The sequence below is a fragment of the Dysgonomonas sp. UBA7710 genome (assembly GCF_002482385.1).
In the GTDB taxonomy this organism is placed as follows: Bacteria; Bacteroidota; Bacteroidia; order Bacteroidales; family Dysgonomonadaceae; genus Dysgonomonas.
In genome coordinates this window covers 425,238-540,580 of sequence record NZ_DLFW01000002.1, presented here as the reverse complement: position 1 = coordinate 540,580, position 115,343 = coordinate 425,238, and the positions used below count along the sequence as shown (strand labels likewise).

97 protein-coding genes (1 of these 97 only partly in view) are annotated in these 115,343 nt (G+C 40.8%); 44 read left to right on the top strand and 53 right to left on the bottom strand.

Annotated elements, in window-relative coordinates; all coding sequences use genetic code 11:
- Window positions 1–152: the 5' portion of an ATP-dependent Clp protease ATP-binding subunit gene (locus B3317_RS02500; RefSeq protein WP_291108295.1), read on the bottom strand. 2,377 nt of this gene lie to the left of the window's left edge; the window shows 152 of its 2,529 coding nt (coding positions 1–152); the start codon lies at window positions 150–152; the stop codon falls past the left edge of the window.
- A gap of 1,150 nt (window positions 153–1,302) precedes the next feature.
- On the opposite strand from B3317_RS02500, the gene B3317_RS02495 reads away from it, so the two are divergent.
- Window positions 1,303–1,899 carry an IMPACT family protein gene (locus tag B3317_RS02495; RefSeq protein ID WP_291108293.1) on the top strand — a complete coding sequence of 199 codons (597 nt, stop codon included), beginning with the start codon at window positions 1,303–1,305 and terminating at the stop codon, window positions 1,897–1,899.
- Between the two features lie 74 nt (window positions 1,900–1,973).
- Here B3317_RS02495 and B3317_RS02490 read toward each other — a convergent pair whose 3' ends face one another.
- On the bottom strand, window positions 1,974–3,308 hold the full coding sequence (locus B3317_RS02490) for an NADP-specific glutamate dehydrogenase (protein ID WP_291108291.1): 1,335 nt from the start codon (window positions 3,306–3,308) through the stop codon (window positions 1,974–1,976).
- A 199-nt stretch (window positions 3,309–3,507) separates the two neighbouring features.
- Here B3317_RS02490 and rfbB point away from each other — a divergent pair, with 199 nt between their 5' ends.
- From rfbB to B3317_RS02465, 5 genes are all read left to right on the top strand, one after another.
- Window positions 3,508–4,644: a dTDP-glucose 4,6-dehydratase gene (rfbB, locus tag B3317_RS02485; RefSeq protein ID WP_291108289.1), complete on the top strand. Its 1,137-nt coding sequence runs from the start codon at window positions 3,508–3,510 to the stop codon at window positions 4,642–4,644.
- A 15-nt stretch (window positions 4,645–4,659) separates the two neighbouring features.
- Window positions 4,660–5,553, top strand: coding sequence for a hypothetical protein (locus tag B3317_RS02480; RefSeq protein ID WP_291108288.1), 894 nt, complete (start codon window positions 4,660–4,662; stop codon window positions 5,551–5,553).
- A 30-nt stretch (window positions 5,554–5,583) separates the two neighbouring features.
- Window positions 5,584–6,591, top strand: coding sequence for a UDP-N-acetylmuramate dehydrogenase (gene murB / locus B3317_RS02475; protein ID WP_291108286.1), 1,008 nt, complete (start codon window positions 5,584–5,586; stop codon window positions 6,589–6,591).
- Window positions 6,592–6,685: 94 nt separating this feature from the next.
- Complete coding sequence (gene murA, locus B3317_RS02470) at window positions 6,686–7,990, top strand: UDP-N-acetylglucosamine 1-carboxyvinyltransferase (protein ID WP_291108284.1); 1,305 nt, start codon at window positions 6,686–6,688, stop codon at window positions 7,988–7,990.
- A 41-nt stretch (window positions 7,991–8,031) separates the two neighbouring features.
- Complete coding sequence (locus B3317_RS02465) at window positions 8,032–8,673, top strand: DUF6891 domain-containing protein (protein WP_291108282.1); 642 nt, start codon at window positions 8,032–8,034, stop codon at window positions 8,671–8,673.
- A gap of 488 nt (window positions 8,674–9,161) precedes the next feature.
- Here the strand turns inward: B3317_RS02465 and pncB are convergent, their stop codons facing one another.
- Together pncB and B3317_RS02455 are read right to left on the bottom strand one after the other, a co-directional pair.
- A complete protein-coding gene (gene pncB / locus B3317_RS02460) occupies window positions 9,162–10,325 on the bottom strand; it encodes a nicotinate phosphoribosyltransferase (protein WP_291108281.1) in 1,164 nt (387 codons plus the stop codon).
- 112 nt (window positions 10,326–10,437) lie between these two features.
- On the bottom strand, window positions 10,438–11,682 hold the full coding sequence (locus B3317_RS02455) for a DUF1015 domain-containing protein (RefSeq protein WP_291108279.1): 1,245 nt from the start codon (window positions 11,680–11,682) through the stop codon (window positions 10,438–10,440).
- 379 nt (window positions 11,683–12,061) lie between these two features.
- Between B3317_RS02455 and serC the strand changes: the two genes are divergently transcribed.
- A complete protein-coding gene (serC, locus tag B3317_RS02450; protein WP_291108277.1) occupies window positions 12,062–13,135 on the top strand; it encodes a 3-phosphoserine/phosphohydroxythreonine transaminase in 1,074 nt (357 codons plus the stop codon).
- An 81-nt stretch (window positions 13,136–13,216) separates the two neighbouring features.
- The gene (locus tag B3317_RS02445) at window positions 13,217–14,140 is read left to right on the top strand and encodes a 3-phosphoglycerate dehydrogenase (RefSeq protein WP_291108275.1); all 924 of its coding nucleotides are present in this window, start codon (window positions 13,217–13,219) and stop codon (window positions 14,138–14,140) included.
- A 98-nt stretch (window positions 14,141–14,238) separates the two neighbouring features.
- Here B3317_RS02445 and B3317_RS02440 read toward each other — a convergent pair whose 3' ends face one another.
- The 4 genes from B3317_RS02440 to B3317_RS02425 form a co-directional block, all read right to left on the bottom strand.
- Window positions 14,239–15,846: an MFS transporter gene (locus tag B3317_RS02440; protein ID WP_291108273.1), complete on the bottom strand. Its 1,608-nt coding sequence runs from the start codon at window positions 15,844–15,846 to the stop codon at window positions 14,239–14,241.
- Between the two features lie 42 nt (window positions 15,847–15,888).
- Window positions 15,889–16,986, bottom strand: a complete 1,098-nt coding sequence (locus B3317_RS02435) for an HlyD family secretion protein (RefSeq protein ID WP_291108271.1) — start codon at window positions 16,984–16,986, stop codon at window positions 15,889–15,891.
- Between the two features lie 93 nt (window positions 16,987–17,079).
- Window positions 17,080–18,387: a TolC family protein gene (locus B3317_RS02430; protein ID WP_291108269.1), complete on the bottom strand. Its 1,308-nt coding sequence runs from the start codon at window positions 18,385–18,387 to the stop codon at window positions 17,080–17,082.
- Window positions 18,388–18,816 carry a MarR family winged helix-turn-helix transcriptional regulator gene (locus B3317_RS02425; protein WP_291108267.1) on the bottom strand — a complete coding sequence of 143 codons (429 nt, stop codon included), beginning with the start codon at window positions 18,814–18,816 and terminating at the stop codon, window positions 18,388–18,390.
- 836 nt (window positions 18,817–19,652) lie between these two features.
- Here B3317_RS02425 and B3317_RS02420 point away from each other — a divergent pair.
- The 4 genes from B3317_RS02420 (at window position 19,653) to B3317_RS02405 (ending at window position 24,410) form a co-directional block, all read left to right on the top strand.
- Window positions 19,653–20,132 (top strand): methylglyoxal synthase, encoded by a 480-nt coding sequence (locus tag B3317_RS02420; protein ID WP_291108265.1) that lies wholly within the window; start codon window positions 19,653–19,655, stop codon window positions 20,130–20,132.
- An 88-nt stretch (window positions 20,133–20,220) separates the two neighbouring features.
- The gene (locus tag B3317_RS02415) at window positions 20,221–20,559 is read left to right on the top strand and encodes a translation initiation factor (RefSeq protein ID WP_291108263.1); all 339 of its coding nucleotides are present in this window, start codon (window positions 20,221–20,223) and stop codon (window positions 20,557–20,559) included.
- On the top strand, window positions 20,537–23,776 hold the full coding sequence (locus B3317_RS02410; protein ID WP_291108261.1) for a UvrD-helicase domain-containing protein: 3,240 nt from the start codon (window positions 20,537–20,539) through the stop codon (window positions 23,774–23,776). The genes B3317_RS02415 and B3317_RS02410 overlap by 23 nt, the downstream gene beginning before the upstream one ends.
- A gap of 25 nt (window positions 23,777–23,801) precedes the next feature.
- Window positions 23,802–24,410: a hypothetical protein gene (locus B3317_RS02405; protein WP_291108259.1), complete on the top strand. Its 609-nt coding sequence runs from the start codon at window positions 23,802–23,804 to the stop codon at window positions 24,408–24,410.
- Between the two features lie 8 nt (window positions 24,411–24,418).
- Here B3317_RS02405 and B3317_RS02400 read toward each other — a convergent pair whose 3' ends face one another.
- The 6 genes from B3317_RS02400 to gltB all read right to left on the bottom strand — a co-directional run bounded on the left by B3317_RS02400 (window position 24,419) and on the right by gltB (window position 33,753).
- Entirely contained in the window at window positions 24,419–25,174 is a 756-nt protein-coding gene (locus B3317_RS02400; RefSeq protein WP_291108257.1) for a creatininase family protein, read from the bottom strand.
- 164 nt (window positions 25,175–25,338) lie between these two features.
- Window positions 25,339–26,091, bottom strand: a complete 753-nt coding sequence (locus B3317_RS02395) for a C40 family peptidase (RefSeq protein ID WP_291108255.1) — start codon at window positions 26,089–26,091, stop codon at window positions 25,339–25,341.
- 95 nt (window positions 26,092–26,186) lie between these two features.
- Window positions 26,187–26,729: a C40 family peptidase gene (locus B3317_RS02390; RefSeq protein WP_291108253.1), complete on the bottom strand. Its 543-nt coding sequence runs from the start codon at window positions 26,727–26,729 to the stop codon at window positions 26,187–26,189.
- Window positions 26,730–26,824: 95 nt separating this feature from the next.
- Entirely contained in the window at window positions 26,825–27,553 is a 729-nt protein-coding gene (locus B3317_RS02385) for a calycin-like domain-containing protein (protein WP_291108251.1), read from the bottom strand.
- A 145-nt stretch (window positions 27,554–27,698) separates the two neighbouring features.
- Window positions 27,699–29,123, bottom strand: a complete 1,425-nt coding sequence (locus B3317_RS02380; RefSeq protein ID WP_291108249.1) for a glutamate synthase subunit beta — start codon at window positions 29,121–29,123, stop codon at window positions 27,699–27,701.
- Between the two features lie 112 nt (window positions 29,124–29,235).
- On the bottom strand, window positions 29,236–33,753 hold the full coding sequence (gene gltB / locus B3317_RS02375; RefSeq protein ID WP_291108247.1) for a glutamate synthase large subunit: 4,518 nt from the start codon (window positions 33,751–33,753) through the stop codon (window positions 29,236–29,238).
- Window positions 33,754–34,006: 253 nt separating this feature from the next.
- Here gltB and B3317_RS02370 point away from each other — a divergent pair, with 253 nt between their 5' ends.
- Complete coding sequence (locus B3317_RS02370) at window positions 34,007–34,681, top strand: flavin reductase (protein WP_291108245.1); 675 nt, start codon at window positions 34,007–34,009, stop codon at window positions 34,679–34,681.
- A gap of 68 nt (window positions 34,682–34,749) precedes the next feature.
- On the opposite strand, the gene B3317_RS02365 is transcribed toward B3317_RS02370, so the two are convergent.
- The 3 genes from B3317_RS02365 to dapF form a co-directional block, all read right to left on the bottom strand.
- The gene (locus B3317_RS02365) at window positions 34,750–36,927 is read right to left on the bottom strand and encodes a glutamine synthetase III (protein WP_291108243.1); all 2,178 of its coding nucleotides are present in this window, start codon (window positions 36,925–36,927) and stop codon (window positions 34,750–34,752) included.
- 34 nt (window positions 36,928–36,961) lie between these two features.
- Window positions 36,962–38,194, bottom strand: a complete 1,233-nt coding sequence (locus B3317_RS02360) for an LL-diaminopimelate aminotransferase (protein WP_291108241.1) — start codon at window positions 38,192–38,194, stop codon at window positions 36,962–36,964.
- A gap of 141 nt (window positions 38,195–38,335) precedes the next feature.
- Complete coding sequence (gene dapF, locus B3317_RS02355) at window positions 38,336–39,178, bottom strand: diaminopimelate epimerase (RefSeq protein ID WP_291108239.1); 843 nt, start codon at window positions 39,176–39,178, stop codon at window positions 38,336–38,338.
- A gap of 493 nt (window positions 39,179–39,671) precedes the next feature.
- Between dapF and B3317_RS02350 the strand changes: the two genes are divergently transcribed.
- On the top strand, window positions 39,672–40,880 hold the full coding sequence (locus tag B3317_RS02350) for a glycosyltransferase family 87 protein (protein WP_291108237.1): 1,209 nt from the start codon (window positions 39,672–39,674) through the stop codon (window positions 40,878–40,880).
- 57 nt (window positions 40,881–40,937) lie between these two features.
- Here B3317_RS02350 and asnB read toward each other — a convergent pair whose 3' ends face one another.
- Window positions 40,938–42,605: an asparagine synthase B gene (gene asnB / locus B3317_RS02345; protein WP_291108235.1), complete on the bottom strand. Its 1,668-nt coding sequence runs from the start codon at window positions 42,603–42,605 to the stop codon at window positions 40,938–40,940.
- A 260-nt stretch (window positions 42,606–42,865) separates the two neighbouring features.
- Here asnB and B3317_RS02340 point away from each other — a divergent pair, with 260 nt between their 5' ends.
- From B3317_RS02340 to B3317_RS02290, 11 genes are all read left to right on the top strand, one after another.
- Window positions 42,866–43,390 (top strand): hypothetical protein, encoded by a 525-nt coding sequence (locus tag B3317_RS02340; RefSeq protein WP_291108233.1) that lies wholly within the window; start codon window positions 42,866–42,868, stop codon window positions 43,388–43,390.
- A gap of 128 nt (window positions 43,391–43,518) precedes the next feature.
- Window positions 43,519–43,830, top strand: a complete 312-nt coding sequence (gene rplU, locus B3317_RS02335) for a 50S ribosomal protein L21 (protein WP_006798514.1) — start codon at window positions 43,519–43,521, stop codon at window positions 43,828–43,830.
- 19 nt (window positions 43,831–43,849) lie between these two features.
- A complete protein-coding gene (gene rpmA, locus B3317_RS02330) occupies window positions 43,850–44,113 on the top strand; it encodes a 50S ribosomal protein L27 (RefSeq protein WP_291108230.1) in 264 nt (87 codons plus the stop codon).
- A gap of 308 nt (window positions 44,114–44,421) precedes the next feature.
- Entirely contained in the window at window positions 44,422–44,922 is a 501-nt protein-coding gene (gene fldA / locus B3317_RS02325) for a flavodoxin FldA (protein WP_291108228.1), read from the top strand.
- Window positions 44,923–44,937: 15 nt separating this feature from the next.
- Window positions 44,938–45,285: a DUF2023 family protein gene (locus B3317_RS02320; RefSeq protein ID WP_291108227.1), complete on the top strand. Its 348-nt coding sequence runs from the start codon at window positions 44,938–44,940 to the stop codon at window positions 45,283–45,285.
- 783 nt (window positions 45,286–46,068) lie between these two features.
- On the top strand, window positions 46,069–46,707 hold the full coding sequence (gene pdxH, locus B3317_RS02315; protein ID WP_291108225.1) for a pyridoxamine 5'-phosphate oxidase: 639 nt from the start codon (window positions 46,069–46,071) through the stop codon (window positions 46,705–46,707).
- A gap of 207 nt (window positions 46,708–46,914) precedes the next feature.
- Window positions 46,915–47,403, top strand: a complete 489-nt coding sequence (gene ybaK / locus B3317_RS02310) for a Cys-tRNA(Pro) deacylase (protein WP_291108223.1) — start codon at window positions 46,915–46,917, stop codon at window positions 47,401–47,403.
- Between the two features lie 187 nt (window positions 47,404–47,590).
- A complete protein-coding gene (locus tag B3317_RS02305) occupies window positions 47,591–47,821 on the top strand; it encodes a 4Fe-4S binding protein (protein ID WP_006798521.1) in 231 nt (76 codons plus the stop codon).
- Between the two features lie 73 nt (window positions 47,822–47,894).
- Window positions 47,895–48,977 (top strand): 3-methyl-2-oxobutanoate dehydrogenase subunit VorB, encoded by a 1,083-nt coding sequence (locus tag B3317_RS02300; protein WP_006798522.1) that lies wholly within the window; start codon window positions 47,895–47,897, stop codon window positions 48,975–48,977.
- A 35-nt stretch (window positions 48,978–49,012) separates the two neighbouring features.
- On the top strand, window positions 49,013–49,771 hold the full coding sequence (locus B3317_RS02295) for a thiamine pyrophosphate-dependent enzyme (RefSeq protein ID WP_291108218.1): 759 nt from the start codon (window positions 49,013–49,015) through the stop codon (window positions 49,769–49,771).
- 10 nt (window positions 49,772–49,781) lie between these two features.
- A complete protein-coding gene (locus tag B3317_RS02290) occupies window positions 49,782–50,336 on the top strand; it encodes a 2-oxoacid:acceptor oxidoreductase family protein (RefSeq protein WP_291108216.1) in 555 nt (184 codons plus the stop codon).
- A 112-nt stretch (window positions 50,337–50,448) separates the two neighbouring features.
- Here the strand turns inward: B3317_RS02290 and B3317_RS02285 are convergent, their stop codons facing one another.
- The 19 genes from B3317_RS02285 to B3317_RS02195 form a co-directional block, all read right to left on the bottom strand.
- On the bottom strand, window positions 50,449–51,309 hold the full coding sequence (locus B3317_RS02285) for a gliding motility protein GldN (RefSeq protein ID WP_291108214.1): 861 nt from the start codon (window positions 51,307–51,309) through the stop codon (window positions 50,449–50,451).
- A 21-nt stretch (window positions 51,310–51,330) separates the two neighbouring features.
- A complete protein-coding gene (gldM, locus tag B3317_RS02280) occupies window positions 51,331–52,902 on the bottom strand; it encodes a gliding motility protein GldM (RefSeq protein ID WP_291108212.1) in 1,572 nt (523 codons plus the stop codon).
- Between the two features lie 46 nt (window positions 52,903–52,948).
- Complete coding sequence (gene gldL / locus B3317_RS02275) at window positions 52,949–53,887, bottom strand: gliding motility protein GldL (protein WP_291108210.1); 939 nt, start codon at window positions 53,885–53,887, stop codon at window positions 52,949–52,951.
- A gap of 55 nt (window positions 53,888–53,942) precedes the next feature.
- The gene (locus B3317_RS02270; protein WP_291108208.1) at window positions 53,943–56,120 is read right to left on the bottom strand and encodes an SUMF1/EgtB/PvdO family nonheme iron enzyme; all 2,178 of its coding nucleotides are present in this window, start codon (window positions 56,118–56,120) and stop codon (window positions 53,943–53,945) included.
- A gap of 201 nt (window positions 56,121–56,321) precedes the next feature.
- Window positions 56,322–59,891 carry a pyruvate:ferredoxin (flavodoxin) oxidoreductase gene (nifJ, locus tag B3317_RS02265; RefSeq protein ID WP_291108206.1) on the bottom strand — a complete coding sequence of 1,190 codons (3,570 nt, stop codon included), beginning with the start codon at window positions 59,889–59,891 and terminating at the stop codon, window positions 56,322–56,324.
- A 96-nt stretch (window positions 59,892–59,987) separates the two neighbouring features.
- A complete protein-coding gene (locus B3317_RS02260) occupies window positions 59,988–61,178 on the bottom strand; it encodes an AAA family ATPase (RefSeq protein WP_291108204.1) in 1,191 nt (396 codons plus the stop codon).
- A 218-nt stretch (window positions 61,179–61,396) separates the two neighbouring features.
- On the bottom strand, window positions 61,397–62,206 hold the full coding sequence (locus B3317_RS02255; protein ID WP_291108202.1) for a transporter substrate-binding domain-containing protein: 810 nt from the start codon (window positions 62,204–62,206) through the stop codon (window positions 61,397–61,399).
- Between the two features lie 7 nt (window positions 62,207–62,213).
- Entirely contained in the window at window positions 62,214–64,301 is a 2,088-nt protein-coding gene (locus B3317_RS02250; protein ID WP_291108200.1) for a putative porin, read from the bottom strand.
- Between the two features lie 96 nt (window positions 64,302–64,397).
- Window positions 64,398–65,513, bottom strand: coding sequence for a bifunctional histidinol-phosphatase/imidazoleglycerol-phosphate dehydratase HisB (hisB, locus tag B3317_RS02245; RefSeq protein ID WP_291108197.1), 1,116 nt, complete (start codon window positions 65,511–65,513; stop codon window positions 64,398–64,400).
- Window position 65,514: 1 nt separating this feature from the next.
- A complete protein-coding gene (gene hisC, locus B3317_RS02240; protein ID WP_291108195.1) occupies window positions 65,515–66,543 on the bottom strand; it encodes a histidinol-phosphate transaminase in 1,029 nt (342 codons plus the stop codon).
- Between the two features lie 106 nt (window positions 66,544–66,649).
- Window positions 66,650–67,228 carry a DJ-1/PfpI family protein gene (locus tag B3317_RS02235; RefSeq protein ID WP_291108194.1) on the bottom strand — a complete coding sequence of 193 codons (579 nt, stop codon included), beginning with the start codon at window positions 67,226–67,228 and terminating at the stop codon, window positions 66,650–66,652.
- 97 nt (window positions 67,229–67,325) lie between these two features.
- Window positions 67,326–68,213: a GNAT family N-acetyltransferase gene (locus B3317_RS02230; protein WP_291108193.1), complete on the bottom strand. Its 888-nt coding sequence runs from the start codon at window positions 68,211–68,213 to the stop codon at window positions 67,326–67,328.
- Window positions 68,210–69,487 (bottom strand): histidinol dehydrogenase, encoded by a 1,278-nt coding sequence (gene hisD / locus B3317_RS02225; protein ID WP_291108482.1) that lies wholly within the window; start codon window positions 69,485–69,487, stop codon window positions 68,210–68,212. Before hisD ends, B3317_RS02230 begins: the two co-directional genes overlap by 4 nt.
- 4 nt (window positions 69,488–69,491) lie before the next feature.
- Window positions 69,492–70,019 carry a GNAT family N-acetyltransferase gene (locus B3317_RS02220; protein WP_291108191.1) on the bottom strand — a complete coding sequence of 176 codons (528 nt, stop codon included), beginning with the start codon at window positions 70,017–70,019 and terminating at the stop codon, window positions 69,492–69,494.
- Window positions 70,016–70,870: an ATP phosphoribosyltransferase gene (hisG, locus tag B3317_RS02215; protein WP_291108189.1), complete on the bottom strand. Its 855-nt coding sequence runs from the start codon at window positions 70,868–70,870 to the stop codon at window positions 70,016–70,018. The genes B3317_RS02220 and hisG overlap by 4 nt, the downstream gene beginning before the upstream one ends.
- Before the next feature lie 260 nt (window positions 70,871–71,130).
- Window positions 71,131–71,613, bottom strand: a complete 483-nt coding sequence (locus B3317_RS02210) for a hypothetical protein (RefSeq protein WP_291108187.1) — start codon at window positions 71,611–71,613, stop codon at window positions 71,131–71,133.
- 19 nt (window positions 71,614–71,632) lie between these two features.
- On the bottom strand, window positions 71,633–71,971 hold the full coding sequence (locus tag B3317_RS02205) for a hypothetical protein (RefSeq protein ID WP_291108185.1): 339 nt from the start codon (window positions 71,969–71,971) through the stop codon (window positions 71,633–71,635).
- A gap of 57 nt (window positions 71,972–72,028) precedes the next feature.
- The gene (locus tag B3317_RS02200; protein ID WP_291108183.1) at window positions 72,029–72,580 is read right to left on the bottom strand and encodes an RNA polymerase sigma factor; all 552 of its coding nucleotides are present in this window, start codon (window positions 72,578–72,580) and stop codon (window positions 72,029–72,031) included.
- Window positions 72,581–72,598: 18 nt separating this feature from the next.
- A complete protein-coding gene (locus B3317_RS02195; RefSeq protein WP_291108181.1) occupies window positions 72,599–73,645 on the bottom strand; it encodes a tetratricopeptide repeat protein in 1,047 nt (348 codons plus the stop codon).
- Window positions 73,646–74,098: 453 nt separating this feature from the next.
- Between B3317_RS02195 and B3317_RS02190 the strand changes: the two genes are divergently transcribed.
- From B3317_RS02190 to B3317_RS02165, 6 genes are all read left to right on the top strand, one after another.
- Entirely contained in the window at window positions 74,099–76,363 is a 2,265-nt protein-coding gene (locus B3317_RS02190) for an aconitate hydratase (RefSeq protein WP_291108179.1), read from the top strand.
- 14 nt (window positions 76,364–76,377) lie between these two features.
- A complete protein-coding gene (locus B3317_RS02185) occupies window positions 76,378–76,971 on the top strand; it encodes a DJ-1/PfpI family protein (RefSeq protein ID WP_291108177.1) in 594 nt (197 codons plus the stop codon).
- Window positions 76,972–76,976: 5 nt separating this feature from the next.
- Window positions 76,977–77,417 carry a GNAT family N-acetyltransferase gene (locus B3317_RS02180; protein ID WP_291108175.1) on the top strand — a complete coding sequence of 147 codons (441 nt, stop codon included), beginning with the start codon at window positions 76,977–76,979 and terminating at the stop codon, window positions 77,415–77,417.
- Window positions 77,418–77,461: 44 nt separating this feature from the next.
- Window positions 77,462–78,823 (top strand): citrate synthase, encoded by a 1,362-nt coding sequence (locus B3317_RS02175; protein ID WP_291108173.1) that lies wholly within the window; start codon window positions 77,462–77,464, stop codon window positions 78,821–78,823.
- On the top strand, window positions 78,820–79,209 hold the full coding sequence (locus B3317_RS02170; protein ID WP_291108171.1) for a DUF423 domain-containing protein: 390 nt from the start codon (window positions 78,820–78,822) through the stop codon (window positions 79,207–79,209). Before B3317_RS02175 ends, B3317_RS02170 begins: the two co-directional genes overlap by 4 nt.
- Window positions 79,210–79,290: 81 nt before the next feature.
- Window positions 79,291–80,007 (top strand): head GIN domain-containing protein, encoded by a 717-nt coding sequence (locus B3317_RS02165; protein WP_291108169.1) that lies wholly within the window; start codon window positions 79,291–79,293, stop codon window positions 80,005–80,007.
- 71 nt (window positions 80,008–80,078) lie between these two features.
- On the opposite strand, the gene B3317_RS02160 is transcribed toward B3317_RS02165, so the two are convergent.
- On the bottom strand, window positions 80,079–80,342 hold the full coding sequence (locus B3317_RS02160; RefSeq protein ID WP_291108167.1) for a hypothetical protein: 264 nt from the start codon (window positions 80,340–80,342) through the stop codon (window positions 80,079–80,081).
- Window positions 80,343–81,273: 931 nt separating this feature from the next.
- On the opposite strand from B3317_RS02160, the gene mce reads away from it, so the two are divergent.
- The 4 genes from mce to B3317_RS02140 all read left to right on the top strand — a co-directional run bounded on the left by mce (window position 81,274) and on the right by B3317_RS02140 (window position 84,080).
- Window positions 81,274–81,687 (top strand): methylmalonyl-CoA epimerase, encoded by a 414-nt coding sequence (gene mce, locus B3317_RS02155; protein ID WP_291108165.1) that lies wholly within the window; start codon window positions 81,274–81,276, stop codon window positions 81,685–81,687.
- 88 nt (window positions 81,688–81,775) lie between these two features.
- The gene (locus tag B3317_RS02150) at window positions 81,776–83,326 is read left to right on the top strand and encodes an acyl-CoA carboxylase subunit beta (RefSeq protein ID WP_291108163.1); all 1,551 of its coding nucleotides are present in this window, start codon (window positions 81,776–81,778) and stop codon (window positions 83,324–83,326) included.
- Between the two features lie 108 nt (window positions 83,327–83,434).
- Window positions 83,435–83,611 carry a hypothetical protein gene (locus B3317_RS02145; RefSeq protein WP_291108161.1) on the top strand — a complete coding sequence of 59 codons (177 nt, stop codon included), beginning with the start codon at window positions 83,435–83,437 and terminating at the stop codon, window positions 83,609–83,611.
- Window positions 83,612–83,627: 16 nt separating this feature from the next.
- Complete coding sequence (locus B3317_RS02140) at window positions 83,628–84,080, top strand: biotin/lipoyl-containing protein (protein ID WP_291108159.1); 453 nt, start codon at window positions 83,628–83,630, stop codon at window positions 84,078–84,080.
- A 65-nt stretch (window positions 84,081–84,145) separates the two neighbouring features.
- Here the strand turns inward: B3317_RS02140 and B3317_RS02135 are convergent, their stop codons facing one another.
- Window positions 84,146–85,099, bottom strand: coding sequence for a LysR family transcriptional regulator (locus tag B3317_RS02135; protein WP_291108157.1), 954 nt, complete (start codon window positions 85,097–85,099; stop codon window positions 84,146–84,148).
- A 92-nt stretch (window positions 85,100–85,191) separates the two neighbouring features.
- Here B3317_RS02135 and B3317_RS02130 point away from each other — a divergent pair, with 92 nt between their 5' ends.
- Window positions 85,192–85,788: an NAD(P)H-dependent oxidoreductase gene (locus B3317_RS02130; protein WP_291108154.1), complete on the top strand. Its 597-nt coding sequence runs from the start codon at window positions 85,192–85,194 to the stop codon at window positions 85,786–85,788.
- 74 nt (window positions 85,789–85,862) lie between these two features.
- On the opposite strand, the gene B3317_RS02125 is transcribed toward B3317_RS02130, so the two are convergent.
- From B3317_RS02125 to B3317_RS02105, 5 genes are all read right to left on the bottom strand, one after another.
- Complete coding sequence (locus tag B3317_RS02125) at window positions 85,863–87,224, bottom strand: alpha-amylase family glycosyl hydrolase (RefSeq protein ID WP_291108151.1); 1,362 nt, start codon at window positions 87,222–87,224, stop codon at window positions 85,863–85,865.
- A gap of 21 nt (window positions 87,225–87,245) precedes the next feature.
- Window positions 87,246–88,583, bottom strand: a complete 1,338-nt coding sequence (locus B3317_RS02120; protein WP_291108148.1) for an SLC45 family MFS transporter — start codon at window positions 88,581–88,583, stop codon at window positions 87,246–87,248.
- Between the two features lie 22 nt (window positions 88,584–88,605).
- On the bottom strand, window positions 88,606–89,640 hold the full coding sequence (locus B3317_RS02115; RefSeq protein ID WP_291108146.1) for a LacI family DNA-binding transcriptional regulator: 1,035 nt from the start codon (window positions 89,638–89,640) through the stop codon (window positions 88,606–88,608).
- Between the two features lie 37 nt (window positions 89,641–89,677).
- Window positions 89,678–91,522 (bottom strand): glycoside hydrolase family 13 protein, encoded by a 1,845-nt coding sequence (locus B3317_RS02110; protein WP_291108143.1) that lies wholly within the window; start codon window positions 91,520–91,522, stop codon window positions 89,678–89,680.
- Window positions 91,523–92,225: 703 nt separating this feature from the next.
- Window positions 92,226–94,904: a 4-alpha-glucanotransferase gene (locus tag B3317_RS02105; protein WP_291108140.1), complete on the bottom strand. Its 2,679-nt coding sequence runs from the start codon at window positions 94,902–94,904 to the stop codon at window positions 92,226–92,228.
- Window positions 94,905–95,145: 241 nt separating this feature from the next.
- Between B3317_RS02105 and B3317_RS02100 the strand changes: the two genes are divergently transcribed.
- Complete coding sequence (locus tag B3317_RS02100; RefSeq protein ID WP_291108137.1) at window positions 95,146–95,946, top strand: threonine/serine ThrE exporter family protein; 801 nt, start codon at window positions 95,146–95,148, stop codon at window positions 95,944–95,946.
- 31 nt (window positions 95,947–95,977) lie between these two features.
- Entirely contained in the window at window positions 95,978–96,487 is a 510-nt protein-coding gene (locus tag B3317_RS02095; RefSeq protein ID WP_291108135.1) for a threonine/serine exporter family protein, read from the top strand.
- Here the strand turns inward: B3317_RS02095 and B3317_RS02090 are convergent.
- The 4 genes from B3317_RS02090 to smpB all read right to left on the bottom strand — a co-directional run bounded on the left by B3317_RS02090 (window position 96,484) and on the right by smpB (window position 102,997).
- Window positions 96,484–97,311 (bottom strand): metal ABC transporter permease, encoded by an 828-nt coding sequence (locus B3317_RS02090; RefSeq protein ID WP_291108480.1) that lies wholly within the window; start codon window positions 97,309–97,311, stop codon window positions 96,484–96,486. The genes B3317_RS02095 and B3317_RS02090 overlap by 4 nt on opposite strands.
- A gap of 31 nt (window positions 97,312–97,342) precedes the next feature.
- Complete coding sequence (gene metH, locus B3317_RS02085; protein ID WP_291108132.1) at window positions 97,343–101,035, bottom strand: methionine synthase; 3,693 nt, start codon at window positions 101,033–101,035, stop codon at window positions 97,343–97,345.
- Window positions 101,036–101,159: 124 nt separating this feature from the next.
- Complete coding sequence (locus tag B3317_RS02080; protein ID WP_291108130.1) at window positions 101,160–102,518, bottom strand: DUF3329 domain-containing protein; 1,359 nt, start codon at window positions 102,516–102,518, stop codon at window positions 101,160–101,162.
- A 26-nt stretch (window positions 102,519–102,544) separates the two neighbouring features.
- Window positions 102,545–102,997, bottom strand: a complete 453-nt coding sequence (smpB, locus tag B3317_RS02075; protein WP_044215471.1) for an SsrA-binding protein — start codon at window positions 102,995–102,997, stop codon at window positions 102,545–102,547.
- Window positions 102,998–103,256: 259 nt separating this feature from the next.
- Between smpB and B3317_RS02070 the strand changes: the two genes are divergently transcribed.
- The gene (locus B3317_RS02070) at window positions 103,257–103,850 is read left to right on the top strand and encodes a hypothetical protein (protein ID WP_291108125.1); all 594 of its coding nucleotides are present in this window, start codon (window positions 103,257–103,259) and stop codon (window positions 103,848–103,850) included.
- Between the two features lie 116 nt (window positions 103,851–103,966).
- Window positions 103,967–105,280: a ribosome biogenesis GTPase Der gene (der, locus tag B3317_RS02065; RefSeq protein WP_291108122.1), complete on the top strand. Its 1,314-nt coding sequence runs from the start codon at window positions 103,967–103,969 to the stop codon at window positions 105,278–105,280.
- A gap of 70 nt (window positions 105,281–105,350) precedes the next feature.
- Here the strand turns inward: der and B3317_RS02060 are convergent, their stop codons facing one another.
- The 4 genes from B3317_RS02060 to B3317_RS02045 form a co-directional block, all read right to left on the bottom strand.
- Window positions 105,351–106,331, bottom strand: a complete 981-nt coding sequence (locus B3317_RS02060; protein ID WP_291108119.1) for a beta-ketoacyl-ACP synthase III — start codon at window positions 106,329–106,331, stop codon at window positions 105,351–105,353.
- A 75-nt stretch (window positions 106,332–106,406) separates the two neighbouring features.
- On the bottom strand, window positions 106,407–106,592 hold the full coding sequence (gene rpmF / locus B3317_RS02055) for a 50S ribosomal protein L32 (protein WP_291108116.1): 186 nt from the start codon (window positions 106,590–106,592) through the stop codon (window positions 106,407–106,409).
- Between the two features lie 65 nt (window positions 106,593–106,657).
- Window positions 106,658–107,236, bottom strand: coding sequence for a YceD family protein (locus tag B3317_RS02050; protein ID WP_291108113.1), 579 nt, complete (start codon window positions 107,234–107,236; stop codon window positions 106,658–106,660).
- A gap of 386 nt (window positions 107,237–107,622) precedes the next feature.
- Window positions 107,623–108,645: a LacI family DNA-binding transcriptional regulator gene (locus B3317_RS02045; protein WP_291108111.1), complete on the bottom strand. Its 1,023-nt coding sequence runs from the start codon at window positions 108,643–108,645 to the stop codon at window positions 107,623–107,625.
- Between the two features lie 135 nt (window positions 108,646–108,780).
- Here B3317_RS02045 and B3317_RS02040 point away from each other — a divergent pair, with 135 nt between their 5' ends.
- Genes B3317_RS02040 through fucP form a run of 4 tightly spaced genes read left to right on the top strand, consistent with a single transcriptional unit; the run spans window position 108,781 to window position 112,992 of the window.
- The gene (locus B3317_RS02040; protein WP_291108108.1) at window positions 108,781–109,713 is read left to right on the top strand and encodes an aldo/keto reductase; all 933 of its coding nucleotides are present in this window, start codon (window positions 108,781–108,783) and stop codon (window positions 109,711–109,713) included.
- A 12-nt stretch (window positions 109,714–109,725) separates the two neighbouring features.
- Complete coding sequence (locus B3317_RS02035; protein WP_291108105.1) at window positions 109,726–110,745, top strand: zinc-binding alcohol dehydrogenase family protein; 1,020 nt, start codon at window positions 109,726–109,728, stop codon at window positions 110,743–110,745.
- A gap of 14 nt (window positions 110,746–110,759) precedes the next feature.
- Entirely contained in the window at window positions 110,760–111,683 is a 924-nt protein-coding gene (locus B3317_RS02030) for an amidohydrolase family protein (protein WP_291108101.1), read from the top strand.
- A 43-nt stretch (window positions 111,684–111,726) separates the two neighbouring features.
- Window positions 111,727–112,992 (top strand): L-fucose:H+ symporter permease, encoded by a 1,266-nt coding sequence (fucP, locus tag B3317_RS02025; protein ID WP_291108097.1) that lies wholly within the window; start codon window positions 111,727–111,729, stop codon window positions 112,990–112,992.
- 10 nt (window positions 112,993–113,002) lie between these two features.
- Here the strand turns inward: fucP and B3317_RS02020 are convergent, their stop codons facing one another.
- Window positions 113,003–115,030, bottom strand: a complete 2,028-nt coding sequence (locus B3317_RS02020; protein WP_291108094.1) for an aceric acid hydrolase — start codon at window positions 115,028–115,030, stop codon at window positions 113,003–113,005.
- Window positions 115,031–115,343 lie beyond the last annotated feature (313 nt).

The following is a 115,343-nucleotide window of genomic DNA, read 5'->3' as shown; positions in this document are numbered from 1 at the left end:
TCCTTCAATGCCTGTATGGCTAATCCTTCTCCGTTGCGGAGTATTCCAAGCATCAAATGTTCGGGCGCTAGATAATTCGTTTGCAGACGTCCGGCCTCCTCACGACTATAAGTCATGATTTTGCGAACTCTTGGTGAAAAATTATTTTCCATAACCGTCTTATTTGATGTTTTATGCAAATTATGCGTATGTTACAAATATAAGATTTATTTCTAAAATGTATTTCAGATAAAATCTTAATAATCTAATTTATTATATTCAAACAAAAATGATGCCATAATGTTTACACCTGTTATGCAAATCTAAATACAATATTTCAAATTGTAAAATTTTAGAATAAATATTTGACAATATGAATATTTAATCATCACAAAAATATTACAATAATGTTAAATAAATATTTTTAATTACTTTTTGTTTGATAATATAAAAATAGTTCTCTACTTTTGTAAAGTATTTTTCATGGTATTAGATTTATGGTTAGGAGTGAAGATTGGTTGTCGTGAGACAACCATTCCTATTTTATAGGGTTTCGTTCCGCTTACCCATCTGTCTTCCAAACCGTAAAACCTAAAACCAAACAACATCTCTCTATTCTACTTTTTTATTCCGCCATTTGCCACTATTCATTTTCAACCCTGGCTCCCCCTATTGATTCAAGTCATTTATTATCAATCATCCACTCAAAAAAAGTAACAAAGGTTGCAGATATAGCAGTCAGCAGTTATCAGTTAATAGTATTTCACGCAGAGACGCTAAAGCGCAAAAAGGTAACAAAAGTAACACATATATCAGTAAACAGTCAACAATTCCTACCTCGTACCTCTTTACTTATTACTTATAACTTACCACTTGTTAAAAGGTAACACCTTTTTCACTTTCTCACCTTTTTACATCTGTTGCACTTTATTCAAAGAGCTCCGTACTATTCTTTTTAGTCTTGTATTTAAGAATCTATAGCCAAAATAGATTAATTTTCAAAAAAAGGTAACAAAGGTTACATAAAGAACAATTAATAATGAAGAATTGATAAAAGCTAATAGTTATCTATCAATTAACAGAGGCCAATTACTCATTACTTACAACTCACTATTTCTTAAAAGGTAACAAAGGTAACAGTCTTTCCGGCTTTTTAATTTTTCAGTTTTCATCCTTTCCCCTTTCATTGTCCAGAGGGGGCATCCAATACTTCAAAGAACTAACGGCTAATAGCTCAGATATTATAGATAAAGTTTTCCATAATACATTTTACGATATTTACCATAAAGCCAATATTAAGAGAAAAGACTATCTTTGCTGATTATGGAAGATACTTTCAGAACAATCGCCAAAGCATCCAAAGCAATCTATACAGAGAAGCGAAGCAAATTTATAGCTTACGCTATCCCTGTATTGTCGGCCGACGAAGTTAAAACTGAAATAGAAAAATTACGCAAAGAATACTATGACGCCCGCCATGTATGCTGGGCATATATGCTGGGTGCCGACAGGAAAGACTTCAGGGCAAATGACGACGGGGAGCCTTCCGGCACAGCAGGAAAGCCGATACTCGGACAAATAAACTCCAACGAACTGACAGATATACTTATTGCCGTAGTACGCTATTTTGGCGGAATAAAGCTGGGCACAAGCGGACTTATCGTGGCATACAGAGAAGCTGCGGCCGAAGCAATCAGAGAAGCTGAAATAATAGAAAAAACCGTAGACTGCCGCATCTCATTTAGCTTCGAATACCCTTTCATGAACGATGTAATGAAAATTGTAAAAGATCTGGAGCCAAGCATTTTAAATCAAAGCTACGAGATGGATTGCCTGATGACCCTTGAAATACGTAAAGCTAAATTTGAAGAATTGGTAAACCGGCTTAAAAAAATAGAAAGTCTGAAATTCACCGAATAAAATAGCGGCTATCAAATACTTGACAGCCACTAAATTAATACAAGAAATAATTATGATAAAATTTACACCGGTTCTTAGATTATCCCTTGAGCCATTACAGCTTTTGCGACTTTCATAAATCCGGCTATATTCGCACCTTTCACGTAGTTTACATAACCATCCGGCTCTGTACCGTATTTTACACAGTTTTCGTGAATATTAGCCATAATCCATTTCAGCTTACCATCCACTTCTTCTTCCGACCAACTAAGACGCTCCGAGTTCTGAGTCATCTCAAGACCCGACACAGATACACCTCCGGCATTGGCTGCCTTACCCGGTGCATAAAGGATTTTTGCCTTCTGAAATACAGCAATGGCTTCTGGTGTAGAGGGCATATTTGCTCCTTCCGAAACAGCAATAACGCCATTTGCCACAAGCTTCTGCGCATCTTCACCGCTAATCTCGTTTTGTGTTGCCGAAGGAAGAGCGATATCACCCTCCTCGCCCCAAGGACGGGCACCTGCTACATATTTGCATCCGTAAGTCTCGGCATATTCACTGATACGTCCTCTGTAAAGTTCTTTCAACTCCTTCACATACTCCAGTTTTTCTGCCGTAATGCCATCCGGATCATAGATATAACCGCTCGAGTCTGACAATGTTACAGGTATTGCACCTAACTCGATAAGTTTTTCACAAGTATATTGCGCCACGTTACCCGAACCGGATACAAGGCATTTTTTGCCGCTTATATTTATATTTTTAGTTTTCAGCATCTCCAGAAGGAAATACACATTTCCATATCCTGTGGCTTCCGGACGAATCAAAGAACCTCCGAATGTAAGCCCTTTCCCCGTGAAAGTTCCTGTAAATTCACGGGCCAGCTTCTTATACATCCCGAACATATAACCTACTTCGCGGCCGCCCACACCTATATCTCCGGCAGGAACATCCGTATCAGGACCGATATGGCGCCATAACTCGGTTACAAAAGCCTGACAAAAACGCATAACTTCGGCGCTCGACTTACCTTTAGGATTAAAATCGGAACCTCCTTTACCTCCACCCATAGGCAGTGTAGTCAGAGAGTTTTTAAATGTTTGCTCAAATGCAAGGAATTTAAGTATCGAAGGATTTACTGATGCATGTAAACGGATACCTCCCTTATACGGGCCAATAGCATTACTATGCTGCACACGGTATCCCATATTGGTATGCGTATTTCCTTTATCATCGACCCATGTTACACGAAACGAAAAAATACGGTCCGGAATGCAGAGCCTTTCTATCAGGTTAGCTTTTTCAAATTCAGGGTGTTTGTTGTACTCTTCTTCAATGGATTCTAATACTTCATGTACTGCCTGATGGTACTCAGGCTCGTTTGGAAATCGACGTTTTAAGTCCTCTAGTACCTGTTCTACTTTCATTTTAATTTACGGATTTTGATTTATGGATGCTACAAATATAGCAAAAAAAACATCCATTTGTTAACTTATGTTTCGAAAAAGCGATAATTTATTTATTCCAATTTAAGGATCAGCATATATTTACCATATATATTGTGTCACAGATGCTTTTTAATATCGTTTTTTTCTTATTTTTGCGAATAATATAATTTAAAAAGAAATGATATATTTAATCACAGGCGGAGCCGGTTTTATCGGCTCGAATTTTGTGAAACACATGCTGACCGAATATCCCGATGCAAGACTTATCATATTTGACGCCCTCACATACGCAGGGAACCTCGGAACATTATCAGAAGAACTGGAAGACCCCAGAGTTACTTTTGTAAAAGGGGACATCTGTGACAGAAATGCAACCGAGAAAGTTTTCTCGGAACATAATATCGACTATGTCATTAATTTTGCAGCGGAAAGCCATGTCGACAGAAGCATCGAGAATCCGCAACTATTTTTACAGGTGAATATTCTGGGCACCCAGAATTTGCTGGATACTGCAAAAAAACATTGGACAACAGGCAAAGATGAGAATAACTATCCTATATGGCGCGAAGGCGTAAAATATCTGCAGGTATCTACTGACGAAGTATATGGGTCGTTAGGTGATGAGGGCTATTTTACTGAAACCACTCCCTTAGACCCGCGCTCACCATACAGTGCAGGCAAAGCCGGAGGCGACCTCATTGTGCGTGCATATGGTGAAACATATAAAATGCCTGTGAATATAACCCGTTGTTCGAACAATTACGGCCCTTACCATTTCCCCGAAAAACTGATTCCGCTTATTATACGCAACATCCTGTCAGGCAAGCAACTGCCTGTATATGGAGACGGCTGCAATGTTCGCGACTGGCTGTATGTGAAAGATCACTGCAAGGCTATAGACGCAGTTCTTCATAAAGGGCGCATTGACGAAGTTTACAATGTAGGCGGACACAATGAGAAAAAGAATATAGATATAGTAAAACTCGTTATCAGTACCATCCACGATATTATGGAAAAAGAACCCCGATACCGTGAAGTATTGAAGAAAAAGGATATAGCTGCTGACGGTAGTATAGATATAAACTGGATAAATGACAGCTTGATTTCATTCGTAAAAGACCGTCAGGGACATGACCACCGTTATGCGATAGACCCGACAAAAATATCTACAGAACTGGGCTGGTTGCCCGAGACAAGTTTCGAGACAGGCATTGTGAAAACAATATACTGGTACCTCGATAACCAGACTTGGGTAGAAGAGGTTACCTCGGGTGACTATATGAAATATTACGAACAAATGTACGGAAACCGATAATATGTGTAACAAAAGATGGAACGCTTAAAAGCAATTCTGGCCGACAAAATACTGGATATATCATCAGCAAGTGGTGATGAAGTAAAGGCGAAAATAGACAAAATGCAACGCTTCCGCGACTTTGCCTATGCCTGTCAGACCTTGATGAAAAAATATCCTGCAATAGAGGATGAGCTCATTAAGATGGTCGAAAACGGAGATTTTGACACTAAAGTTGCCTCATCACGTGTAGATACGGTTATTCGCCTGACAGACACCGAAGCGGCACAGGCGGGCAGGATTATTATACCTCAAATAACAGAACCTGCAACCGCAGAAGGCAGTTATACAGAAGCACCGATTGCCGGAGAGAATGAAGTGTCGGATTTACCGGAGAACAAAGAAGCTGAACCTCAATATACTTCTGTGGACGACATACCGATGGAAATCGTACTGCCGGAAGAAGAACAGGGACATCAACCAGAGGACATCGACTACGAAGAATTACAATCATCACCCGAAGAAGACGCAGAAAATTATGTACCTTTCGAGAATGTAAATCCCGGAGAGGAATCTGGAGAAGCAGGTATATCTTTAGAGGCAGAAGAAAATTATGAATCGGAATTATACCCTGACTCCGAAACGGAACCGGATACGATCACCGAAGCCATCATAAAATCAGAACAGAAAGAAGTCAAACCTGAAATATATGGAGAGGAAATCGAAGACGGGCCAAGTGAAGAAGAACGTGCTGCCAGACGTAAAGTCATTATCAAAAGAATTATTCAGGTGGCAGGGCTTGTGGCAATAGTGGTAGCTTTGATTTTTATTGTTAAATTTGTGATGCTGCATTGGCAAACCATACTGATTATTATCGGTGTACTGGCCGCTTTAGCCATATTATTCTTCTGGTTTAAGCGAAAGCGGTAACCGGATTATGTTGAACCAATTATTCCCGAAATGGACTATTATAGGCAATTCTCGTTAAAAAATTACAATTCATTTAAGACTGAAGCTTTGGCAAAGATATTTTGCCAGCCAAAAAATGTAGAAGAACTTCGAAGATGCCTGACAGAGCATCCATACGAACAAAAACTGATTATAGGAGGCGGTTGCAACCTCTTTTTCACAAAAGACTTTGACGGGCTTGTCATCCATCCCGAGTTAAAAGGCCTTCGCGAGATATCGGACGAAGAGGAAGAAGACGAAGACATATTCATTGAAGTAAATGCTTCTGAAGATTGGGACGAATTTGTTTCCTATTGTGTAGAACGCGGTTTTGCCGGACTCGAAAACCTTTCATTGATCCCGGGTACTGTCGGTGCCGCACCCATCCAGAATATAGGTGCATACGGAGCAGAAGTAAAGGACGTTATCCACGAAGTTGTAGCTATAAATATGGTGACAGGCGAAGCGGTATCTTTTTCCAACGCGGAATGCGAATTTGGATACAGAGACAGCATCTTTAAACGTACAAACAAGTATCTTATTATTTCAGTCGTATTCCATCTGAAACGTACTTTTGTTTATACACCGAAATACTTCGACCTGAACAAAGAACTGGAAGATATAGAAGAACCCACGATAGAGGATGTACGCAATGCTGTAATACGTGTCCGCCAACGAAAACTACCGGACGAAAAAGTATTGCCTAATGCCGGCAGCTTTTTTAAGAATCCATATATAAGCCAGGAACACGCAGAAAAGATAAAGACTGATTATCCCGAACTCCCGGCCTTTTTACAGAAAGACGGCTCGGTGAAGACATCTGCGGCTTTCCTTATCGACAAAGCCGGATATAAAAGTATAAGAATCGGTAATATAGGCACATATCCAAACCAACCGCTTATCATCGTAAATTACGGATCTTCGGATGGAAACGATATTGTGCGCTTTATGCGTGAAATACAAAGTGCCGTAAAAGACACATTCAATATAGAATTGGAACCCGAAGTAAGAATATTTTGAAAGCCATTAGCCCATAGCCATTAGCCCATAGCCATTTGTGCAAAAGCTAATAGCTAACGGCTAATAGCTAACAGCTAAACAAACAACTAATAACATGGCATCATTTATCATACAAGGCGGTTGCCGCCTCAACGGTGAAATAACTCCACAGGGAGCAAAGAACGAAGCATTACAGGTAATCTGTGCAGTATTACTCACACCCGAAGAGGTAATAATAGAAAATATCCCGGATATACTGGATGTAAACAACCTTATTGCCCTATTAGGCGAAATGGGGGTAGAAACAAAACGATTGGGTGAAGACACATGGTCGTTCAAAGCCGAAAATGTAAATATCGATTATTTACAAACACCTGAGTTCTTGAAGAAAAGTGCTTCTCTCAGAGGATCGGTCATGATTATTGGTCCTCTCGTAGCCCGCTTCGGTAAGGCTATGTTGCCAAAACCGGGAGGTGATAAGATAGGCCGTCGTCGTTTAGACACTCACTTTATAGGTATCCAGAAGTTAGGTGCCGACTTCGTATATGATGACGCCCAACAAATATATAACATCACTGCCGAAAAGCTACATGGTACATACATGCTGCTTGATGAAGCATCGGTGACAGGTACGGCAAATATACTGATGGCTGCCGTATTGGCAGAAGGAGAAACAACTATCTACAACGCTGCCTGTGAACCATATTTGCAGCAGTTGAGCAAAATGCTGAATAAGATGGGTGCTAAAATTTCGGGCGTAGGTTCCAACCTGTTAAGAATAGAAGGTGTAGAATCTCTTGGAGGAGTAAAACACCGTATTTTACCCGATATGATCGAAATAGGCAGTTTTATAGGGATGGCGGCAATGACAGGCTCGGAAATCACGATAAAGAATGTAGCATATGACGATTTGGGAATTATTCCCGACACTTTCCGCAGATTAGGTATCGAGCTGGAAAGGAAAGGCGATGATATACATATCCCTGCTCAAAAAGAATATGAAATAGATACATTCATTGACGGGTCTATACTCACTATTGCCGATGCACCGTGGCCGGGCCTGACACCCGACCTCATCAGTGTATTACTGGTAGTAGCTACACAGGCAAAAGGTAGTGTACTGATTCATCAGAAAATGTTTGAAAGCCGCCTGTTCTTCGTGGATAAACTGATAGATATGGGTGCGCAGATCATATTGTGCGACCCTCACCGGGCAACGGTTATCGGTACAGGTAAACGTCCGATGCGCTCCACAACAATGACATCACCCGATATCCGTGCAGGTATCGCGCTACTTATCGCAGCAATGTGCGCCGACGGAAAAAGTACAATCCATAATATAGAACAGATTGACCGTGGATATCAGAATATAGACGTCCGGCTTAATCAACTGGGTGCTAACATCATGCGATTAGACTAAGAAATATGATATGATATAATACTATTTTCAATTTTTACACTATGACAGAAAATGAGAAATATCTCTACGATCATTTCCTTATTAGTATAAAATCAGGATTTGAAGCATTAGAAGATATTATTAACGATGCGCTGGAGGCTATAGAAGATGAAGGCTGGGAAAGCGAAATTTCCGAAGAATGGGTTCGTGAAACATTTGAGCGGGAATACAAAAAGAATAAGGATGAGAGCAGAACATGGCAGCATCCGACCGATACGGAAAAGCTACGTGTAGTATTCGATACGCTCTGTAAGGAAAAGATAGTTGCTTTGCACAACGCCGGATACACCCAGTCTGATGCTATATATGACGTACAGGAGGTATGGAAAGATCTGGAAGACGAAGGCATTAAACCTATCGGCTACTGCTACTATCACGGACAGGATTTAGAACGTGTGATAGAAACGGGAACGCTTTGTATCGGATTCTATGGCGAAAAAGAAAAGAATGATAAAGAAGCCATCATTATTGGCAATAAAGTAGCCACAGCGCTTAAAGATGCTGGATTTACGATCGACTGGAATGGTTCTGCTTCAAAAAGAATAGAGATACAGGATTTCAAATGGCAAAACGTCTTTACATCAGATGACGATGTGGAAGAGAAATGGGGCTATGGCCGCGTTTTGCAATTGATGGAAGAATAAAAAGACTCCGATAAGTAATAATGAGAGACTGTCTCAAAAGGGGCACAGTACTATCAATGTGCTACCCTCTTTGTCTTCCTGAGTGTAACGAAGGATCTCGACCCAGAGAAACGAGATGTTTCACTCCGTTCAACATGACAAAAAGAAAGTGAAAAATACTTTTGGGACAGCCTCTTATTTTTTATCACAATTTGTCCAACAATCACAATGTAACCTCGCTATCAATAAAACAAGTAAGTAACAAAGGTAACAGATATTTCAGCTTTTAGCTGATAGCTATTAGCCGTTAGCCGAAGCTACCGCACAAGAGACTTTACAGTCAACAGTTATCAGTTAACAACTTGTACCTCGTATCTTGTCTACTTATATCTCATATAACTTTCAACTCATTACTCATTACTTATTCCAATCTTTCAAAGAGCTGGCAGCTGGCAGCTAAAGGCTATCAGCTATATACATAGATAAAATAAATTCAGAAATGTAACATTTTATTCCAACCCTAAGGTACGAAGGCTCAAATCAATTTCTCTCTCATCACCGGTATGTTTACCAGCAACATCAGAAAGCTTCACCGCCTTCAGGTAATTCGTATCTTTCTTATGTACTTTCACATCGGTGAGTTTTATTACTATATTCAGAGGTTTTACTCCTACATCGTTAGAAAAGAATGTGCCGATACCATATGTATCATGTATGCGCCCCGCCACATGATTCTTTATAGCTTTCACAGATTCCAGATTCAGAGAATCACTGAATACGAGTGTTTTTGATGTCGGGTCGATACGGTTTTTCTCATAAAACAGAATTGCCTTGTCTGCGAACACCAACGGATCGCTACTATCGTGACGTACACCGTCAAACAATTTTGCGTGTTTGAGACTGAACGAGTCAAAGAATGCATCAGTTGTATATGTGTCCGTAAGGGCGATACCCAGACTGCCGTCATATACATCTACCCATGCTTCCAGTCCTTTGATATTTGCCGAGCGGTATCCATAGATAGCCCCGTGATACATAAACCATTCATGCGGCATAGTACCAATGGGAGTGGTATTATATTTCATTGCCAGATACACATTACTTGTACCTTTGAAATATTCTCCCGAATGAGCTTTTAATGTCCCCACCACTTTATCCTGTACCTCGAAAGAGAAACGGCGGCGTGTACCGAATTCCGAATAATCGGCTTCTATTCCGCTCAATGCTTTAGCTTTTTTCACAGCTTTCCCCTCCACATCTGCGGGCGTAGCTCCGGTCATTTTGAAATATAGCTCGGATATGATAGCTAACAATGGAACTTCCCACAATACAGTACGATACCAATACCCCTCTATAATTACGCTGAGGTCTCCTCCCTCTTGTACAATAGTGACCTCTTCGGGCTTATACCTGAATCCTTCGAGAAAGTCGACAAATACAGGATCGAAGAAATAGCATTTAGTTTTTACGAATTTCTTTTCTTCCTGCGTCAGTTTCAGATCGGCCATTGCCGCCACTTCCTCCCGCATTTTTTCGGCAAAACCTTCCGGAAACTGTGTCCTTCCCCGGTTGGTAAATGCATACTTGACATACGCCCACGGATATAGTTTCTGTATGGCAAGCATCACGGAGAATTTATAAAGGTCGTTGTCGGTGAAATGTTTAATTATCATATATCCCGGATTTTTAATGAAATAACAAATATAAGTTTTTTATATAACAAAAAAACAAAAGCCGAAGTTGAATCGAAATCCAAAATCGGCTTTTATTATATAATTGAACATTTTAATCGAGCTTATGTATTACAAGTCCCGAACGGAGTTTTGGCTCAAACCAGGTCGTTTTCGGCGGCATAATATTTCCGGAATCGGCAATATCCATCAGCTGCTTCATGGTCACAGGATATAAAGCGAGCGCCAGTTTCATTTCACCGCTGTCGACACGTTTTTTCAATTCGCCTAATCCCCTGATACCTCCGACGAAATCGATACGCTTATCCGAACGCAGGTCTTTAATCCCCAGTATTTCGTCCAGGATATATTTTGACGAAATAGTCACATCCAGTACACCGATGGGGTCATTGTCGTCATAAGTACCTTCTTTAGCAGTCAGGCTGTAGCATTTACCTTCGAGGTAGATAGAAAAATTATGCAGTCCGGTAGGAGGTGTTATATCCGCACCTTTTTCTTCCACAGAGAAATGCTCTTCCAGTTTTTTTAGGAATTCGCCTGCCGATAACCCGTTCAGATCTTTTACCAGACGGTTGTAATCTATTATATTCAACTGGGTATCAGGGAAACAAACTGCCATAAAGAAGTTATATTCTTCATCCCCCTTATGATCCGGGTTCTGTTTTGCTTTTTCCGCGCCTACCAGTGCCGCGGCTGCCGAGCGGTGATGTCCGTCTGCTATGTACAGGTCAGGTATTGCGGCAAACAATTCCGTGATCCGCTGTATATCGTTCTTGTCTTTTATTACCCAGAAATGATGGCCCACACCGTCACTTGCTGTGAAATCGTATTCTGCTGTACCGGAAATGATTCTCTTTACTATATCGTCCAGTTCATTATTATCCGGATATGCAAAGAAAACAGGCTCTATATTGGCATTATTTATCCGCACGTGTTTCATACGGTCTTCTTCCTTATCCCTGCGTGTCAATTCGTGTTTTTTTATCCGGTCGTTCATGTAATCTTCCACATGGGAGCAAACAACAAGCCCATACTGCGTTTTTCCGTTCATTGTCTGGGCATACACATAGTAGTATTCTTCGGGGTCTTGCACCAGCCAGCCTTTTTCCTGAAATTTATTAAAGTTCTCCACGGCACGGTTGTAAACGTCCGGATGATGCTCATCAATTATTGTTTCAAAATCAATTTCAGGCTTAATTATGCGATATAATGACTTCTCATTACCTTCGGCTTCGAGACGGGCCTCAAGTGAACTCAGGACATCATAAGGACGGCAAACTACTTCCTTTACAATACTTTTGGGAGGTCTTATCCCCCTGAACGGTTTAATTACAGCCATGACACTCTGTTTTTTATAATAAGGTTAAACAATACTTCAAATCAGGCATTGAGTTTTCAACAATGAATACTTTCTTTTTGTCAGTTACAAATATATAAAAACAATGAAAAACGAGAGCGGTTTTATCGAATAATTGATTCTAAATATGTTGTAAAAAACATTTTGACATCACCTTCAAAATAAAGGTAAGAATAATCCTTTTAAAATATGTTGTTTTAAGATATAATTACTAATTTTGAGAGCCTTAAGGCCTCAGGCCTTTTATTGCTCCCGGCTGACAAGATAGCGATAAATCACTTGTAATCAGAAAAATATATCATTAAATATTCACTTTTATTTAAATAACGCAGAAGAATACTAATTCCTAATTTTTATAACAATGAAGAAATATAATTTTAGTGCAGGTCCTTCAATTCTTCCTCAGCAAACAATAGAGGAAACAGCGAAAGCCATACTGGATTTCAACGGGTCATCATTCTCTTTGATGGAAGTGAGCCACCGTGGGAAAGATTTCCAGGGGGTAATGGACGAAACTGTTGAGTTGTTCAAAGAACTATTGGAAGTACCCGCAGGTTATTCAGTAATCTTCCTCGGCGGAGGTGCCAGCCTCCAGTTCTGTATGATACCATACAACCTGCTGGAGAAAAAAGCTGCCTATCTGAATACAGGTACATGGGCTAGCAAAGCATTGAAAGAAGCAAAATTATTCGGTGAAGTAGTAGAAGTGGCAACATCAAAACCTGCCAACTTTACATATATTCCTAAAGATTATGTTATCCCTACCGACGCGGATTATTTCCATGTTACTACAAACAATACAATCTTTGGTACCGAATTGCATAAAGATCTGGATTCTCCTGTACCATTGGTAGCAGATATGTCTTCCGATATATTCTCCCGTCCTGTAGACATTTCCAAATATGGCTTGATATATGGTGGCGCTCAAAAAAATCTTGCTCCTGCCGGAGTAACATTTGTAATCGTAAAAGACGAACTGTTGGGAAAAGTAACCCGTCCGATACCGACAATGCTGGATTACCGCACACATATTGAGAACGGTTCTATGTTCAATACACCTCCCGTAGTACCTGTCTATGCTGCCATGCAAACATTGAGATGGCTGAAAGCTAATGGTGGTGTACCGGCTATGTACAAACGTAACCAGGAAAAAGCAGCATTGCTTTACAATGAAATCGACCGTAACCCTGTATTTAAAGGGACCTGCGCTATCGAAGACCGTTCACTGATGAACGTATGTTTCGTTCTTGCTTCGGAATATGAAGGAAATGAGGCTGCATTCCTTGAATTTGCCAAATCGAAAGGATTGTACGAACTGAAAGGACACCGCTCTGTCGGCGGCTTCCGTGCTTCCATCTACAATGCAATGCCAATTGAAGGTGTTCAGGCATTGGTAGATGCAATGAAAGAATTTGAAAAACAAATCGCAAAATAATTATTTAATGCGCCGATATGCCAATGTGCCGATGCTTAAAAAGCTAACGGCTGATGGCTGATGGCTAAAAGCTTTTTTTTAATGAAAGTATTAATAGCAACAGATAAACCTTTTGCAGCGGAAGCAGTAAACGGTATCCGCGATGTAATCGAAAAAGCAGGCTTCGAACTTGTTTTACTTGAAAAATATACTGAGAAGAAACAATTACTGGATGCTGTAGCTAATGCTGATGCGGCAATTATCCGCAGCGATATATTCGATAAAGAAGTATTGGATGCGGCTAAAAATCTGAAAATCGTTGTGCGTGCAGGTGCAGGTTTCGACAATATCGAACTGGATGCTGCCACTGCAAACAATATTTGCGTGATGAACACTCCGGGACAGAATGCAAATGCCGTAGCGGAACTGGCTCTTGGACTGGCTGTATATGCAGTGCGTAACTTCTACAACGGAACGTCCGGCACCGAACTTATGGGTAAAAAACTTGGTATCCACGCATATGGAAATGTAGGGCGTAATGTGGCGCGCGTAGCAAAAGGCTTCGGCATGGAAGTGTATGCATACGACCCGTTCCTGACTGCAGAAGCTATCGAAAAAGAGGGCGTGAAAGCGGTAGCGTCAGCCGAAGATTTATATACTACCTGCCAGTTTGTTTCATTGCATATTCCGGCAACTGCCGAGACTAAGAATTCTATCAATTATGCGCTGTTGAGTAAAATGCCGAAAAATGCATTACTTATCAATACAGCACGTAAGGAAGTTATCAATGAAGCCGAAATTGTGAAGCTGATGGAAGATCGTAAAGACTTCAAATATGTCACCGACATTATGCCGGGCAACCATGCTGAAATGGCGGAGAAATTTGCAGGACGATATTTCTCCACTCCTAAAAAAATGGGTGCGCAGACTGCCGAAGCTAATACCAATGCAGGTATAGCAGCAGCCAATCAGATCGTCGATTTCATTAAAAATGGAAATGAACGTTTCAGAGTGAATAAAAAGTAATATGCTAATAAGCTAATATAAAAACAGAAAACTCCGGTAAATTACTATCGGAGTTTTTTTAATTGGCACATCGGCATATTGACACATTAAATCATTGCTTACCCCGACATATCGTTACCCATCTTCATCAATCTCACAGGTTTAAACTGAAGGAAATAAAGTACGATACAGACTAAAAGAAAAATTCCCAGAATCAACATCCAGCCTGCAATGGTTTTTATACTGACTGTTACCGCTTGTATCTGTATCTTCTGATACAATACATTAGTCGCTATCCGTTGCGCGTCCTCAAGACTCCAGCCCTGCGATAACGCAGTATTTACAGATGCAGTAAACTGATTGCCGGCCAAGGTATTCTGCATATCCACACCTTCTGAAAGGACACTTACATTTTTTTGTTGCAGACGATACAGCCAGTTTGTAAGCACTGATGCGCCAATTGCCGGAGCAAGAGCCGAACGGGCTGTTATCATAAAAAATGCATTATATATAAGCTGTTTAGGTGAGAGTCCGTATATGCCATAAATAGCAAATGCCACAAACAGCACCAACATACCTACTCCCCTGAGAAACATCAGCAGATAAAGGTCTTCGTACAAGCCTGCAGGAGTTATCATAAAATACAGGAGCGCCAGTGAAATTGTAAAACAGGCAAAGCCCATGAAGATAAGCCAGGCCATGCGGATTTCTTTTACAAACCAATAATAACATATAATCCCTCCTACCAGAAAGCCCGGAATCATATACAAATACAGTTCATTCATATGCGTACTGTCCAGTCTCAGCACATTGGTAGTATAGGAAGATACCAATATACTGAACGATGCGTAAAACATCAGTACAAAAGAAAGGAGATATACCGTTACCGAATTACGGTTTTTCAGCACGCTCATATCCAGAAACGGCGTATCGGAAAACTGGCGGCGTAGAAAAAGCCAGCCTGTCAGCGGGATCAGTATTGTTGCTATTATGATACCGGTTGAAGAAAACCAGTCTTTCGTTTTTCCATACGTTGCCACATATACAATAGCCATAAAGCAAACCGACACAAGGAAAAAGCTCAGCCAGTCTATATCCCTGAAAGGAATACGCACCAGCCTGCGGGCAAACGACATACATACAACCACTGCAATAATGGCGACCAGCAACATCAGGATCATGAAATAGTACATATACTGCCAGTTATACAGATAAGCCAGCTCGGCTGTGAGGACTAAAGACAATTGTCCGCAGATCAATGTAATAGGATAAAATTTTGCATAGAATTCGTTACGTGTCCCGCTCGGGCTTAATGCCGGCATCAATATATTGATAGTCTCAATCATCGAAAAAGCCTTGAAATAGCCGATAAAGAAGCTGCAAACGATGATTACTTCTATGTAGTTTGTTTCGGCACATATCAGGCTGAGTAATACCTGAAATAAGAGGACCACAAGAATAATTGTTTTGGCTGTAGCCAAAGGTTTTACTTTCGGTATAACCAGATATGCAACGGCCATGCCGACCGACGATGCATAATAAGCCATGTTGATATCCTCGGATATAACACCAAGATAACTGGATATGTCTATATTGCTGCCTGTGTATGCACCGTTGACCAGTAATATAGGAATAAGTATAGTCAGGGCAACAACGACCTTGAGCCAGTTCGGGACCCAGCTTCTGAAAGGACTGATTGTCGTTGTACGTATTACCGGAATTATCATATTAGTTACGATTTACGAGCCGCTTACGCCATTATTAATTATCTATTCTTTTATCGCCTCGGTAACGACCATCATTCCCGCACGCAATTTTTGCATGTCTTCGGCCGATATATCATCAAAATCGATACGGACAGGGATACGTTGCTGTATCTTCACAAAGTTTCCGGCGGAGTTATCGGTAGGCAGCATTGAGTATTTAGCTCCCGTAGCTTCGGATATTGCCGTTATCTTACCAGTGAATGTCTTACCGCTTATAGCGTCGACCCTTATATTTACTTTCTGCCCGATGTAAATATTTTCAATCTGTTTTTCGCGGTAGTTGGCTATAATCCATTTATTGTCGTTTTTAATCAGGTTGGTTATTGTTTGTCCGGCTTGCACGAGTTGTCCGGCTTCAAGGGTACGGCGGCCTACATAACCGCTATACGGAGCAATAATTGCAGTATAAGACAGATTTAGTTTAGCCATGGCCAGATCAGCTTCGCGACGGAGGATTGTAGCCTCCACATTTCCTTGCTTTCTTGTAGCTTCGGCAGATGTCGACTTCAGAGATTCTTTTTGCCGGAGCAAAGCATTATAGTGAGCGCTTTGAGCATCATATTCACTTTTTATCTGGTCGTACTGTTGCCGGGAAACCGACTCGGCATCCAGCAGATTCTTATAACGTTTCAGGTCTTGCTCTGCTTTCCACAAACGTGCTTTTGCTTCTTCTATGTTTGCATCAGATACGGCCACATTCGTAGAAGTTGTAGCTATATTGGATGAAAGTACAGATGAAGAACTCTTTGCATCCATCAGTGCGGCTTCGGCATCCATCTCTTTTATCTTAAACTCCCTGTCATCTATTATCAATAGGGTATCTCCTGCATTTACCCACTGATGCTCGGTAAAACGTACTTCTTTTATATAACCCAATACACGTGAGTTGATAGGTGTTATATATTGCTCTATTGTTGCATCGTTTGTTATTTCGTAACGGTAGTAACGGATGAAAAAAGTCACTCCCCATGCGATACCGCCCAATGCCAGTAATATACTGATGATATTGAGTATAATATTGCGTGTGCGCTTTTTTTTCAGTTTATGATAGGCTTCTTTTTCCTCTTTTCTGTCAGCCAAGTTTGATTTATCTGTATCCATAATTAAGTAACTGAAAGGATTTAATCATATATTTTAAAACTATAACATGCTCTGGTTGTTTTACTTACCAAAGTAATAAATAGGTTTCCGACCTTACAAGTTTCCGCTAACTTTTTGTAATTGATAATAGGTGTATATCGCATTTGTTTTTGCAGCAGTAAGTTGCAGCTCCGAATTTAACTGTACTGTATTTGCATCCAGCAAATCGGTCAATATAGCCAGCTGGTTGAAATACCTGTTTTTTACTATCCGGTAGTTTTCATTCGATTGCTCTACAGATTTTCCCAATGCTTTTATTCTGTCCAGTGCTTCCTGATGTTTTACGAATGCCGATTTCACATCTGTACGGATATTTTGCCTTTGCTGTTCCTGCGCCAGTTCTTGCAGGTGTATCTGGCTTTTTGCCGCGTTGGTGGCATGTTTCCTGTCAAATAATGACGAAATATGATACGACAGATTTAGCGTCACACCCCATGCATTCAGATACAAGTCTTGTGCAGGTGAGACATTCGGAATGGGACGGGCCAGAGTATTGCTTGCCTGTAATGATAATGCAGGTAAATAATCAGCCTTTGTCAGTTTCAGGTTATTGTGTGCTAAAGCAATATTCTTTTCCATAATTTTCATATCCGGATATTGTGCGTAAGCCTGATATATATAGTCGTTTTCCTGCTGTATATCGAGCTTGGATGAGAGCAGATTCTGATCCGGTTCAAGAATTGTATTTTCGTCCATTCCCAGTATAATATCCAGTTGCTGGGAGGTAAGGGTAATATTATTCTCCGTTTCTTTATACGATAATTCATAATTTGTAAGAAGCAGTTGACTACGCAAAACATCGTTTGTGGTAATCATCCCCTCCTCCTTCATTTTCTCAATGTCCCGCAGACGGATCTGAGCTTCTTCAATATTCTTGGCATATACTTCCCGTTCTTTATATAAATTAAATAGATCGAGATATTTACCTATTAACCAGAGTTTCAGTTCCGATTTATCCTTCTGTAAAGATAATTGAGCTATCTCCTTTTCCAATTCCGCTTTCTCTATGCTGTTCTTTATCCGCCCACCCTGATATATAGGCTGAGTTGCCGCTACCTGATAATTCTGTTTCCAGTCGGGGGTGTCGGAATGTTTCAGGAATGAAAAGTCTTTATCGAGAATGGTTGGCGTACCCGTATAACCGAACAGGCCGCTGACCGAAATATCAGGTAATCGTTTATTCTTCGCCAAGCCTAGTTTATCTTCCGATACCTGTGTTTTTATCACAGATGATTGTATTGTAATGCTGTTTTGTACTCCGCGTTCAAACAGCTCGTTTACTGTAAGCCTGTATGTATTCTGTGCAATAAGCGATGATGCGTATGTTAATGTAGCCAGTAATATGTATAATGTTGTTTTCACTTAACTTTCCTTATTAATATCTGTAAATTCCCTCATATATTCTATGCATAGCTGTATATGTCCCGGATTGACATTTTCTTCCAGCTTTGCATATACATCGTCTATTATCTTCCTTATTTCGGTATGTAATATTTCCCCTTTAGCCGTTAATAGCACAAGTTTATTGCGTTTATCCGACGGATCTTCTTCACGTGAGACCAGCCCTCTTTTTTCCATATTCTTTATCAGATAGGAAAGACTCGATTTGTCTTTATATGTCAGATTTGCCAGTTCCTGTTGATTGATTTTACTATCAACTCTGTCCAAACACCTCAATATATGCAACATTTCGAATGTTACATCTATATTATGTTCTCGCATTTTCCGATGGATTATCTGACGATAGAAAGACTGAGTCTGCAATATTGTTTGTACAAATGTTTGCATCATATCACTTCAGTTTTTTCGTATGCAAAGATATAACAAAATAATTAGTTGAATGTTTAACTAATATATATTTTTATGCTTGTAATAAAATAATATTGTGTAGAGATGTTGGTGATATTTACCGATACAATGTTGAGTTTTAATGTTGGATTGTTTTCTACTACGCGCAATCAAAGATTGCTTGTGTTCCTTTTGCCCAAAGCCGCAAAAGGAACCAAAAACGCTTTAGCGCCCCGCTTCAAAGGCCGACCCGTAACGGACTAAAAGACGAAACGGAAAAACTCGCTCTAAAAGTTGTAAAATACGAATTGGCGGATAAGCTCAAACACGTTTCCGTTTTTTCGTCTTTTAATCCTACGGGTACCCCGTCCATGAAGCTAACGGCGCAGGCTGACGCACGAATAGGGGCAAAGCTCCTACACCTGATATGCGTCAGCCTCAGCGCATTAGTTACGCAGGCGGGGCACCCACACGGTGCAGCCGGCAAACTGGTTGTGGCTCCCTCTCCCTTTGGAGAGGGCGGGGGGTGAGGTCGAACGAAGCGCTAGCCTTTTGCTTACTTTTGGGCAATGCCAAAAGTGAGGACAAGCCCGGGAGGGCGCGGCAGAGAGGAGCTAAGACCCAATGTATAACTAAGGATAGGATAGGAACTATGTAGAAAACAATCCAACATTTAATTCCAACGAATAATAAATATAGAGTAATTCATCAGATTCTTCTTTACATGAAGATTAACCGTTGCTTCATCGAAAAGACACAGAAATGTCTTATCTTTGGGATAATTAATAATAAAACTTTGTGACAGAATAATCACTTCACAATCTAAAAAAATAATGAGTATGAATAAAAGACTGACAATAGCTCTGGTAGCGCACGATCACCGCAAAGCGGATATGGTAGAATGGTGTTATTACAACTCCGATTTTCTGGCAAAACATCATTTGGTATGTACCGGAACCACCGGGACCCTGATAAAAGAGGCTTTCGAGGAAAAAGGAATACATGCGGACATCACCCGCATGAACTCTGGACCGATGGGTGGAGATGCGGAGATAGCCGCTATGGTTGTCCGGCACGAAGTGGATATGGCTATTTTCCTTATCGACGACCTGAACCCGCAACCGCACGAGGCAGATATTATGATGTTGCTTCGTCAGTGCCGTGTACATAATGTGCCTATCGCATGTAACCGTTACAGCGCCGACCTGATGCTCACAAGCACATTGTGGGACAATGACGACTACACGCCTACAAGCCCGAGATACGAAAATTTCGACAGGGCCAGCTTTGATGCGAATTTCAGGAGATTAAAAGAGTGAAAATAATTAAGAATGAAAAATGAATAATTAACAATGGATTTATACTTTAATCACTAACTGTTGGTTATTAACTATTAATTATCTAATTATGAGCGACTGGAAAGACCGTCTGAATGTGGTATATTCTACCAATCCGGACTTTAAATATGAAAAAGAAGGCGAAGAGGAACAGGATACTTTGCCTAAAGAGAAGCAGGCATTACGCATTTCTCTGGATAAACGAAACCGGAAGGGAAAAGCGGTCACACTGATTACCGGATTTATCGGCACTACCGAGGACATGGAAGAGCTGGGTAAGCTGCTAAAAGTAAAATGTGGCGTGGGAGGTTCTGCCAAAGACGGTGAAATCATCATACAAGGCGATTTCAGAAACAAAATACTGGAACTCCTGCAAAAGGAAGGATATGCCAAAACACGCATTATTTGACGATGAAGTAAATCTGCATGTATATAAAGCATCGGCAGGCTCGGGTAAAACTCACCGCCTGACCGCTGAATATTTGTGCCTGTTATTTTCATCGCCCTTCGCCTACCGGCACATATTGGCTGTAACCTTTACCAATAAGGCTACGGACGAAATGAAAAGGCGCATTATTGCCGAACTGGCAAATCTGGCACTAGGCCGCGACTCCGACTACATCGGACTGTTAACCGATGAATACAGTTTCAACGAAGAGCAACTGAGAAAAGAAGCATATGATATTCTTGTACGAATCCTGCACGACTATTCAGCCTTTTCGGTAAGTACCATCGACAAGTTTTTCCAGCAAACCATGCGGGCCTTTACCCGCGAAATCGGATTAGGAGGAGGATACAACGTGGAACTGGATACTGATAAAATATTGGGCGAAGCCATCGACTCCATGCTTTACGATCTGGAAAGCAAAGATAACAAACTGCTGCTCGACTGGCTCATTCGTTTTTCGGAAGAAAAAGTAGAGAATGGCGAAACATGGAATATCCGCAACGATATACAATCCCTGTCGAAAGAGATATTCAAAGAAAGTTTCAAAACATACAGCAATCAGGTGCAGGAAAATATCTCCGATAAACAGCTGATGACAGACTATAAGGAGATGCTTTTCGCCATCATCCGGAACTTTGAAAAGACTTCACAGGAGACAGGCGAAAAAGCCCTGAATATAATGACCCGCTACGGGCTGAAACCCGAAGACTTTAAAGGAGGTTCGCGTTCTCCCTTCTTCTCATTCCTGAAATGGGCAAACGGCGCGATAGACGAGCCTACAAATACATTCCGCACAATGGCTGACGAAGTATCCGGCTGGTACACGGCAAAAACCGGAGCGGAAATCAGAAGCAAAATAGAAGACGCATATCCGGAACTGAACGTTTGCGTTTGCAATATAATAAGCCATTACGACAATTCACGTACCTATCAGACGGCATACGAAATAAATCGCTATTTCTTCACTCTTGGGATACTGGGCGATGTGGATAAAAAGATACGGGAATATGCCGCGGAAAACAACGTCATGCTGATTTCGGATACCACCGAATTGCTTAACCGCATCATAGAGGGAAATGAATCACCGTTTATCTACGAAAAGGTAGGATTGCGCATCAATAACTATATGATAGACGAGTTTCAGGATACATCAGGCATGCAATGGCAAAACTTCCTGCCTCTGGTGCGTGACAGCCTGAGCGGAGGTAATAAGAATTTCATTGTAGGGGATGTAAAACAAAGTATCTACCGCTGGCGGAACTCGGACTGGAAACTGCTGGACGAACAGCTCGACAAGGATTTTGCTAATGAGGGTATCAATCACGAAACACTCGGTACCAACTGGCGCAGTTCGTACAATGTAATAGCATTCAATAATGCCATCTTTACTATCGGTGCAAACTTGTTACAGGATACTTATAATAAGCCATTGTCGGATACCGATGATAAGCGGTTACAACCTTTTTTCTCCCGCATAACCAAAGCCTATAATGAATTATATCAGGAAATACCGGAGAGCCATAAAAGCAATGAAGGGCATGTCAAAGTAGAGTTTATAGATACCGATGAACATGTGTGGCAGGATTATGCCCTGGAACAGTTACCGGAACAAATAGAAAATCTGCAGGACAGGGGCTATAAGCTAAAAGACATCGCGATCCTCGTTCGTACGAAAAAGGAGGGTGCAGATGTGGCTAACCGCCTGCTGGAGTATAAAAGCGAACACAGGGATACAAAATACAGGTACGATATTATTTCCGATGAAGCGTTGTTTGTTGGCAACTCGAAAAGTATAAAGCTGATTATCGCCCTGCTGAAATACCTGCATAATCCACTGGATTCTTCCCTGAAGGCACTGGCTGTTTATGAATATTTCAAGTACAGCAACCAGTTAAGCGCAGAAGAAGCCTTGTTGAAATATTTTTCGTCTAAGGATGATTTACCCGAAGAGGTTAAGGACAAGCTGAACCGCATCAGGGAACTGCCTCTATATGAAATGACGGAAGAAATGTTCGAATTGTTCCGCAGCGCAATGGAAGACAACGAACAAATATACATACAATCGTTCCTCGATATGGTGCTTGATTTCACCATCCGCAACTCGTCGGACCTCGACGCATTCCTTAAATGGTGGGACGAAGCAGGTGTAAGCAAGACTATATTTACTCCCGACGGACAGGACGCTATCCGTATCATGACCATACACAAGTCGAAAGGGCTGGAATTCAAAGTAGTACTCATTCCTTTTTGCAATTGGGAGATAGACCATAAGCTGACAACTATATTGTGGTGCCATCCGCAAGCCGAACCATTCGACCGGCTGCATCTCGTACCCGTAAAGTATTCGCAGAAACTGAAAAATACAATCTTCGACTATGACTATTTCGATGAGCGCCTGCACGCGTTTATCGACAATATAAATGTGTTGTATGTGGCTTTCACCCGTGCCGAAAATGAACTGATCGTTTTTGCCCCACGCCCGAAGAAAGATGATGTAAGCAATATATCCTCCTTACTATGGACTTGTGTAAATACATCTCCTGCCCTGCTATCTGATAAGCCGACTTATATCGACTTACCCCAATACCTGGATGAAGAAAAAGGTATATTCGAAATAAATAAAACGTATTCTCCCATAAAAAAAGAAAAGAAGTCTCCTGTTGAGGAAATAAACATAGATACCTTATCCGGCACGCCGTATGACGAACGGGTAAAACTGCTATTAAAAAACAAATATTATTTTTCCGATTCGGGACAACGCGACTATGGTACCCTGATGCACGAAATAGTAAGCAAGGTACAGACTGTGGAGGATATCGAAAATGCAGTGGAAGAATATCATATTTCGGGTGATATTACCCAAGAACGAAAAGAGACAGTAATAAAACTGCTCAGGAATTATCTGTCCAATCCGGCTGTTTTGCCTTGGTATTCGGGTGAATACAAGGTATTGAACGAGGTGCAGATATTACAACCCAAAGGCACTTTCAGCCGTCCCGACCGTGTAATGATAAAAGGCAGCGAAGTAATTGTCATCGATTACAAATTCGGGGAAAAGGAGGATAAAAAATACATCCGTCAGGTAAAATATTATGTGGAACAAATAAAAAAGATGGGATATACGGATGTAAAAGGCTATATTTGTTATCTCACTCTGGCGAAGACTGTAGAAATTTGAAATAAAAAAATAGAATACAATATATATGAAGTTATTTAAATTTACTTTTATTATATATCTGGCTATCAGTCTAATATCATGTAATAATAAAAATAAAGAGAATAATGAGTCCGCACCTGCAGAACAGTGCTTCAACGATGAGGAAATCATTAATAATTTCGATCTGAATAAGAGTCTGTTGATAGACCTGATGATGGAGATTCCTTCAGCTGTCTACACAATAGAGGGAAAAGGTCAATATTCCATACTGTATGTGCCGAAAACAAATGAAGGCGTATTAAAATATAAAGACTTTGAGAAAAAGAATAATATACAATTGATTAAAGATTCGCAAGGCAACCTCTTCTATGATGACGAAACCGCGAAGAAAATAGATGAAATATTACGAAAAGATTTAGATATTGAAGACCTCTGCCTGTTTGGGCGCTATATACCGGCTCAATACCTAATTGCTGACACCTTATCATTCAAAGGTGATTATAGTGTAACCATACCATACGAAATGCTTATATACAAACGAGAAGGACAGGAATGGAATCAGTTAAAGCATGTAGTTGTATCTGACATTATGAATTATGATTATTACGAGACTCTAACTACTTATCAGAAATTGATGGAAATGAAAGAGGACTAATAATACGCTCAATACATTTCACCTTTTACTAAATCGACAAAAAGTTCCGACAACTTCTGGCTGACAACTCCGGCATACACCTTACCTTTTTCTGCTGTAGACTTCTTAGGATTTCCGATACCTGTATCTTGCGATACCTGTGCCCAATTGCGCGGAGTCCATCCTGTACCATCACGTAATGTTTGCAGTTTAAACGGAGTATAACTCCCGTCTCCCGCCAGTGACAAGTTTACAAGTTCGGGATAGTAATGCATCATTACCGAGGTTTCCATTTCTCCGGCATGGTCATCTCTCTCTTCAAAATATCCGGCCTGAGGTAATACTGCAAACCAATCACAGACCACGATCAGAAAATGAGGGTAATCGACTGCAAGGTCACGGATCATATTCTTAAAATTATTGCCGCCATGACCATTCACTATAACCAACGTATATATTCCCTGACAATCGAGAGAAGCCACAATATCTGTCAATATAGCCTTTTGGGTTTCGTACCGGGCATGCAGACAAAAAGGAAGTTCCCGTTGTCCCGGATTCTGAGCACCCAGTGGAATTGGAGGCAACACCATACCTTTTATCTTTTGTGAGTCATATGCCTTTATTACAGCATCTACTGATATACCATGTGCAAGGTAACAATCGGTGAGATATGGTAAATGATAGTTATGAGGCTCGGTTGCTCCCCACGGAAGGACAGCAAAATCATATGTTTGTCCTTTAGTATCATTATATATAGCAGTAAGGATATCGAACGAAGAATTCATACATTTAAGTTTTTAGAATGAATAAGGATAACAAAGCTAGTAAATGATAATGAATTCCAAATAATTTTATCTATAGAAATAAATCCTGGATACATATTAGGAATTTACATAAAAAAAAGAAGATACCTCTCGATATCTTCCCGTATTTCAATATTTGCCGGATATTAATTTCTTCCGCCTTTACGCCAGGTCTTGCTGTAATAACCTTCGGCCAGAGAGCTTACTATAACACCATATTTTATAGATGCATGAATAAATTTCCCCTCTCCTAAATACACGCCTACATGATTAATATATTTCTTGTTGAAGGTAGAAAAGAATACCATATCACCGGGGATAAGATCTTCTTTTTCAAGAATAGATTCCTTTACATTTTTAGCAATAGTGGTACTCACCCTGTCCAGCTGTTGCCCGAATACATTCTTATAAATAATATTGGTAAAACCGGAACAATCGACTGCCTTGCGGCTCATCCCCCCTCTTCTGTAACGTGTACCCAGCCAGTCAGCCGCTTCACGGTACAACGGAAGAAAAGATACATCCTTTATAGCAACCCCTAGCTGAGACGATAATTCCTGCATCTCTTTAATTTCTATCATGTGCTTCTGGATCGCATCCAACGATCTTGAAATACCGGCATCTGCCATCAGATTATCCGACGAAGCGAATAGAGTAGAGTAGTCTTCCAATGTCTGCTTCATCTGGGGTAAAGCAATTATATTACCATCGGTAGTTTCAACTTCTATATTACGGGCTGATTGTTCAACTTTGACCTTTTTTGTAGTGACCGCACTTGTCTTTGATTTTTTCTTACCTGTCTTTGAATGTTTTGGTGTAATCGCTGCTATTGGCATAAATCCCATCGAAAACACTAGTAACATGGTGGATATTCTCAAAAATTTCTTCTGTCCAAGCATGGCTGTTAAATTTTAAATCGGATAAAAGTAGAAAAATCAACTTAATATAAGGCTAAGTATCTGTGTTTTTTATAATTATTTAAGTACTCTTTTAACTATTTTATCCGGCCAGCCTTTTTCCATGTACGGCTATAGTAACCTTCATCAAGATGGCTTACAATCACGCCCTTTGAAGTTGATGCATGAATAAAGCATCCGTCTTTCAGGTAAATACCGACATGGTTGATCCGGTTTGAATTCTTAGATGTGGCAAAGAAAACGAGGTCGCCTGTCTTAAGATCATTTTTGGATACCTTATGCATTTTCATATCCGCCAGGTCAGATGTCGATCTTGGAATCCTCTTTCTATATACCTTCTGATACATTAGAAATGCAAATCCTGAGCAGTCAAGGCCTCTCCGTGACAATCCGGCATGACGGTATGGCACACCTAGCCATTGGGAAACTTCGGCATACAATGGCATATTCTTATCATCATCCTTATCTGTATTACTGAGAGAGATGCCTAGCTTTTTGGAAAGTTCCGCTACCTCTTTAGGGTCATACAATTGCCCGCCCGGAGTTTTTTGTGTCCCGCAGGAAGTAACAAACAGAATCAACAAGACGGATAGTATGAAATAGAGAACGAATCTTTTCATAAAATCTGGTTTACATGCTAAAGGTAAGTATTATATAACAGAAAAAGCGGCTCTTGTTTCCAAAAACCGCTTTTTAATATTAATATAAAGAGATATTAGTTAGCTTTCTTAGTTCCTTCAAAGGCCACTGCAAGATCACCGATAAATGGTATATCTGCAACGTCAATAGCTAAAACCAATTTACCATTTTCGAAAGAGCCTTTAACAGTAACGTCTACTTCCATTGGATTATCTTCAGCACCTACAAGTGCTACACTGACTTTCTCTGTTGTTTCTGTCAGAGTATATTTATCTCCGGATTTAGTAACAGGTACAGAGTTCACTGCTATTCCGGTAACACCTATTGACGTATCAGGTCCCGTTGGTATAGTCAGGGTTTCAATTGACAATTTAGCATTGTTATCATCTCCTTTCGATAAAACAATCTCGTTCGGTAAATCTTCTACTCCCATTCCAGGAATATCCAAAGTACCTTCGTAAGTAGCGGCAATCTGCTCAGCATAACCTACAACTGTAACTTTAAGAGTAGCTGTTTTTTTATCCTTATCGGTAACTGTTATAGTAGTTTCACCTGCGGCTACGCCTGATACAGTAATTACATCGCCACTTACCGAAGCGGTTGCAGTAGTTTCACTTGCTGAGTTTACTTTGTAGTCTCCATTACCCTGAGTTATTTTCACTGTTACAGTAGCACCCTGATCTACATTCACTTCACTTTTTTCCAATGACAGGTTTACCGGATCATCGTCATCGCTACTACATGCTGTAAAAGTCAGTCCTAATGAAAAGACAAACATTAATAAACATAAAAGGTTCTTGTTCATAATGAATTTATTTGGTTAATAAAATTAGTGTTCTGATATATTGATGCATTCTACAAAGCTAAAGTTGCATAAAGATATTCAACTTCGCAAAGTTTATAACACCATAACTAGATCTAGCAGCACAAAGATTAACCAAAAATAACATTCATTTACTTAAATATTCATCTATATGTTGAGCTGTTTTTCGACCCGACGCTATACTGGTTACTACTAAAGATTGTCCGCTTACACAGTCGCCTGCGCCGAATACTTTTGCTACATTTGTAGCCCGTTTGGCATCCGTAGCAACATTATGGCGGATATCATCGGTCTTTATACCAAGTTCTTTCAACAGGCCTTCCTGTATAGGATGAACGAAACCGAGAGCAAGAAACACCAGGTCCATTTTGAGGATTTCGGGCTCGCCGACTTCTTTCATAACATGTTTGCCGTTCTCGTCCTTTTCCCAAGCTACTTCTACCAATTCAACGGCTGTCAGCTTACCATCTTCACCGATGAACCGTTTGGTATTCAGTGACCAGCGCCGTTCACAACCTTCGAGATGGGATGATGATGTCTTAAGAACGACAGGAAACGGATTAGGCCATGGATTTTCTATATCCTCCAGCTTGGCCGGCTTCGGCAGAATCTCTATCTGCAATATATTCGCCGCTCCCTGACGGTTAGCCGTACCGATACAGTCAGACCCTGTATCTCCACCACCAATAACAAGAACATTCTTTCCTTTAGCATCAATAATCTGGTCTGCCGGAATTTCTTCCTTTGCAATCATCTTATTTTGAGCGGTGAGATATTCCATAGCGTAGTAGACACCTTTCAGTTCGCGCCCCTCAACCGGAAGGTTACGCGGTACCTGTGAGCCGATAGCGACACAGATAGCATCATATCCGCTCACAATATCTTTGCCTTTGATATCTTTTCCTATCTCGGTATTGACAACGAACTTTACACCCTCGGCTTCCATCAGCTTCAAGCGCCGGTCGATAATATTCTTATTCAGTTTGAAATCGGGAATACCGAAACGGAGCAAGCCTCCGATATTGGAACTCTTTTCATAAACGGTCACGTCATGCCCCTTCTGGTTCAATTGATTAGCTACTGCCAACCCCGATGGTCCCGAACCTATCACGGCAACTTTCTTTCCTGTACGGTGTGCAGGTATTTTGGGCTGAATAAATCCTTCATTGAAAGCGTGTTCCAATGCAGACGCTTCATTTTCACGAATAGTTACAGGAGCACGATGTATCGACAGCACACACGACTTTTCACAAGGGGCAGGACAAATGCGTCCTGTAAACTCAGGGAAGTCGTTTGTTTGCATCAATACTTCCGCTGCCAGCTTCCAGTTACCTTTATATATATACTCCTGCCATTCGGGCATCTTATTGCCAAGCGGGCATCCCCAATGACAAAACGGGATACCACAATCCATGCAGCGTGATGCTTGTTCACGGCGGTCTTCTGTATTTAGGGTCTGTTCTACTTCACCAAAATCGAGGATACGCTCCTGTGCCGGACGATATCCTGCGTCTTTTCTCTTTACTGTTAAAAATGCTTTTGGATTTCCCATGCTTTTAATATGCTAATTATCTAATATGCCAATATGCCAATGGAACAAGGATATAATAGTCTTTTCATTTATGAATTTGCTCATTGGCAAATTGGCACATTAGCACATTGTTTTAGTAATCGAATTCTACTTGTGCTATCTTTTTCTTTATAGCTTCCAGTTTCTCATCCTGTAACACTTTCTTGTATTCAATAGGAGTTACTTTCATGAATTTCTCTACCTCTGTATTCCAGTTGTCGAGAATATATTTTGCCAGGGGACTGTTTGTATATTCATAATGATTGGTAATCAGCTGACGAAGTTCTTTACTATCATAAGTATCTTCTATCAATGTAAGTTCGACCATCTGCATATTGCAATAATAGTCGAAGTCACCATCTACATTATATACATAAGCAACCCCGCCGCTCATACCTGCTGCGAAATTTCGTCCTGTCTTGCCAAGCACCACAGTACGACCTCCGGTCATATATTCACAACAATGGTCACCAGCCCCTTCTACAACAGCCGTTGCACCACTATTGCGCACACAGAAACGCTCCCCTACCCGTCCGTTGATATATATTTCACCGGAAGTAGCACCATACAATAAGGTATTACCGGCAATAATATTTTCTTCTGGCTTGAAAGTAGATACCGCCGGCGGAACAATAATAATCTTACCTCCCGACAAACCTTTACCTACATAGTCATTGGCATCCCCTTCGAGTTTGAATGTAATACCATGAGCAAGAAATGCTCCGAAGCTCTGTCCGGCTGCCCCTTGGAATGTACATTGGATAGTATCTGCAGGAAGTCCCGCATTACCGTACTTCTTCGCTATTTCGCCCGAAAGCATAGCACCTACCGTACGATTCGTATTTCGTATCGTATGAGTAATAACAACAGGCATAGCCTTATCAATAGCCAGACGGGAAGTTGTTATCAATTTACGATCGAGTACATCGTCCAACTTATGTTCTTGTTCTTTAACTCTATGTATGGCATTTTCTTTTGCTTCGACCGGGAAATAGATCAGGCGGGACAAATCGAGCTTTTCGACCTTCTTATTATCATGGCTCTTAATATACTTGAGTAAATCGGCACGGCCTACTATTTCATCCAACTTCTTTACTCCTAATGATGCCAGATGCTCACGAACCTCTTCGGCAAGGAAGTTGAAATAATTAATCAAATATTCGCTACGTCCTATAAATTTTTTTCTCAACTCTTCATTTTGGGTAGCAACTCCGACAGGACAGGTATTCAGGTGACACTTACGCATCATAATACATCCTAACACTATGAGTGCGCTGGTTGCAAAGCCGAATTCTTCTGCTCCGAGCATAGCAGCTACTATAATATCATGTCCGGTCTTCAACTGACCGTCTGTCTGCAAATATACCTGTCCGCGCAGATTGTTCAGAACCAAAGTCTGTTGCACCTCAGCCAAACCGATTTCCAGCGGAAGCCCGGCATGCTTGATCGAACTGGCGGGACTTGCTCCTGTACCTCCTTCGCAACCGCTGATTACAATTCGGTCGGCTTTTGCTTTCGCCACACCGGCGGCCACAGTTCCCACTCCGCTTTCAGATACCAGTTTTACACTTATCTGTGCGGCCGGGTTTACGCTTTTCAGATCGAAAATCAACTGCGCCAAATCTTCAATAGAGTATATATCGTGGTGCGGCGGCGGTGATATCAACGAGATACCCGGAATCGAGTGACGGGTCTTCGCTATAATCTGATCCACTTTAAAACCCGGAAGCTGTCCTCCCTCACCTGGTTTTGCACCCTGTGCTATCTTGATCTGGAGTTCATCTGCATTAACCAGATATTCGGTAGTTACGCCGAAACGGCCGGAAGCCACCTGTTTGATAGATGAACGGGCATTTGTTGCAAAGCGTTCGGGCAGTTCCCCACCCTCTCCGGTATTACTTTTGCCTCCGATAGCATTCATTGCCACAGCCATAGCTTCATGTGCTTCACGACTGATAGAGCCAAACGACATGGCACCTGTTACAAAACGCTTGGTAATAGCCGATACAGGTTCTACCTCCGAAATATCGATTGGTTTCTTTGCCAAATCAAAATCAAGGAAGTCGCGCAAGAAAATCTTCTCAGGTTTCTTGTCTATCGAATTTGTATATTCCCTGAATTTCTTATAGCTGCCCAAACGTGTCGACATCTGGAGGTTCATTATCGTTTCGGGATTCCATGCATGATATTCGCCATTGCGACGCCATGCATAAATACCCTGGCTCACTAATGAAGGGTCTACAAAATCTTCCTCGAATGCTTCGTAATAAGCTTCTATCGTATCGCTGGCAATATCGTTCAAGTCGACACCCTCTATTTTGGATGTTGTTCCTTTGAAGTATTTATCTATTACTGCCGAACTGATACCGACAGCCTCAAATATCTGCGCACCAATATAACTTTTCAGTGTAGAAATACCCATCTTCGACATGGTTTTCAGTAAACCTTTGTTGATGGCCTTCACATAATTTTTCATTGCTGTGTGAAAATCAAGATGTATATCCCCCTTCTTGACTAACTCTTCAATAACAGCCAGTGCCAGATAAGGATTCACAGCATTTGCGCCATAACCAAACAACAATGCGAAATGCATTACCTCACGCGGTTCGGCAGATTCCACAACTATGTCTATCTGCATGCGTTTGCGGCGCTCCACTAAATAGTGATGAACAGCAGACACAGCCAACAGACACGGGATAGCGGCATTATCAGGATTAACGCCCCTGTCGCTGAGAATGATATAATTATTACCGTTATCAACAGCCTTTTCGGCTTTCTTACACAGTTCGTCTATAGCTTTTTCCAGACCTGCGCCACCCTGTTTAGGATCGAAAAGTATTGGCAGGACTTCACATTTAAAGCCTTTGTATTGCAGGTGAATCAACAAGTCGAGTTCCCTGTTGGAAAGGAATGGATTTGACAGACCAACCATCTTTGTATGTTCCGGCATCGGCTCCAGTATATTCTTGTGCAGCGAACCGATATATCCGGCCAGCGACATCACCAACTCTTCACGAATAGGGTCGATAGGCGGATTTGTTACCTGCGCAAATAACTGACGGAAGTATGTAAACAAGCGTTGCGGCTTGTTCGACAAAACAGCCACAGGCGCATCGTTACCCATCGAGGCAGTAGGTTCTTTCCCTTCCGCTGCCATAGGTGTCAGTATCTTTTCAATATCTTCTTTATAATAGCCGAATACTTTCAGCATCTTGGTGTAGTCTTCCACATTATATTTAGGAGTCCTACCTGAAGAAATATCATCGAGTGAGATACGATTTTTTGCCAACCAATCGCGATAAGGATATGCTTTTGCCAGTTTTTCTTTTAGCTCGGCATCATATTGTATAGTACCCTCTTCGGTATCCACCATCAGCATCTTACCTGGACGAAGACGCCCCTTTTCCTTTATTTCAGATGGTTCGAACGGAAGTACTCCCATCTCTGAAGCCACTACCATAATACCACTGTGAGTCATCAGGTAGCGCGCAGGACGCAAGCCGTTGCGGTCGAGCAATCCTCCTGCATATCGTCCGTCAGAAAACAGCAATGTAGCGGGACCATCCCACGGCTCCATAAATATACTGTGATACTCATAGAAGGCTTTCAGATCGTTCGAAATAGGATTCTTATCGTTCCACGATTCAGGTACCATCATTGCCATAGCATGCGGAAGCGATTTACCGGACATCACAAGGAATTCGAGCACATTATCGAATGAAGCACTATCACTCATATGCGGCTGTACAATCGGCCACAAATCACTGATATTACCTAATAATTCCGATTTCAACACACTTTCGCGGGCTTCCATCCACAGGCGGTTGCCCTTGATTGTATTAATTTCCCCGTTATGGGCTACCATTCTGAAAGGGTGTGCCAAATCCCATGTGGGAAATGTATTAGTACTGAAACGCGAGTGTACCAGTGCAATGGCACTTGTAAGATGCGGGTTCAGCAAATCGGGAAAATAATGACGGAGCTGCTCCGACGATAACATACCTTTATATATGATTCGCTTTGTGGACAGACTGACAATATAGAACGCCTTCTTTGTCTCTAAAGAGAATATTTTTGAATTGAATATCTCTTTTTCAATCTTCTTGCGAAGAATATAGAGCCGGTGCTCCAATTCATCCTGGGACATCCCCTCTTCTCCTACTACAAATATTTGTTTTATATTCGGTTCATTCGAAAGAGCCATTTCACCCAATATATCGCTATTGACAGGTACATCACGTACTGCCAGAAGCTTTAAACCTTCCTTGTCGATATATTGTGTAAGGGTAATCATACAAGACTCCATTTCTTTTTCACCCTTAGGCAAAAAGACGAGTCCTGTTCCATAATGTCCCTTTTCGGGAACGGGAATCCCTTGTAGTAGTATAAACTCGTGTGGTATCTGCAACATAATACCGGCACCGTCTCCGGTTTTGTTGTCTGCATTTTCTGCCCCACGGTGAGTCATGTTCTCCAAAACACGGAGACCATTCTCAACGATGGCATGGGATTTAGCACCCTTCATATGAAGCACCATCCCTACCCCGCAAGCGTCATGCTCATAGGCCGGGTCATATAATCCGTGCTGTACTGCTGATTTTAAATCCTGCATAGTTATTAGTTGATATATAATTGATAGAAATTTCGATTTCTGCCCCAAACTAAGACAGATGACAAATATACAAATTTTCAACACATAAAATCTCCTTTTGTTCGAAAAAATGATTTTTTGCATAAAATGAATAGGGTTAACCTATTTTATTTAACAAAAATCTATTTAAAATTATTTTTATATTGAATTTCTGATAATATAATTGTTAATTATTACTTTTGACGTATCACTTATTAACTAAAACATAAGAATTATGAAAAAATTCCTGTCAGCAATCCTCATTACAACATTCTTATTTTCATGCGGAGGGGCACAAAAAGACACTACATCTGCGGAAAAATCAACTACAGATTCAACCGATGTTATAACCTACGCGAATGTAGAAACCAAATCTTTCGACGAATTGTTCAAAAAGATAGAACCTACCGAATTGACAGAAAATGTATTTAAGCTCGTAGGAAAAGATTATTCGGTGATTACTGCCGGCACCGATTCGCTCTACAATTCCATGACAGCAAGCTGGGGTGGCTGGGGACAACTTTTTGAAGTGCCCGTTACATGGTGCTTCCTGAACGCGAGCCGTTATACACTGGAATTTATAAAGAAAGAGCAGAACTATACCATGACTTACTTCCCCGATCAGTTCAAAGACCAGGTAATAGCATTCGGCAGCAAGAGCGGAAGGAGCTCCGACAAGATGAAAGAAACAACATTGACCTATGTGAAAACTCCATCGGGCAATATCACATACAAAGAAGCCAAGCTAATTATAGAATGTAAACTGGTGGAAATTACAGAGACCAATCCGAAAGACTTCTACTCTGAAAAAGGAAAAGAATTTGTAGAAAAAGGAAAGAAAGACGGAAATGGCAAGGAATACCATAAACTTGTATTCGGCGATATAACAGCTGTATGGATAAGAAAATAGAACGGATATAAACAAAAAGAATCCCGACCTCTTACGAAGCCGGGATTTTTCATTATAAATAAAAGCGATTATCGAATAAAAAGTAATTCCCTGTATTTAGCCAACGGCCACATTTCGTTATCCACAATCAATTCCAGTTTATCTACATGATAGCGGATCTCATCGAGATAAGGCGCTACATTATCATGATAAGCTACAGCTTTTTCACGTTCGCTCTCGATATTATTGGCTATCTTACGTGCATCTATCATTTCGTGCACCTTAGCATTTATGGCATTCACATGCGTAGAAACTTTTTCTATCAGTCGCAATTGCTCTGCTCCCAGTGTCTTATAATCATCTGATACTTCTTTCAGTTTCGATACATTTGTCAACAAGATAGACTGGTAAGAAATAGCTACCGGGATAATATGGTTCAGAGCCAAATCTCCGAGCACACGTGATTCTATCTGAATTTTCTTTGTATATGTTTCCCACTTCACTTCGTTGCGTGCATGCAGTTCCACTTCGGAAAGGATACCTGTAAATGTTTTGATACTTTGTTTCGATGTATATGCATCATAAATCACAGGAACACTGGTTTCACAATCCAATTTACGCTTCTTGGCTTCAGCTTTCCATTCATCGCTGTAGCCATTTCCGTTGAAACGGATAGGGCGTGATTCCTTGATATATTTCTTCAATACCTCATACAAAGCTTCCTCTTTAGATTTACCTTTAGCAATAAGGCCATCCACTTCTTCTTTAAACAGTCGAAGCTGCTCAGCAACAGAAGCATTCAATGCTGTCATAGCGGAAGCACAGTTTGCGGACGAACCTACCGCACGGAATTCGAAACGGTTACCTGTAAAGGCAAACGGCGATGTGCGGTTACGGTCGGTATTATCGAGCAGGATTTCAGGAATCTGACCTACACCAAGGCTGATTTGTTTCTTACTATCAACTACAATCGCGTCTTTTACTGCGCTCTTCTCAAACTTATCAAGTATATCACTTACCTGAGAACCGAGGAATACGGATATAATAGCCGGAGGCGCTTCGTTCGCACCCAAACGGTGAGCATTTGTCGCAGAAGAAATAGATGCTTTCAACAATCCGTTATTCTTATGCACTGCCGCAAGAATATTTGCCACAAAAGTAATGAAGCGCAGGTTTTCCACCTGATCTTTACCCGGAGACAGCAGGTTGATACCTGTATCGGTACTTAGCGACCAGTTATTATGTTTACCCGAACCATTGATTCCCTTGAACGGTTTTTCGTGGAATAATATACGGAATGAATGTTTACGCGCTACTTTATCCATCACTGACATCACCAGCAGGTTATGATCTACAGCCAGATTACACTCTTCATATATAGGAGCCAGCTCGAACTGATTCGGCGCAACCTCATTGTGGCGGGTCTTCACTGGAATACCCAAAGCATATGCTTCATATTCCAGTTCTTCCATAAAACGTTGTACACGCTCAGGTATAGAACCGAAATAGTGGTCTTCCAACTGTTGATTTTTAGCACTCTCGTGACTCATCAACGTTCTACCGGTCAGAGCCAGATCGGGGCGGGCCATAAAAAGATCCTCATCTACAAGGAAGTATTCTTGTTCCCAGCCCAGATTGGATTGTACTTTCTTTACGTCTTTATTAAAATAGTGAACCACTTCGGTCGCAGCCTTATCTACTGCCGCCAGTGCTTTCAGCAATGGAGTTTTATAGTCGAGTGCCTCACCTGTGTAAGAGATAAATATAGTAGGGACACACAATGTATTGCCAACAATAAATGCAGGAGAAGACGGATCCCAAGCCGAGTATCCGCGAGCTTCAAATGTATTACGAAGACCTCCCGACGGAAAACTGGACGCATCCGGTTCTTGTTGAGCCAGAAGCTTTCCTTCAAATTCTTCTATCAGGCCGCCCTGTCCATCATGTTCTACAAAAGCGTCATGTTTTTCGGCAGTTCCGTCCGTTAACGGATGAAACCAGTGTGTATAGTGAGTCACACCGTTTTCCAAAGCCCACATACGCATACCTGCAGCTACGTGCTCAGCTAGGTTACGATTTACAGATCCTCCTTTATCGATAGCATTATTCAGCGCTTTGAAAGTTTCTTTCGAAAGATATTTGGTCATAGCTTTACGATTGAAGACTTTCTCTCCATAATATTCCGATGTCTTCTTTCCCGGCTTTTGCACTTCTACCGGTTTTCTTTCCGAGGCCATCGCTACTGCTCTAAAACGTAACTTTGTCATAAACTTGTTTTTATTGAGTTATATATGATTTGATTTAAATAGAAATCTTTTTGAGACGGCTTACCGCCTCTTTTGTATTCTCTAATGTACCGAACGCCGTCAACCGCAGATACCCCTCTCCACTTGGCCCGAAACCAACACCCGGAGTACCTACGACATTCAGCTCATTGAGCAGATAGTCGAAAAATCCCCACGAAGTCATACCGTCGGGCGTTTTAACCCAAATGTAAGGAGAATTTACTCCGCCATAGACTTTCAGTCCTTGCGTACTAAGCCCTTCACGGATGATCTTAGCATTATTCAGGTAATAATCGATCGTCGCTTTCACCTGCTTTTTACCCTCAACGGAATAACAGGCTTCAGCGGCACGTTGTATAATATATGGCACACCATTGAATTTTGTCGTATGCCGTCTGTTCCACAATTTATTCAATGATACCTTTTCACCCGATTTGGTATATCCCATCAGGGCTTTAGGTACTACGGTGTATGCACAACGCGTACCGGTAAATCCGGCAGTTTTAGAGAAGCTGCGGAACTCAATAGCCACTTCCTTCGCTCCTTCTATTTCATAGATACTGTGAGGTACATTACTTTCGGTTATAAACGCTTCGTAAGCACTATCGAAAAGAATAAGTGCTTTGTTCTTTAATGCATAATCTACCCATATCTTCAATTGATCTTTTGTCAATGTCGTACCTGTCGGATTATTCGGATAACACAAATAGATGATATCCACTTTTTCGGTTGGCAATGAAGGCACGAAATCATTCTCCGCAGTACATGGAAGATATACAATCTTACTCCATTTGCCATTTTCGAGCAAATCACCCGCACGACCTGCCATCACATTGGTATCCACATAGACAGGATATACAGGATCGGTAATGGCTACAATATTATCGAGTCCGAGAATATCTCCGATATTACCCGTATCACTTTTAGAGCCGTCACTGACAAATACTTCATCTGTGGATATATCCAGTCCGCGTGTTTTATAATCGTTTTCTACAATTGTATTTACAAGAAAGTCATAACCCTGTTCCGGCCCGTACCCCCTGAAGGTAGCTGCATCGGCCATCTCATCTACGGCTTTATGCATTGCTTCTATCGAAGCCTGCGGAAGAGGTTTTGTTACATCTCCTATACCAAGACGGATAATAGATGCGTCGGGATGTGCAGTTTTGAATTCGTTTACTTTGCGTGCAATATCCGAGAAAAGATAGCTTCCCGGCAGCTTAGTATAATTTTCGTTTATTAATATCATTTTTAGTTACGAGTTACAAGTTACAAGTTACGAGCCGTATGATCGGCAAATAAATAAGTAACCAGTATTTATATTTATATTCATTTTCTAATTTGCTAATATTAACTACACTTCGTTCCGTTGAACGATGTTTCAAATCAGCTAATTTACCAGTTCACCTTCGAACACAGTAACAGCTTCACCTGTCATATATACATGGTTATTGAGAGCATCCCACTCTATTTTGAGATCACCACCCAGCAAATGTATTGTTATATCCCTGTCGCAATGGTTATTCAGCACAGCAGCCACGGCAGCAGCACATGCTCCGGTTCCGCAAGCCAGAGTCTCCCCTGCTCCACGTTCCCATACCCGCATATTTAATGTATTGCGGTCTACCACTTCGATAAATTCAGTATTGGTTTTGCGGGGAAAGACAGGATGTGTTTCAAATTTAGGTCCCAAAACAGGCAAATCCAAATCCTTGATCCCCTTCATAAACACCACAGCGTGCGGATTTCCCATAGACACACAGGATATTTTCCATATTTTACCATCTATATCCAAAGGATGATCCAATACGGGCTCTTCCGCTACCTGTACCGGGATCAGGGTAGGCGCAAGTATCGGCTCTCCCATATCCACTGTTACTTTACGCGCAATAGCATCCCCTTCCTTTAGTGTGATATATTTCACCCCGGCTTTCGTCTCCAGTGTTATTTCTTTTTTATCGGTCAGCCCGTTATCATACACATATTTACCTACGCAGCGCGAAGCATTACCGCACATCTCAGCTTCCGAGCCGTCGGAATTGAACATCTGCATTCTAAAGTCACATGTATCAGAGGGCAATATGAGTACTAACCCATCGGACCCAATACCAAAATGACGATTGCTCAGGCGAACTGCCAGTTGAGAAGGATTCTCTATTTCCTGAGTGAATCCATTCATATAAATGTAGTCATTACCGGCACCATGCATTTTGATAAATTTCAATTTTTTCATTGTCTATTTCGACCTCTTTTTGTGTATTATATTATTTCTATTTTCAAGACGCAAATTTCGTACAAATTATTCGATTTCGCAAGAATTTTGTATCATTTTTTCATTTTTAATAAAATAAAAAATCTTTTTGACTTGTTAATTTTCAAAACAACAAACATAAAGTCAGAACGCAAGACCAAATGATTTACAAATGTCACCCCTTTCTTAAATTAGACACCTTTAATCCATATTTTCACTATTTATTTGAGCAAAATATTTCTTTTAAACACCTTATAATATCCAACATTGAAATCCCCTTACACAAAGTCCATATTTCAGGATGAAATGTTAAGAAAAAATTTCCTATTCCATATAAAATACCCATCTTTGTAACTTTCAAAATCCAGATTGTAGATTTTGAAATAAAATAATAACCTAAAACAACGTGTAGCCTGCACCTTTTACAGAACGCACAGACTACCATTTTAATTATCGGATAATAACGGATAGAACCATGAGCTCTATTGTTAATTTTTTCAGAAAACCGATGTTTTCTGACAAGAGATTCCTCCTATTCATATGGATACTCTTACCTGCTATCGGCGCATTAAAAGCAAGCCGGATCCACAACAACTATCGCATATTCAAGGGCGTATTCTACCACACCCTTGAACAAACCAACCTCTATGCCCCATACCCTGCCGAGCATCACGATGTAAATCATTACGGACCTCTTTTCAGTATGGTCATAGCTCCTTTTGCCCTCTTACCGGACAGATTCGGTATATTATTCTGGGATATAGCAATGAGCCTTTGCCTCTTCATCGCAATCTACTACCTGAGCGTACCATGGAAAAAGAAATACCTATTCTATTATATCATTGTAATCCAACTATATGTTTGCGTAATGAACAGCCAGACCAACGGCCTGATAGCGGCGCTCATCATAGGGAGTCTCATAAGCATACGCAAAGAAAAAGACATATGGGCCGCATGCTTTATCGTATTCGGAACATTTATAAAGCTTTATGGAATTGTAGGACTCAGCCTCTTCTTTTTCTCCAGACACAAAGGAAAACTTATAGGATATATGGCTATGTGGGCTGCCATATTCTTCGTTCTGCCAATGATTATTTCATCACCGGAATTTATTATTCAAAGTTATCAGGACTGGTATTTCTGCCTTATAGACAAAAACATTGAGAATATCACTAATTTCTCTCAAGACATTTCGGCGATCGGACTAATAAGAAGAGTATTCAATATTCTCGATGTATCTGCATTATATATCATAGCTCCCGGGCTTATGCTATTTGCCATACAATACCTCAAACCTGAACGCTACGGACAATTAACATACCAGTTAGGAATATTGGCATCTACATTATTTTTTGTCCTGCTTTTCAGCACCGGTTCCGAATCGGAAACATACATCATAGCCATGACCGCGCTTGCCATCTGGTACAGCATACAGAAATATCCGAACAGCAAATGGGTCATCGGATTATTATTATTTACGATATTCTGGACATGGATAACCTCATCTCACATATTCCCTAAAAGGATACATGCGGGAATCTTCAAACGATACTCCCTAAAAGCTATACCAAGTTTAACCGTATGGCTTATACTGGTATACCAATTAGTCACATCACGGGGTATTATAGAACAATTTGACCCGAACGATTACACCAAAGAAGAAAGAATAAAAGAAGGTATATAAAAGAAAAGCAGAGAAATACGCTTTCTCTGCTTTTATATTTTTATGTACCACAATCATTTATTCATAAGCCTCGGAGTGCACCGCTTTTACTGCACGGCCAGATGGGTCCACCCTGTTCTTAAACGAAGCATCCCACTCCAAAGCCGTAGCCGTACTACAGGCTACTGACGGTACTGACGGCACTGTATGAGCCGCGGAAGCCGATGAAAAATGCTCTTCAAACATTGTACGATACCAATACTCTTCTTTCGACATTGGCGGATTTACAGGGAAGCGCTCTGCCGCATGCTCCATCTGGCGGTCGCTTACTTTTTTATCAGCAACCTCACGCAATGTATCTATCCAGTTATATCCTACACCGTCGGAGAATTGCTCTTTTTGCCGCCATGCAACACTGGCCGGCAGATAATCTTCGAAAGCCTTCCTGAGTATATGCTTTTCTATTTTTCCATTACCACACATTTTATCCTGAGGGTTCAGGCGCATAGCCACATCCATAAATTCCTTATCCAAAAAAGGCACACGCCCTTCTACCCCCCATGCTGCCAATGACTTGTTTGCACGCAAACAATCATATAAATGAAGCCTATCCAGCTTACGAACCGTCTCTTCATGCAATGCCTTTGCGTCCGGCGCCTTATGAAAATAGAGATAACCACCGAAAAGCTCGTCCGAACCTTCACCCGATAACACCATTTTCACGCCCATAGACTTAATAAAACGAGCCAATAAATACATCGGGGTAGACGCCCGCACAGTTGTCACATCATATGTTTCGATATGATAAATTACATCACTCAGTGCATCTATAGCTTCCTCTACCGTAAAATTAATCTCATGATGCACCGTGCCTATATACTCCGCCACCTTACGGGCAGCAATCAAATCCGGAGCATCTTTCAATCCTACAGCAAAAGAATGAAGCTGCGGCCACCATGCCTCTGTTTTATTATCATCTTCTATACGTCGCGCCGCATAACGCTTCGCTACTGCCGATATAATAGACGAATCCAGACCACCTGAGAGTAGCACCCCATAAGGAACATCCGACATCAACTGGCGATGCACAGCCGCTTCCAAAGACGCCCTCAGCTCTTCAACATCCGATTTATTATCTTTCACATTATCATACTCCATCCAGTCACGCTTATACCACTGCTTAGGAGCCGTTCCATCTTTACTGAAAATATAATGCCCGGGCAAGAACTCCTGAATATTCGGACAAACACCCTCCAGCGCCTTCAACTCACTGGCTACATAAAATTGCCCGTAATCGTCATATCCCATATACAAAGGGATAATCCCCATATGGTCGCGACCGATCAAGATTATATCTTTTTCTACATCGTAGAGCGCAAATGCAAATATCCCATTCAGATCTTCAAACAAATCAGCTCCTTTATCTTTATATAAAGCCAGGATAACTTCACAGTCGGAATGAGTAAGGAACTCATAATCAGAATACCGGCTCCTTATCTCTTTATGATTATATATTTCGCCATTAACGGCTAATACCAACTTCTTATCTTTACTATACAAGGGCTGCTTACCCGAATCAACTCCCACAATAGAAAGCCTTTCATGAGCAAGGATAGATTTACTGCCACAATATACCCCCGACCAGTCGGGACCGCGATGACGTATCTTTTTAGCCATGCGAAGCACCTGACCGCGAAGCACGTCTATATTTTGGGTTAAATCAAATACACCTACAAATCCACACATATATTTATAATTATTTTTTTTAGTTAGTTTTATATCTTGCCACAGTCCGGCAAATTTATATCATTTTATTCTTAATTCAAAATATAAAACATAAATATAACACATTTTATTTGCATTTTATTTCAAATTGTCAATACGTAATAAAAATAAAACAAATTCGTTACAACTATACAAGCACACCATTTAACTATGATAAATTCATTCCAAAAAAAATTATATATATCTTTGCAGAAACATTTTACAAAACAAATCTTTGAGCGATGAACAAAAACATCACCTTTCTTACATTGCTTGTTATTATCATTAGTACTTGCAGTTATTCATGCGGCGATGATTATGAACCCAAGCCACCTGCACCATTGGACGGCGAATGGCTCAATGAGAAGCGTGTACTAAAATCCAACGATCCTACTGTAGACGAGAGAGTAAACAGTATGTTCGTCCGGGATGCAGAATTACTCGAAATAAAAAGGATTTTTGACGTAAATGAAAGCAATCCGAATACGGGGGCCATATCCACTTTGGCTGTAAACCCGCAAAACGGCACCTATGCAAGAAATAGAAAAAGCACATATACTGCAAAAGGCGACAGTATATTTATCGTGGACGGGATACTGGGCTATATGTCGGGAACAAATATCATATCCGGCAAAAGATTAACCACTGTAACCAAGGTGGACAAACAGGCGATTAAAGCTATTATTACCGAAATAGGTGGCGATATAAATATACCGATGCTAGACGATATAGAAGGAGTATTGACTATTGTAGATTATAAGGAATAATCTCGCATAAAAAAATTTGAATATTCCACAATATTTCATTACTTTTGTCACCCGATTGCCAATAGGCTAACAAGAAACCGATGTAAACCGGTTCGCCTCAGGCACATAACCTGTAAATATAAAAACAGATGTACGTTATCGTAGACATTCAGGGACAACAAATGAAGGTTGAAGTAGACCAAAAACTGTTCGTTCACAGAATCAACGCAGAAAATGGCTCTAAAGTAGAGTTCGAAAAAGTATTATTAGTTGACAAAGATGGTGCTGTAACCGTAGGCGCTCCTACTGTAGAAGGCGCTAAAGTGGTAGTAGAAGTAATATCTCAGGCAAAAGGAGATAAAGTACTCATATTCCACAAGAAAAGGAGAAAAGGATACCGTAAATTAAACGGTCACCGTCAACAATTTTCAGAAGTTGTAGTTAAAGAAATTATTGCTTAATCAGTAAAAACAGAAGAAAATGGCACACAAGAAAGGTGTAGGTAGTTCGAAAAACGGCCGTGAATCGGAAAGTAAACGATTAGGCGTTAAAGCATTCGGCGGAGAAATCGTTAAAGCCGGAAACATTATAGTTCGTCAGAGAGGTACAACACATCACCCTGGTGAAAATGTAGGTATCGGAAAAGATCATACTTTGTTTGCATTGATTGACGGAGTAGTATCGTTCCGTAAAAAGAAAAACGACAGATCTTATGTTTCTGTACTTCCTAAGGCAGAAGCTTAAAAACATAGTTTAAACGGTATAAAGAAAGCAGATTGATCCTTCAGTCTGCTTTCTTATTTTGAATATCCTTCACAAACGCAAAGAATTACGCAGCTTCTACTCATAAGTAAGTAGTTTTGCCCATAAATTTCATTATTTTTCGGTATTGTCCCACTCCGATATATCCTGTTTCTTTGCATTGTCAAATTGGAATTAAGGTCGCAGACCTATTTATCATTTGAGCAAGTAAAACAACAAAAACAAATTATAATTCGACAATATATCATTAAATTCTAACTATTACTTAATAATTATAATTCATTTACAATATGTCTAAGATTGGAATATATTACGGCTCTACAACCGGAAACACACAAGATGTTGCAGAAGAAATTGCAAAAAAACTAAATGTAGATAAAGCTGATTTACATGACGTATCCAAAGCTGACGCGAATTATGCGGCTTATGACGTTCTATTGTTCGGATCACCTACATTAGGTCTTGGAGATTTGCAAGACGACTGGGAATACTATATCGACAAGGTGAAAGCCGCCGACCTGAGTGGTAAGAAAGTTGCTCTCTTTGGTTGCGGAGACTCTTCATCATACAGCGATACATTCGGAGATGCAGTAGGTAAAATATATGACGCGATAAAAGGCAAAGGCTGTGAATTTATCGGGCAGGTAAGTACAGAAGGTTACACATACGACAGTTCGGAAGCTGTAGTTGACGGTCAGTTTGTAGGCCTGCTAATAGACAATGACAACGAATCGAACCTGACTGATGAACGTATTGCACTTTGGACAGAAGATTTGAAAAAGGTAATTTAATAAACCAACTGATTTATGCGTGTTTTCTACCATCTCATTTATGAATACAAAAAAGGTGTCCGCGACCTGATGCTATGCACCCTCACTGCAGATACAGAAGAAAAAGTAATCTGGAAATTGGAGAAAAACGGAATCAGTTATAAAATACAACGATTAAAAAATGGCAATATAAATGTGTTCTTCGGAAAAGATGAATGCCTGAATGTGGCAAACCGGATTTGTGGCGACAAACCATTAAACCTGCTGACTCCGGAAGAAGACTTTATACTTGGCATATTACTCGGATACAGTATCAGTGAACAATGCAACCGCTACTGTAAAAAGCAAAAGGAAAAGGACAAGCACATACTTTGTTTAGCATAACTTTTCTATTGATAGTTTTTTTAGTTGATCTTAGGTCCCCGCAGACGAGATGTCAGTGGGGATTTTTTTTATCTTATCCCTAATATTTTATCTATATAGCGGAAACTTGATTTCCGCGTTCTTTTATGTATTGATCGAGCCTCCTCAATCCTCAAGGGGCAGAACTGTTAAATTCTGATTTTAATTTTAGCTGTTACCCTCTTGTCATCCTGAGGGACGAAGGATCTCTTTTATCAGAAAAGATGTTTGCCTCGCCTTCGCTTCGGCGATTTTGACTCCGTCGATTTTCAATTCAATTCACTTCGTTCAACATGACAATGAGAAAAAACAAGAACTTAACAGCCCTACCCTCAAGGGGAAGTTATTATGAGAGTAAACGTGACAAGATAAAAACTTCGAAAAGGTGTTACCTTTGTTACTTTTTAACAAGTAGTAAGTACAAAGAGGTATTTATTGCTAACTGATAACTGTTGACTGCTAACTGAAAGAAGCTGTTACTTTTGTTACCTTTTAGCAAGTAATGAGTTTTAAGTAATAAGTCAAGTTTTTTAGTTACGGGTTGGATGACGCCTTATTTTGTTTCACGCAAAGACGCTAAGGCGCAAAGTTTTTTACATCTTACCAGTTGTTGACTGATGACTGCTAACTGAAAAAGCTGTTACCTTTGTTACTTTTTAGTTACGAGTAATTAGTTACATGCTATTGACTATTGACTGTTAACTGAAAAAAGTGTCAACTTTGTCAACTTTTAAGTATTTTTGGAAATCAATAAATACTGATAAGATGACCGATCTATTTAATATACGCAGAGACTTTACCCTAAAAACGCTGGATGAAAGCGAAGTCTCACCCGACCCCATAACTATGTTCGAACGCTGGTTCAATGAAGCGATAGCTGCCGAAGCACTGGAACCTAATGCTATGAATCTGGCTACAGCAACTAATGACGGCAAACCATCTTCCCGCATTGTTTTACTAAAGCAGATAAAACCGGAAGGCTTTGTATTCTTTACCAATTATGACAGCAGGAAGGCTGTCCAAATAGCGGAAAACAACCATTGCGCCCTTAACTTTGTATGGCATGAACTGGAAAGACAGGTGAGGATTGAAGGTATTGTAGAAAAAATATCGGCAGTAGATTCCGACTCATATTTCGAAGTTCGCCCTGCAAAAAGTAAACTGGGGGCATGGGCCTCGCCTCAAAGCCGGGTAATACCCGACAGGCAGTATCTGGAGCAACTCATGGTTGACTTCGAAGCCCGTTTTGCAGGGAAAGAGATAAAACGCCCTGAAAACTGGGGGGGGTACATCGTAAAGCCAAATCTCATAGAATTCTGGCAGGGACGCAAAAGCCGTCTGCACGACAGGATGCAATATACATGGGTGGACGGGGACTGGAAGATCGAGCGTTTAGCTCCATAACATAATAATAAATATTTAAATTCGTAATCAATTAAAGTCACAGACTATATTATATCGATTCAGGAAGAAGAGCAATAAGAGTCAGACTCTTGAAATATGGTGCTAAATATTCTCTTTTAGTTAATAGATAACTATAAATGGTTAATTCCATAAACATCTTGATTAATTATTTGTTTTAAACACCGAAAAAGGTAAGATATGCCAGCTATGAAAATAGAGAAAACAAACGCGGTTAGATTACTGGACAAAGAAAAAATAGAGTATAAACTTATTCCTTACGAAGTCGACGAATCGGACCTGAGTGCCATCCATGTCGCCGAACAGCTAAATGAACCTGTAGAACAATTATTTAAAACATTGGTATTGAAAGGAGATAAATCAGGATATTTTGTCTGCATTATTCCCGGAGCAAAAGAACTGGATTTAAAAACTGCGGCAAAGGTGTCCGGCAACAAGAGCTGTGACATGATACCGATGAAAGATTTGCTGAACGTAACAGGATATATAAGAGGTGCATGTTCCCCGATAGGAATGAAGAAGAAATTTCCGACATATATAGATGTTTCATGCAAAGATCATAACTATATCTATGTAAGTGCAGGAAAAAGAGGTCTGCAAATTCAGATAAGACCGGACGATTTGATACAAGTAGTTGACATAAAGACAGAAAAAATAGCCGAATGCAATATTGCATAGACAACCAACTGAAATTCAAGCACTCATATTCTCCTAAAAAATAATAATATGTTTAGTGACATGATTTTTTTTAACATCTTTGTTATCCAAAAAGAAGAATATAAAAATAAATACGCATACCTTTGTGTTAGGATCGAATGAAAATTCCCTGGCGGAAAAGTAATGCTAAAATAATTATTATAAGGAAATGGCCAAAATCAAAGGAACAGTCGTAGTTAATGAAGAACGCTGCAAAGGCTGTAATCTATGTGTAGTTTCATGCCCTTGCGATGTTTTGGAGCTTCAGCCCCGAAATGTGAATCAGAAAGGATACCACTACGTTTTCATGAAAAATCCCGAAGCTTGTATCGGTTGTGCCAATTGTGGTTATGTATGTCCCGACGGATGTCTTACTATTTACAAGAAAAAATTTGAGTAGTATAACGAATTACCTGTCTGTGCCTGTAGGCCCGACTATCCGTGATTCGTTTTTTTAATCAATTAAAAAGCTTATGTCAGAAGAAATATTTTTAATGAAAGGCAACGAAGCCATAGCTCATGCTGCAATCAGATACGGTGCTGATGGCTACTTCGGATATCCAATAACTCCTCAATCGGAAATAATGGAAACATTAATGGCCGAGGCTCCTTGGAAAACGACAGGGATGGTTGTTCTTCAGGCTGAAAGTGAAACAGCATCTATCAATATGGTATATGGTGGCGCAGGCTGTGGAAAAGCAGTTATGACATCATCTTCCAGCCCCGGAATGAGCCTTATGCTAGAAGGGGTTTCATATATCGCCGCAGGCGAACTGCCTTGCTTGCTGGTAAACGTAATGCGCGGAGGACCGGGATTAGGTACCATACAGCCGTCACAGGCCGATTACTTTCAGGCTGTAAAAGGAGGAGGCCACGGAGATTATAAATTAATCACACTTGCTCCCAGTTCTGTACAGGAAATGGCAGATTTTGTCACCTTGGGATTCGATCTCGCTTTTAAATATCAAACTCCGGCAATGATACTTACCGATGGAGTTATCGGTCAGATGATGGAAAAAGTCAAACTCCCTGCATACACCCGCAGAAGAACTGATGCCGAAATCAGAGAGCAATGCCCATGGGCGACATTGGGCAGGCTACCCGGAAAAAAGCCTACGATAATAACCACTCTCGAACTGGATTCTAATAAAATGGAGGTAAACAATCTCCGCCTTCAGGCAAAGTACAGGAAAATTGAAAAAGAACTATGCCTGCATCAGGAAATCAATTGTGAAGATGCCGACTACATATTGGTAGCATTCGGTTCTGCGGCACGTATATGCCAGAAAGCAATGGATCTGGCACGTGCACAGGGTATAAAAGTGGGACTTATCCGTCCTATCACGCTTTGGCCGTTCCCTTCGAAAGAAATAGACAAATACGCATCCAAAATAAAAGGAATACTTACAGTAGAGATGAATGCCGGCCAAATGGTGGAAGACGTTCGTCTGGCTGTAAGCGGAAAAGTAAAAGTAGAACATTACGGTCGTCTGGGTGGTATCGTACCTACTCCAAGCGAAGTGGTAGATGCTCTGCAACGTAAGTTTGACTGCTAAAATAGTGGTTTTGTAAAAATTAAAGTTTTAAGATTATGAGTACAAATATTATAGATCCGGCTAATCTCGTATATGCAAAACCTGCATTAATGAACGATACCGAGATGCATTATTGCCCCGGCTGCTCACACGGGGTTGTACATAAATTAATTGCCGAAGTGGTGGAAGAGATGGGAATCATGGATAAAACCATTGCTATTGCACCCGTAGGTTGTGCCGTTTTCGCATACAACTATCTGGATGTAGACTGGCAGGAAGCAGCTCACGGACGAGCTCCGGCAGTGGCTACCGCCGTTAAACGTCTTAATCCTGAGAAAATGGTATTCACTTACCAGGGAGACGGAGACCTTGCTGCTATCGGTACAGCTGAAACTATACATGCTGCAAACAGAGGAGAAAATATTGCCATTATCTTTATTAACAATGGTATATACGGTATGACCGGAGGACAGATGGCTCCGACCACCCTTCTGGATATGAAAACTGCCACAACGCCCAACGGACGGGATGTTTATGAAAATGGTTACCCTCTCAAGATAACGGATTTGCTGGCACAATTACCGGGTGTATGCCTTGCAACCCGCCAAAGTGTGCATACAGCAGCAACCGTAAAAAAGGCTAAGCGCATGATTCGCAAAGCGTTCGAAAACTCTATGGAAAATAAAGGAACATCTATTGTTGAGATAGTATCAACTTGTAGTTCCGGCTGGAAAATGACGCCTCAGGCATCAAATGATTGGATGGTAGAGAATATGTTCCCTGTTTACCCTATGGGAGACTTAAAAAATATCTAAAAGAGAAGGCATGACACAAGAAGTAATAATAGCAGGTTTTGGAGGGCAGGGTGTGCTGTCGATGGGTAAGATACTGGCTTATTCGGGGCTGATGGAAGATAAGGAAGTTTCATGGTTTCCATCATATGGTCCGGAACAACGCGGTGGTACTGCTAACGTAACAGTTATACTAAGCGATAATGCTATCAGTTCGCCTATTGTAAACGAGTATGATATAGCAATTATACTTAACCAACCTTCACTCGATAAATTCGAACCTCATGTAAAACCCGGAGGGGTATTAATATATGACCCTAGCGGATTCCAGCATCCGCCAACAAGAAAGGACATATATATTTACAAAATAGAGGCAATAGACACGGCCACGTTGATGCAGAATACAAAGGCATTTAATATGATAGTATTAGGTGGCCTCCTCAAGGTGTCCCCGATGGTGCAACTTGATAATGTAATGCTGGGGCTGAAAAAATCGCTACCTGAACGTCATCACAAGTTACTGCCGATGAATGAACAAGCTATTCTGAAAGGAATGGAGATAATACAGGAGGTGCAGAAGCCTAGCTAAACAGTACGATATATAATCCCCTGAGGTGTTCCAAGGGGATTTTTTCCTCTCATATAAAAGGAAAAAGCCTCATAGATTCTCTACAAGGCTTCTTATATAATACTGATTCTTTTTATCTTCTTCTTTCCGCAGCATAGAATTTAGACTGAATATAATCCAGTTCATTCTCTATACGCTTACGTTCATTTATCAGGTCTTTCATTTCTGGGAAGTGAGCAGACAGTTGTCTCATTCCCACCTGATATATACAACCTCGATACCATCTGTTACGAATAATATCAAACATAGAAGCATTCGTCAAAACAGGAGTTACATTAGCTACTCCTACCGGTGATATCGCTCTGGCCAGATACACACTCACATCATCGAAGCGAACCCAGAATAATGGGAAATATTTGCCCTTTTCGAACAGTACCGGACAAATATGTGTCACACGTACATCACCCTTGAATGTCTTGATATCAAAATACCATCTCTCCTTTACCAGATAATGAGTTATCTTATCGGATGGGATATCTTCCCTTTTCACATTAAGAGTCTTATCACTAGCCTCTGTAAAAGGAATAGCCGCTTCTTCCAAGGTTTCTTTCCCGGTAAGTACAGGACTTAAATCTGGTTGAGCCTCGTACTTATATCCATTTATGGTATTTGTACTCAGCAAATTTATCAACAATGAGAACAAGTTGGCCCTCTGCTCTGTAGACGTCTGAGGATAAAAGAACGTCTCATTACCTTCCACATCGCTAATCTGACGGTAAATCTCCCGCGACCAGATTGTAGAAGAATAATCATTCATCGAATTTTCCATCACGGATAACTCTCTTGTAGAAATATCCGTAGCCATATCTTCTGAGGTTGAAGTAACAACCGATACTTCATCTAAGATCCTGGACCTGTTATTTGCGTAGTTTTGTGCGAAAAGCGAACTTGTAATCAGCAATCCGCCAAACATTAATGAAATGATAGATTTCATAATATGCTATTTTTGTGTTAATTAATTGATCGTTACTTGCATTGGGTTTGTTTCCTGTTCGACTCCATCAGGGCCTTTTACCTTAATGTCGCCTATGAAGAAACGTGCCCCTCTATTCATCTTCCTTATTTGTTCTATCTGACGCGGAGAGAAATTAGCACCATTTGATAATTCCGGTGTAGTATTTCCCATAGCATCAAACGAATATGTTCTGAAACTTAATACCGTAAATTGAATATCAAGAATGCCATCGTCTATTGAAGCCTTAATCCCCGGAGAATTTAGTATCAAAGCTCTGGATAGAGCACCTTTTCTAAACTTCCTCTGGTTACCATTAGCATCTTTATAATCAATATATGCTAATGCCGGAGGCAATGGACGTATTCTGAATTCTTTTCTTGCCACAGTTTGAGTTACTCCATTCACTCTCGCAGATACGGCAATTACAAATTTCTGCCCTATTTTAGATGGAGAGGGTGAAGCTACCCAGATTCCATTGCCCGACGCGCTCAATGTTCCACCATCTACAGCGCTTGCCGAGACTTCGCTAATTGGAACACCGGGAACAGATATACTAATCTGATTAGGAATACCCGAATAAAGTACATCCATCAGTAAAGGTGCAACTGTAGCCATTGGTTCCATAACTGTATATTCCTGAGTGAACTCCCGCTTCAATGGGAACCCGCTCCGGTCCAGCATCTCTATAAAACCATTGAAAGTCTGCTTTCCTGTACCTGTAGCGGCAAATTCATATAAACCTTTTTTATCTTCCGGCAACTCTTTGCCATTGACAACTATACGCGGACGCTGTGTTGTATCAACCGCGGCCATGATAATCTGTGCCGAATATGTTGTCCCACGCATTACCATGCTAGATTGAGGAACTACAAAAGCACTCAATTGATTGACCCGTAGATCTTTTACGTCAATATCCTGAACCAAACTATTCAGTACTTCTCCTTCCGCCTGCTTCACATTCACCTGCAACTCCGATAAAAAAGTTATAGCGGCAATGCTTGGCATTCTGTCGAAAGAAGCCTGTAGCCAGTTCTTTCCGTCTTTTTTCGCACGTTCGTTCGGCTGAGTAGACAAAGTCTTATTAACCACATCCTTCTTTGTTTCATCAGATATCAGGGTTAATATGCTTTCTCTGTATTCATCCAATGCTTTTTTCAGTTTATTTCCCTGTCCGCCGACGGGAGAAATCATTACTTCGGATGAAGCATTAAGATTGTCTTTCGATTTCAGATTATCAATATCGGCATTCGCTCCATCACTCTTTTTTGCAATCTCCTGTTTCAGGTATTGTATATAGTTGAAGAGCGAATCAGTTTTGCGCCTTACATCCTGCGATGTATCATACCCCTTCCGGGTTTTTTCGGGATTTGTAGCATATGCCTCGTCTATATCTGAATATATTTGTTTATTCCGGGCGGTTGTAACCTCTATGTTTTCCTGAAGGTTATCATTTACTAATACGAATCCATCGAGTACTTCTGTCGATACATTTAAAGCGAGCATAGCAATAAAAACCAGATACATCAGATTTATCATCTTCTGCCGCGTCATTTGCCCTCTACTTAATGCCATCAGTTATCTTCTTTTTAATTTTCAAATCAAGCCTAACGACCTTTACTTAAAAATTAGTTGGGTTCATATTGTTGTTATTTGTTGTCATAGCCTGTAATAAACGAGCATATACATTGTTCAACGCTTCTATATGCTTAGTCATTTTTGCAGATTCTTCTCTGAACATATAACTATCTCCGATAGCTCCGTCATATAAACCTTTCATCCGGATCAAACTATCGTTTATATATCTGACGGCCGACATTTGCTCTGTTATAGTCTGTAGCTGTGTATTAAATACATCATTCAGTCCACTTACATTCTGATTTAATGTCGCTAAGTTATCTACAAAACCTTGAGTTTCGGTAACGTGCTTATAAGCTCCCAATAGTTTTTGAGATGCTTCATTCAACGATTGTATAGTAGTAGAAAATTCTTCTAAATTTTGAGCAGTATCATTTAAACTCTGCGCATATTCAGGCGTGACACTTCTTCCTGAAGCATTCCCACTTCCTGAAGCACCTGAAGAATATGTATCCGTTGACGCTGTCTGATTTACTCCGATATTACCTCCTCCGGCACTACCAGCAGATGTCGCCCCTGAACCTGAGAAACTTCCTCCGGAGATATTTCCACCTCCTCCACCTGTAACAACGACTACCGAACCAGAACCTTCGACTTTACCTTTACCAGATTCTGCCCTTACAGCAGCTGCCTGGGGAGTTACAACTGTACCTCCGGTCACACTGCTACCAATAATCACTCCAGCATTGGCAACTGTTTCAGTAGCCGGAGTCGGAGAAATATAATCGAATGCAGAGATAAAGAAAACCACTGCCTCGGTAATCATCCCCGCCATTAGTATATAATCGGCAAAAGGAAGGTGAATAATCTTAAACATGGCCCCAATAATAACTACTGCGGCTCCCCAGCTATATAAATAGTTGAATATTATCTGACCTTTTCGGCTGGATATAAAATGTTTAATGCTTTCCTTCTTCGTCATTTTGCTTAACTATATGTAATGTTATATAAGTATAAACTTATATTTAACGGATTTATTATCTAAATCTTCCCTTTTCGTCAACACCCCAAGATCTCACACATCTGAATCCGATGAATGAACGACCTTTGTCCTGAAATTCGACCGATCTGTCTCCTGAACGTACTGTCGCATCTTTCCACGAACCACCTTTCACTATTTTACGTTTAAGGATAGCGGGGTCAGCCAATACCGCTCTGTAGCTAAAGTCAGGATTAGCCTCATCAGCCATACGGTCTACCGACTCTGTAAATGTTGTAGTAGTCCATTCTGCCACATTCCCGGCCATATCATACAAACCGAAACGGTTAGGCAGGAATGTTGCCACAGGAGATACCAAATCTTTTAAATCTTTAGACGCCCTGAAATTAGCATGAGCCAGACCATCTGTTGTGTGTGTTTGATCCGAATACCACGGATATTCCAATTCAGAACGTCCGTTTCTGGCTGCAAACTCCCACTCTGCTTCTGTAGGTAATCTATAACCTTCAAAACCTGCCTGAGTACATTTACCTTCAGCAATATAACGGTCTGTACGCCATGCACAGTATGCATCGGCAGCTTCCCAGGATACACCAACCACAGGGAAATTATCGTAGGCTTTCGTTGTAAAGTAGCTTTCTACATAACGCTCGCTTTTTGCATTGGCGAAGTCTGTCATCCAACTCATTACATCAGGATATATATTTACTATATAAGTATTCGTAAAATCGATCCGGTCACCGTGAGACATTCTTGATAATGTTTCGCGAACAATATCTCCTCTCGAATTTACATATGCTGTATCTTTCGTAACAGCAATAGCTGTAGCTTCACCTGCACGCGTTTTGCCTAAGAAAGCATAATAACTCTTAGAGTCGAACCAATCATATTTATAATTCATTGCCGATACAATCAATCCGCCTTTATCCGCATTGAAAGAGTTTCCTCCCACAACACTATTTATGGCAGCAGACTCCCTACTTGTCGGGTTTTTCCACGGAATTGGTTTATTCCAATTCAAACGTTGCCCTACAGAAATGAAAGAATTATCGCTCGGTCTTATCAATACTTTATATGTAGGATCTCCCGCATAAGCCGGATCAGCCAAACGCTCTCTGATGATGGAATCACGTACCCAATAAACAAATTCACGATATTGTTTATTCGTCACTTCTGTTTCATCCATCCAGAAAGGACTTACTGCAACCAGTTTACGTGGTATGGAGTCACCCCAAAGCGGGTCCACACCTGTACCCATCTCTATATTACCTCCCGGCACAAGTACCATTTTATCGCAGCCTCGTGCTATATTATATGGCATAACCAAACGTGTTTCAATAGCAGGATCAATATATTTCGGTTCTCCGAACTTATATGTTACCCCCATTGTAGCCTGTGCAATACCATTATTACTCAAATCGCCTTGTTGTCCATCAAATTTATCACTCACAATAATACCTCTGCCTTCGGCAAAGATTTGAAATTTTCTGGTTAAATTAAAACCCAAGTTCAAACCTAAACTACCGCCGAAGAACGTATTATTGAGTGTACCCATATGCGCAAAACGCTGATACCAACCCACACCGGCAAATGGTGACACTTCAAATCTACGATTTGGCTGATATCCCTTTAATAGGTTCAACAGATTCAACGAGACATCTCCTGTTGCACTAATATAACGCATATGCTGCATGTAGTAATTTTGGTTTTCCGCACCAAATTTTCCATCTCTTACCGGATGATATACAGGCACCCCTGTCATATCCACAGCACTATATTCATAATCAACGCCTTCTACCCATCCCATATAATCCCATTGCGGGTCTTTAGAAAGACGCATAAAGTCCTCTCCATTAGCCCCGTCTTTCCACCAGCGGGTATAAGTTCCATTCCAACCATCATTGAAACCATGCAGGCTACCGCCGGACAGTTGCAAGCGAAGGGTTATTATATTACTCATTCGCCGCCCGATTGTTAATGTGGGTGCGAAAGTTACTCTTTTATCAAGGCCTATACGGTTGCCTGGAACCCCATTATCATCTTCTCCGAAATAAACCTGCCCTCCGGCTCCTATGGAGATAAACCAAACAGGGTCTTTCTGTAAATATTCATTCCGCGTCGGGACGGAATATTGCTCAGAGTGATTTGTCTGTGCGAAGGATACCATTGATACACAGATCAATAGCAGTGAAGTTAGTAAAGTCTTTTTGTTCATATGTTTTGTATCAGTTATAATAACTATATATCAGGTTTGGCAAAGATAATACATATTTTTTAATTTAGAATTCTTTTATATATTAAATTGATAATCTTTATTCTTAATAAACATGTAAAGATAAGGCTTTTAACAAAAAAAGAGGGCCAATCATAACGACCGGCCCTCCAAATGTTATTATATATTAATGGCTAATAAGCATTAATTTTGAAGCTCTGATGTTTCATCGAATTTTTCAAATGTTGCAGCAGCAAGACGCTGATAGCCTTTGTAACGCCACATCGCATTATCCTGAGCAGCTTTATACAGATCCGACGCTTCTGTCGGATTTGATTTCTGAAGAGAAGTATAACGAACCTCACTGCCAAGATACTCTTGGAATTTAGACCAATCGGGCTCTTTACTATCCATAGTGAACGGATTCTTTCCTTCTTCCTCCAACATCGGATTATAACGCCACAAGTGCCAGTATCCGCAAGCAACAGCCGCTTTTTCTTCATCTTGAGCATGTCCCATTCCTTTACGTAATCCGTGGCTGATACAAGGTGAATATGCAATAACCAATGATGGTCCTTTATATTCTTCAGCTTCTTTAATTGCTTTCAGGCATTGTCCCTGATTAGCGCCCATTGCTACCTGAGCGACATATACATAACCATATGTAGTCGCAATCATACCAAGGTCTTTCTTACGGATCTTTTTACCTGCAGCGGCAAATTTAGCAACAGCAGCTACCGGGGTAGATTTCGAAGACTGACCTCCTGTATTGGAGTAAACTTCTGTATCAAGTACAAGAATATTTACATCTTCACCGGAAGCAATCACATGGTCCAGACCACCGAAACCTATATCGTAAGCCCAACCGTCACCTCCAAAGATCCAGATAGAGCGTTTGATAATATATTGTTTCAAAGAATAAATTTCCTTACAATACTCGCAGTTATCTTTCTCTACTTCAAGCAATGGCATTATCTGAGCATGAAGTTCTTTTGTCTTTTCAGCTTCATTTTTATTTTCTATCCATTCTTTATACAGGGCTTTCAGTTCCGGCGAGCATTTATCGCAGTCCTGAGCCTGAGTCATCAATTTCTGGATACGGTCACGCATTGTGATGTTTGCCAAAGCATATCCCAGACCAAACTCAGCATTATCTTCGAACAAAGAGTTAGCCCATGCCGGACCTTTACCTTCTTCATTCTTACGATAAGGAGTTGAAGGAGCCGAACCACCATAGATTGAAGTACAGCCTGTAGCATTGGCAATCAACATACGATCCCCAAACAATTGGGTAACAAGTTTAATATATGGAGTTTCACCACAACCGGAACATGCACCTGAGAACTCGAACAATGGAGTTGCAAACTGAGAGTTTTTCACATTCAGTTTAGTATCCACAAGGTGAGCCTTGCTGGTTACATTCTTTATCATGAAATCCCAGTTATTCTGTTCAGGGAACTGAGTACCGATCTCAACCATCTTCAGAGCTGAGTTACCCTTTTTGCCCGGACAAATATCGGCACAGTTTCCGCAACCAAGACAGTCAAGTACGTCTACCTGAATACGGAATCCCATTCCATCAAATTGTTTCCCTTGAGCCTTAAGCAATTCTACTCCTTCCGGAACTTTAGACTGCTCTGTAGCATCGAGTACGAACGGACGGATAGTAGCGTGAGGACAGACATAAGCACATTGATTACACTGTATACAGTTTTCGGCTTCCCAAACAGGAACGAAAGCTGCCACACCGCGTTTCTCGTACTCAGTTGTACCATGATCCCATGTACCGTCTTCACGGCCTACGAATACAGATACCGGAAGATCATAACCTCGCTGGGCATTAACAGGACGTACTACTTTCTTAATAAATTCAGGAGCATCATCCTCTACCGGTTTACCGACTACTATATTAGCCCATTCTGCAGGGACTTCTACCTTTTCTACTTCAACACCGCGATCTACCGCTGCATAATTCTTCTTTATTACATCTTCCCCTTTACGTCCGTATGACTTAACGATAAATTTCTTCATCTGCTCTACAGCCAGATCGTAAGGAATCACATTTGATATTTTGAAGAATGCAGATTGAAGGATTGTATTTGTACGGCCTCCAAGACCAATTTCCGTAGCAATCTTAGTTGCATTGATTATATAGAAATTGATATTGTTTACTGCGAGATATTTCTTCACATTATCAGGAAGATAGTTTCCTACATCTTCTTTATCCCATACAGAGTTGAGAAGGAACGTACCGTTTTTCTTCAAACCTTTGGTTACATCATAAAGATGAAGATAAGCCGGAACGTGACATGCTACAAAATTTGGGGTATTTACCAAATATGTGGAACGAATAGGATTGTCTCCGAAACGAAGGTGGGAAGCTGTAAAACCTCCCGACTTCTTAGAGTCGTAGGCAAAATATGCCTGACAATATTTATCCGTATTATCACCAATAATTTTTACTGTATTTTTATTTGCACCAACTGTACCATCAGAACCTAATCCGTAGAATTTAGCTTCGTATGCAGACTCATCTACCGAAACTTCTTCTTTCAACGGAAGAGATTTAAACGTCACGTCGTCCACAATACCGATTGTGAAATCGTTCTTCGGCATAGCCATTGCCAGATTTTCATAAACTGACATTATCTGAGCCGGAGTAGTATCTTTGGATGAAAGACCATAAATACCACCAACGATAGTAGGACTTTCTTCTTTTCCGTAGAAACAGTCTCTTACATCCATATACAATGGCTGTCCAAGAGAACCCGGTTCTTTTGTACGGTCAAGTACAGCGATTCTCTTAGCTGTTTTTGGTATAGCAGCCATAAATGCTTCAGCCTTGAACGGACGATATAAGTGAACTGCAACAAGACCTACCTTTTCACCTTTAGCATTCAGATAGTCTACAGTTTCTTTGATAGCTTCGGTTACTGAACCCATTGCTATAATTACGCGGTCTGCATCTTCTGCTCCGTAATAATCAAATAAGCCGTATTTGCGACCGGTTATCTTGGTTATTTCAGCAAGATACTTTTCTACGATCTCAGGCACTGCATCATAAAATTTATTTGCAGCTTCACGGGATTGGAAATAAATATCATCGTTCTGAGCCGTACCACGGGTTACCGGATTTTCAGGATTCAATGCTCTTTCGCGGAATTCCTTCAATGCTTTCTGGTCAATCAGAGGAATAAGATCGTTCTGATCCATTTCTTCTACTTTCTGTATTTCGTGAGAAGTACGGAAACCATCGAAAATATTCATAAATGGAATACGAGCCTCAAGCGTTGCCAAATGAGGAACTGCCGAAAGGTCCATAACCTCTTGCACCGAACCTGAGAAGAACATTGCAAAACCTGTCTGACGTGCAGCCATAACATCCTGATGGTCTCCAAAGATAGAAAGAGCCTGAGCAGCCAGCGCACGCGCCGAAATATGGAACACGCTCGGAAGAAGCTCCCCTGCAATTTTATACATATTAGGGATCATCAACAACAAACCTTGTGAGGCTGTATATGTGGTTGTTAAAGCACCTGCTTGCAGTGAACCGTGCAATGCACCTGCAGCACCGGCCTCAGATTGCATCTCCTGTACTTTTAGTATTTCGCCGAATATATTTTTGCGTCCGGCAGCCGCCCATTCATCAACATACTCTGCCATTGTTGATGATGGTGTGATAGGATAGATCGAAGCCACTTCGCTGAACATATATGAAATATGCGCTGCAGCCTGATTACCATCACATGTAAGGAATTTTTTTTGTTTAGCCATACCTTTTTGTAATAGTTGATTATCTTATTTAGTTTACTTTATGATTCATGGATTTGATTTATATAAACCTATACTAGATCAAATCCTTTCCTTTATTCAATATAAAAAGCCGAAGAGCCAAAGAGGAATAATATTCTTGTCACCTTTATCAAGATTACCTACAGCATAGAACATATCTGACTTATTCTTACCTCTGCTTTTCTGTCCTTCTATCTTAAATTTATATACCTTCCCTTCGCTTTCTACAACGAACATTCCACTTTTTACCCCTTTCTTGAGTTTGCTATCGCTGTGGTGTATCTGATTGTAGAAAAAGGTTTCCCGCAGGGCCTGATCCTCTATTTGGGACATCTTCAGCGGAAATATAAGATTGGTATTGTGCATATATACCAGATCCGGTTTCTTAGGAAACTCCTCTCCTTCTCTGTACAGCATATTTATAAGGCGTGCGCTACGCAAATACTCCATATAGTTAGTAACTGTCGCCCTTGAAATTTCACAATCCAGACTCAGCTGGCTTATGTTCGGTTTACCGGGTGCCGACTGAGCCAACAGATATAATAGTTTTCTCAATTTAGGCAGATAACTCAACTCTATCTGCTTAATAGACATAACATCTACTTCGAGCATCATATTCACCGTTTTCAGCAGGTTTTCTGAAAAGTTTCTTTTCTCGAGATAAAACGGATAATAGCCATGATGCATATAAGACCAAAAATTATCTAAAGGTCTTATCCGGGTACAGATTTCCTCTGTTATCCTTTCATGATCGGTCAGAATCTCATCGAGTGTATATGCCGAGAAATCTTTTTCGAACTGAATATTAAGGAATTCTCTATACGAAAATCCCCGCAGATTATATACGTTCACAATAGGTGAAAGACCTTCATCTTCGTGAAGTTTCATTACAGTAGAACCGGTAAATACGATCTTCAATTGCGGATAAAGTTCGTAACATTCTTTGAGTTCCCTTGCCCAGTCCGGATATTTATAAACCTGATCCAGTAATAAGGTTTTGCCTCCACGCTCTACAAACTCACGGGCAAAACTGGTTATAGACCTGATAGTAAAATAAAACTGGTTGAGATTTATGTAGAGACAATCTCTCCTGTTTATGTCGAAAAACTCTTTTGCGTATTGGAGTAAAAATGTAGTTTTCCCAACCCCTCTGGTACCTTTTATCCCGATTAACCGCTGAGACCAGTCAATCTGTTTCATCAACAATCTTGGGATAACACTGTCAAGGTGTTCTACTAAATATCTATGTGTACGAAAGAATGATTCCACTCTGTAATCTTAATAATCTAAATTAAAATCTGACGAAGGTACTTTTTTTTTGCGTCATTGCAAAGTCTACATAGCAATTTTAATCATTTTTTATCAAAAAACAATGGAGTTCTGCTAAAAAATAACCGTAACTTACAATAAGCGAGTACAAAGGTAATATTATAAAGATAATTTATCAAACATAGAGGATATGTATAGAAAATAGCAGGCTTAAAATCCTATTTGTAATACTTTTGGTATATATTGCTATACTCTTTAGATCCTTTAATTTGCTTTATCCATATATTGAGTGAATCTAAAAGCACAGGAGATTTTTCACTTACAGCCCAAGCTTCAATATGTGTAAAACCTATCAACGTTGAATAGTCTATCTCGGGCAAAGACTGAGCTATTTTCTCTGCACTCTTCTCATCACAAACGGCATAATCTATATCCTTAGACGCGACCAGCATAGCTAACTGTTCGGCTCCATAAGTAGGATCTTCTTTTATATAAATCGTATCCCCTATCTCGTGCGACAGATTCCTTATACGTAATATTGCAGGCGAGTTGAGAGGAACATACAACGTTTTTTTAGCCAAAGCGAGATGGCTTCGCAAAGGTTCTACTCCTTCATTAAACTCTTTCTTCCGTTGTACCAGCACCTGTCTGTTTTGGGCAACAGGTTCAGTAAAAAGGAGAGTACCCCGCAATTCGGAAGTAACTGGAATACTGCGCGCCATAACATCATACTTTCCCTGCTTAAGCCCTTCAATACTCTTATCGAGGCTAGCTTCCAATAAAATCTCTATTTTCAAGGGAATACGCTCTTTCATCAGCCGGATCAAGTCATAATTAAACCCTGCAATAGTATCTCCGGAGACAAAGTATCCGACAGAGTTATAATCTGTAACAATATGTAATACTCCGTCCTTTTTTATCTGGGCAAAGTCCTTTGGCTGCCCACCCCTCCCGAATACAAAAAACGAAATGATTATTAGTACTATGATAAATAGTATAACAGATACAAGGATTTTCTTCTTTGCCATGGTGTAATCAGTTATTGAACCGCCACGAAATACCAAGTTTTAACATCCGGGGATTTACCGGATAACGATAGAGTGTAAAAGATTGCCCATTCCCCATTCCATCCGTCAGATTATACATCATAATATAGAAACGGGTAAATTTCAAGTGCAAGTTTATATATGCCGTTGTTATCGGAAAATTACCAATCTTCTCATCCTGCTGATTATAAAACTGCATGGTGAGCGGCTCGTAACCGGGAGCATGATATTCGGTAAAGAAGTGCCCATCGACACCCATTTGTAGAGTCAATACCTTTGCTATTTTGGTCATCAGGTAGATATTAGAATATATACTGAGTTCGGGCAGAGGTATCACATTCTGATTTCCGGACTTCTGGTATACGATCTGGTTATCCCAATGAAAGATCCCTGCTTTCAGATTTTGATCCAACCGTAAAGAAACGACCTGAACATTACCGGACTCTTGCGCTGTTACTTTATTTCCATTATAGTATATATAATTCTTTATATTTTCCACTCCCCCGCTAATACGTGTTTTGGAAAAAGATAATTCCGGGAAGTTAATTTCCCCGCCTACATATACTCTGTTGGTATTACTAAAGTTGGTATTTTCACTATTCCAGTTCCAATATTTAGACGAAAAATTCTTTTGGAAGAAACTGGGACTTATACTTTTTATATACCCGTTCGCTTTTGCCGAAACTTGCTTGCCGAAGAGATTCAGCATAGTGGTAATTTCTCCTTCGAGTTTATAATCCTTCCCATCCAGAATATTAAATTCTGCCGAAGCCTTATATCTCAGATATTTTCCTTTTTCTTTTGATAATACACCTCCTATAGTCAACGCGTTCTCACTATACCTTTCATGTAATCCCGGCAGTCCTCCCGGCATTGAATATTTACGCATATCGTATTCGGCAAAGGCTGTCAGCCCGAACTTGGTCCATTTACGGAAACCTTCATTCATGGCCAGGGCAAATGTATTCTTAAATGAATAATACGACATAAAGTCATTTATATTACTCATATATTTAGGTTCCGGATCAACACTTATTCCGTCTATATTATTATAATACTGATATAGTGTATCCATCCCTGCATAATCCGACAGAAAACGACGTTTCTGATCAGTATAATGTGTTGTAAATATGACACTGGCCGGAGAAATATAATTTGCTTTCTTACGCCAGGCTTTAGTCGTATCATTTACCATATATTCTTCTTCGTCATTGCCCAGATCGTAACGATTGGTCACATATAGATGCTTACCCCGCATCTTATTCCATGTACTTTGCATCCTCACGGGAATGTCCAGCGAATTGCCTCTGAATTGAGTCTGTACTATTTCATCCGAATTCGGATTGGTAATATATAAAGGATTTGTGATTCCACCATTTTCTATATTGTTGAAATTATTATTCGCCAAGAAAGCATGCATCTTATATTTATCCCCTATATAGCTGGCATAAAAATCATAATTCATCTGCTTATTGGACAGTGAGGTATAATTCCCCCTCGAATATACATAGTCGAAGTCAAAACCAACATTCAGCTTCTTACCAAAATTCATGGAAACTTCGGTTTGCAGGCGCTGTTCAGCACTCTGTCCACCGCCGCCTGTCTGATAGCGGACATTAGAATACGGAACTTTTGTATTGAGATAATACTTATCCTGTGGATCTTTACGCCAATAGTGCATGGCATCGAGAAACACAAAGCGGGATGATTCGGGACGATCGAAAAATATCATCGATTGTGCCGGTGAACCGACATTCCCCAGATACCCCACATTGACATCGAGGCCATCGACCAGCATACTCTGATGAAAATTAACAATGGCTGTATCCATCGGTAAAAAAATCCGTTCTCCCAAACGGGGGGTAATCTTCCATCCATATATAGGTGGTACTTCTACCTTGGCAGTATCTACTGTCGTACCTGTTACCGGAAAGTTATCCGGAACCGGAGCTACCGAATCCGCTTGCTGCCTTTGAACGGGAGGGGTAGACCGGGTGGGTCTACGCCTGCTATCCTGAGCATTCAGCACGGAAAATATGGCAAAAAACAGAAACGCTGTCAGTATATATTTTTTCATCGGTGCAAACTTACACAAAAAATGAAAAATGAGAAGTTAATGTTTCTATAAAAACAGAGATTAGCGTCTATTTATTGTATCAAAATAACCAATGAATCAGATTACTCCTTTGGTAGACGGAAGTTCATAGTTGAAAATATCCCGTTTCTTTGCCATTTTGACGGCACGGGCAAAAGCTTTGAATATACCTTCTATTTTGTGATGTTCGTTTGCACCCTCCGCTTTTATATTCAAATTCATCTTTGCCGAATCGCTCAACGATTTGAAGAAATGCAGGAACATCTCGGTAGGCATATCTCCCACCCTCTCGCGATGAAACTCGGTATCCCATACCAGCCACGGACGTCCTCCGAAATCAAGAGCAACAGAACACAGGCAATCATCCATCGGCAAGTAATATCCATAGCGTTCTATTCCCCGTTTATCGCCAAAAGCCTTATAAAGCGCTTCACCCAGAGCTATTGCAGTATCCTCTATCGTATGATGTTCATCCACATTCAGGTCACCTTTTACTTTTATGGTCAAATCCATACCTGAATGCTTGCCTATCTGTTCGAGCATATGGTCAAAGAATCCAAGACCGGTAGTTATATCGCAAATGCCTTTTCCATCCAGATTCAAAGCAATATAAATATCCGTTTCTTTTGTCGTACGCTTTACTTCTGCCTTTCGCTCTCCCGCAAAAAGAAATTCACTGATAATATCCCAGTCGGTAGTCTGCAATACACAAGCATCTTGTAATCCGGCAGGAACATCCATATCATCGCGTAAGAATATAGCTTTCGCTCCTAAATTTTTTGCCAGTTCCACGTCGGTCAGACGGTCACCGATTACAAATGAATGCGTCATATCATATTCTTCATTCATATACTTACCCAATAGCCCTGTTCGGGGTTTCCGGGTAGGCGCATTGTCTTCGGGAAAACTGCGGTCGATAAGTATATCGTCGAAAGTAATCCCTTCACCCTGCAATGTTTTCAGCATCAGATTATGTGCCGGCCAGAATGTATCTTCGGAAAACGATGAGGTCCCCAGTCCATCCTGATTGGTTACCATAACAAACTCGAAATCCAGATTTTTACGGATAAAATAAAGGTTACGGATAACTTTGGGATAAAATTCCAGTTTTTCGAAGCTATCCAGTTGGTAATCTACCGGGGGTTCTATCACGATTGTTCCGTCACGGTCTATAAATAATGCTCTTTTCTTCATGTCAAATATTTCTCAAAGTCTCTATCAATATCTTATTTTCTTCATCTGTACCCACAGTAATACGCAGACAACCTGCACAGAGAGATACAGAATTACGATTACGCACAATCACGCCTTTATCGGCCAGATGCTTATATAATCCGTTTGCATCTGTAACTCTGACCAATATAAAATTAGAGTCGGTCGGATATATTTTCTCTACAAAAGGGAGTTTTAGTAATTCCTCATTCAGATAATCACGTCCTTTCAGCAAGATTTGTATCCATTCTTTCCTCAATTCCAGTTTATCCAGTTCTCCGTTCACAAAGTTCTGCGTGAGGATATTTACATTGTACGGATACTTTACCTTATTGAATAGTTTTATAATTTCCGGTGACGCAAAAGCCATCCCCAGACGGACAGCGGCTAATCCCCATGCTTTGGAAAATGTTTGCAGAACTATCAGATTCGGATATTTTTGTAAATCATTCAGCCATGTTTTTTCAGATGCAAAATCGATGTAGGCTTCATCTACGATTACAATACCGGAGAAAGAGTTCAATACTTTTTCTATTTCTCTTCTGTTCAGCAAATTACCTGTCGGGTTATTTGGAGAGCAAAGGAATATCAATTTTGTATTCTCATCAGCCTTTTCTAGTAATGTACCGGCATCAAGATCAAAATTGCTGTTCAGTAATACTTTGCGATATTCCACATCGTTTACATCGGCACACACCTGATACATACCGTATGTAGGGTCAATAGCCACAATATTATCTATACGGGGCTCGCAAAATATACGAATGACAAGGTCTATGGGTTCATCACTCCCATTGCCCAGGAAAATCTTCTCCGGCTGAATCTCTTTTACCTTCGATATTTTTTCTTTCAATGCCCATTGCAATGGGTCGGGATAACGGTTATACTTATCGTTTAATGGATTTTCATTTGCATCCAGAAAGACGGAAGCCTCTCCTTTAAACTCGTCACGGGCCGAAGAATACGCCTTCATATTCCATACATTCTTGCGGACTAATTGTTGCAGATTCATTATTTATTCAAATGTTATTTAAAATCAATGCCCTTTGCACAAATCAAGAACTTAGCACAAAGGACATTAAAACTATTATCTTCAATCAGCCTGCAAAAGCTGACCATTATAGCTCTATCTTTACTCCCAGCAATTTATAAAACTCCCTTAATATAGCGGGATGCCCCGGCCATGCAGGAGAAGTGGTCAAATTACCGTCTGTAACAGCTTCCGTTGCCGGAATATCTTTATAATTACCACCGGCCAATGTTACTTCCGGACCTACGGCTACATAACATGTTAATGTACGTCCTTTTACCACATTGGCGGCTGTCAGTATCTGAATACCGTGACAAATAGCAGCCACAGGCAAATTCTTTTCAAAGAAATAGCGTGTGTATTCTATCACCTTAGGGTCGAGACGGATATATTCAGGAGCACGCCCACCTGTGATATAAAGCCCGGCATAATCTTCCAGTTTCACACTATCGAAACTCTTTGTCAGTGTAAAATTGTGACCTCTCAATTCCACATATGTCTGGAAACCTACAAAATCGTGTATTGCTGTTGCTATCTGATCCCCGGCTTTCTTTCCCGGACATACTACATCGACATGAAAGCCAATGCTGCAAAGAGCCTGATAAGGAACCATCAATTCATAATCTTCAACAAAATCGCCTGCCAGCATCAATATTCTTTTACCCATAATACAATAGATTTAGATATTCGACAATTAATAAACTAGCCTAAATATAAGGATAATTGTTAAAATTAAACAGGTTCCGATAGTAAAAAATAATTAATCAGGCCTTTTCATATGTTGTTACCACAAATATAATCAACGGCTCATCACCGGTATTGATGATAGAATGGTAATTATCATCACCCTGTATAGATGTCACATTTCCTTTTTTCAGGTTAAATTTCCTTGTTATTTTATCCTGGCCTTCCCGTTCTATATATTCTCCTTCACCATGTACAAGCACATACAGTTCCTGCTCTTTTTTGGTTCCATGCTCATGAAATCCCGCCTGATCTCCCTTATTCAGCAGAACCATATATGTACCGATACGGTTGTTTACCAACTCCCCTTTCTCAAAGACAGAGAGCATATATACCACGCCATTTCCATCGTACATCGGGTCACGTTTTTCCACATCGATGACACCACGCTGCGGCTTACCAAAAGGAGTAAGTGTAATGTCGATATATTTCGAAACTTCGTCGATCACCTGTTGTTTTTCTTTTTCCATTTTTATTCGCTTTTCCATTTCGAAGTGAGGAATACCCACCTCCGTAAATTCTTCTCCTACTATTTTATAATCATATTTCCGATAAAAACCCACAGCAACCTTGCGTGCATGCAGCACGATTTTCTCAAACCCTTCCCTTTCGGCCACATATTCGGCAAAAGAAAGCATACTCGTGCCGAGTCCGTTTTTTTGCACTTCTGTGTCTACAGCCATTTGCCGCATTTTGACAACCTTATCATCAATACGGGTAAGGATACAGCAGGCGACCATCTTTTGTTTTTCTGGCAAAATAAGTCCCAGAAGCATATCATCCTTATCCATTGTGATATCTTCATCGGTAAAAGTCAGACCTAAAGGCTCTCTCAATATCTTTGCCCGAAGAATAAGCATTTCCTCATATTCCCGGCTCTTATATTTTATAATCAGGGGAGTAATCATTCTTTCAACCGTAATGTTACAGCATTTTTATGCGCATATAACTCCTCATTCTCCGCCATTACTTCTATTGCCGGACCAAGATTACGGATACCGTCTTTTGTGATTTTCTGGAAAGTGATTTTCTTGACAAAACTATCCAGGTTCACACCGCTGTAAGCTGTTGCATAACCGTTGGTAGGCAAAGTATGATTCGTTCCCGAAGCGTAATCACCTGCACTTTCAGGCGTATAATGTCCGAGAAAGACCGAACCTGCATTTATGATCTCATCGGCAATATCCATATAATCGGATGTTTCTATAATCAGATGCTCCGGCGCATATTGATTCGTCATATCTATTATTTCCCTATTGTCTCTTAACAGAATAAGTTTACTATTCTGCAAAGCCTTCTCCGCGATTTCGCGGCGGGGCAGCTCAACCAATTGCTGTTCTATTTGCTGCAATACATCTGCAATAAACGGTTCGCTCGTAGTAGTCAGTATCACCTGACTGTCGGCTCCGTGTTCCGCCTGAGATAATAAATCCGCCGCCACAAATGCCGGATTTGCCGTATCATCGGCTATTACCTGCACTTCCGATGGTCCGGCAGGCATATCTATAGCAACATCACGAAGGCTTACAAGCTGCTTAGCTGTCATTACATACTGGTTGCCGGGACCGAATATCTTATATACTTTCGGTACACTTTGGGTACCATAGGCCATGGCTCCGATGGCCTGTATCCCCCCTATCCTGAATATCTTATCTACTCCGGCTTCCTTCGCGGCAAAAAGTATTGCCGGATGTATTTTCCCTTCTTTATCCGGTGGAGAACAAAGTATTATTTCTTTACAGCCTGCAATCTTTGCAGGAACAGCAAGCATAAGCACTGTGGAAAACAAGGGCGCTGTCCCTCCCGGGATATATAAGCCGACCTTCTCTATAGCTACTGCTTTCTGCCAGCATACAACTCCCTGAGTAGTCTCGATCTTCTTACTTTCGAAAATCTGACTATGGTGAAAAGTCTTTATATTTTCTTTCGCCAACCGTATGGCCGCTTTCAACTCTTCGGAAACTAACGACTCTGAAGTTTCTATCTCCTCTCTGCTTACAGCTAATGAAGAAAGCTTTACTTTGTCGAACCTTTCTTCGTATTCTAACACGGCTTTATCACCCCGCGCTTTAATTTCATCCAGTACAGCACCGACAGTGCGATTCAATGCTGATGTATCGAATACAGGGCGGGACAAGATACCTGCCCATTGCGAACGTTCGGGATATTTTATTATCTGCATTTGTCTATCCTCCATATTCTTTCTTCAACAAACTATATATGACAATATCGGTAAATACATTATCAACGAGCAATTCGCCATCACGTTCAATTCCCTCAAATTGAAAACCCAGTTTTTCAGGTATCCGCCTGCTTTTGTGATTGTTTACAGCCACTTTTATCTGTATGCGGTTTATATCCATTTCGGTAAAAGCATATTCTACCAACTTTCTGACGGAATGTACCATAATACCTTTTCCCTGCGCATATTGAGATAGCCAGTAGCCTATTTCGATCTTTTTATTGATTGAGTCAGTATCTTTAAAGCCGACTAAGCCTACAAATTGTTCCTGAAAATAAATGGTAAACTGTTTATCAACTGTCTGTAAAACATGATTTACAAAGCTGGCGGTATCTTCCACTTCCTTTGTAGTATCTACAAAGGGTAACCACTCGCGCATATATTCACGCTCGTCATTCAACGTATTGAAAATCTTAAAAATGTCATCTACCGACAGCGGATATAAAACTATATCGTCCGAAACCTGTATCATAATATCATTTTTTCGATTGGTAACACCAGTATTCCTTCTGCGCCTAAGGACTTCAGCTTACTAATCACTTCCCAGAAACGCTTATCTTCCACTACCGATTGCACCGAACACCAGCCTTTTGTTGCCAATGGGGTTACAGTAGGACTGCGCATTCCGGGAAGAATATCAATAATTTCGCTCAATTTATCTTCGGGAGCATTCAAAAGTACATATTTTTTATCAGTTGCAGTTTGTACAGCTTCAATTCTGAATATCAATTCGTCAAGAATATCCTTTTTTTCTTGCGAAAGATTCTTCGTTGCAATCAGCAAAGCTTCAGATTGCATTACCACTTCCACTTCTTTCAACCGGTTACTGACAAGTGTTCCTCCCGAACTGACAATATCGAAAATTGCATCCGATAATCCGATACTCGGTGAAATCTCTACCGAACCGGTAATAATATGTATATCGGAATTGATCTCTTTCTCTTTCATATATTTATTCAGGATAAAAGGATAAGAAGTCGCGATTTTCTTCCCCTCAAACCATTTTATACCTTCATAATTTTCATCTTTAGGAATGGCCAGTGACAGACGGCATTTACTAAAACCCAACCGTTTAACAACCTCTGCATCCTCATTTTTTTCCATGTATTCATTCTCTCCCACCACTCCGATGTCGGCAACTCCCGTTGCTACTGCCTGAGGAATATCATCGTCGCGCAGGAAAAGTATTTCAACAGGAAACCCTTTCGCGGGCACAAGCAATGTGCGTTTAATATTATTTAGTTTTACACCTGCTTCCTGCAAAAGTTCCATCGTTTCTTCAAATAACCGACCTTTCGATTGTACAGCAATTCTTAATACCATAATATATATTTCAAGATTTAATAATTTCAAGATTTAAAGATTGTAAGTAGACAACCAATATCTGTAAACTGAAAATAAAAAAAGAGCCTACCCTAATCAGGTAAGCTCTTACTATATCTTTGCTATCATCACATCAAGATACGTTACTTACCGATTGGCAGTAATATAAAATGATGATGATTCGCTTTATTGTACATAATTATAATCTTTATGAAAACAAAAGTATATATTTTTTACAATAAAACAAACTTTATGTCAAATTATTTTCTTTGTCCTTGTCGATGCGGGTTTGCTTTTCTGCGCTCTTCGATCTTTTTTAGCATATGCTCTTTGAATTTCATATCCACTGCCCGATATTTTTCAATTTTCTGGGCAGATAATATTTCTCCAAATTTTTTATAATATTCTATCTGAAGCTCAGCCTCCCGCTTTTCCGATTCCAAATTCAATTTGGTTATCCGTTGGTAATCTTCTTCAGTTTTGTTAGGTTTTTCGTTCAACGCACGGGTTTCCCTCCGTGCATCTCTGTTTACTTCAAACTTTCTGGACATAAACTCCGATTCCAAGGGAATAAAAACCTTAGCTTCGGCATCTGTCAGCTCCAACTCTTTTATCAGGAAAGCTGCTTTTTCTTTCTTTATAGTTTCTATATCAAAACCGCCTCGCTTCAGACCCTGACCTTTTATTGAGAGTGTTGTAGACACTGCAAGAATCAATAAGACCAGAATACTTCTAAACTTCATATAACAATGTTTTTTTGGTTTAATTACTATACATCACATCCCTATATTTAGCTCTTGCCACTTCGTCCTCAAGAAACAAATAATAATCTTCTTCATCTGAGGAGGAAGCCATAGCAGAAGCTACTACAGGCTCAGGTTCGGCTGTCGTTTTTTGGTTCAGTATTCCCGTTGAAAATATGACTCCACAAAATACGGCGGCCGCTGCTGTCCAAGGCAACACCTTTCTCCACAATGGAATAATCTTCCCTTTTCCTGTTTCTTTTTCTGGAAGTTTACCCATTATTTCAGCATTAAAATTCTCGAAATAGTTTTCGGGAACCTTAAACGGACTCTTCTTTTTGTCAAAATTATCCAACATAACTACTATTCTTTAATAACTCCATCTATACTATAGACTATAATTAGATAAAAAGGTTTAATTGTCAGCAGATAAAAATTCTTCGATTTTTTTCACTGCATGGTGATATGATGCTTTCAGAGCACCAACCGAGGTTTCCAGTATATCCGACATATCTTCATACTTCATTTCATCGAAGTACTTCATATTAAAAACGATACGTTGTTTTTCAGGAAGTGTCAGTATCGCTTTTTGCAATTTAAGCTGCGCTTCGTCTCCATCAAAATATTCATCACCTTCGAGGCGTGAGATAAGAAATATATCTGCATCGTCCATCGATATATTATTTTGCGCTCGTTGTTTATTCAAAAATGTAATAGCTTCGTTAATCGCTATACGATAGAGCCAGGTCGAGAGTTTGGAATCCCCCCTGAAATTCTCGATGCTGGTCCAGACCTTAATAAAGGTATTTTGAAGGACATCATTAGCATCGTCATGACTAAGTACTATTTTACGGATCTGCCAATAAAGCACCTCACTAAACTCTTTCACAAGTTCAGAAAAGGCAACCTGTTGGGTTTTCGGGTCATGCAGCCTTTCTAGCAAGTTATTCTCTGTATCCTGTAACATTTATTCCAAAATCCTTTTTTATTGCCCGCTATCTTCCAGATCGGAATCATCTCCAAAATCGGCTTCTTCATCAATTCCGCTCTGCCCGTTTTCGAACCATTCGATAAAATTATCAACATGTGTCTTATTATTTTCCCACCATTTAAGCGATTCGGGGAAATAAGCGACACTCACGTAGCGGCAATAGGTATCGAAATGTCCCGAACCCAGAATCTCTTCATAGGTAGGTACAAAAAAATACCACAACAGACCATTCAGAGAATCGTTTTGCATCTGAGCCAATGTAAAAAAGATCAATTTAGATGATTCTACAAAAAACGTATATTGGGAAATATCGTCTGTCGCCCCTGTTTTATGCTTTTGTATAGCATCATAAAGATAGCGTCTGTCCACTCCGTCTTCGGGCGATAATTTCTCCGAACCGGAATCTATTTTTGCTGAGACTATATCAAACATCTCCCCGAATGCATCTTTCGAGCGTTCTGTATTAGGCTCCAGCAACAAGAAAAAATGGAATGCATAAAAACTTTGCACCCAGCGCCCCAAATCATTCAATGCATAGGCATAAAGCAAAAATGCACTGGAGTGGGTGGCGTCTATCTCAATTGCTTTTCGCAGATGCTGAACAGCCATACGATTATCCTTATTGTTAAAGTAGCATAGTCCCAGATTAAAATGCAGTAAATATTCATCACCACATTTCTCTAATGCCTCATTAAGGATTTTAAGGGCATCTCCCATTTTATCCTGATTAGCCAGCGCCGTACCTTTTACAATATATGCATCCATCAATAAAGGCTGAAAATTAGCTGTAATCACTTTTGTACTGTTACGAATGGCTTTATCATAATCTTTGAGCTGCAAGTATGATAAAGACATCTCATAAACAGCGGACATTGATGTCGGGTTTACCTTCAGTGCTTCTTCATAACAGGCGATTGCCTCTTTATAACGTCCTTTATCATGCAATGCCACACCCTGCCTTATCAATTTTTCGGAAGATGGTTGTGCATATATTGTTAAAGTTGTGAATAATAAGAATAATATAATTAAGCCGTTTCTCATGCAATATTTACTTTTTAAAAATACAAAAGTAAGAAAATACTCTTTAAATGTATTCTCTGTTCAGATTCTTTGACAATTTAAAAAGAAAATGGTTTAAACCGGAATAATAAAATGAATCTTATAAAATCTATTGTTTATTTATACAATAAGTGAAATTCCTATCTTATTTTTCTATCAATGATAAATAGAATCTCTCATAACAGCCGTATATCCAATTTCAATATGTCTCATTTTCCGAAACAAATAGTTACAAATTTCCATACATAAAACCTTAAAACACAAAATTATCACCAAACAACACCCGACCATAAACAGAAAGACAAACATCAGATATGCCGGATTTTAGAATAAGCTTAAATAGGAATGTAATATAAAAGACGCCATATCATAGAATTTTTTTATTATTTTTGTTAGTTCAGGGAAATAAAAAATTAACTAAAAACTTCAATTATAATGAAAAGTACCACTTTTGATATAGATATGATTCGCAAATTCTACGAATCCTACCCATCAAAGGTTGAAGAGGCCAAAAGCAAACTAAAGCGCCCTTTAACTCTGTCCGAAAAAATCCTATACGCGCATCTGTCGGAAGATGAAGCCATTAAAGATTTTGTACGCGCAACAGATTATGTGAACTTTTCACCCGACAGGGTTGCTATGCAGGACGCTACTGCGCAAATGGCCTTGTTGCAATTGATGAATTCGGGACGCACCAAAGTAGCTGTTCCATCGACTGTACACTGCGATCACCTCATACAAGCATACAAATCGGCTAAGGAAGACCTGAACACCGCCGAAGTAACAAACAAAGAAGTCTTCGACTTTCTGAGCAACGTATCCAATAAATTCGGAATCGGTTTCTGGAAACCCGGTGCAGGTATCATCCATCAGGTAGTACTCGAAAACTATGCTTTCCCCGGCGGGATGATGATCGGGACAGACTCCCACACACCAAATGCCGGAGGTCTGGGCATGGTAGCCATAGGCGTCGGTGGCGCCGATGCGGTAGATGTAATGGCGGGAATGCCCTGGGAACTGAAAATGCCGAAGATCATCGGGGTAAAACTGACCGGAAAATTGTCAGGTTGGGCTTCACCTAAAGACGTTATACTGAAACTGGCCGGTATATTGACTGTAAAAGGAGGTACAAATGCCATCATCGAGTATTTCGGCGAAGGTACAGCTTCATTGTCAGCCACGGGAAAAGGTACCATTTGCAATATGGGTGCGGAAGTAGGTGCAACCACATCCATTTTCCCATATGACGAAAAATCGTCTGAATATCTGAAAGCCACTTTCCGAAGCGATGTAGCAGAACTGGCCGATAGAATAATGGAGCATCTGCAACCTGATGCGGAGATAGCAAATAATCCTCAAAAGTATTTTGACCAGATAATTGAAATAGATTTATCGACTCTCGAACCGTATGTAAACGGGCCTTTTACACCCGATGCGGCGCATCCTATTTCTCAATTTGCCAAAGCTGTAAAAGAAAACGGTTATCCGCAAAAGATGGAAGTGGGACTAATCGGATCATGTACAAACTCTTCATACGAAGACATGTCGCGTGCGGCATCAATCGTCGCTGATGCCAAAAAGAAAAATATAAAAGTAAAAGCTCAATTTATAATCAACCCCGGTTCGGAACAGGTACGCTATACCGCCGAAAGAGATGGTATATTACCGGTCTTTGAAGAAGCGGGAGCAACCATCATGGCAAATGCCTGCGGGCCTTGTATCGGACAATGGAAAAGGGATTCGGACAACCCGGAGCGTCCCAATTCAATCGTAACATCGTTTAACCGTAACTTTGCCAAACGGAACGACGGCAATCCGAACACCCACGCTTTCGTTACATCACCGGAAATTGTTGCGGCGCTGAGTATTGCCGGAGATCTATGTTTCAATCCGATGACGGACACACTGGTAAATGAAAACGGGGAACATGTAAAACTACAAGAACCTCAGGGATATGAACTACCGCCAAACGGATACAAAAAAGATGATGACGGATTTATCGCTCCGGCAGCTGACGGTTCAAATATTGAGGTAAAAATAGCCCCCGATTCACAACGTTTACAAGAGCTGAAACCGTTCCCTGCATGGAACGGAAAAGATATTACCGCCCAGCCTCTATTAATAAAGGCAAAAGGCAAATGCACTACCGACCATATATCAATGGCTGGCCCATGGCTCCGTTTCCGCGGACATCTGGATAATATATCCGACAATATGCTGATAGGAGCAGTCAATGCATTCAATGACAAGACAAATGCCGTTCTGGACGTGGAAACCGGTGAATATATCGCTGTTCCTAAACTTGCCCGGAAATTCAAAGCGGAAGGGTTGGGATCTGTCGTAGTGGCTGAAGAAAACTACGGGGAAGGCTCATCACGTGAACATGCAGCAATGGAACCCCGGTTCCTGAATGTGAAGGCCATACTTGTAAAGTCTTTTGCCCGCATACATGAAACCAATCTCAAAAAACAAGGTATGCTCGCCCTTACCTTTATCGATAAGAATGATTATGATAAGGTACGCGAAGATGATAAAATAAGCATACTGGGACTAACCGATTTCAGGCCGGGAAAGAACCTTATCATCGAACTCACCCATAAAAACGGTGAAAAAGAATCGTTCGGGGTAGCCCATACCTATAACGATACGCAGATAGAATGGTTTAAGGCAGGCAGTGCCCTAAATTATATGAAACAATAATAACCGGAGTCTGCATGGTTTTCAATATACTTCTTTTTCCCGGTTTTGAAACACTCGATGTATTCGGGCCTGTGGAAATATTCGGTAAGGTTGAAGGTAGTACAATCAGATATTATTCTGAAACCGGAAACCTTATCCGCAATACGGACAATATTGAAATAAAAACCGATCCGGTAGAATTATTAATGCCGGAGGGACCATATATACTGCTTATACCCGGAGGAACGGGCACACGAAAGGAAATAGACAATCCGGTCTTTATAGAGAAGATAAGAACATTAGCCAGCGGCAGTCAATATACTCTTACTGTTTGCACGGGTAGTGCATTATTAGCTAAAACCGGTTTACTGGATGGCAGAAGCGCGACATCAAATAAACGTGCTTTCGGCTGGGTGGAAAGTTCCTCTGCCAAAGTAAACTGGATAAAACAGGCACGCTGGATAAAAGACGGCAAGTATTATACCTCATCGGGTGTCAGCGCCGGAATGGATATGGCTTTAGGATTTATTCGTGATATGCTGGGGACAGAAGAAGCCCGGAAGATAGCTTTCAGAATAGAATATAATTGGCAGGAAGATGAAAGTGCCGACAACTTTTGCAATCAGTAGATTAAATGAATATAGATATACAACCCATAAAGGAATCCGATTTTGAAGAGCTGGTCTCCCTTTTTCTGGAATTTGCCACCTTTGAAAAATTACCTGAAAAGATGACTAATTCGGCCGGGCAGATGCTAAAAGAAAAGGATTATTTTCACGGCTTTGTAGCGAGGGATGGGGATGGCTCCATTATCGGGTATGCGACTTACTTCTTCGCTTATTATACATGGACAGGCAAATCCCTGTACATGGATGACTTATATGTCAGGCAAACATACAGGGGAAAGGGCATAGGCACACGCCTTATCAATGCAGTGATCGCTTATGCTAAAGAAGAATGCTGTAATGGCCTGCGCTGGCAGGTTTCGGAATGGAACCATCCGGCGATAACGTTTTATAAGAGTCTGGGTGCGACAATTAATGAAGTGGAAAGAAATTGTGACTTACTATTTTAGGTCATAATTCAAACTCAAAATATAAACCATATAAAAAATATACTATGGAGAGATTACTGGATAAGGAAATAGTGGATAAAATATCGGCAACAGTGGGCGTAACGAGTAATTTCGACCCCGAGCTGTTCCAGAAAATGAATGTAAAACGCGGACTTCGCAACGAAGACCATACGGGCGTAGTTGTAGGCCTCACCAAAGTGGGCGACGTTGTGGGATATGAACGCAGCGAAGATGGCAAGCTGACACCTATCCCCGGCAAACTTATATACAGGGGAATCAGTCTCGAGGACATAGTCCGGGGTGCCCAGAAAGAAAACAGGCTGGGATTTGAAGAGGTAGTCTATCTTATCCTTTCGGGTAATATGCCAAACAAGGAGGAATTGAAAGAATTTTCGGAACTGATGAGTTGTATTATGGATCTGAAACCAAAGATTGTAATGCATATACTCGATCTCGTAGGAAATGACATTATGAATTATCTTTCCCGTTGTGTACTCGAATTATATACATTCGACGACAAGCCGGATGAAACCACCCCCGAGAACCTGATACGCCAATCGCTGAACCTCGTTGCCACTTTCCCTACCATTATCGCCTATGCACACAATGCATTAAGACACAGCAACGGTAAGTCTCTCCACATCAGACATCCGCAATCGAACCTGTCGCTTGCCGAAAACTTCCTGTATATGATGAAAGGGCACCACTATACACAGTTGGATGTAAAAATTCTCGACCTGGCGCTTATGGTACATGCCGATCACGGGGGAGGTAATAATTCCACCTTTACGGTACGTGTCACCAGTTCGACAGGTACGGATACCTATTCGGCCATCGCCGCGGGCATAGGTTCACTGAAAGGGCCTCTGCATGGAGGAGCAAACCTGAAAGTCATCGACATGATGAAGAACATTAAAACCAATGTGAAAGACTGGACAAGCGTTGAAGAAGTAGACTCCTATCTGCTGAAGATATTGAATAAAGAAGCTTATGATAAAACAGGTCTTATATATGGTATAGGACATGCCATATATACAATATCCGACCCCCGCACCATGCTACTCAAGGAAATGGCCCGCGAGCTTGCCATAGAAAAAGGACGGGAAGAAGAATATAACTTCTATAAGCTGCTGGAAGAAAGAGCTATCCTCAACTTTATGGAGAAGAAAGGAAAGAATGTCAACAAGCAGGTCTGTGCCAATGTAGACTTCTATTCGGGCTTTGTCTACGATATGATAGGCCTGCCCCAGGAAATATACACCCCATTGTTCGCGATGGCTCGTATCGTGGGCTGGTGCGCGCACCGAATCGAAGAGCTCAACTTCAAGCAAAAGCGGATCATCCGCCCAGCATACAAGAATGCCGCCGACATAAAAGAATATATACCTATTGCCGATAGAAAATGAAACAAACAGTATTAATTATTGCTGCTATATACGGAATGCTCTCAGTAATACTGGGAGCATTCGGAGCACATGCATTTAAAGACATACTCACACCGGAAAAACTTATCAGTTTCGAAACCGGAGTGCGTTATCAGATGTACCATGCCATCGTATTACTGGTTATAGGCCTGGCCCTGTCATTTACATCGCCGTTAGAAAAATGGGCTGCTATCTGTATTATTACAGGAGTCCTGCTTTTTTCTTTCAGCATTTATTTTTTATCCTTTTCCGGACATTGGGGTATAAATCTGCGTTTCTTAGGCCCGGTAACGCCTATAGGGGGATTATTCCTGATTGCAGGATGGCTGTTGTTGATCGTATTTTTTATTAAAAATAAGATTCTATGATATTTTTTTCGATTTTGATGTAACCAAATTAGAAAGGAATGCGTCATACCTATAAATAATCATTTCAAAAAGAATATTAATATGAAAACACTTTTGTACACAATCAGTATTACGTTATTAGTTCTAAGCGCCCAATCCTGTTCATTCAATTCAGTGAGAGGAAATGGAAATATAACAGAAAATGAAGTCAATATCTCGGATTACAAAGAGATCGAATTTAGTGGAGGATCAAGCATTGTCTATGAACAAAAACCAGATGCCGCACCGTATCTAAGGATAGAAACAGACGAAAATATTTTTCCTCTGCTAATTGTGGAATCCAATGATGGCATCCTCTCTATCAGAAATAAAGAAAATGTGAGCCCTACTAAATATAATATCTATACCAATTCGACAGCCTTGGCCCGTGTAAGCGCGAGCGGCTCTATCAAGCTCCACATCAAAGGAAAACTGGAAACTACCGACTTGGTTTTATCGGTTTCGGGCAGTGCAAACATCCTTGGTGACAGCATTGTAGCGCAAAGCGTGACTACAAAAGTTTCCGGCTCAGGCGATATTACAATGACCGGTAAAGCAAACCGGATAGAAAGCAGTATATCGGGTAGTGGAAAAACAAATACGATGGATATGCAAGCCGACACGGTAACATGTTCCGTATCAGGCAGCGGTAATTTCTCTGTATATGCCGAAAAGTTGCTGACCGTAAGAGTATCGGGTAGCGGTAATGTACAGTATAAAGGGAATGCGCAGGTAGACCAGGCCATATCAGGCTCAGGAAAGGTTGTTAAAGTACAGTAATAATAACTGCCCAAATAAAAAGGCCGCGAAAACAAACGATTTCACGGCCTTTAGCTTTTATATAGGAGGCTTCACATTCCTATCTGAGTCTTGATGTAATGATTCGCATCATCTTCTGTCAAAAAATACAATAAACCTTTAAACTCAAACGGGAACTTCTCTATCAACATCGGAATTAACCTTGACTCTTTCTTCTCCATCACGAAGTTTTCATGAGTGGTCGGTTCCTGTTGCTTCTCATCAACATTATTTATCCGAAACACGTTGACAGACAATATTTTCGGGTCTACCCTGTATAAAATATCCCCGACATTTAAAGTTCCATTAAATCTCATAGCAGCCCTCACTTTAAAAGATGAAACATAAGTAGTGTATTAAGTATAAGGAAGAAAGGATATAAATTGTTCATGAAAACCATTCATTTAACACTATATTTCTATGCAAACGTATTTATTTAAATACATTTTCATATTTTAAGTATTTATTTAGAATAAAATGTAGTGAACATTACCGGATATTCTTAAAAGAATTTTATCTATGTACATAGTTAAAAATTATAAGTTCTTTGAAAGACTGATTAGTAGATTTGTAAATTAGCAAATGAATGAAAAGTTGTAACCTTTGTTACCTTTTAACAGTTGCAAGTTACTTCGCCCTTTGGGCAGTTACAGGTTACGAGTTAGCTGGCGCCCTGTTTTATTTCTCGCAAAGACGCTAAGGCGCAAAGGTTTTACATCTTACCAGTTACTGACTGATAACTGTTGACTGTAAAGAGTGTTACCTTTGTTACCTTTTTGGGAATAGTTACAAGTAGACAAGGTACGAGATACAAGATACAAGTTGTTAACTGCTAACTGTTGACTGTTAACTGATATATCTGTTACTTTTGTTACCTTTTAACAAGTAATGAGTTTTAAATAATAAGTAATAAGTTGAAGAACTGCATTTCTGTTGACTGCTAACTGTTTACTGTTTACTGTAAATAGTGTTACCTTTGTTACTTTTTAAGAAAAGGTACCAGATTTAATAAAATAAATATAGTTGTAAAAGCTCGACTATTATTAACTGATAACTATAAACTTCCCCCAAAAAAAGTGATATTTTAATGTTAAAAAACAAACATTTAGAAAACGAAAAACGCACATTGCACACTTTTTGACATTTTGTGCAAAAACAAAGTTTTTTTACAATTTTAATTTCGTTGTCTTATAATTTAATAGTACCTTTGCGCGGAACTAAATAATAACTTTTTATTCAGATAAAATCATGGATATTTCACACATTGAACATTTAGGTATTGCTGTAAAAAGCATCGAAGAACAACTACCTTATTACGAGGGTGTTTTAGGTCTAAAATGTTATAACATTGAAGTTGTAGAAGACCAAAAAGTAAAAACTGCATTCTTCAAAGTGGGACAAACAAAAATTGAGCTTCTGGAGCCTACAAGCCCTGATAGCACAATTGCTAAATTTATTGAGAAAAAAGGAGAAGGCATCCATCATATCGCATTCAGCGTAGCAGACGGAGTGGCTAATGCTCTTGCCGAAATGGAATCGAAAGGCGTACAGCTGATAGACAAAGCTCCGCGCGGTGGTGCAGAAGGCCTGAATATCGCATTCCTTCATCCGAAATCAACAGGAAGCGTCCTCACCGAACTGTGTGAACATCCAAACAAATAAAGTAAGAATGACTTTACTCACCCAATGATGACGTAAGGTCATTTTTACGTTGAACAGATTAATTTATTAGAATCTAAAATATTAAAACATGAGCCAACTTGAAAAGGTAAAAGAGCTAATGGAACTTCGTGCTAAAGCCCGTCTGGGTGGTGGTCAGAAAAGAATAGACTCACAGCACGATAAAGGCAAATACACAGCGCGCGAACGTATAGCTATCCTCCTTGACGAAGGTAGTTTCGAAGAATTTGACATGTTCGTGGAACACCGCAGTACAAACTTCGGAATGGACAAACAAAAATTCCTGGGAGACGGTGTTGTAACCGGTTGCGGTACCATAGACGGCCGTCTGGTTTATATTTTCGCACAGGACTTCACTGTAATCGGTGGTTCATTGTCAGAAACTATGGCATTGAAAATATGCAAAGTAATGGATATGGCGATGAAAGTAGGTGCTCCTGTAATCGGAATCAACGACTCAGGTGGCGCACGTATTCAGGAAGGTGTAAACGCTTTGGCCGGTTATGCTGAAATATTCCAACGCAATATTCTTGCATCCGGTGTTATTCCTCAGATTTCAGGTATCTTCGGACCTTGTGCCGGTGGTGCCGTATACTCTCCGGCTCTTACCGACTTTACGCTGATGACAGAAGGTACTTCTTATATGTTCCTTACAGGACCTAAAGTGGTAAAAACTGTTACAGGTGAAGACGTTACTCAGGAAGAACTTGGAGGAGCAAGCGTACATACAACAAAATCCGGGGTTGCTCATTTCTCTGTAGCAAACGAAGACGATGGACTTGCTCTTATCCGTCACCTATATAGCTTCCTTCCTCAAAATAATATGGAAGAAGCTCCTCGCAAAGAATGTACCGACCCTATTGCCAGAATGGAAGATTCACTAAATGAAATTATCCCTGACAACCCGAACAAGCCTTACGATATGTTTGAGGTTATCGGAGCGGTAGTAGATAATGGAGAATTCCTTGAAGTACATGGCAATTATGCTAAAAACATCATTATCGGCTTTGCCCGTATGAACGGACAATCGGTAGGTGTGGTAGCAAACCAACCTAAATATCTTGCAGGGGTACTTGATATCAATGCATCACGCAAAGCTGCACGTTTCGTACGTTTCTGCGATGCTTTCAATATTCCGCTGGTAACATTGGTAGACGTTCCGGGATTCCTTCCGGGAACAGGACAAGAATACGGTGGTGTAATCACTCACGGAGCAAAACTTCTTTATGCTTACGGTGAAGCTACTGTACCTAAAGTAACTGTTACTCTTCGTAAATCTTATGGAGGTTCTCACATTGTGATGAGCTGTAAACAACTTCGCGGAGATATCAACTATGCATGGCCTACTGCCGAAATCGCAGTAATGGGTGCCGATGGTGCTGCCGAAGTATTATACGCAAAAGAAATCAAAGAGGCTGAAAATCCTGCTGAAGCACTTGCTGCTAAGAAAGCTGAATACAACAAACTATTCTGTAATCCTTTCAATGCTGCACGTTATGGATATATCGACGATGTTATCGAACCACGCAACACCCGTTTCCGTGTGATCCGTGCTTTGGAACAACTGAGAACCAAAAAGCAAGTTAATCCTGCTAAAAAGCACGACAACCTGCCTCTGTAATCTCTAAAGTGAAATTTAAAAAATTAAAGATTTAACAATTTAAACAAATACTTTGATTATTAAATCTTTAAATATTAAATTTTTAAACATCACAAAAGAAAAAATAAGATGAGCGATCAGAATATATCAAAAGAAGTATTGGCGGCGATAGCACTGGCTATATATGATGTACAGCATCAGCATGATATAGAAAGCAACGTGCTTACTATAAAACATGTATCGAAAGATTATTTGCCTTGGGCCGACAAAAGGGAGGCTATGCTTCAAATGCCAATAAGAAAATAAAATTCGGAAAAACATCATGAAACAATTCATATACAGAATCAACGGCCAGGAATATATAGTTGCCGTAAACAAAATGGAGGGTGACCTTGCAGAAGTAGCTGTAAACGGAACTAACTACAAGGTAGAGTTGGTAAACAGCGACGAGGATGTAAATTTTGTTGCCCGTCCTGCTGCTAAAGCAGCATCAGCGCCTGCAGCCGCAGCACCAAAAGCAACAGCTGCTGCCCCAAGTGCAAACAAACCTGCCGGAGGCGGTGCAGGTACAGTGAAATCACCACTACCGGGTATCGTTATCGGAGTTCAGGTAAATGTGGGCGATGAAGTGAAAAAAGGCCAGACAGTAGCTATGCTTGAAGCCATGAAAATGGAAAATGCCATACAGGCACCAGTGGATGGTAAAGTTACTGAAATATATGTAAATGCCGGAGACTCGGTACTTGAAGGCGTAGCCTTATTGGCGATAGGATAAAGAAAAATATCCCCAAATATGTAAAGAACACTGTATAATTTTATCTATACAGTGTTCTTGCTTTATTACCGGTCTTTATCCTGTAAAAGCAAGATTTGATCTTTGACATCGATGGCCATATGTTTGAGAAAAATATCTTGTAACAATGCCAGTTCTTTTTTGTAAATCGTTTTTTTCCTTTGAGCAAAATACAGCGTATTTTCTATTGGAGTGAAACCTTCCCACACAAGTTGGATATTTCCTTCTTCCAACTGCTTGCGGCATAAAAAATCCGGAATAACGGAAAAACCTTCCTTACCCGATATGCAACGTATAATCGAACTCATATTCGGAACAATATAGTTTGGCTTAAAATCGGGCCTTTTCTTAAAATTGTGTATCCAAAAATTACGGAGATGTTCCATATCTCCTGTTGTTCCAAACCAGGACTGCTTATTCAGCCAATCTTCAGCGATTTCGGCATTACGTGTATTTACAGCTTCCCGGAATCCGGATAAATCACTCTTACTTCCTGCTATGAGTATCAGACGTTCTTTCGAAAAAGGGGTGTACTGAATATTAAACGTTTCATCTTTTTGCGGCGAGATAACAAAATCGAGCAGGCCTTTATCCAAATCATTCAGCATATCCTGATATACCCCGAATTTAGTGATAAGATTGAAAGGCAGTTTGCTGATAAAAGGTTCGAGTACATACTGGAACGTTTCAAAGCACATCCCGATACTTATACTCGGCCTGCCTGAATCTGCATTCCTGTAAAAATGTCCTTCGGCTTCCTCCAGTTTTTTCACGGCATCCACAATGGAATTATAGAGCATATTCCCGTATTCGGTCGGCAACATCTTACGTGTCCCCCTGTCGAATAATTTGTTTCCGATATGTGCTTCCAAAGAATTCAGATGGAGGCTGACACCGGGCTGGGATATATATAGCTTGTTGGCAGCCGAGGTTAATGACCCTGTTTCATATATTGCTTTAAATGTTCTGAACCATTCAAGATTTACCATAATATCTATCATAATTATGATGCAAATATATAATTTATATTATTTTATTTATCAATAAAAAGGTTATAATTTTGTCGCAGAAATATTAAAAGTAAAAAACAATTATGAAAAAGATATTTGTAATAAACGGAGCACCAAAGTTTGCTCATTCGGGAGGAGAGTTTAACAAAACACTTACAAACTGGACAGTAGATTACTTCAAAAATAATAAAGGCTATGAAGTAAAGACTACAGATATCAATGACAGCTATAAACCTGAAGAAGAGGTAGAGAAGTTTGTATGGGCAGATGTGATTATCTACCATACTCCCATCTGGTGGTTTCAATTGCCTAACGATTTGAAAAAGTATATAGACGAGGTTTTTACCGCAGGTCACCAGAATGGCATCTATTTCAGTGACGGCAGGCGTTCGGCCAATCCAACTCGCAACTATGGCACGGGCGGCCTGTTACAGGGACGTAAATATATGCTGACAACGACATGGAATGCTCCGGTTGAAGCATTTACCCTGGAAGATGAATTCTTTAAACAGCACAGTGTAGACAAAGGAGTAATGTTCGGTTTCCACCGTATGAATGCATTTATTGGCTTGGAACCAGTGGATAGCTTCCATTTCTATGATGTAATGAAAAATTCAAATATCAAGCAGTCGGAAAAGAATTACCGGGCACATCTGGATATGGTATCCAAAGAGCTATAACATATATTATTAAGAATAATAAAGGCTCAGAATAATCCTATCATCTGAGCCTTTATTATTGCTATAATTTCATTTTAGCGGGTAAATACTCTGTACTCCCATGCTTTCAGGGTATTAGGCAATTTATCGACCTTCTTCCCTGAGAAATAGTCTACATAGTTATCCCTGTTTAAAGCGTCATTACTCTGATAGGTAACGTTCTTTCCGGACAGGTTCAGCATTACCATTATCTCTTTTCCTGCCGCTTCACGCGAATAGATTAAGATATCTTTACCAGCAGACGATGTGTAAAACCTCAGCTTACCGCCTATCTCCCCTGCACGCAATGCCGGGTGAGTATGCTTCAGTTCGTTCAACTTCTTGTAAAAAGCGGTGGTTGCATTGGCTGTCCACGACGGCACCATATCTTTCTCGAAGAAAGAAAGACGCTTCTTCAGGCCAACTTCCTGCCCTGTATATATCATTGGCATGCCATTCAGAGTATAAGTGAGTACGGCAAAAGCCTCCACTCCTTTTCCATAACGTTCAAACTCGGTACCATTCCATGAATTCTCGTCATGATTAGTAAGGAAATTCATTTTATAACCATCCGGGCACATAAGGCTATCCAATTTCTGAACGTATGCCTGAATATCTTCGGCGGTCTTAGTTCCTTTATTCACGTCGGACATCATATGCATCAACTCCCATGAATAATTGGCATCGAAAGCATGCTCCAGTAAGTCATAGTTTTCTGATTCAGCCAGCATAAATACAGGTTTGATGCTATCTAATGCAGGGCGTACACCGTTCCAGAAATCAGTAGGCACTTCATGCGCCATATCGCAGCGATAGCCGTCGATATTGAAATCTGTCACCCAATACTTCAACGCATCCGTCATTGCTGTACGCATATCCTTATTATCGTAGTTCAATTCGTAAGTATCTGTCCAGTCGTATGGGCTCTTCGGATTTCCGGCCTCATCCTTTACATACCAGTCGGGATGTTCAGACAGCCATACATTATCACCGCCTGTATGATTGGCCACCCAGTCTAGTATCACTTTAAATCCGGCTTCATGCGCTTTGTCGACAAGACGCTTGAAGTCCTCTTTTGTACCGAACTCAGGATTTACCTCCTTATAGTCCTTTACTGCGTAATAGCTACCCAAAGTTCCTTTACGGTTCTTCTCGGATATCGGATGTATCGGCATAAACCAAAGCACATCGACACCCAGTTCTTTTAGTCGTGGCAGATGTTGCTCGAAAGCAGCAAATGTGCCTTCTTTGGTATATTGTCTTACATTCACTTCGTAAATAACGGCACTCCGTGTCCAGTCGAGATGCAGTACAGTACACTCTTCCTGCGGTTCATCAATTGCTGTTTGTGGCTTTTGTTTACATGAATAGCTCATAAGGGCTATTAAAGCGACCACAAATAATAGTTTATTTCTCATAAATTATATTTTAAATGGATATTACTTTATATTCTCCGGTTGTATCTCTGCATTCTTATCTTGTACAAATGCAACAGAGATTGCAGCCAACAACATAGATACGCCTGCTACTACCAGCATAGAAACAGAACTTCCTCCCACAACATATTTCAATATCAACCCACCTGTTATACCCGCCACAATTTGCGGAATAGTTATAGTTGCATTAAATATACCCATGTACACACCCATCTTGCTGGCTGGAAGCGCAGCCGACAGGATGGCATAAGGCATTGCCAATATAGCCGCCCAGGCAATCCCCACACCGAGCATAGATACCAGCAACATATATTTATCGTCGAAAATATACATCGAAGCCAGCCCTAACGCACCCATAAGCAAAGCGAACGAATATACTTTCTTCCGTCCCAACTTATCAGCTATGCGAGCCATAAAGACAGAGAATACAACTGCAAAGATACCATATACCCCACTCAGCACGCCATTCCAGTTGCCAGCATCGTTATAAGCCTGAGACAGTGGATCTGTCGTATGCCACACATTTTCGGCTATTCCTCCAATGGAATATACCCACATCAGGAATAAGGCGAACCAGGAGAAAAACTGCACAACAGCCAATTGAAGCATTGTTTTAGGCGTGCTTTTAAGAATATCTATAAAAGACCGCTTTTGCTTTTCTTCCTCAGTGATATTATTGTATTCTTCGTATTCTTTCGGAGGATATTCTCTAACTCTGAAGCTTGTCCATAAAACTGTCAGCAGCAAAGCCGTCCCTCCTATATAGAATGACCAGATAACCGATGGGGCTACTTTTTCTCCTATCGCGGGTATATTTTGTATACCAATCCATGTCAGGATAAAAGGTAAGAAAGAGCCTACAACCGCACCTACATTTGTAAGGAAACTTTGGGTGGAGTAACCCAGGTTCCGCTGCTTGTCGTTTACCATGTCACCTACCAGAGAACGGAAAGGCTGCATAGAAACATTAAAGGCACAATCCATGAACAATAACATAAATGCTCCGAAAAATACAGGAGGCATAATAGCTGCAACAAATTCCGAATTAGGCATGAAAAACATAGCTATAGCCGAAACTATTGCTCCTCCGAGGATAAACGGAATACGCCGTCCCAACTTTGTCCATGTGCGATCGCTGGACATACCTATAATCGGTTGTACAATCAATCCTGCTATCGGGGCCGCCAGCCAGAATAAGGGCAAGTGATGAGGATCGGCTCCCAATGCCGACAATATACGGCTGGTTTGCGAACTCTGCAATGAATATCCTATTTGAATGCCTAAAAATCCGAAACTGAGGTTCCAGATCTGCCAAAAGGTAAGTGTTGGTTTTTGTTTCATGGTATATTTTAGTATGTATTAATCAATCTCCTCCTTTGGCGGGCAGTTCCCGTGTGGTTTGCCTTGCTATCAAAGAGGTCTTTATCAGTCTGTTCTTTCGCGATACATTTCCGGGGTTCTCTATTTTTTCCAACATAAGTTGCATCGCTTCCTCCCCCACTTTTTTAGGATGCTGATCCATAGTAGTAAGCATGGGATCGGTATCCTGTGATATATTGGAATTGGAAAAGCCGAAGATCGAAACCTCTTCCGGTACTTTCAAACCAAGCTTCTTTGTCGCCAGTAATATACCCGAGGCCGTATAATCGTTCATCGCCATAAATGCATCCGGTCTGTCAGGTTCCTGCAATATCTGCATTGCTCTCTCATAACCGAGCTGCTTGGTATCAGCTATACGCATCAGATTTTCATCTACGGGCAGATGGTATTTGCGCAATGCATCCAGATAACCATTTCTCCTGTTCTTGGATATTTCGAGGTGCAACGGGGCCGAAAAAAAGGCTATACGCTTACAACCTGTCTTTATCATATATTCCACAGCGGTAAATGTTCCCGAATAATCATCCACCACTACCTTATCCGTGTCGATTCCCGTACAAATACGGTCGAAAAAGATGACCGGTATATCGTTATCTATCAATTCCTGAAAATGATCGTATTTTGTAGTCATTTTCGACTGAGAGATCAACACGCCGCATACACGGGCCTTGATAAGAGTCTGTACATTCCGTATCTCTTTCTGGTAATCTTCCGACGACTGGCATACAATTACATGGTAATCCTTCTCCTCGGCGATAGTCTCCATACCGGATAATACACCGGAAAAGAAGTGGTTTGCCAATTCAGGAACGATAACCCCGATAATATTGGTATGCTGTGTTCTCAGGCTCAAAGCCAACGCATTTGGCTTATATTTATACTTTTTCGCATAATCCTGCACCAGTTTCCTTGTTTCGAGGCTTATGTCAGGATTATCTTTCAAAGCCCTCGACACGGTCGAGGGCGATATATTCAAATCTTTAGCAATATCTTTAATTGTTAACGGCCCTTTTTTCATGGTCTTCAAATTTTGCATTTACTTTGTATAAAAGTAATCAAAATTCTAATACCAAGACACTTCGAGGCTGCAATGTTAAAGACCCGTTATTTAAGTTTACAATATTTTCACTTATAACATCCTTTGCCTGACTCTTCGGCAACACTTCTTTATATGGTGAAAGATCTATCGTTTTTTCACTATCCGACCCGGACAGGAATACAACAACGGACTTCCCGTTGAATTTACGTTCATAAACATAAACACCATTGTTTGTCACAAAATGCTTTAGAGTTCCTTTTGATATAGCTTCATTTCCTTTTCTCCATTGCAATAATTTACGAAGGTAATTGAAAGCCTCGTTCTGTTGCGGCGTTCTGTTAGCCGAAACGAACAGGTCTGTCTTATCACCCTGCCATCCTCCGGGAAAATCGCGACGCAGATACCCGTCTCCCTCTCCCTTGTCGGCAGCCATTAATATTTCAGTACCATAATATATTTGCGGGATTCCACGGGTAGTCAACAGAAATGCAAGAGCCTGTTTATAACGGTTCAGATTAGAGGTTTGCTCTTCGGTCCTGTAAAAACGCGATGTATCATGATTGTCAAGGAAGATAAGTAATTCCATAGGATCGGCATAAACTATATCCTGAGCCAGATATTCATGTATGCGCGACAGGCCTTGCCCCCAATCTGTGGTTTCCTGATCGAATGCGCTGTTCATTATATCTGTAAGAGGAAAATCCATCACCGAACGCAGATAGGAATTTTTCGGATAAGCCAACTTACTGTCTTTCTGCCAATAAGCTACTCCTACATTGGTATTAAGCCATGTTTCGCCTACAATATTAAAATCGGGATATTCTTCTGTAACTTCCCTGCACCAGTCCGACATCATGTCATAATCGGCATAGGGGTGTGTATCCTGACGGATACCATCAATACCTGCATATTCTATCCACCAGATACTATTCTGGATAAGGTATTTGGCTACATGCGGATTTCGTTGGTTCAAATCGGGCATAGACTCTACAAACCAACCATCCGCGGATCTCTTAAAGTCGTATGCTGATACGTGCGGGTCGAACTGTGTAACTGTCTTATATGAAGTCTGCACATATCCGTCAGGGTAATTGAACCAGTCTTTAGATGGTCTGTCCTTAAAGAAAAAATGTTCACTGCCACAGTGGTTGAAAATCATATCCATCACCACCTTCATCCCTTTAGCGTGAACCTTATCCACTAAGTCTGCAAACTCCTGATTGGAACCGAAACGACGATCTACTTTATAATAATCCGTTGTTGCATATCCGTGATATGAACCCTCCGGCATATCATTCTCCATCACCGGATTGAACCAGATGGCGGTTACACCGAGATCGTGTATATAATCCACACGGTCACTTACTCCTTTAAAATCTCCGCCATGACGGGCATATTGTCCGTTACGGTCTATTTTGGCCTCACGCATCCCTGCAATTACATCATTCGATGTATCTCCGTTTGCAAAACGGTCTGGCATAATCAGATAAAGTACATCTGAAGCATTGAAGCCTATCCTGTCGGATGAGCCGGACTTCCGGCCTTTAATCTCATAAGGAACCACCTTCTTGTCCTTCCCCTGCTGCAATACAATATCGAACTTTTCGGGTTGAGCTCCGGATAAGTCGAAATATAATATAAGATAATTAGGGCTTTCCAGCTTTACAGTTTCTTTCAGCCTTACCGATTTTGAAGTAATACTTACGTCCGATTTAGCCACACCTTCTCCGTGTATCAATACCTGCAATTCAGGATTTTTCATCCCTGACCACCAAAAAGCAGGATCTACTGTTTTTATATCGATTGCAAAAACCGATAAGCTCAGTAAAACGAGTAATAATACTAAATAGATTTTCTTCATGTACTATATAATTTATATTTGATTTACGTCGGTTTTGCCGCTCCTACATTTTTTCAGTTATCAGTCAACAACTCGTAACTGAAAAAGGTAACAGTCTTTTTTAGTCTTTGTGTTCTTTGTGCCCCCCTTCGTGTACTTAGTGGTTAAAGCTCTTTACCACAAGGGATACAAAGGTTTACGCAAAGAACACTATATAAAAGGTAACTTTTCAGTTAACAGTAAACAGTCATCAGTCATCAGTTAACAACTTGTATCTTGTATCTCGTGTCTTGTCTACTTGTAACTATTCCCAAAAGGTAACAAAGGTAACAGTATTTACAGTCATCAGTCAACAACTCGTAAGATGTAAAACTTTGCGCCTTTGCGTCTTTGCGTGAAACAAAACAAAACGCCAGCCAACTTGTAACTTGTAACTGCCCGAAGGGTGGAGTAACTCGTAACTCTTAAAAAAGTAACAAAGGTTACAGCTTTTTCAGTCAACAACTCGTATCTTGTATCTCGTCTACTTGTACCTTCTTTCAAAAAGTAACAAAAGTAACAACCTTTCGAAATTTTTCACACTGTTACTTTTCTATCGACAACACGCTTGTTATCTGTACTCTATAGATAAAGTTATAAAAAAAAGTAACACCTGTTCAGTCATCGGTCACCAGTAAGATATTATCTAATTTTTTACTTTTCGTTTTTCACTTTTCCATTACACCTATTCCCTCCCCGATGAACCTACCATCGATTTAACCCTCCGGTTAAAATCCGTAGCTTCGAGTAATTCTTCCAGGGTAAGATGCATCCTGTACCGCCAATAGTGTTGCGATATAGCCGGAATATTTATGCGCTCATCTTCGGCAACCGGACGTTTCAGAGTGTCGTCTATCGACAGCCAGTCCTGAAGCGGCAGAATAGCAAGCATAGCCGGAGAATATAAATGATTACTTACAATTTGGGCGCACAAATCGGCTGTACATTCTTCGGGAGCAGCACCATGCTTCCATAATACCTGATTGTAATATTGCTGGGTCAGCTGCCTGTCTTCTTTCCACCACAAACGGAGAGGTGACATATCATGGGTAGATGTCGTGCAGACACTCAGGTATGGCAGATGATGCAGGTCGTTGAATAATACCTCCCGTTCTTTTGGCATCCGTTCTATCTCGAGGCTCAATATCTGAAGTTCGTTCATCACCGAAGGCACAGATTCGGGAACCATACCCAGATCTTCACCGCATACCAGCATCGAGGTCGAAGAAATAAGAGTAGGTAGCTTCGTCATTGCCTGATCGCGCCAATACTGGGAATGGCGGCGATAGAAAAATTCATTATATAACCTGTTGAATGCATCTTTGGCTCCATCGTCCAGGTCCCTGTAGGAATAGTTGTACTGGGCGGTTATACGGGGATGAAACTTATAAGGTTCACGTTTATCCCTGACAAACAGAACTTCGTTACATAAGCTGTATAAGCCATCCCGGATATAATTGGATTTCTCATCATCCCTCCCGGTAAAATGTTCCTTAATCTTGGCTTGCGTATCGAATTCTTCTTTCAGTTCGAAACGCTGCCATCCGGTAGGACGAAGGTATTTTTCAATAACCTCAGGCACATGGCTACCAAATATATTACCTAAGAAGTTTTCACGAATGTAGTGTTTCAGCATCCTGTCCTCATCGAACCAAAGACCATAAGAACGGATTTCATCGGCCGTAAGAGGTAGAGCCGGGCTAAAATACCCCAACAATCCCTGAACAGATGACAAAGGTATCTCCCAGATGCGGAAAAATCCCAGAATATGGTCGATACGGTAGGCATCGAAATAGTCTGCCATTTTGCGGAAGCGTTTCAGCCACCACCGGTAGCCATCCTTAGCCATTTCTTCCCAATTATATGTAGGAAATCCCCAGTTTTGACCGAAAAATGAAAAGTCATCAGGTGGCGCGCCCGTCTGTACATCCAGATTGAACAGATGCGGCTCTACCCATGCTTCCACGCTGTCGCGGCTGATGCCGATAGGAATATCGCCTTTGAGAACTACCTCATTCTGGTGCGCGTACTCTTTTACTTCCACTAGTTGTTTGTGTAGCAAGTACTGCGTGAAGCACGATAATTCGATATATTTTTTTGCATCTTTATCTGTTTCGGTCAATTTAATAAGTTTCTTTTTATCAAAAGCACTGTTCGTCTTCCACTTTCTGAAATTGGCGGTTTCATATTTATCCCGAAGATAAGAGAAGCAAGCGTATGGAAACAACCATTCTTCGTTCTGCTCATAAAAGGCCAGGTAGTCTTTGCTTTTTAATGTATTTGTGCCTGATTGGGTGAAAAGATCTTTTATGTAACGCCATTTCAGAGCCAGAACCCTGTCATAATCGACATTTTCCAGGGTGTTTAGTTCGCCTGCTTCTCTTTCGTATTCTTTATATAGATTTTCATCTTTTAGCGGATATGCTTTCAGCCCCAGATAGATAGGATGCAACGCATAAATGGAGATTGCATTGTATGGGTACGAATCTATCCAGGTGTATGTGATGGTAGTATCGTTGATGGGCAACACCTGTATTATTTTTTGTCCTGTTGCCACTGCCCAATCCACCATTTTCCGCAGGTCTGAAAATTCACCTATACCAAAACTGTCGTTCGAACGTAATGAAAATACGGGGATGGATACACCCGCAGCTTTCCAGTTCATCCAGCCATAAGCGTAGGCAATGGATTCCACCTTAACCATATCTTCTTTTGCCGGGGAGGCGGGCAATGGTGATAAGACACGGTTGAAACCCTCTTCCCAATGTACAATTTTCTTCGTGCTATTATCATAGATTGCAAGTTTGTATTCTAATGTGGTTTTTATTTGTGGCGCATTAATCGCTACCTGCCAACTCCCGAATCTTACCTGTGTAAGCTCCAGAGCATCTTCGGGCTTCCAATTTCCTAATGTCTCCGAAGCTCCGCAAAGTATCAGTTTCTGATTTTTCTTTACATTCACACAGGTAACATTAATAAGGATGGTCTTCTTGTAATATTTGACTTTCGCATTATCACCATGCGCAAAGAAACTTTCCGAAAAACACGATGTGTAAAGGAATTTCTGTTGGGGTACGCCCCGCCATATATCCTGCACATCGAACCGTTTATCAGTCTCTGTTCTCAACCAGTGCGGGCTTCCCCATTCGTGAGCGATTATGTTGTTTTGGTCTTTTACCAGATATTGATATTCTATATCGGTGGCATCACCGGCTTCAATCTCCAACTCCCATATGGATGGAGAAATATTTTTCATTTCTGCGGCCTTGTCCTTCTCCCAATTACCCAAAGCAGGCACTGAACCGCAAACATATACAGTCTGTCCCCAATCGGTATGGTAATCTATTTGTAGTTTTAGTCTCATGAATGATGCTTTTTATGGTTTTTAGACTTATGCGTTTTTATGCATGGCTTTGTCCTAAACAAATCTACATAATAATGAATAAGAATTTATCCGGCACCTTGCTATTTTTGTCGAAATTAACTTGCAAACGATTGCAGGGAGCATGCAAATAAGTTACAGTAGGCGAGATACAAGTTGTTAACTGTTGTCTGTTAACTGTTAACTGAAAATTCCTATCTTTGTATCAGAATTGTATACAACAATGCCGGAATTTAGAAACATAAACGAAAAAGAAAAAATATCAGCACAGCGGTTTGCCGACCTTATACTCGATATAGGGACATTCCTGCTGGCATCGGGTGCGCACTGCGGACGTCTCAGCAGCAATATAGGAAGGCTGGCCACGACATGGGAATTCGATATAAATATGAGCCCTACTTTCAACGGTCTCACAGTTACAGTGAAAGATAAGAACGACCCGTCCAATTCCGTCACCTGCTATAAAAATTCACCTCCACATAGTGTACATCTTGCTATACTGACCGCCGTATCTCACATGTCATGGAAAGTACAGGAAGAGAACCTGCCCATATCTTACGTGGAAAAGGAGTTTGCCAAGATAAAAGCCAAGTCTAACTACAAAGATATTGTTGTGGCTGTAGCTGTCGGATTTTCGTGTGGCGGCCTTTGCCTGTTCTCGGCAGGAGACGAAAAAAATGCGCTGATAGCTTTTGTTGCTGCATTTATCGGTTATCTGGTAAGAGTCTTCTTTGCCAGAAAGAAATTCAATCCGATGATATGTATATCTATTGCGGCTTTTATCACAACATTGATAGCAGGACTTGGCAGATTATACGGATTCGGGGAGCATCCCGAAGCCGCAATGGCGACCGGCGTTCTATACTTGATACCGGGTGTACCGCTGATAAATTGTGTCATAGACCTGATAGAAGGTTATCTGCCTTCAGCTCTGAACCGGGCTTTGTTCGGCGGGTTCATTCTGCTTTGTATTGCAGCAGGTATGACACTGTGTATTACTTTGTTGGGAATAGGGAATTTTTAATTAGCAGATTAGCATATTCGAAAATTAGCAAATGGAAGAACTGACAATCATAAATATATTCCGCGACTTTACCATCGCTTTCCTTGTAGGTTTCTGCTGGGCTATACTGTTCGGCTCGCCTAAACGCCTGTTGTGGGTTGCCGGGCTACTTGGCGGTATGGGACATGCTCTTCGCTTCATCCTTATACAACTCGATTTCGGGATGATAACGGCTACATTAGCCGGTTCGGTACTGATAGGGTTAATTGGTATTTTCGCAGCGCACAGGGTAGACAGCCCGCCGGTAGTATTTACAATGCCGGCCTGTATTACCATGATTCCGGGTATGTTCGCCTACAAAACGATGTTGGCCGGAATAAAGGTTACCGACCTGCCTACAGTGGAACAAAACCCGCATATACTGATAGAGATGTCTCACAACCTGATGCTTACCATGTCATTACTGTTTACATTAGCGATAGGCATCTGTATAGGAGCGCTGCTTTTCCGCAAGTCGAGCGTGAAGAATATATCGTTTAAAGATGTGATAGGAAAGGGTTAAGAAAGAACCTTTTCCCGCTTGCTTTTCTGAATGGCTTTCACTATCCAGCGCGATACAAGGAATACGACTATCTGCGTAAAGATGATAAACACCCCTGACGGAACATCCAATACCGCAGACATGAACAAGCCGACAATACACCCGAAAAATCCGATCAGGATGGAAAGAATAATCATCTTTACGAAGTTGGAAGTAAACAGGTTGGCTGTCATCTGGGGAACGGTAAGTATCGACATCAGCAGCACAATGCCTACCAAACGGATAGAAAGTACGATTGTAATGGCAATCCCCATCATCATGGCGTACTTTATCAGGTTGACCGGCAGATTACGTGTCTTTGCAAAATCGGAATCGAAAGCCGCGAACAGTATATGGCGGCCAAAGAGCAAAAAGACAATAATCAGCACTATGGACAAGATGGCCAGATAAGTTATATCCGGCTTTGTGATAGTAAGTATATTACCAAAGAGATAATCCGAAAGATTAGGTGCAAAGCCGGGTTTGAGATATATAAAGATAATCCCTATTGCCATTCCGAGCGACCAGAAAGAGCCGATTGCCGAATCTTCCCTCACTCCCTGCCTCGATGATAACCATTCGATACCGAAAGCCGACAAGATGGAAAAGATCATAGCGGCAAATATCGGATTCCACCCGAAATAGAAGCCCATGCCGATACCTCCTAGCGAAGCATGCGTTATTCCCCCGCTGATAAATACAAGCCGGCGAATAACGACATAAGAGCCTATGATACCGCAGGCTATACTGGCAAAGAAGCTCCCCAACAGGGCGTTCTGAAAAAAGGTATATGAAAGGAGGTCTATAAATTCCATTCCATTATAAGTTATCTCTGATTTATATCAAATTTGCACTCAAAAACTTACGAATCTGCTCTGCATCCTCTCCCCTTCTTTCTATATATGCTTCCAACTGGTCATCAAGTATATTACCTATATTGAAATATTTGGATTTAGGATGTGAAATGATAATACCACTCACTGAAGCATTCGGAAGCATCACTCCGTTCTCGGTCAGCTCCACTCCTATTTCTTCGGATTGTAACAAATCCCTATTCAGCAGGAAATTGACAGACTGGTCGGGTATAGACGGATAACCCACTGCCGGACGGATTCCCTGATATTTAAGGGTAAACATATCATTTACGCTTATATTCTCATCAGGAGCAAATGCCCAGTACTTCCTCCTTATTTCGGCATGCAGCCATTCGGTAGACGCTTCTGCCAGACGGTCTAAAACCGACTTGAGAAGCAGTACTTTATATTCATCGCCCTGACGTTCATACTCGCTCATCAGTTCATTTGCACCTACTCCGGCAGTAACGGTAAAGCCCCCCACATAGTCTTTCTTTCCGGAAGATTTCGGCGCAACGAAATCGCATAAAGAAAGATACTCTCTCTTGTCATTTTTTTTCTGCTGGCGAAGCATAGGAAAACGTATACCATCGATGTAAAGGGACTCGGCATCGCTATATGATTCATAGACGCCGAATACGGCATTGATATAACCGGCCTTATCATATACCAGCTGATCTAGCAACGCCTTGGCATCTTTATACAATTGCATACCCTCCGCAGCTTTTTCCCTTTCTTGTTCAGGGAAGGAACTCAGCCATGTAGCCTTGCAAGAAGGGCAATCATCGATATTTTGCACAGAGGCATAGCGCGCCGACAAATTCCATGAATGAAAGAAGAATTTCCAGTCTATATAAGGCACAATGATTTCCACCGGGATATGTTTCAATGTCTGACGTCCTTTCACCCGCGGTTCGGGAGTATTATAATCCTCCCAATTCAGTTTCATGCCCTTATCCAATACTTCGGACAATGGTAGCAGATCCGCTTTCTTATCACCCGCCGTATCACGCAATGAAGCATATTCGGTGCGTACATCTTTTATATAGTCTTCCTTTGTCTTCGGATTTATCAGCTTACCTACAGCCGCAGGCGCCTGCGAAGCATCCTTGACATATACCACCGAACCGTTATTGTATTTCGGATCTATCTTAATTGCCGTATGCAGCTTCGATGTAGTAGCCCCACCGATCATCAGCGGAATGGTAAAGCCAGCCTTTTCCATCTCATGGGCAACGATGCTCATTTCTTCCAGAGACGGAGTTATAAGGCCGCTAAGGCAAAGTATATCAGGCTGTTCTTCTTTTACTTTCTGAATAATTACTTCCGGAGGAGTCATCACCCCGAGGTCGATTACCTCATAGTTGTTGCAGGCAAGGATAATAGATACTATGTTCTTACCGATATCGTGCACATCGCCCTTTACGGTAGCGATAACCAGCTTTCCGGCCTTGTTGCTTCCTGCCGAAGATGCTTTCTGAGCCTCCAGAGTCGGTTGCAGGATAGCCACTGCACGTTTCATTGTACGGGCAGTTTTTACAACTTGCGGAAGAAACATTTTGCCGGAACCAAAAAGATCGCCTACCTTGTTCATTCCGTCCATTAATGGCTTGTCGATAATATCCACCGCCTTCGGATACACCTGAAGCGCTTCCGTCAGGTCTTCTTCCAGATAGTCGCTGATACCTTTTATCAGAGAATATTGGATACGTTCATCGAGCCGATAAGAACGCCATTCTTCCACTTTTTGCTCTGTCTGCCCTGTATTTTCGTTCTTTATCTTTTCGGCATATTCAATCAGTTCGTCCGTAGCCTCTGCCCTGCGGTTGAAGATAACATCCTCCACAAGATTTCTCAGATCGGCTGGAATATCATCATATACAACAGATTGCCCCGGATTTACGATACCCATATCCATACCCCGCTGAATAGCGTAATAAAGGAATACGGCATGCATGGCCTCACGCACATAATCATTTCCACGGAACGAGAATGAGAGATTACTTACTCCACCGCTGATTTTAGCATGCGGCAGGTTTTCTTTTATCCATGTGATCGTTTCCAGGAAATCGACTGCATAGCCGCGATGCTCTTCTATACCTGTCGCGATGGCAAGTATATTGGGGTCGAAAATAATATCCAGCGGATTGAATCCGTCATTGACCAACAGCTTATAAGCCCTTTCACAGATTTCTATCCTGCGGGCAAATGTATCGGCCTGCCCCGTTTCGTCAAAAGCCATGACAATGACCGCCGCGCCGTACGCCTTAACCAGACGTGCCTGACGAAGAAAATCTTCCTCCCCCCCCTTCAATGAAATGGAGTTTACAATCGGCTTACCCTGTACGCATTTCAGCCCGGCTTCGAGCACTTCCCATTTCGAGGAGTCTATCATTACAGGCACACGGGACACGTCCGGGTCGGATGCCATCAGATTGAGGAAAGTAGTCATTTCCTTCACTCCGTCCAGCAAACCTTCATCCATGTTCACATCCAATACCTGCGCGCCGTCTTCCACCTGCTTGTGGGCAATAGTCAACGCTTCCTCGTATTTTTCTTCCTTTATCAGACGGAGAAATTTGCGGGAACCCGCCACATTCAGGCGTTCCCCTATATTTATAAAGTTGATCTCAGGCTTCGCTTCCAGTAATTCCAGTCCCGAAAGCCACATATATTCCGGTTTGCGGGCCGGTTTATGCGGAGTCGCACCTTGTATGAGGTCTACATATTTTGCAATGTGACCGGGAGTTGTACCGCAACATCCTCCCAGAATATTTACGAGGCCTTCGTCAATATATTCTTTTATCTGGCCTGCCATTATTTCGGGTGTCTCATCATATTCCCCAAACTGGTTCGGTAATCCGGCATTGGGATAAGCCGATATAAAATTCGGCGCTATACGTCCCAGTTCTTTCAGGAATGGTTTCATATCCGATGCTCCGAATGAACAGTTAAGTCCTACAGATAAGAAATCTATATGGCTGACGGATGCTAAAAACGCTCCTACTGTTTGCCCCGACAATGTCCGCCCCCCTTTATCGGAGAGAGTGACAGAAATCATTATAGGCAGGTCTATATTGCGTTCTTTTCTTACTTCATCCGCTGCGAACAAAGCGGCTTTGGCATTCAATGTATCGAAGATAGTCTCGATAAGCAATAAATCCACGCCTCCGTCTGCAAGTCCTTCAATCTGCTCTTTGTAAGCATAATACAGATCATCGAAAGTCACCGCTCTGAATATCGGATTCTCAACTTTGGGACTCATCGAAGCCGTCTTGTTAGTCGGCCCTATAGAGCCGGCAACATAACGAGGCTTATCCGGATTGCGCCTTGTATAATCGGTGGCGGCTTTCTTTGCCAGTCTGGCCGCTTCAATATTTATCTCCTTTACCAGATCAGACATATTATAGTCTTCCATCGATATAGAGGTTGCATTGAACGTATTTGTTTCAATGATATCGGCGCCCGCTTCGAGATATTCGCGGTGGATGGCTTCTATCACATCGGGACGGGTTAGGCAAAGCAAGTCATTATTACCTTTCAGTAATGTAGTTGAACCTTCAAACCTGTCTCCGCGGAAATCTTCCTCTGTCAGTTTATAGCGTTGTATCATGGTGCCCATGGCACCGTCGAGTATAAGGATTCTATCCTTCAATATATCGTGTATTTTATTCATTTCTATTTTCAATTATTGGATATTTTGCAAAAATACGGATTGTTTATTTTTAATATTTTATCCGATTCAATGTCTTAGTTTTATCGCCAACCAAAGAGAAACATCCTATATTAAATTCTTAGTCTTATTTATCAAAAATTTTTACAGAGTTCACCCCATAATAACGCCCGCATGCATTTTGCAGCCATAAGACAGAATCCAATGGAATATCTCCGGTCTTAGGTTTTACAAACCACGAATCCGAAGCCTTGAAACGTCCGTAAACTACAACATCTTTCACACCTTTTTGTTTTTCTGCCAATATAATCCTCTCTCTTTCCGCCCATATATCATGAATCCGCCTAAAATCGTTCAGGCTCTGCCAATAAGAATAGAAAAAGACTAATGTGACCATACCTGTAATAATATATAAAGGAACTTTTAATAAGATTACAGAAAAATCAAGATTGGCATACAGCAAACCTGTAGCTGTAAACATCAGTATAAGTATAGCGAACCAAACTCTTTCCGGAAAAATGGGAGCTGCCACCATAGCCAAAATTGCGACTCCCGCTGTAACAGCAAATAACAAGGACAGGAACAATATCCTATTATCATTATCTTTTTTAAATTTAAGATATAATAACATTAATACCAGATAGATAATAGACGGTATAAGGAAATACCTTGTTGCAATCTTTAATATATTTGTAAAACGGTAAAAGTAAAACATGTAGGCCGGCTCTTCTCCGCCCGAACTCAAAGCATTCAGCTCCACTATGTTCCGTACATAGTTCCCCGGGGACAAAAGCATAAAAGCGCAACCCACAACCCCACCTAACAAACCGAACAGCATCCACTTACACATCACCTGCTTCTCTTTTCGGATAAGCAACATCAAACATATTACAAAGAATATCATTGCTACCGCCATATTCTCATTCGTCCATCCGGCAATAATTCCGAACAGGAACATCACTATCCTTTTTATCCGGCTATCTTTTAAGTTATCGTTCAGAAAAGCCGAACAATAAAAAGATATGAAAAGAAATATAAGTAATGTACCCCACAAATAATTCGCACTTCCTGTTATCCAAAAGATATTCTCCACAAGGGAAGGGACTAAAAACCAGATCATCAGGTTAATTCCCACAAACAAAGATATATTGACTTTATTATTTTTATTCGCTATGCAGTAGATAGTCAGGGCTAATGCAACATACCCGATACTATTGATAATGTCGCCTAAAAATATACCGGAGGCCAACATAAACTGCGCTATTGCATGTACAACAGATCTGCCACCCCAGTTAAAATAATGCGCATGTTGATAAGGAATAATATCTGCAAAACTTACCCGTGAACCATCTGCATTCATACTATATATCCAGTCATCCAACGTAATAGGGAAATAATAATTCAGCCCATATATACCGGCGAACAAGAATATGGAAATCAGTATAATATATTTCTGTTCCGAAAGAAACCGCCTTGCTTTCAACATTCAATAAATATTAAGAAAACCATTTACTATTGTTTCATTGCCCTGTCCATAGCCCGTTTATCGTCTTTTTCGCGCAGGCTCTGACGTTTATCATATTGCTTTTTACCTCTGGCAACAGCTATGTTCACCTTGGCAAGCCCCCGGTCGTTGAGAAAGACACGGGTGGGCACAATGGTATAGCCAGTTTCTTTGACAAGGCGTTGCATCTTCTTCAATTCTTTCTTGTTCAGAAGCAGTTTGCGGTCGCGGCGTGCCGAGTGGTTGTTGTAAGAGCCATAGAAATACTCGGCAATGTACATATTGCGTACCCACAATTCGTTTTTCTCAAATATGCAGAAAGTATCCACCAGACTGGCTTTTCCTAAACGTATCGATTTTATTTCCGTCCCGGTAAGTACAATACCGGCAGTATATGTTTCGATAAATTCATAATCGAAGCTGGCCCGCTTGTTCTTTATATTAATGTTTGGTTGATTCATATTTTTTGTTCTGATAACACATATCTTTTGTGAACCTACAAAAATAGTAAATATTAGCCTATTATATTCATTCAAGACTACATTATGTTCTTTGAAAGAATTATTAAGTTATACAAAATATTTATTGATATGCTTTGGCCTGTAAGGACGAATCTTAATACGCCCCTGCAATAGTTTTTTAGTTACGCTATATCCGGATCGAAAATTATAATCCGATAAGGCAGTTTTTTTATATCTTTACATACGAAAAAGTAACGAAATGAAGAAACTTTTATTTTTAATATTTCCCATAATGGTTGCCTTTGCCGCTTGCGGAACTGACGATGGGGTAAGTCCGATAAAAAGATGGATGGGTACAAACGACATAACCGACTTTCAGGCATATGTAGGTGCAACCGGAGGTGCAAAACCTATCACATATGCACTGGATACAATGGGTAGGACCGATAGCGCGAAAAACGCTTTTTACACGAGGAAAATGAACTCTGTATACAATGCCAACCTGTTTAAAGAGATGAGTATTTATTTCAATGAAGACAAGGTAACATATGTCGATTCTGTAGGGCTTTACAAAATAGTATCAACCTATCATTTCAAAAACGATTCCCTCTTCGTTCTGAAAAATGGAAATAAAGATCTCTTTATTGCTATGGGAAATATGGATACTTTATACAGAACAAAAGGTTATGCCCGCTACATAAGTCCTAAGACCGGAAATGATACGACCTCATATCACGATTTCCCGCTCACACCGGATATAGTCGCCAAACTTGCAGGATTCCCGGGCGCCGCTGCTATGGAAAGTGACAACGACACCATCGTATGGCTTAATGCCAAGTATATATTTAAGTAACAGAATCTGAAGAATATTTTTTAACGGTTTGTATTTTACAAGCCGTTTTTTATTTATCTCAGATTTCGATAAAAATGCGTACCTTTGCAGCAAAATTTAAAGAGTACAAGTATATTATGGGAAATTTAGTAGCTATAGTCGGTCGCCCTAATGTGGGTAAATCAACATTATTCAATCGTTTGACCGAAAGCCGGCAAGCTATTGTAGACGAAACTTCAGGGACAACCCGCGACCGCCAGTACGGAAAAGCTGAATGGGGCGGACAGGAATTCTCTCTGGTAGATACCGGAGGCTGGGTTATCAATTCGGATGACGTATTCGAAAGCGAGATAAACAAACAGGTATCCATAGCGATAGAGGAAGCAGACGTTATCCTTTTCCTTGTGGATGTAATGAACGGGCTCACCGATCTGGATTCCAGCGTAGGCAATATGCTTCGCCGTTCCAAGAAACCTATCATATTAGTATCCAATAAGGCCGACAACTTTAACCTGCACCACCAGTCAGCAGAGTTTTATGCTTTGGGATTAGGAGATCCTGTAAACATTTCCGCCATCAATGGCGGAGGAACAGGTGATTTACTTGATTTGATTATCACCAAGTTTACAAAACAAAGTGAGGAAGAGCACCTCGAAGACATTCCTCGTATAGCTATTGTCGGACGTCCGAATGCCGGAAAATCTTCTTTTGTGAATGCGCTCATGGACGAGGAACGGAATATTGTAACCAACATAGCCGGAACTACCCGCGACTCTATATATACACGTTTCGACCGGTTCAATATGGATTTTTACCTTGTAGATACGGCAGGTATCCGCAAAAAGGGAAAAGTTACCGAGGACCTCGAATACTATTCGGTTATCCGCTCCATCAAAGCGATAGAAAACTCGGACGTATGCGTACTGATGCTTGATGCCACACAAGGGATAGAAAGTCAGGATCTGAATATATTCTCCCTGATTCAGAAAAACCGGAAAGGACTTGTTGTCTGTGTAAACAAATGGGACCTGGTTGAAAACAAGGAACAGATCGTTATCAAAACCTTCGAACATGCCATACGCGAACGTCTGGCTCCTTTTACCGACTTCCCTATAATTTTTGCTTCGGCTGTAACCAAGCAAAGGGTGCTGAAGGTACTGGAAACTGCCAAAGAGGTATTTGTCCGCAGAAAAACAAAGATACCCACTCACAAACTGAATGAGGTGCTGCTTCCTATCATCGAACATACTCCACCGCCATCGAACAAAGGTAAATACATTAAAATAAAATACATCACACAGTTACCTAACACACAGGTTCCCACGTTTGTATTCTTCTGCAATCTGCCGCAATGGATCAAAGACCCTTATAAACGATTCCTGGAAAACCGTATACGGGACAACTGGGACTTGTCGGGCACACCTATAAACATTATTATCAGAGAGAAATAGAACAGGATATTTTAAAGCATAAAAAAAGGACAACCCGTCGGTTGTCCTTTTTTAATATTATGATTTTCGATCAATATGCCCATTTCAGATATACGGCACCCCATGTGAAACCGGCTCCGAATGCTGCAAGGATAATATTATCACCTTTTTTCAGCTTCGATTCCCATTCATACAGGCATACAGGGATAGTACCCGAACTTGTATTGCCATATTTCTGTATATTCACCATCACCTTATCGGCAGACAAGCCCATACGGTTCCCCACAGCTTCAATGATACGGATATTTGCCTGATGCGGAACAAGCCATGCTACATCCTCTTTCGACAAATTATTACGTTCCATTATTTCAACGGAAGCATCTGCCATACGTGATACTGCATGCTTGAACACAACCTGGCCTTCCTGATATACATAGTGCATATCATTATCTACTGTTTCGTGAGATGCGGGATGAACCGAACCTCCACCATGCATATGCAGATGTGGAATACCGACACCATCGATATGCAGCGAAGAATCCATTATACCGGCTTCCTCTGTAGTAGGTTCCAACATTACAGCTCCTGCGGCATCACCAAACAGAGGACAGGTAGTACGGTCTTTGTAATTGGTTATCGCAGTCATTTTGTCTCCAGCAACAATAACCACTTTTTTGTATTGTCCTGAGCGAATGAAATTAGATCCAATTTCCAATGCATAGATAAAACCTGAACATGCAGCCTGTATATCGAAGCCTAAAGCGTTTTTTATCCCACAAGCTTCGGCTGTCATTGCTGCTGTAGATGGAAATATAAAGTCGGGAGTAGTAGTGGCAAAAATTATAACCTCAACTTCCTCCGGCTTCGTATTTGTTTTTTCCAGCAACTCCTTCACGGCTTCGGCTCCCATAAAAGAAGTGCCAATACCCTTGCCTAATACATGACGTTCTTTGATGCCTACACGCGACATAATCCATTCGTCGGTAGTATCAACTATTTTCGCTAATTCTTCATTGGTCAGAATATCCTTGGGGATATATGCGCCAACACCGGTAATTGCGGCTCGAATCATTATTATTTTCTGGTTTTGTGAGTACTTAATAAAAAAAATGCCCTATGCAGGGCCTGGAGTTTAGTAAAATATAGATTAAACTGCCGCTCCTTTTTCTATAGCTAATTTGCCTCTGTAGTATCCGCACTCAGGACAAACTGTGTGGAATACATGCCAAGAACCACAATTAGAACATACAGCCAATGTAGGGACTACTGCTTTGTCGTGAGTTCTTCTTTTAGCCGTTCTTGATTTCGACTGTTTTCGCTTCGGATGTGCCATTTTCTTGTTTTATTTAGTTATTTTTATTTATCTGAATTAGAAAAATCAATTTTCTATTATAGTATTCAATCTTCGTCTACAGCAACGTCTTTAAGACCATCCCAACGGGAATCGGTAAATGACGGATCATCATCGTCAAGGGATATATCATCTTCCGAATCGTCGTCCGAATCATCATCCGCACTCTTAGCCCGGTGTTTATTCAACTTGGAAGACATCGCTTTATTGCATGTACCCGGAGGATGCACTTTTTTGGCCGGAAGACTTAATATGATAAACTCATATAAGAACCACGCAATATTAATCTCACCGTCTTCTTCCGGTATAATGACGATTTCGTCGCTTTCTTCTGAATATTCTTTTCCGAATTTGACGATCAGTTTGTTCTTTGTATCGACATCCATCGATATATCATCCAGACATCTGTCGCATGGAACATGAACTGTTCCGGTTATATCAAAATTCAATTCGAAAGTAACGGATGTCTTTTTCAAAGATACCACAACCTTCAAATCTCCTTTTTTAACGTCGGCTGTACCGTCGTCAATCAGAGCGAAAAAGCTTTTATCCAAGTCGTACCTGAACTCATGCTTTCCTTCCGACAAACCTCTGAGAGGTATATTATATAAGCTAAACTTTCCCACGTCCGTATATATAACTCAAAAAAGAACGGCGCAAAGGTACAAAGTTTTTTTTGAATTAAAGAATAAATAATTCAAGTTTTCAGAAATTGGCTTTATCGGGCTTTCCTCCCCTTCTTTTTGCATTTCGAAAAGAGTAAGTAATTATTTAAATTTTACCGAAAATATATCTTATAAGGCCTTTATTCTTCGACGCAGTTCTTAACGGCCGGCGTCTCTTTACCTGCATCCTTGGTAATAGGCCAGGCTGGATTCTTTGCTTCCTTGAACTCAATGAGATACCCGTATCTGGTTCCGGCTTACGACATCGTAGAGAAAATTTTCGGGTAGAAGCGCATAAAAAGAATAGAAATTGATTGATATGACAATTACATTTTCGGTTCTCCATATTATCGGATCAATATCTTTTTCATAGAAGATTCACGGACAGAAAGAATGCATGGTATAATTATTTGATAGGTTTTATTGTCTCCTTTTATCTGTTTAAGCAGTAATTTGCAAGTAGTTTCGCCCATTTTATAAGTTTGATGTGTCATAGCTGTCAAAGGTGGATCTACATAATTGGAATGTATTTCATCAGTATAACCTATCAGGGCTACATCGCCAGGTATACGCAAATTATATTCCCTGATGGCTTTCATTGCTCCAAAAGCGAGGCTATCGGTCATTCCCAAAATAGCATCAGGAGGATTGGGTAACGACAATAACTGGCATGCCCCCTGATAACCCGATTCATAGCCGATATTTTTACAAAATACCAGTTCTTTCTCGATAGGAATCTTATATTCACGGAGAGCTTGAAGATATCCATGCTTCCGTTGTTTAACAATTTCAAGATGATTTGCGCCGCCGATAAACCCGATTCTCTTCGAGCCGGTTTCAAGAAAATGCTTTGTGGCTTCCTGAGCAGACTCTATGTTGTTTGTAATTACGGATGAGAATTTTTGCGTGAGGCTGACACGATCAAAAAAAACAAGAGGCACATTCTGTTCATACAGTGCTTCAAAATGAGAATATTCGATCGTTTCCTGGGACAGGCATGCGATAATACCTTCTACACGTATGTTTATCAAATCTTCCAGGCACTGTTTTTCCAAGTTATATTGCTCATATGATGAAGTAATAATTGTGGAATAACCGTTTTTGCGGGCGATATCATTTATCCCGCTTATGATAGAGGAATAATAGTGGGTTACAATATCCGGTACTATTATTCCGATTATACGCGGGGTATTTTTCAACAAACTCATGGCAAATGGATTTGGACGGTAATTTCTTTTTTTTGCCAATAGTTTAATCTTTTCTTTCATTCCCGGGCTAATTTCCGGACTGTTCTTCAGTGCTCGTGACACTGTTGATACAGATACACCGAGTTCTATAGCCAGATCTTTTAATGATACGGGTTTTTCCATAAATATATAGCTTCAAGATTGATCAAAAATAATATAAACAATCGATTTACGCAAACCTTTGCGTTTGATTTTCCCTATTTGTATGCCACATGAAGAATATGAACTTATACTTTTGAAATAAATTATTATAATACCATGGAGTATAGAGAAATAGGGAAAACAGGGATGAAAGTATCTAACCTCGGTTTTGGAGCTTCATCTTTGGGCGGGGTTTTTCATCCCGTAAAAGAAAAGGACGCTATTGAGGCTGTGTATGCAGCTATAGATAACGGGATAAATTTCATAGATGTATCACCTTATTACGGATATCTGAAAGCTGAAATAGTTTTAGGAAAAGCATTAAAAAATATAGACCGGACAAAATATTATTTGTCGACAAAAGTTGGGCGTTATGGTGAAAACGGAATAAACCAATGGGATTATTCGGCTAAAAGAGTAAAGGAAAGTGTGTACGAAAGCATGGAACGCCTGAATGTTGATTATATTGACCTGATTAATATCCATGATATAGAGTTTGCTGATTTGGAGCAGGTATGTAAGGAAACACTTCCGACTTTAGCTAACTTAAGATCAGAGGGTGTAGTAAAGCATATTGGAATTACCAATCTAACCCTCAGCCATTTGAAGTATGTAATAGATCATGCGATACCGGGAACTGTAGAGAGTGTTTTATCATTTTGCCATTATTGCCTGAATGATGATTCTCTCGTTGATTATCTTGATTACTTTGAGTCAATGGGGGTAGGAATAGTCAATGCTTCTCCTTTCTCCATGGGCTTACTTACTGAAAAAGGTGCCCCTGATTGGCATCCTGCACCTAAAGCTCTACAGGAATTATGTAGAAAAGCAATGCTTCACTGCAAAGCAAAAGGGAAACCGATAGAACGGTTAGCTGTAAAGTATTCCACATCTAATCCGCGCATAGCAACAACTTTGTTCAGTACGGCATCTCCGAAAACTGTATTGCAGAATATAAAATGGGTAGAAGAGGAATTAGATGTGTTACTCTTGAATGAAGTCCGGTTGATTTTAAAGCCAAGATTTAGGGATACGTGGTTGAATAGTTAAAAAATTGTTGTGATGAAAGCAGTTACAATAACAGAAAGAGGCAAAACATCCTTAGTTGAAAAACAGTATCCGGAATTAAAGAAGGGAGAAGTACTGGTCAGAATAAGGTATGTTGGTTTTTGTGGTTCGGATCTGAATACATTTCTGGGCAAGAATCCAATGGTTAACCTTCCGGTAATACCCGGTCATGAAATAGGAGCTGTTGTAGAGGATATTACAGAAGATGTACCGGACAATATAAAGCCTGGGATGGCGTGTACAATAAATCCTTATTCAAGTTGTGATCATTGTTCCTCGTGCCGTAATGGCCGTCCTAATGCCTGCCGGTACAATCAGACATTGGGGGTACAGCGGGACGGCGCAATGTGTGAATATATAGCAGTTCCATGGCAAAAGGTGATTGTAGATCAAGCTATAACTCCAAAAGATTTTGTACTTGTCGAACCTATGAGTGTAGGATTCCATGCTGTTTCGCGTGCGCAGATAACCGATCTGGATATCGTATTGGTTATAGGTTGCGGTATGATTGGTATCGGAGCTGTTATACGGGCTGCTTTGCGTGGAGCGAGAGTTATAGCGATGGATGTTGACAATGATAAACTTGATCTGGTGAAAAAGTTTGGTGCAGCATACACAATTAATTCAAAGACAGAGAATGTTCATGAGTGTTTACAGAAGATAACCAATGGTACAGGACCGGATGTTATAATTGAGGCGGTAGGGGCTCCTGTCACATATCAGACTGCGGTGAACGAGGTTGCTTTTACCGGCCGGATTGTTTGTATAGGATATGCAAAGATGGAAATAGCTTTTGAAACAAAACATTTTGTTCAGAAAGAAATGGATATCCGGGGATCAAGGAATGCTATGCCGGAAGATTTTCGTTCAGTGATGGAATATATGAAACACCATGCAACAGTACCTAAAGATGAGCTCATAAGCCGTATATACAAGCCTGAAGAGGTTCAAAAAGCGCTTGAATATTGGGAGCAAAATACAGGAAAAGTATTCAGGATACTTATTGAATTTTAATATAATTATTAACTATGGAATTCAAAATAATCGACGCTCATGCGCACCTTTGGTATCAGCAGGATACAGAGGTAAATGGACAGAGAATTCAAACGCTGGAAGGCGGCAAATCCCTTTTTATGGGAGAAATACGCCAAATGGTTCCTCCGTTTATGGTTGACGGGAAAAATACAGCCGAGGTATTTCTATCAAATATGGATTATGCGCAGGTATCGGCAGCTGTAATTACCCAGGAATATATAGATGGCATACAAAATGCATATTTGGCAGATGTACAGGAAAATTATCCTGACCGTTTCTTCTGTTGTGGTATGTTCGATGTGCGTCATCACAATTTTCTCAAGCATGCCAAGAAATTGATTGGTCATGGATTTAAGGCGTTGAAGGTACCGGCTCAGCGTTTCTTTTTACCGGAAGGTAGAGTTTATCTGACTTCTGTTGAAATGATGGATATATTTAAATTGATGGAGGAATATAATGTTATATTATCTGTTGATCTGGCGGATGGGATGAAGCAGGTGCCTGAAATGAAGGAAGTAATTTCCGAATGCCCGAAACTGAAAATCGCGATAGGGCACTTTGGTATGGTAACATATAAAGACTGGCAAGAACAAATAAAGCTGGCATTGAATGATAACGTAATGATTGAATCGGGAGGTATAACATGGTTATTCAATGATGAATTTTACCCGTTTAAAGGAGCGATTGACGCTATTCGCGAGGCCGCAGATTTAGTTGGTATTGAAAAATTAATGTGGGGTTCGGATTATCCACGCACCATAACTGCCATTACCTACCGCATGTCTTATGACTTTGTATTAAAATCAACGATTCTGACCGATGAGGAAAAAGCCCTGTTTTTAGGCCAAAATGCTAAAAGCTTCTATAAATTTAAAAGCCTGATAGACCTTCCTTATATAAAAAACATGTCCGAATAGGTATATTATCCGGAACAAACAGGGAAAACACCATATAACCGCCATGAATAACAATCAGAGAAATACCTATGGAATAGCACTTGCACTTATCTTCAGCCTTTTCTTCATCTGGGCTATCAGCAGCAATCTATTACCGACAATGATACGCCAGTTAATGAAAACCTGTGAACTCAATACATTTGAAGCGTCATTCACTGAAACCGCTTATTGGCTGGCCTATTTTATATTCCCTATCCCGATAGCTATGTTTATGAAGAAATACAGCTACAAGGCCGGGATTATATTCGGCTTATGTCTGGCTGCATTGGGTGGTCTTTTGTTCTTCCCGGCTTCGATTATCAAGGAGTATTGGGCATACTTAGGGATATTCTTTATTATCGCTACTGGAATGTGTTTCCTCGAAACTGCCGCTAATCCTTATGTTACAGCCTTAGGTGATCCGAAGACGGCTCCAAGAAGACTGAACCTTGCCCAATCTTTCAACGGGCTGGGTGCTTTTATCGCTGCCATGTTCCTGAGTAAACTCGTACTTAGCGGACAAGAATATACCCGTGAGACTATTCCTGCCGATTATGCCGGCGGATGGGTAGGTTATATTCAGTTCGAGACGGACGCGATGAAACTTCCCTATCTTATTCTGGCCGGGACACTGATTGTTATAGCCATTGTATTTGTCTTTTCCCATCTGCCTAAAATCAAAGAAGGAGATCATGAAGAAGGAGAAAAGAATGATGATAAGCTCATTGACTTTAAAGTATTGAAACGATCTCACCTGCGTTGGGGAGTAATTGCCCAATTCTTTTATAATGGAGGACAGACAGCCATTAACAGTTTGTTTCTGGTCTACTGCTGCACTTATGCAGGAATGTCTGAGAGTACAGCGACTACATTCTTCGGCCTCTATATGCTGGCTTTCTTGCTCGGACGCTGGATAGGAACCATGCTGATGGTAAAGTTCAAACCGCAGAATATGCTTGTCGTATACGCTCTGGCTAATATTGCCTTATGCGGGGCGATCATGGCATTTGGCGGAATGACCGGCTTATATGCCATGCTCGGCGTGTCATTCTTTATGTCAATTATGTATCCTACACAGTTTTCTCTGGCTCTCGAGGGCTTAGGTAAAAATACTAAAAGCGGTTCGGCATTCCTTGTAATGGCCATAGTAGGAAATGCCTGCCTGCCACAACTTACGGCTTATATCATGCACCATAATGAACATATCTATCAGATAGCTTATATCATTCCGCTTATCTGCTTTGTTTTCTGTGCTTATTATGGTTGGAAAGGATATAAGGTCGTGGATTGAGAGTTAGTAACTACCTGGCGGCCCTTAACCACACAGACATGTCGCAATTACCTCTATTGTTCCATGCATAATACGGAATAAGGCTTATTTCAATATCTTTGGCCGAATTATTGACCTTACGATATAGTCTGCCATCCCATTTGTTGTCAGTAAGCAGACGGGCTTTTCCTGTCAGCATCACTACCTTACTGTTATCTATACTGATGGCTTTTGGCTTTAATTTTATATCCATAGGGATGAGGATGTCATGTATCGATACCCCTTCCGGCAAGTCGTTTCCTTCCATACAGTAAACCATCGGACCGTACATTACAGCTATTTGATTGCGGTTCTCCTCAACCATCGGATTCGATTCTATCAATCTGGCTTCGAATGGCATATCCAACTCTATGACGTCACCATTTTTCCAACTGCCGCGCACCTCTGCATAGCTTCCCGGAATCGCCTTTATATCCGTATCTTTACCATTTACCTTTATCGAAGCATTGTCACACCATTCAGGGATACGCAGGAATATGGAGTAAGGTTTCTCCGGAATCTTTTCTATTTTCAGGCTAATGTTTCCATTCCACGGATAATCGGTTGTTTGCGTAATATGAATGTCAGAACCGTCAACACCCTTTGTCTTTAATATATTGCTACCATACAGATTACAATAAATACCTTTATCGGAAGTCGCATATGCATAGCTGTTAGCTTCCGCTATGGTGCGCACTGTGTTAGGCGGACAGCAGAAACAGCTGATATATTCCTGCCTGAAATTACCCCAACGCATTTGGTAAGGAAATTCATGTGTGTGACTTAATGCGTTTGTATAGAAATACTTCTTACCATCAAGACTGATGCCCGACAGGATACTGTTATAATATGTTTGCTCCATAATATCAGCATATTTGGAATCGGCAGAAAGTTGAAGCATCCTGAAATTCCAGAGCATATTACCGATATTGGCACAGGTTTCGTTATGAGCCGTCTCTTGCGGCAACTGATATGCCCGTCCATACGATTGGTGTACTTTCTGTATGCTGTCCGGCTCGTACGCTGTTCCATCGGGAGAGGTACCGTCGTATAAAGCGCCGCAGCCGCCTGTTATATACATCTTGCGATAAGTAACATCGTCCCAGATCGGGTGCAGGCAATCCAAAAGTGTTTTATCTCCCGTTTCCAGATATACATCGGCTACACCTGCATACAGGTAGTTGGCGCGGACGGCATGTCCCATAGCTACTTTTTGCTCGCGGAACGGAATTCTGTCCTGATTATCATCGGTTCCGTTTTCTACCATCCCCCGAATGTCTATGAGGCTTTTTGATAATTCCAGATATTTCGGGTCTCCGGTTGTCCGGTACATCTCTACTACTCCCATGTAATGTGATGGACAGATTGCACTTCTCGCCAATTCGTTGGTTGCTGTTTTATAGAAATTATAAAGGAAATCGGTAGTCTTAACAGCTAAATCCAATAGCGACCTTTTGCCCGTAGCCCTGTAGTGTACACAACCTGCTGTCATCAGATGTCCCATATTATAAGTCTCGAAATGGAGTCTTTCCTCAAATCCCTTTTTCGCACCGGGATTATTCTTGTGAGCGACGATTGTGGCTGTATGGATATATCCGTCTTCACGTTGTGAGAGGCGGATTGTTTCGATGAAACGATCCATCAATTCATCCAGCTTCGGATCTTTGGTAATAGCGTAAACGGCAGCAGCGCCTTCCAGCCATTTATACATGTCGCCATCGAAAAAAGGAGGGTCTTTGTGCTCACCTTCTTTCAGTCCGGCGGCAATTTCAAAATTGCGGTAAGCATGACTCAGTTCCGGATTGTCGAATATCCGCCACATGTTGTATAGCATGGTATCTTTACATACATCGAACCGCTCGGACCAGAAGCCTTTTGTCCAAACTACATCACTCAGATCTACACTATGCATCTTTGCATAGGGACTTTTGGTCGTGTTGGTCAATCCTTTCGTCTGAGCTGATATTGTTGCAGCTAAGCAAATGGATAGAAAACATAAGGATAAACTTTTAAATTTCATTCTGTATTATATTTTTACACATATTAACTATATAATGTTAAAACTTGACAAATATGACATATTTTTCACTATTTCCACAATATACATTTCACATATATTAACCATTCTCGATTAAAAGGTAACAAAAGTAACAGATATATCAGTTAACAGTCAACAGTTAGCAGTTAACAACTTGTATCTCGTACCTTGTCTACTTGTAACTATTCCCAAAAAGGTAACAAAGGTAACAGAAATCAATGTGCCGATTAATCAATTTGCCGATGTGCCAATGTTTTTAACGAAAAATGAAAAACGAAAAATATTTTTAAACGAA

What these genes read in the sequence shown, in the direction of transcription:
- B3317_RS02150 (WP_291108163.1), top strand. Translation starts at nt 81,776, where the DNA reads ATGAGCCAACTTGAAAAGGTAAAAGAGCTAATGGAACTTCGTGCTAAA.
- mce (WP_291108165.1), top strand. Translation starts at nt 81,274, where the DNA reads ATGGATATTTCACACATTGAACATTTAGGTATTGCTGTAAAAAGCATC.
- B3317_RS02290 (WP_291108216.1), top strand. Translation starts at nt 49,782, where the DNA reads ATGACACAAGAAGTAATAATAGCAGGTTTTGGAGGGCAGGGTGTGCTG.
- B3317_RS02285 (WP_291108214.1), bottom strand. Translation starts at nt 51,309, where the DNA reads ATGAAATCTATCATTTCATTAATGTTTGGCGGATTGCTGATTACAAGT.
- rplU (WP_006798514.1), top strand. Translation starts at nt 43,519, where the DNA reads ATGTACGTTATCGTAGACATTCAGGGACAACAAATGAAGGTTGAAGTA.
- B3317_RS02160 (WP_291108167.1), bottom strand. Translation starts at nt 80,342, where the DNA reads ATGAGATTTAATGGAACTTTAAATGTCGGGGATATTTTATACAGGGTA.
- B3317_RS02095 (WP_291108135.1), top strand. Translation starts at nt 95,978, where the DNA reads ATGGAAGAACTGACAATCATAAATATATTCCGCGACTTTACCATCGCT.
- dapF (WP_291108239.1), bottom strand. Translation starts at nt 39,178, where the DNA reads ATGAAAAAATTGAAATTTATCAAAATGCATGGTGCCGGTAATGACTAC.
- B3317_RS02190 (WP_291108179.1), top strand. Translation starts at nt 74,099, where the DNA reads ATGAAAAGTACCACTTTTGATATAGATATGATTCGCAAATTCTACGAA.
- B3317_RS02305 (WP_006798521.1), top strand. Translation starts at nt 47,591, where the DNA reads ATGGCCAAAATCAAAGGAACAGTCGTAGTTAATGAAGAACGCTGCAAA.
- B3317_RS02110 (WP_291108143.1), bottom strand. Translation starts at nt 91,522, where the DNA reads ATGAAGAAAATCTATTTAGTATTATTACTCGTTTTACTGAGCTTATCG.
- B3317_RS02295 (WP_291108218.1), top strand. Translation starts at nt 49,013, where the DNA reads ATGAGTACAAATATTATAGATCCGGCTAATCTCGTATATGCAAAACCT.
- B3317_RS02445 (WP_291108275.1), top strand. Translation starts at nt 13,217, where the DNA reads ATGAAAGTATTAATAGCAACAGATAAACCTTTTGCAGCGGAAGCAGTA.
- B3317_RS02070 (WP_291108125.1), top strand. Translation starts at nt 103,257, where the DNA reads ATGAAGAAACTTTTATTTTTAATATTTCCCATAATGGTTGCCTTTGCC.
- B3317_RS02300 (WP_006798522.1), top strand. Translation starts at nt 47,895, where the DNA reads ATGTCAGAAGAAATATTTTTAATGAAAGGCAACGAAGCCATAGCTCAT.
- smpB (WP_044215471.1), bottom strand. Translation starts at nt 102,997, where the DNA reads ATGAATCAACCAAACATTAATATAAAGAACAAGCGGGCCAGCTTCGAT.
- B3317_RS02495 (WP_291108293.1), top strand. Translation starts at nt 1,303, where the DNA reads ATGGAAGATACTTTCAGAACAATCGCCAAAGCATCCAAAGCAATCTAT.
- B3317_RS02395 (WP_291108255.1), bottom strand. Translation starts at nt 26,091, where the DNA reads ATGCTTGGACAGAAGAAATTTTTGAGAATATCCACCATGTTACTAGTG.
- B3317_RS02210 (WP_291108187.1), bottom strand. Translation starts at nt 71,613, where the DNA reads ATGAAGTTTAGAAGTATTCTGGTCTTATTGATTCTTGCAGTGTCTACA.
- murB (WP_291108286.1), top strand. Translation starts at nt 5,584, where the DNA reads ATGGACTATTATAGGCAATTCTCGTTAAAAAATTACAATTCATTTAAG.
- B3317_RS02455 (WP_291108279.1), bottom strand. Translation starts at nt 11,682, where the DNA reads ATGGCTGTAATTAAACCGTTCAGGGGGATAAGACCTCCCAAAAGTATT.
- B3317_RS02195 (WP_291108181.1), bottom strand. Translation starts at nt 73,645, where the DNA reads ATGAGAAACGGCTTAATTATATTATTCTTATTATTCACAACTTTAACA.
- fucP (WP_291108097.1), top strand. Translation starts at nt 111,727, where the DNA reads ATGAATAACAATCAGAGAAATACCTATGGAATAGCACTTGCACTTATC.
- B3317_RS02060 (WP_291108119.1), bottom strand. Translation starts at nt 106,331, where the DNA reads ATGATTCGAGCCGCAATTACCGGTGTTGGCGCATATATCCCCAAGGAT.
- B3317_RS02140 (WP_291108159.1), top strand. Translation starts at nt 83,628, where the DNA reads ATGAAACAATTCATATACAGAATCAACGGCCAGGAATATATAGTTGCC.
- B3317_RS02170 (WP_291108171.1), top strand. Translation starts at nt 78,820, where the DNA reads ATGAAACAAACAGTATTAATTATTGCTGCTATATACGGAATGCTCTCA.
- B3317_RS02035 (WP_291108105.1), top strand. Translation starts at nt 109,726, where the DNA reads ATGAAAGCAGTTACAATAACAGAAAGAGGCAAAACATCCTTAGTTGAA.
- B3317_RS02465 (WP_291108282.1), top strand. Translation starts at nt 8,032, where the DNA reads ATGACAGAAAATGAGAAATATCTCTACGATCATTTCCTTATTAGTATA.
- rpmA (WP_291108230.1), top strand. Translation starts at nt 43,850, where the DNA reads ATGGCACACAAGAAAGGTGTAGGTAGTTCGAAAAACGGCCGTGAATCG.
- hisC (WP_291108195.1), bottom strand. Translation starts at nt 66,543, where the DNA reads ATGAATCTGCAACAATTAGTCCGCAAGAATGTATGGAATATGAAGGCG.
- der (WP_291108122.1), top strand. Translation starts at nt 103,967, where the DNA reads ATGGGAAATTTAGTAGCTATAGTCGGTCGCCCTAATGTGGGTAAATCA.
- B3317_RS02105 (WP_291108140.1), bottom strand. Translation starts at nt 94,904, where the DNA reads ATGAGACTAAAACTACAAATAGATTACCATACCGATTGGGGACAGACT.
- B3317_RS02270 (WP_291108208.1), bottom strand. Translation starts at nt 56,120, where the DNA reads ATGAACAAAAAGACTTTACTAACTTCACTGCTATTGATCTGTGTATCA.
- B3317_RS02020 (WP_291108094.1), bottom strand. Translation starts at nt 115,030, where the DNA reads ATGAAATTTAAAAGTTTATCCTTATGTTTTCTATCCATTTGCTTAGCT.
- B3317_RS02175 (WP_291108173.1), top strand. Translation starts at nt 77,462, where the DNA reads ATGGAGAGATTACTGGATAAGGAAATAGTGGATAAAATATCGGCAACA.
- B3317_RS02480 (WP_291108288.1), top strand. Translation starts at nt 4,660, where the DNA reads ATGGAACGCTTAAAAGCAATTCTGGCCGACAAAATACTGGATATATCA.
- B3317_RS02255 (WP_291108202.1), bottom strand. Translation starts at nt 62,206, where the DNA reads ATGGCAAAGAAGAAAATCCTTGTATCTGTTATACTATTTATCATAGTA.
- B3317_RS02385 (WP_291108251.1), bottom strand. Translation starts at nt 27,553, where the DNA reads ATGAACAAGAACCTTTTATGTTTATTAATGTTTGTCTTTTCATTAGGA.
- B3317_RS02135 (WP_291108157.1), bottom strand. Translation starts at nt 85,099, where the DNA reads ATGATAGATATTATGGTAAATCTTGAATGGTTCAGAACATTTAAAGCA.
- B3317_RS02340 (WP_291108233.1), top strand. Translation starts at nt 42,866, where the DNA reads ATGAACAAAAACATCACCTTTCTTACATTGCTTGTTATTATCATTAGT.
- B3317_RS02145 (WP_291108161.1), top strand. Translation starts at nt 83,435, where the DNA reads ATGAGCGATCAGAATATATCAAAAGAAGTATTGGCGGCGATAGCACTG.
- B3317_RS02490 (WP_291108291.1), bottom strand. Translation starts at nt 3,308, where the DNA reads ATGAAAGTAGAACAGGTACTAGAGGACTTAAAACGTCGATTTCCAAAC.
- B3317_RS02040 (WP_291108108.1), top strand. Translation starts at nt 108,781, where the DNA reads ATGGAGTATAGAGAAATAGGGAAAACAGGGATGAAAGTATCTAACCTC.
- hisG (WP_291108189.1), bottom strand. Translation starts at nt 70,870, where the DNA reads ATGGTATTAAGAATTGCTGTACAATCGAAAGGTCGGTTATTTGAAGAA.
- B3317_RS02220 (WP_291108191.1), bottom strand. Translation starts at nt 70,019, where the DNA reads ATGATACAGGTTTCGGACGATATAGTTTTATATCCGCTGTCGGTAGAT.
- B3317_RS02440 (WP_291108273.1), bottom strand. Translation starts at nt 15,846, where the DNA reads ATGATAATTCCGGTAATACGTACAACGACAATCAGTCCTTTCAGAAGC.
- B3317_RS02100 (WP_291108137.1), top strand. Translation starts at nt 95,146, where the DNA reads ATGCCGGAATTTAGAAACATAAACGAAAAAGAAAAAATATCAGCACAG.
- B3317_RS02180 (WP_291108175.1), top strand. Translation starts at nt 76,977, where the DNA reads ATGAATATAGATATACAACCCATAAAGGAATCCGATTTTGAAGAGCTG.
- B3317_RS02410 (WP_291108261.1), top strand. Translation starts at nt 20,537, where the DNA reads ATGCCAAAACACGCATTATTTGACGATGAAGTAAATCTGCATGTATAT.
- B3317_RS02120 (WP_291108148.1), bottom strand. Translation starts at nt 88,583, where the DNA reads ATGAAACAAAAACCAACACTTACCTTTTGGCAGATCTGGAACCTCAGT.
- B3317_RS02200 (WP_291108183.1), bottom strand. Translation starts at nt 72,580, where the DNA reads ATGTTACAGGATACAGAGAATAACTTGCTAGAAAGGCTGCATGACCCG.
- B3317_RS02165 (WP_291108169.1), top strand. Translation starts at nt 79,291, where the DNA reads ATGAAAACACTTTTGTACACAATCAGTATTACGTTATTAGTTCTAAGC.
- B3317_RS02230 (WP_291108193.1), bottom strand. Translation starts at nt 68,213, where the DNA reads ATGATTACTCCCCTGATTATAAAATATAAGAGCCGGGAATATGAGGAA.
- B3317_RS02080 (WP_291108130.1), bottom strand. Translation starts at nt 102,518, where the DNA reads ATGTTGAAAGCAAGGCGGTTTCTTTCGGAACAGAAATATATTATACTG.
- B3317_RS02420 (WP_291108265.1), top strand. Translation starts at nt 19,653, where the DNA reads ATGAATAAAAGACTGACAATAGCTCTGGTAGCGCACGATCACCGCAAA.
- B3317_RS02380 (WP_291108249.1), bottom strand. Translation starts at nt 29,123, where the DNA reads ATGGGAAATCCAAAAGCATTTTTAACAGTAAAGAGAAAAGACGCAGGA.
- B3317_RS02415 (WP_291108263.1), top strand. Translation starts at nt 20,221, where the DNA reads ATGAGCGACTGGAAAGACCGTCTGAATGTGGTATATTCTACCAATCCG.
- gldL (WP_291108210.1), bottom strand. Translation starts at nt 53,887, where the DNA reads ATGACGAAGAAGGAAAGCATTAAACATTTTATATCCAGCCGAAAAGGT.
- B3317_RS02045 (WP_291108111.1), bottom strand. Translation starts at nt 108,645, where the DNA reads ATGGAAAAACCCGTATCATTAAAAGATCTGGCTATAGAACTCGGTGTA.
- hisB (WP_291108197.1), bottom strand. Translation starts at nt 65,513, where the DNA reads ATGAAGAAAAGAGCATTATTTATAGACCGTGACGGAACAATCGTGATA.
- B3317_RS02365 (WP_291108243.1), bottom strand. Translation starts at nt 36,927, where the DNA reads ATGACAAAGTTACGTTTTAGAGCAGTAGCGATGGCCTCGGAAAGAAAA.
- B3317_RS02400 (WP_291108257.1), bottom strand. Translation starts at nt 25,174, where the DNA reads ATGAATTCTTCGTTCGATATCCTTACTGCTATATATAATGATACTAAA.
- rfbB (WP_291108289.1), top strand. Translation starts at nt 3,508, where the DNA reads ATGATATATTTAATCACAGGCGGAGCCGGTTTTATCGGCTCGAATTTT.
- B3317_RS02030 (WP_291108101.1), top strand. Translation starts at nt 110,760, where the DNA reads ATGGAATTCAAAATAATCGACGCTCATGCGCACCTTTGGTATCAGCAG.
- B3317_RS02205 (WP_291108185.1), bottom strand. Translation starts at nt 71,971, where the DNA reads ATGTTGGATAATTTTGACAAAAAGAAGAGTCCGTTTAAGGTTCCCGAA.
- B3317_RS02405 (WP_291108259.1), top strand. Translation starts at nt 23,802, where the DNA reads ATGAAGTTATTTAAATTTACTTTTATTATATATCTGGCTATCAGTCTA.
- hisD (WP_291108482.1), bottom strand. Translation starts at nt 69,487, where the DNA reads ATGCAGATAATAAAATATCCCGAACGTTCGCAATGGGCAGGTATCTTG.
- B3317_RS02235 (WP_291108194.1), bottom strand. Translation starts at nt 67,228, where the DNA reads ATGGGTAAAAGAATATTGATGCTGGCAGGCGATTTTGTTGAAGATTAT.
- gltB (WP_291108247.1), bottom strand. Translation starts at nt 33,753, where the DNA reads ATGCAGGATTTAAAATCAGCAGTACAGCACGGATTATATGACCCGGCC.
- ybaK (WP_291108223.1), top strand. Translation starts at nt 46,915, where the DNA reads ATGAAAATAGAGAAAACAAACGCGGTTAGATTACTGGACAAAGAAAAA.
- B3317_RS02350 (WP_291108237.1), top strand. Translation starts at nt 39,672, where the DNA reads ATGAGCTCTATTGTTAATTTTTTCAGAAAACCGATGTTTTCTGACAAG.
- B3317_RS02130 (WP_291108154.1), top strand. Translation starts at nt 85,192, where the DNA reads ATGAAAAAGATATTTGTAATAAACGGAGCACCAAAGTTTGCTCATTCG.
- B3317_RS02125 (WP_291108151.1), bottom strand. Translation starts at nt 87,224, where the DNA reads ATGAGAAATAAACTATTATTTGTGGTCGCTTTAATAGCCCTTATGAGC.
- pncB (WP_291108281.1), bottom strand. Translation starts at nt 10,325, where the DNA reads ATGATAATTAAACATTTCACCGACAACGACCTTTATAAATTCTCCGTG.
- B3317_RS02435 (WP_291108271.1), bottom strand. Translation starts at nt 16,986, where the DNA reads ATGGATACAGATAAATCAAACTTGGCTGACAGAAAAGAGGAAAAAGAA.
- B3317_RS02370 (WP_291108245.1), top strand. Translation starts at nt 34,007, where the DNA reads ATGAAAAAATTCCTGTCAGCAATCCTCATTACAACATTCTTATTTTCA.
- murA (WP_291108284.1), top strand. Translation starts at nt 6,686, where the DNA reads ATGGCATCATTTATCATACAAGGCGGTTGCCGCCTCAACGGTGAAATA.
- asnB (WP_291108235.1), bottom strand. Translation starts at nt 42,605, where the DNA reads ATGTGTGGATTTGTAGGTGTATTTGATTTAACCCAAAATATAGACGTG.
- B3317_RS02390 (WP_291108253.1), bottom strand. Translation starts at nt 26,729, where the DNA reads ATGAAAAGATTCGTTCTCTATTTCATACTATCCGTCTTGTTGATTCTG.
- fldA (WP_291108228.1), top strand. Translation starts at nt 44,422, where the DNA reads ATGTCTAAGATTGGAATATATTACGGCTCTACAACCGGAAACACACAA.
- B3317_RS02320 (WP_291108227.1), top strand. Translation starts at nt 44,938, where the DNA reads ATGCGTGTTTTCTACCATCTCATTTATGAATACAAAAAAGGTGTCCGC.
- serC (WP_291108277.1), top strand. Translation starts at nt 12,062, where the DNA reads ATGAAGAAATATAATTTTAGTGCAGGTCCTTCAATTCTTCCTCAGCAA.
- nifJ (WP_291108206.1), bottom strand. Translation starts at nt 59,891, where the DNA reads ATGGCTAAACAAAAAAAATTCCTTACATGTGATGGTAATCAGGCTGCA.
- metH (WP_291108132.1), bottom strand. Translation starts at nt 101,035, where the DNA reads ATGAATAAAATACACGATATATTGAAGGATAGAATCCTTATACTCGAC.
- B3317_RS02360 (WP_291108241.1), bottom strand. Translation starts at nt 38,194, where the DNA reads ATGATATTAATAAACGAAAATTATACTAAGCTGCCGGGAAGCTATCTT.
- pdxH (WP_291108225.1), top strand. Translation starts at nt 46,069, where the DNA reads ATGACCGATCTATTTAATATACGCAGAGACTTTACCCTAAAAACGCTG.
- rpmF (WP_291108116.1), bottom strand. Translation starts at nt 106,592, where the DNA reads ATGGCACATCCGAAGCGAAAACAGTCGAAATCAAGAACGGCTAAAAGA.
- B3317_RS02185 (WP_291108177.1), top strand. Translation starts at nt 76,378, where the DNA reads ATGGTTTTCAATATACTTCTTTTTCCCGGTTTTGAAACACTCGATGTA.
- gldM (WP_291108212.1), bottom strand. Translation starts at nt 52,902, where the DNA reads ATGGCATTAAGTAGAGGGCAAATGACGCGGCAGAAGATGATAAATCTG.
- B3317_RS02115 (WP_291108146.1), bottom strand. Translation starts at nt 89,640, where the DNA reads ATGAAAAAAGGGCCGTTAACAATTAAAGATATTGCTAAAGATTTGAAT.
- B3317_RS02250 (WP_291108200.1), bottom strand. Translation starts at nt 64,301, where the DNA reads ATGAAAAAATATATACTGACAGCGTTTCTGTTTTTTGCCATATTTTCC.
- B3317_RS02425 (WP_291108267.1), bottom strand. Translation starts at nt 18,816, where the DNA reads ATGATGCAAACATTTGTACAAACAATATTGCAGACTCAGTCTTTCTAT.